Source organism: uncultured Marivita sp. (assembly GCF_947488135.1).
In the GTDB taxonomy this organism is placed as follows: domain Bacteria; phylum Pseudomonadota; class Alphaproteobacteria; order Rhodobacterales; family Rhodobacteraceae; genus Marivita.
On sequence record NZ_CANKYW010000001.1, the window covers coordinates 1,237,513 to 1,348,003 of the forward strand.

The 110,491-nt window shown below is 62.8% G+C and carries 119 protein-coding genes, 2 tRNA genes and 1 pseudogene (2 of these 122 running past the window's edge); 71 read left to right on the plus strand and 51 right to left on the minus strand.

Features of this window, described 5'->3' with window-relative positions; all coding sequences use genetic code 11:
• Positions 1-61: the 5' end (the start) of a 30S ribosomal protein S18 gene (gene rpsR, locus Q1B16_RS06155; RefSeq protein ID WP_188481679.1), read on the minus strand. It extends 167 nt beyond the left edge of the window; only the first 61 of its 228 coding nucleotides appear in the window; its start codon is at positions 59-61; the stop codon falls past the left edge of the window.
• A 25-nt stretch (positions 62-86) separates the two neighbouring features.
• Positions 87-452, minus strand: a complete 366-nt coding sequence (rpsF, locus tag Q1B16_RS06160; protein WP_299785549.1) for a 30S ribosomal protein S6 — start codon at positions 450-452, stop codon at positions 87-89.
• A 296-nt stretch (positions 453-748) separates the two neighbouring features.
• Between rpsF and Q1B16_RS06165 the strand changes: the two genes are divergently transcribed.
• The 3 genes from Q1B16_RS06165 (at position 749) to Q1B16_RS06175 (ending at position 2,592) form a co-directional block, all read left to right on the plus strand.
• Positions 749-961: a hypothetical protein gene (locus Q1B16_RS06165; RefSeq protein WP_299785551.1), complete on the plus strand. Its 213-nt coding sequence runs from the start codon at positions 749-751 to the stop codon at positions 959-961.
• Positions 958-1,896, plus strand: a complete 939-nt coding sequence (locus tag Q1B16_RS06170) for a PHB depolymerase family esterase (RefSeq protein ID WP_299785553.1) — start codon at positions 958-960, stop codon at positions 1,894-1,896. Before Q1B16_RS06165 ends, Q1B16_RS06170 begins: the two co-directional genes overlap by 4 nt.
• Before the next feature lie 111 nt (positions 1,897-2,007).
• Entirely contained in the window at positions 2,008-2,592 is a 585-nt protein-coding gene (locus Q1B16_RS06175) for a YceI family protein (protein ID WP_299785556.1), read from the plus strand.
• A gap of 77 nt (positions 2,593-2,669) precedes the next feature.
• Here the strand turns inward: Q1B16_RS06175 and Q1B16_RS06180 are convergent, their stop codons facing one another.
• Positions 2,670-3,878, minus strand: a complete 1,209-nt coding sequence (locus Q1B16_RS06180) for a cytochrome b/b6 domain-containing protein (protein WP_299785558.1) — start codon at positions 3,876-3,878, stop codon at positions 2,670-2,672.
• Between the two features lie 152 nt (positions 3,879-4,030).
• Here Q1B16_RS06180 and fabD point away from each other — a divergent pair, with 152 nt between their 5' ends.
• The 3 genes from fabD (at position 4,031) to Q1B16_RS06195 (ending at position 6,296) form a co-directional block, all read left to right on the plus strand.
• Complete coding sequence (fabD, locus tag Q1B16_RS06185) at positions 4,031-4,966, plus strand: ACP S-malonyltransferase (protein ID WP_299785560.1); 936 nt, start codon at positions 4,031-4,033, stop codon at positions 4,964-4,966.
• A gap of 91 nt (positions 4,967-5,057) precedes the next feature.
• On the plus strand, positions 5,058-5,795 hold the full coding sequence (gene fabG / locus Q1B16_RS06190; RefSeq protein ID WP_299785562.1) for a 3-oxoacyl-ACP reductase FabG: 738 nt from the start codon (positions 5,058-5,060) through the stop codon (positions 5,793-5,795).
• Positions 5,796-6,062: 267 nt separating this feature from the next.
• Positions 6,063-6,296 (plus strand): acyl carrier protein, encoded by a 234-nt coding sequence (locus Q1B16_RS06195; protein WP_085641287.1) that lies wholly within the window; start codon positions 6,063-6,065, stop codon positions 6,294-6,296.
• 171 nt (positions 6,297-6,467) lie between these two features.
• Here Q1B16_RS06195 and Q1B16_RS22335 read toward each other — a convergent pair whose 3' ends face one another.
• Positions 6,468-6,896, minus strand: coding sequence for a GFA family protein (locus Q1B16_RS22335; protein WP_366140138.1), 429 nt, complete (start codon positions 6,894-6,896; stop codon positions 6,468-6,470).
• A 142-nt stretch (positions 6,897-7,038) separates the two neighbouring features.
• The gene (gene mazG, locus Q1B16_RS06200; protein WP_299785570.1) at positions 7,039-7,845 is read right to left on the minus strand and encodes a nucleoside triphosphate pyrophosphohydrolase; all 807 of its coding nucleotides are present in this window, start codon (positions 7,843-7,845) and stop codon (positions 7,039-7,041) included.
• Between the two features lie 55 nt (positions 7,846-7,900).
• Here mazG and Q1B16_RS06205 point away from each other — a divergent pair, with 55 nt between their 5' ends.
• The 3 genes from Q1B16_RS06205 to Q1B16_RS06215 are packed head-to-tail and all read left to right on the plus strand — an operon-like array spanning position 7,901 to position 10,489.
• Positions 7,901-9,061: a M20 aminoacylase family protein gene (locus Q1B16_RS06205; RefSeq protein WP_299785572.1), complete on the plus strand. Its 1,161-nt coding sequence runs from the start codon at positions 7,901-7,903 to the stop codon at positions 9,059-9,061.
• 3 nt (positions 9,062-9,064) lie between these two features.
• Positions 9,065-10,027: an agmatinase gene (gene speB, locus Q1B16_RS06210; protein WP_299785574.1), complete on the plus strand. Its 963-nt coding sequence runs from the start codon at positions 9,065-9,067 to the stop codon at positions 10,025-10,027.
• A 57-nt stretch (positions 10,028-10,084) separates the two neighbouring features.
• On the plus strand, positions 10,085-10,489 hold the full coding sequence (locus tag Q1B16_RS06215; RefSeq protein ID WP_299785576.1) for a DUF1499 domain-containing protein: 405 nt from the start codon (positions 10,085-10,087) through the stop codon (positions 10,487-10,489).
• Between the two features lie 3 nt (positions 10,490-10,492).
• Here Q1B16_RS06215 and Q1B16_RS06220 read toward each other — a convergent pair whose 3' ends face one another.
• A complete protein-coding gene (locus Q1B16_RS06220) occupies positions 10,493-11,149 on the minus strand; it encodes a hypothetical protein (protein WP_299785578.1) in 657 nt (218 codons plus the stop codon).
• A 9-nt stretch (positions 11,150-11,158) separates the two neighbouring features.
• Positions 11,159-11,635, minus strand: coding sequence for a hypothetical protein (locus tag Q1B16_RS06225; protein WP_299785580.1), 477 nt, complete (start codon positions 11,633-11,635; stop codon positions 11,159-11,161).
• A 340-nt stretch (positions 11,636-11,975) separates the two neighbouring features.
• On the opposite strand from Q1B16_RS06225, the gene prfA reads away from it, so the two are divergent.
• The 3 genes from prfA (at position 11,976) to Q1B16_RS06240 (ending at position 14,629) form a co-directional block, all read left to right on the plus strand.
• On the plus strand, positions 11,976-13,022 hold the full coding sequence (gene prfA / locus Q1B16_RS06230) for a peptide chain release factor 1 (RefSeq protein WP_299785582.1): 1,047 nt from the start codon (positions 11,976-11,978) through the stop codon (positions 13,020-13,022).
• The gene (prmC, locus tag Q1B16_RS06235; RefSeq protein ID WP_299785584.1) at positions 13,019-13,849 is read left to right on the plus strand and encodes a peptide chain release factor N(5)-glutamine methyltransferase; all 831 of its coding nucleotides are present in this window, start codon (positions 13,019-13,021) and stop codon (positions 13,847-13,849) included. The genes prfA and prmC overlap by 4 nt, the downstream gene beginning before the upstream one ends.
• A gap of 207 nt (positions 13,850-14,056) precedes the next feature.
• Positions 14,057-14,629: a DUF4167 domain-containing protein gene (locus Q1B16_RS06240; protein ID WP_299785587.1), complete on the plus strand. Its 573-nt coding sequence runs from the start codon at positions 14,057-14,059 to the stop codon at positions 14,627-14,629.
• A 30-nt stretch (positions 14,630-14,659) separates the two neighbouring features.
• Here Q1B16_RS06240 and rsmA read toward each other — a convergent pair whose 3' ends face one another.
• The 6 genes from rsmA to lptF all read right to left on the minus strand — a co-directional run bounded on the left by rsmA (position 14,660) and on the right by lptF (position 22,126).
• Complete coding sequence (gene rsmA, locus Q1B16_RS06245; RefSeq protein WP_299785589.1) at positions 14,660-15,496, minus strand: 16S rRNA (adenine(1518)-N(6)/adenine(1519)-N(6))-dimethyltransferase RsmA; 837 nt, start codon at positions 15,494-15,496, stop codon at positions 14,660-14,662.
• A gap of 82 nt (positions 15,497-15,578) precedes the next feature.
• Complete coding sequence (pdxA, locus tag Q1B16_RS06250) at positions 15,579-16,547, minus strand: 4-hydroxythreonine-4-phosphate dehydrogenase PdxA (protein ID WP_299785591.1); 969 nt, start codon at positions 16,545-16,547, stop codon at positions 15,579-15,581.
• Positions 16,544-17,773 (minus strand): peptidylprolyl isomerase, encoded by a 1,230-nt coding sequence (locus Q1B16_RS06255; RefSeq protein ID WP_299785593.1) that lies wholly within the window; start codon positions 17,771-17,773, stop codon positions 16,544-16,546. Before Q1B16_RS06255 ends, pdxA begins: the two co-directional genes overlap by 4 nt.
• Positions 17,761-19,914, minus strand: coding sequence for an LPS assembly protein LptD (lptD, locus tag Q1B16_RS06260; protein WP_299785595.1), 2,154 nt, complete (start codon positions 19,912-19,914; stop codon positions 17,761-17,763). The genes Q1B16_RS06255 and lptD overlap by 13 nt, the downstream gene beginning before the upstream one ends.
• Positions 19,911-21,005, minus strand: coding sequence for an LPS export ABC transporter permease LptG (lptG, locus tag Q1B16_RS06265; RefSeq protein ID WP_299785598.1), 1,095 nt, complete (start codon positions 21,003-21,005; stop codon positions 19,911-19,913). Before lptG ends, lptD begins: the two co-directional genes overlap by 4 nt.
• Positions 21,002-22,126 carry an LPS export ABC transporter permease LptF gene (lptF, locus tag Q1B16_RS06270; protein ID WP_366140139.1) on the minus strand — a complete coding sequence of 375 codons (1,125 nt, stop codon included), beginning with the start codon at positions 22,124-22,126 and terminating at the stop codon, positions 21,002-21,004. Before lptF ends, lptG begins: the two co-directional genes overlap by 4 nt.
• Positions 22,127-22,258: 132 nt before the next feature.
• Here lptF and Q1B16_RS06275 point away from each other — a divergent pair, with 132 nt between their 5' ends.
• The 3 genes from Q1B16_RS06275 (at position 22,259) to lpdA (ending at position 25,755) form a co-directional block, all read left to right on the plus strand.
• Positions 22,259-23,734: a leucyl aminopeptidase gene (locus Q1B16_RS06275; RefSeq protein WP_299785600.1), complete on the plus strand. Its 1,476-nt coding sequence runs from the start codon at positions 22,259-22,261 to the stop codon at positions 23,732-23,734.
• A 3-nt stretch (positions 23,735-23,737) separates the two neighbouring features.
• Positions 23,738-24,196: a DNA polymerase III subunit chi gene (locus tag Q1B16_RS06280; RefSeq protein WP_299785602.1), complete on the plus strand. Its 459-nt coding sequence runs from the start codon at positions 23,738-23,740 to the stop codon at positions 24,194-24,196.
• 167 nt (positions 24,197-24,363) lie between these two features.
• Entirely contained in the window at positions 24,364-25,755 is a 1,392-nt protein-coding gene (gene lpdA / locus Q1B16_RS06285; protein WP_299785604.1) for a dihydrolipoyl dehydrogenase, read from the plus strand.
• Positions 25,756-25,852: 97 nt separating this feature from the next.
• Here the strand turns inward: lpdA and Q1B16_RS06290 are convergent, their stop codons facing one another.
• Positions 25,853-26,596, minus strand: coding sequence for an SDR family oxidoreductase (locus Q1B16_RS06290; protein WP_299785606.1), 744 nt, complete (start codon positions 26,594-26,596; stop codon positions 25,853-25,855).
• A 48-nt stretch (positions 26,597-26,644) separates the two neighbouring features.
• Positions 26,645-27,223 (minus strand): HD domain-containing protein, encoded by a 579-nt coding sequence (locus tag Q1B16_RS06295; protein WP_299785608.1) that lies wholly within the window; start codon positions 27,221-27,223, stop codon positions 26,645-26,647.
• 60 nt (positions 27,224-27,283) lie between these two features.
• Here Q1B16_RS06295 and Q1B16_RS06300 point away from each other — a divergent pair, with 60 nt between their 5' ends.
• Entirely contained in the window at positions 27,284-27,712 is a 429-nt protein-coding gene (locus tag Q1B16_RS06300) for a DUF1801 domain-containing protein (RefSeq protein WP_299785610.1), read from the plus strand.
• A 23-nt stretch (positions 27,713-27,735) separates the two neighbouring features.
• On the opposite strand, the gene Q1B16_RS06305 is transcribed toward Q1B16_RS06300, so the two are convergent.
• Together Q1B16_RS06305 and Q1B16_RS06310 are read right to left on the minus strand one after the other, a co-directional pair.
• Positions 27,736-27,972, minus strand: a complete 237-nt coding sequence (locus tag Q1B16_RS06305) for a hypothetical protein (protein ID WP_299785612.1) — start codon at positions 27,970-27,972, stop codon at positions 27,736-27,738.
• A gap of 11 nt (positions 27,973-27,983) precedes the next feature.
• Positions 27,984-28,637 (minus strand): alpha/beta hydrolase, encoded by a 654-nt coding sequence (locus tag Q1B16_RS06310; RefSeq protein WP_299785614.1) that lies wholly within the window; start codon positions 28,635-28,637, stop codon positions 27,984-27,986.
• A 173-nt stretch (positions 28,638-28,810) separates the two neighbouring features.
• Between Q1B16_RS06310 and Q1B16_RS06315 the strand changes: the two genes are divergently transcribed.
• From Q1B16_RS06315 to Q1B16_RS06365, 11 genes are all read left to right on the plus strand, one after another.
• The gene (locus Q1B16_RS06315; protein WP_299785616.1) at positions 28,811-29,272 is read left to right on the plus strand and encodes an Rrf2 family transcriptional regulator; all 462 of its coding nucleotides are present in this window, start codon (positions 28,811-28,813) and stop codon (positions 29,270-29,272) included.
• Positions 29,273-29,382: 110 nt separating this feature from the next.
• The gene (locus tag Q1B16_RS06320; protein ID WP_299785618.1) at positions 29,383-30,426 is read left to right on the plus strand and encodes an aminotransferase class V-fold PLP-dependent enzyme; all 1,044 of its coding nucleotides are present in this window, start codon (positions 29,383-29,385) and stop codon (positions 30,424-30,426) included.
• Positions 30,427-30,449: 23 nt separating this feature from the next.
• Positions 30,450-31,973, plus strand: coding sequence for a Fe-S cluster assembly protein SufB (sufB, locus tag Q1B16_RS06325; protein WP_299785620.1), 1,524 nt, complete (start codon positions 30,450-30,452; stop codon positions 31,971-31,973).
• Between the two features lie 145 nt (positions 31,974-32,118).
• Positions 32,119-32,439, plus strand: a complete 321-nt coding sequence (locus Q1B16_RS06330; RefSeq protein WP_299785622.1) for a heavy metal-binding domain-containing protein — start codon at positions 32,119-32,121, stop codon at positions 32,437-32,439.
• A gap of 66 nt (positions 32,440-32,505) precedes the next feature.
• On the plus strand, positions 32,506-33,261 hold the full coding sequence (gene sufC, locus Q1B16_RS06335; RefSeq protein ID WP_299785624.1) for a Fe-S cluster assembly ATPase SufC: 756 nt from the start codon (positions 32,506-32,508) through the stop codon (positions 33,259-33,261).
• Positions 33,261-34,538 (plus strand): SufD family Fe-S cluster assembly protein, encoded by a 1,278-nt coding sequence (locus Q1B16_RS06340; protein ID WP_299785626.1) that lies wholly within the window; start codon positions 33,261-33,263, stop codon positions 34,536-34,538. The genes sufC and Q1B16_RS06340 overlap by 1 nt, the downstream gene beginning before the upstream one ends.
• An 8-nt stretch (positions 34,539-34,546) precedes the next feature.
• The gene (locus tag Q1B16_RS06345) at positions 34,547-35,035 is read left to right on the plus strand and encodes a YIP1 family protein (protein WP_299785628.1); all 489 of its coding nucleotides are present in this window, start codon (positions 34,547-34,549) and stop codon (positions 35,033-35,035) included.
• Complete coding sequence (locus Q1B16_RS06350) at positions 35,032-35,622, plus strand: YIP1 family protein (RefSeq protein ID WP_299785630.1); 591 nt, start codon at positions 35,032-35,034, stop codon at positions 35,620-35,622. Before Q1B16_RS06345 ends, Q1B16_RS06350 begins: the two co-directional genes overlap by 4 nt.
• Positions 35,615-36,835, plus strand: coding sequence for a cysteine desulfurase (locus Q1B16_RS06355; protein WP_299785632.1), 1,221 nt, complete (start codon positions 35,615-35,617; stop codon positions 36,833-36,835). The genes Q1B16_RS06350 and Q1B16_RS06355 overlap by 8 nt, the downstream gene beginning before the upstream one ends.
• Before the next feature lie 15 nt (positions 36,836-36,850).
• Positions 36,851-37,279, plus strand: coding sequence for a heme-binding protein (locus Q1B16_RS06360; RefSeq protein ID WP_299785634.1), 429 nt, complete (start codon positions 36,851-36,853; stop codon positions 37,277-37,279).
• A 12-nt stretch (positions 37,280-37,291) separates the two neighbouring features.
• Positions 37,292-38,074: a gamma-glutamyl-gamma-aminobutyrate hydrolase family protein gene (locus Q1B16_RS06365; RefSeq protein ID WP_299785636.1), complete on the plus strand. Its 783-nt coding sequence runs from the start codon at positions 37,292-37,294 to the stop codon at positions 38,072-38,074.
• A gap of 24 nt (positions 38,075-38,098) precedes the next feature.
• On the opposite strand, the gene kynU is transcribed toward Q1B16_RS06365, so the two are convergent.
• Genes kynU through Q1B16_RS06380 form a run of 3 tightly spaced genes read right to left on the minus strand, consistent with a single transcriptional unit; the run spans position 38,099 to position 40,889 of the window.
• On the minus strand, positions 38,099-39,292 hold the full coding sequence (kynU, locus tag Q1B16_RS06370; RefSeq protein WP_299786024.1) for a kynureninase: 1,194 nt from the start codon (positions 39,290-39,292) through the stop codon (positions 38,099-38,101).
• Between the two features lie 11 nt (positions 39,293-39,303).
• On the minus strand, positions 39,304-40,137 hold the full coding sequence (kynA, locus tag Q1B16_RS06375) for a tryptophan 2,3-dioxygenase (protein WP_299785638.1): 834 nt from the start codon (positions 40,135-40,137) through the stop codon (positions 39,304-39,306).
• Positions 40,134-40,889 (minus strand): SDR family oxidoreductase, encoded by a 756-nt coding sequence (locus tag Q1B16_RS06380; protein ID WP_299785640.1) that lies wholly within the window; start codon positions 40,887-40,889, stop codon positions 40,134-40,136. The genes kynA and Q1B16_RS06380 overlap by 4 nt, the downstream gene beginning before the upstream one ends.
• A 129-nt stretch (positions 40,890-41,018) precedes the next feature.
• Between Q1B16_RS06380 and Q1B16_RS06385 the strand changes: the two genes are divergently transcribed.
• From Q1B16_RS06385 to Q1B16_RS06400, 4 genes are all read left to right on the plus strand, one after another.
• Entirely contained in the window at positions 41,019-41,966 is a 948-nt protein-coding gene (locus Q1B16_RS06385) for an MBL fold metallo-hydrolase (RefSeq protein WP_299785642.1), read from the plus strand.
• Positions 41,967-42,140: 174 nt separating this feature from the next.
• Entirely contained in the window at positions 42,141-43,649 is a 1,509-nt protein-coding gene (betC, locus tag Q1B16_RS06390; protein ID WP_299786026.1) for a choline-sulfatase, read from the plus strand.
• 58 nt (positions 43,650-43,707) lie between these two features.
• Positions 43,708-44,448: a thermonuclease family protein gene (locus Q1B16_RS06395; RefSeq protein WP_299785644.1), complete on the plus strand. Its 741-nt coding sequence runs from the start codon at positions 43,708-43,710 to the stop codon at positions 44,446-44,448.
• Between the two features lie 80 nt (positions 44,449-44,528).
• On the plus strand, positions 44,529-44,765 hold the full coding sequence (locus Q1B16_RS06400) for a YdcH family protein (protein WP_299785646.1): 237 nt from the start codon (positions 44,529-44,531) through the stop codon (positions 44,763-44,765).
• Here Q1B16_RS06400 and Q1B16_RS06405 read toward each other — a convergent pair whose 3' ends face one another.
• Together Q1B16_RS06405 and Q1B16_RS06410 are read right to left on the minus strand one after the other, a co-directional pair.
• Entirely contained in the window at positions 44,766-45,227 is a 462-nt protein-coding gene (locus Q1B16_RS06405) for a glutathione peroxidase (RefSeq protein ID WP_299786028.1), read from the minus strand.
• A 109-nt stretch (positions 45,228-45,336) separates the two neighbouring features.
• On the minus strand, positions 45,337-45,957 hold the full coding sequence (locus tag Q1B16_RS06410) for a class I SAM-dependent methyltransferase (RefSeq protein ID WP_299785648.1): 621 nt from the start codon (positions 45,955-45,957) through the stop codon (positions 45,337-45,339).
• A 122-nt stretch (positions 45,958-46,079) separates the two neighbouring features.
• On the opposite strand from Q1B16_RS06410, the gene Q1B16_RS06415 reads away from it, so the two are divergent.
• A complete protein-coding gene (locus tag Q1B16_RS06415) occupies positions 46,080-46,349 on the plus strand; it encodes a DksA/TraR family C4-type zinc finger protein (RefSeq protein ID WP_299785650.1) in 270 nt (89 codons plus the stop codon).
• 213 nt (positions 46,350-46,562) lie between these two features.
• Here Q1B16_RS06415 and Q1B16_RS06420 read toward each other — a convergent pair whose 3' ends face one another.
• Genes Q1B16_RS06420 through Q1B16_RS06435 form a run of 4 tightly spaced genes read right to left on the minus strand, consistent with a single transcriptional unit; the run spans position 46,563 to position 51,890 of the window.
• Positions 46,563-48,383, minus strand: a complete 1,821-nt coding sequence (locus tag Q1B16_RS06420) for a M3 family oligoendopeptidase (RefSeq protein ID WP_299785652.1) — start codon at positions 48,381-48,383, stop codon at positions 46,563-46,565.
• 54 nt (positions 48,384-48,437) lie between these two features.
• Complete coding sequence (locus Q1B16_RS06425; protein ID WP_299785654.1) at positions 48,438-49,298, minus strand: amidohydrolase family protein; 861 nt, start codon at positions 49,296-49,298, stop codon at positions 48,438-48,440.
• Positions 49,291-50,883 carry an ATP-dependent DNA ligase gene (locus Q1B16_RS06430; RefSeq protein ID WP_299785656.1) on the minus strand — a complete coding sequence of 531 codons (1,593 nt, stop codon included), beginning with the start codon at positions 50,881-50,883 and terminating at the stop codon, positions 49,291-49,293. Before Q1B16_RS06430 ends, Q1B16_RS06425 begins: the two co-directional genes overlap by 8 nt.
• Complete coding sequence (locus Q1B16_RS06435) at positions 50,880-51,890, minus strand: ligase-associated DNA damage response exonuclease (RefSeq protein ID WP_299785658.1); 1,011 nt, start codon at positions 51,888-51,890, stop codon at positions 50,880-50,882. The genes Q1B16_RS06430 and Q1B16_RS06435 overlap by 4 nt, the downstream gene beginning before the upstream one ends.
• Before the next feature lie 98 nt (positions 51,891-51,988).
• Between Q1B16_RS06435 and Q1B16_RS06440 the strand changes: the two genes are divergently transcribed.
• Positions 51,989-52,759, plus strand: a complete 771-nt coding sequence (locus Q1B16_RS06440) for an aldolase/citrate lyase family protein (RefSeq protein WP_299785660.1) — start codon at positions 51,989-51,991, stop codon at positions 52,757-52,759.
• 4 nt (positions 52,760-52,763) lie between these two features.
• On the opposite strand, the gene Q1B16_RS06445 is transcribed toward Q1B16_RS06440, so the two are convergent.
• Both Q1B16_RS06445 and Q1B16_RS06450 read right to left on the minus strand, forming a co-directional pair.
• On the minus strand, positions 52,764-53,702 hold the full coding sequence (locus tag Q1B16_RS06445) for an alpha/beta hydrolase (RefSeq protein WP_299785662.1): 939 nt from the start codon (positions 53,700-53,702) through the stop codon (positions 52,764-52,766).
• A complete protein-coding gene (locus tag Q1B16_RS06450) occupies positions 53,702-53,992 on the minus strand; it encodes an SCP2 sterol-binding domain-containing protein (RefSeq protein WP_299785664.1) in 291 nt (96 codons plus the stop codon). The genes Q1B16_RS06445 and Q1B16_RS06450 overlap by 1 nt, the downstream gene beginning before the upstream one ends.
• Before the next feature lie 90 nt (positions 53,993-54,082).
• Between Q1B16_RS06450 and Q1B16_RS06455 the strand changes: the two genes are divergently transcribed.
• The 5 genes from Q1B16_RS06455 (at position 54,083) to Q1B16_RS06475 (ending at position 59,195) form a co-directional block, all read left to right on the plus strand.
• Positions 54,083-54,637, plus strand: coding sequence for a hypothetical protein (locus Q1B16_RS06455; protein WP_299785666.1), 555 nt, complete (start codon positions 54,083-54,085; stop codon positions 54,635-54,637).
• A 40-nt stretch (positions 54,638-54,677) separates the two neighbouring features.
• Positions 54,678-57,632, plus strand: coding sequence for a helicase-related protein (locus Q1B16_RS06460; RefSeq protein ID WP_299785668.1), 2,955 nt, complete (start codon positions 54,678-54,680; stop codon positions 57,630-57,632).
• Between the two features lies 1 nt (position 57,633).
• Complete coding sequence (locus tag Q1B16_RS06465; RefSeq protein ID WP_299785670.1) at positions 57,634-58,014, plus strand: RNA-binding S4 domain-containing protein; 381 nt, start codon at positions 57,634-57,636, stop codon at positions 58,012-58,014.
• 49 nt (positions 58,015-58,063) lie between these two features.
• A complete protein-coding gene (fdxA, locus tag Q1B16_RS06470; protein WP_299785672.1) occupies positions 58,064-58,402 on the plus strand; it encodes a ferredoxin FdxA in 339 nt (112 codons plus the stop codon).
• Between the two features lie 274 nt (positions 58,403-58,676).
• Positions 58,677-59,195, plus strand: coding sequence for a CarD family transcriptional regulator (locus tag Q1B16_RS06475; protein ID WP_299785674.1), 519 nt, complete (start codon positions 58,677-58,679; stop codon positions 59,193-59,195).
• Positions 59,196-59,243: 48 nt separating this feature from the next.
• Here Q1B16_RS06475 and Q1B16_RS06480 read toward each other — a convergent pair whose 3' ends face one another.
• Positions 59,244-61,124, minus strand: a complete 1,881-nt coding sequence (locus Q1B16_RS06480; protein WP_299785676.1) for a monovalent cation:proton antiporter-2 (CPA2) family protein — start codon at positions 61,122-61,124, stop codon at positions 59,244-59,246.
• 134 nt (positions 61,125-61,258) lie between these two features.
• Positions 61,259-63,865, minus strand: a complete 2,607-nt coding sequence (locus Q1B16_RS06485; RefSeq protein ID WP_299785678.1) for a hypothetical protein — start codon at positions 63,863-63,865, stop codon at positions 61,259-61,261.
• Between the two features lie 155 nt (positions 63,866-64,020).
• Here Q1B16_RS06485 and Q1B16_RS06490 point away from each other — a divergent pair, with 155 nt between their 5' ends.
• The 15 genes and pseudogenes from Q1B16_RS06490 (at position 64,021) to Q1B16_RS06560 (ending at position 79,258) form a co-directional block, all read left to right on the plus strand.
• Entirely contained in the window at positions 64,021-64,719 is a 699-nt protein-coding gene (locus Q1B16_RS06490) for an SIMPL domain-containing protein (protein ID WP_299785680.1), read from the plus strand.
• A gap of 75 nt (positions 64,720-64,794) precedes the next feature.
• Entirely contained in the window at positions 64,795-65,799 is a 1,005-nt protein-coding gene (locus tag Q1B16_RS06495; protein WP_299785682.1) for a hypothetical protein, read from the plus strand.
• Positions 65,800-65,916: 117 nt separating this feature from the next.
• Entirely contained in the window at positions 65,917-66,582 is a 666-nt protein-coding gene (locus Q1B16_RS06500; RefSeq protein WP_299785684.1) for a Crp/Fnr family transcriptional regulator, read from the plus strand.
• Positions 66,583-66,707: 125 nt separating this feature from the next.
• Positions 66,708-66,920 carry a DUF2892 domain-containing protein gene (locus tag Q1B16_RS06505; protein WP_299785686.1) on the plus strand — a complete coding sequence of 71 codons (213 nt, stop codon included), beginning with the start codon at positions 66,708-66,710 and terminating at the stop codon, positions 66,918-66,920.
• A 104-nt stretch (positions 66,921-67,024) separates the two neighbouring features.
• Complete coding sequence (locus Q1B16_RS06510) at positions 67,025-67,909, plus strand: MBL fold metallo-hydrolase (RefSeq protein ID WP_299785689.1); 885 nt, start codon at positions 67,025-67,027, stop codon at positions 67,907-67,909.
• Between the two features lie 75 nt (positions 67,910-67,984).
• Positions 67,985-69,660: pseudogene (locus Q1B16_RS06515) on the plus strand (TIGR01244 family sulfur transferase).
• An 87-nt stretch (positions 69,661-69,747) separates the two neighbouring features.
• Complete coding sequence (gene sulP / locus Q1B16_RS06520) at positions 69,748-71,478, plus strand: sulfate permease (RefSeq protein WP_299785691.1); 1,731 nt, start codon at positions 69,748-69,750, stop codon at positions 71,476-71,478.
• 46 nt (positions 71,479-71,524) lie between these two features.
• The gene (locus Q1B16_RS06525; RefSeq protein ID WP_299785693.1) at positions 71,525-72,478 is read left to right on the plus strand and encodes an SLAC1 anion channel family protein; all 954 of its coding nucleotides are present in this window, start codon (positions 71,525-71,527) and stop codon (positions 72,476-72,478) included.
• A 65-nt stretch (positions 72,479-72,543) separates the two neighbouring features.
• Positions 72,544-73,011: a GNAT family N-acetyltransferase gene (locus tag Q1B16_RS06530; RefSeq protein ID WP_299785695.1), complete on the plus strand. Its 468-nt coding sequence runs from the start codon at positions 72,544-72,546 to the stop codon at positions 73,009-73,011.
• The gene (locus Q1B16_RS06535; protein ID WP_299785697.1) at positions 73,008-74,057 is read left to right on the plus strand and encodes a dipeptidase; all 1,050 of its coding nucleotides are present in this window, start codon (positions 73,008-73,010) and stop codon (positions 74,055-74,057) included. The genes Q1B16_RS06530 and Q1B16_RS06535 overlap by 4 nt, the downstream gene beginning before the upstream one ends.
• Positions 74,058-74,080: 23 nt before the next feature.
• The gene (locus Q1B16_RS06540) at positions 74,081-75,676 is read left to right on the plus strand and encodes an ABC transporter substrate-binding protein (RefSeq protein WP_299785699.1); all 1,596 of its coding nucleotides are present in this window, start codon (positions 74,081-74,083) and stop codon (positions 75,674-75,676) included.
• Entirely contained in the window at positions 75,677-76,738 is a 1,062-nt protein-coding gene (locus Q1B16_RS06545; RefSeq protein WP_299785701.1) for an ABC transporter permease, read from the plus strand.
• On the plus strand, positions 76,735-77,649 hold the full coding sequence (locus Q1B16_RS06550) for an ABC transporter permease (protein WP_299785704.1): 915 nt from the start codon (positions 76,735-76,737) through the stop codon (positions 77,647-77,649). The genes Q1B16_RS06545 and Q1B16_RS06550 overlap by 4 nt, the downstream gene beginning before the upstream one ends.
• The gene (locus Q1B16_RS06555) at positions 77,646-78,509 is read left to right on the plus strand and encodes an ABC transporter ATP-binding protein (protein WP_299785706.1); all 864 of its coding nucleotides are present in this window, start codon (positions 77,646-77,648) and stop codon (positions 78,507-78,509) included. The genes Q1B16_RS06550 and Q1B16_RS06555 overlap by 4 nt, the downstream gene beginning before the upstream one ends.
• A complete protein-coding gene (locus Q1B16_RS06560) occupies positions 78,506-79,258 on the plus strand; it encodes an ABC transporter ATP-binding protein (RefSeq protein ID WP_299785708.1) in 753 nt (250 codons plus the stop codon). Before Q1B16_RS06555 ends, Q1B16_RS06560 begins: the two co-directional genes overlap by 4 nt.
• 81 nt (positions 79,259-79,339) lie before the next feature.
• Here Q1B16_RS06560 and Q1B16_RS06565 read toward each other — a convergent pair.
• Positions 79,340-79,429, minus strand: a tRNA-Ser gene (locus tag Q1B16_RS06565).
• A 150-nt stretch (positions 79,430-79,579) separates the two neighbouring features.
• Between Q1B16_RS06565 and Q1B16_RS06570 the strand changes: the two genes are divergently transcribed.
• The 8 genes from Q1B16_RS06570 to Q1B16_RS06605 all read left to right on the plus strand — a co-directional run bounded on the left by Q1B16_RS06570 (position 79,580) and on the right by Q1B16_RS06605 (position 86,895).
• On the plus strand, positions 79,580-80,401 hold the full coding sequence (locus tag Q1B16_RS06570; protein WP_299785710.1) for a DUF2059 domain-containing protein: 822 nt from the start codon (positions 79,580-79,582) through the stop codon (positions 80,399-80,401).
• 193 nt (positions 80,402-80,594) lie between these two features.
• Positions 80,595-81,278: a 50S ribosomal protein L21 gene (locus Q1B16_RS06575; RefSeq protein ID WP_299785712.1), complete on the plus strand. Its 684-nt coding sequence runs from the start codon at positions 80,595-80,597 to the stop codon at positions 81,276-81,278.
• Between the two features lie 13 nt (positions 81,279-81,291).
• Positions 81,292-81,561: a 50S ribosomal protein L27 gene (rpmA, locus tag Q1B16_RS06580; RefSeq protein WP_299785714.1), complete on the plus strand. Its 270-nt coding sequence runs from the start codon at positions 81,292-81,294 to the stop codon at positions 81,559-81,561.
• A 105-nt stretch (positions 81,562-81,666) separates the two neighbouring features.
• The gene (locus Q1B16_RS06585; RefSeq protein ID WP_299785716.1) at positions 81,667-82,209 is read left to right on the plus strand and encodes a GNAT family N-acetyltransferase; all 543 of its coding nucleotides are present in this window, start codon (positions 81,667-81,669) and stop codon (positions 82,207-82,209) included.
• A gap of 53 nt (positions 82,210-82,262) precedes the next feature.
• Positions 82,263-83,297, plus strand: a complete 1,035-nt coding sequence (obgE, locus tag Q1B16_RS06590; RefSeq protein ID WP_299785718.1) for a GTPase ObgE — start codon at positions 82,263-82,265, stop codon at positions 83,295-83,297.
• Positions 83,285-84,391: a glutamate 5-kinase gene (proB, locus tag Q1B16_RS06595; protein WP_299785720.1), complete on the plus strand. Its 1,107-nt coding sequence runs from the start codon at positions 83,285-83,287 to the stop codon at positions 84,389-84,391. Before obgE ends, proB begins: the two co-directional genes overlap by 13 nt.
• A 54-nt stretch (positions 84,392-84,445) precedes the next feature.
• Positions 84,446-85,711, plus strand: coding sequence for a glutamate-5-semialdehyde dehydrogenase (locus Q1B16_RS06600; protein WP_299785722.1), 1,266 nt, complete (start codon positions 84,446-84,448; stop codon positions 85,709-85,711).
• Positions 85,712-85,791: 80 nt separating this feature from the next.
• Positions 85,792-86,895 carry an ABC transporter ATP-binding protein gene (locus Q1B16_RS06605; RefSeq protein ID WP_299785724.1) on the plus strand — a complete coding sequence of 368 codons (1,104 nt, stop codon included), beginning with the start codon at positions 85,792-85,794 and terminating at the stop codon, positions 86,893-86,895.
• Here Q1B16_RS06605 and Q1B16_RS06610 read toward each other — a convergent pair.
• From Q1B16_RS06610 to Q1B16_RS06620, 3 genes are all read right to left on the minus strand, one after another.
• Entirely contained in the window at positions 86,892-87,962 is a 1,071-nt protein-coding gene (locus Q1B16_RS06610; RefSeq protein ID WP_299785726.1) for a FliG C-terminal domain-containing protein, read from the minus strand. The genes Q1B16_RS06605 and Q1B16_RS06610 overlap by 4 nt on opposite strands.
• 198 nt (positions 87,963-88,160) lie before the next feature.
• Positions 88,161-88,322 (minus strand): carbohydrate-binding module family 14 protein, encoded by a 162-nt coding sequence (locus tag Q1B16_RS06615; RefSeq protein WP_299785728.1) that lies wholly within the window; start codon positions 88,320-88,322, stop codon positions 88,161-88,163.
• Between the two features lie 59 nt (positions 88,323-88,381).
• Positions 88,382-88,819, minus strand: a complete 438-nt coding sequence (locus tag Q1B16_RS06620; protein ID WP_299785730.1) for a DUF6314 family protein — start codon at positions 88,817-88,819, stop codon at positions 88,382-88,384.
• 133 nt (positions 88,820-88,952) lie between these two features.
• On the opposite strand from Q1B16_RS06620, the gene purB reads away from it, so the two are divergent.
• Positions 88,953-90,257 (plus strand): adenylosuccinate lyase, encoded by a 1,305-nt coding sequence (gene purB, locus Q1B16_RS06625; RefSeq protein WP_299785732.1) that lies wholly within the window; start codon positions 88,953-88,955, stop codon positions 90,255-90,257.
• Between the two features lie 67 nt (positions 90,258-90,324).
• Here the strand turns inward: purB and Q1B16_RS06630 are convergent, their stop codons facing one another.
• The 4 genes from Q1B16_RS06630 to Q1B16_RS06645 all read right to left on the minus strand — a co-directional run bounded on the left by Q1B16_RS06630 (position 90,325) and on the right by Q1B16_RS06645 (position 93,734).
• Positions 90,325-91,455 (minus strand): saccharopine dehydrogenase family protein, encoded by a 1,131-nt coding sequence (locus Q1B16_RS06630; RefSeq protein ID WP_299785735.1) that lies wholly within the window; start codon positions 91,453-91,455, stop codon positions 90,325-90,327.
• Complete coding sequence (locus tag Q1B16_RS06635; protein WP_299785737.1) at positions 91,452-92,504, minus strand: saccharopine dehydrogenase; 1,053 nt, start codon at positions 92,502-92,504, stop codon at positions 91,452-91,454. Before Q1B16_RS06635 ends, Q1B16_RS06630 begins: the two co-directional genes overlap by 4 nt.
• A gap of 181 nt (positions 92,505-92,685) precedes the next feature.
• Positions 92,686-93,345, minus strand: coding sequence for a histidine phosphatase family protein (locus Q1B16_RS06640; protein WP_299785739.1), 660 nt, complete (start codon positions 93,343-93,345; stop codon positions 92,686-92,688).
• A gap of 74 nt (positions 93,346-93,419) precedes the next feature.
• Positions 93,420-93,734 carry a DUF1476 domain-containing protein gene (locus Q1B16_RS06645; protein WP_299785742.1) on the minus strand — a complete coding sequence of 105 codons (315 nt, stop codon included), beginning with the start codon at positions 93,732-93,734 and terminating at the stop codon, positions 93,420-93,422.
• A gap of 197 nt (positions 93,735-93,931) precedes the next feature.
• Between Q1B16_RS06645 and purC the strand changes: the two genes are divergently transcribed.
• The 5 genes from purC to Q1B16_RS06670 all read left to right on the plus strand — a co-directional run bounded on the left by purC (position 93,932) and on the right by Q1B16_RS06670 (position 98,850).
• Positions 93,932-94,693 carry a phosphoribosylaminoimidazolesuccinocarboxamide synthase gene (gene purC, locus Q1B16_RS06650; protein ID WP_085631071.1) on the plus strand — a complete coding sequence of 254 codons (762 nt, stop codon included), beginning with the start codon at positions 93,932-93,934 and terminating at the stop codon, positions 94,691-94,693.
• A gap of 88 nt (positions 94,694-94,781) precedes the next feature.
• On the plus strand, positions 94,782-95,012 hold the full coding sequence (purS, locus tag Q1B16_RS06655) for a phosphoribosylformylglycinamidine synthase subunit PurS (RefSeq protein WP_299785746.1): 231 nt from the start codon (positions 94,782-94,784) through the stop codon (positions 95,010-95,012).
• Entirely contained in the window at positions 95,012-95,680 is a 669-nt protein-coding gene (purQ, locus tag Q1B16_RS06660) for a phosphoribosylformylglycinamidine synthase subunit PurQ (RefSeq protein ID WP_299785748.1), read from the plus strand. Before purS ends, purQ begins: the two co-directional genes overlap by 1 nt.
• Before the next feature lie 67 nt (positions 95,681-95,747).
• On the plus strand, positions 95,748-97,511 hold the full coding sequence (locus Q1B16_RS06665) for an ATP-binding protein (protein WP_299786030.1): 1,764 nt from the start codon (positions 95,748-95,750) through the stop codon (positions 97,509-97,511).
• A gap of 4 nt (positions 97,512-97,515) precedes the next feature.
• On the plus strand, positions 97,516-98,850 hold the full coding sequence (locus Q1B16_RS06670) for a sigma-54 dependent transcriptional regulator (protein WP_299785750.1): 1,335 nt from the start codon (positions 97,516-97,518) through the stop codon (positions 98,848-98,850).
• A 55-nt stretch (positions 98,851-98,905) separates the two neighbouring features.
• Here the strand turns inward: Q1B16_RS06670 and Q1B16_RS06675 are convergent, their stop codons facing one another.
• Complete coding sequence (locus Q1B16_RS06675; RefSeq protein WP_299785752.1) at positions 98,906-99,946, minus strand: ornithine cyclodeaminase; 1,041 nt, start codon at positions 99,944-99,946, stop codon at positions 98,906-98,908.
• Between the two features lie 9 nt (positions 99,947-99,955).
• Complete coding sequence (gene rocF / locus Q1B16_RS06680) at positions 99,956-100,879, minus strand: arginase (protein ID WP_299785754.1); 924 nt, start codon at positions 100,877-100,879, stop codon at positions 99,956-99,958.
• A gap of 120 nt (positions 100,880-100,999) precedes the next feature.
• Here rocF and Q1B16_RS06685 point away from each other — a divergent pair, with 120 nt between their 5' ends.
• Positions 101,000-101,428: an Lrp/AsnC family transcriptional regulator gene (locus Q1B16_RS06685; protein ID WP_299785757.1), complete on the plus strand. Its 429-nt coding sequence runs from the start codon at positions 101,000-101,002 to the stop codon at positions 101,426-101,428.
• On the opposite strand, the gene Q1B16_RS06690 is transcribed toward Q1B16_RS06685, so the two are convergent.
• The gene (locus Q1B16_RS06690; RefSeq protein ID WP_299785759.1) at positions 101,425-101,892 is read right to left on the minus strand and encodes a disulfide bond formation protein B; all 468 of its coding nucleotides are present in this window, start codon (positions 101,890-101,892) and stop codon (positions 101,425-101,427) included. The two genes, Q1B16_RS06685 and Q1B16_RS06690, sit on opposite strands and share 4 nt — an antisense overlap.
• Before the next feature lies 1 nt (position 101,893).
• A complete protein-coding gene (locus Q1B16_RS06695; protein WP_299785761.1) occupies positions 101,894-102,508 on the minus strand; it encodes an exopolysaccharide biosynthesis protein in 615 nt (204 codons plus the stop codon).
• Between the two features lie 193 nt (positions 102,509-102,701).
• Here Q1B16_RS06695 and Q1B16_RS06700 point away from each other — a divergent pair.
• A tRNA-Leu gene (locus Q1B16_RS06700) sits at positions 102,702-102,787 on the plus strand.
• 79 nt (positions 102,788-102,866) lie between these two features.
• Here the strand turns inward: Q1B16_RS06700 and Q1B16_RS06705 are convergent.
• The 4 genes from Q1B16_RS06705 to Q1B16_RS06720 all read right to left on the minus strand — a co-directional run bounded on the left by Q1B16_RS06705 (position 102,867) and on the right by Q1B16_RS06720 (position 105,449).
• On the minus strand, positions 102,867-103,985 hold the full coding sequence (locus Q1B16_RS06705; protein ID WP_299785763.1) for a hypothetical protein: 1,119 nt from the start codon (positions 103,983-103,985) through the stop codon (positions 102,867-102,869).
• 62 nt (positions 103,986-104,047) lie between these two features.
• On the minus strand, positions 104,048-104,587 hold the full coding sequence (locus Q1B16_RS06710; protein ID WP_366140141.1) for an NAD(P)H-binding protein: 540 nt from the start codon (positions 104,585-104,587) through the stop codon (positions 104,048-104,050).
• Positions 104,588-104,704: an NAD-dependent epimerase/dehydratase family protein gene (locus Q1B16_RS06715; protein WP_299785765.1), complete on the minus strand. Its 117-nt coding sequence runs from the start codon at positions 104,702-104,704 to the stop codon at positions 104,588-104,590.
• Positions 104,705-104,726: 22 nt separating this feature from the next.
• Positions 104,727-105,449 carry a DUF4386 domain-containing protein gene (locus Q1B16_RS06720; RefSeq protein WP_299785767.1) on the minus strand — a complete coding sequence of 241 codons (723 nt, stop codon included), beginning with the start codon at positions 105,447-105,449 and terminating at the stop codon, positions 104,727-104,729.
• A gap of 102 nt (positions 105,450-105,551) precedes the next feature.
• Here Q1B16_RS06720 and Q1B16_RS06725 point away from each other — a divergent pair, with 102 nt between their 5' ends.
• Complete coding sequence (locus Q1B16_RS06725; protein WP_299785769.1) at positions 105,552-106,439, plus strand: LysR family transcriptional regulator; 888 nt, start codon at positions 105,552-105,554, stop codon at positions 106,437-106,439.
• Positions 106,440-106,442: 3 nt separating this feature from the next.
• Here the strand turns inward: Q1B16_RS06725 and Q1B16_RS06730 are convergent, their stop codons facing one another.
• From Q1B16_RS06730 to Q1B16_RS06750, 5 genes are all read right to left on the minus strand, one after another.
• Positions 106,443-106,943, minus strand: coding sequence for an ATP-binding protein (locus tag Q1B16_RS06730; RefSeq protein ID WP_299785771.1), 501 nt, complete (start codon positions 106,941-106,943; stop codon positions 106,443-106,445).
• A 30-nt stretch (positions 106,944-106,973) separates the two neighbouring features.
• Positions 106,974-107,474 (minus strand): anthrone oxygenase family protein, encoded by a 501-nt coding sequence (locus tag Q1B16_RS06735; protein WP_299785773.1) that lies wholly within the window; start codon positions 107,472-107,474, stop codon positions 106,974-106,976.
• A 60-nt stretch (positions 107,475-107,534) separates the two neighbouring features.
• A complete protein-coding gene (locus Q1B16_RS06740) occupies positions 107,535-107,954 on the minus strand; it encodes a DUF4345 domain-containing protein (protein WP_299785775.1) in 420 nt (139 codons plus the stop codon).
• A gap of 31 nt (positions 107,955-107,985) precedes the next feature.
• On the minus strand, positions 107,986-108,813 hold the full coding sequence (locus Q1B16_RS06745; RefSeq protein ID WP_299785777.1) for an NAD(P)H-binding protein: 828 nt from the start codon (positions 108,811-108,813) through the stop codon (positions 107,986-107,988).
• Positions 108,814-108,917: 104 nt separating this feature from the next.
• Positions 108,918-109,922, minus strand: a complete 1,005-nt coding sequence (locus Q1B16_RS06750) for an AraC family transcriptional regulator (RefSeq protein WP_299785779.1) — start codon at positions 109,920-109,922, stop codon at positions 108,918-108,920.
• A 380-nt stretch (positions 109,923-110,302) separates the two neighbouring features.
• Between Q1B16_RS06750 and Q1B16_RS06755 the strand changes: the two genes are divergently transcribed.
• Positions 110,303-110,491, plus strand: the 5' portion of a protein-coding gene (locus tag Q1B16_RS06755; protein ID WP_299785781.1) for a hypothetical protein. 81 nt of this gene lie beyond the right edge of the window; 189 of the gene's 270 nt are visible here — the first part of the coding sequence; the start codon lies at positions 110,303-110,305; its stop codon lies beyond the right edge, outside the window.

Genomic DNA, 110,491 nt, shown 5'->3' on the forward strand with positions numbered 1-110,491 from the left:
GTGCGTTGTCGCCCGAGAAGGGGCACACCTTACGACGGCGGAAAAATGGTTTCGTTGCCATTGGTTAGTGTCCTTTCTTCAGGCGATCAATTGCGACGTTCGCGGCGGTCGCCACGATCACCACGTTCGTCACGTTTCTGCATCTGGACCGACGGGCCTTCTTCATGCTCGTCGACGCGGATGGTCAGAACCCGCATGACGTCGTCATGCAGACGCATCAGGCGCTCCATCTCCTGCACGGCGGATGCCGGTGCATCGGTGCGCAGATAGGCGTAGTGGCCCTTGCGGTTCTTGTTGATCTTGTAGGCCATCGTCTTGACGCCCCAGTATTCCTGTTCGACGAGCTTGCCGCCGTTGTCGGACAGGATGGTGCCGAAATGTTCGATGAGACCTTCAGCCTGCGCGTTGGACAAATCCTGGCGCGAGATAAAAACATGCTCGTATAGCGGCATGTGCACTCCGTTTCTGTTCTGGCGCATTTCAAAGGACAGGCTCTGAGCCCTTTCGCTCCTGCCCACGAGAGACTGCGCGGTAAAATCGATCCGCGAAAGGAAGCGCCCGTATACACGGATTGTCCGGGGGATCAAGCGCCGTGGGGTGCTGCCGGACATCGCGTCACAATGCTGCCGCGAACTTGCCTTGGCATGGCGCGGTGCGTGCCCAGAATCCGGCGGGTTTTCTGAACAGACTGTTTCCAAGATGTAAACGGAAGAATGGCCAGAACGGGCAAGGGCCGAGGAGTGACGGAATGGTACATTACGATGAAAACTACCTTCGCGGGGCCAACACGCTGGGCCGTCTGTTCCGCCGCATCATTGGAATTGCCTGCCTGATCGCGGTGCCGGGGATCTGGATCGCTGTACAGGGCGCCTTGCCGGAGGCGCGCATCCTGGGGCTGGGATTGTCTGTCATCGTCATGGGCCTCGCCGGTCTGTGTTTCCTGGGGGCGACCCGTCGATGATCCGCAGATTGGTGCGGAAGGTCCTTGTCACGGCCGCGCTGTGGCTAGTGGGGCCGATGGCTGCTGTCTACGCACATTCGTTCATTTTGCCGGACCGCACCGGGGTCTATGAGGAAAGCACTGGTCCGACATTCGCCTTGGCGGGGCAAGGGCCGTATGTCTACCAGCCGCCACAGGACGTCGGCACCCTGCACCGGTTCGAGATCGGATCCGTCGGTAGTTTCGGCGCCCCCGAGCCGCGCCGGTGGTACGGGTTCGGCCCGACCGAGGGCGCGCCGCGTCCGGTTGTCGTGTTGCTGCACGGGGCCGGGCGGAACGGCGCGGCGATGATCGACATGTGGCAGGACCTGGCCAAGCGGCAGGACATCATTCTCGTGGCTCCCGACGCCCGATCGACGCGCTGGTCGCTTGTCACCGACGGCCCGATGTTCCTCGGTGCGCTTTTGAAAGAGGCGGCGGCGCTTCATCCGCTGGATGCCGACCGCATCTTCCTTGCCGGTCATTCCGACGGCGGCGCGCACGCGATGCGCATCGCCAATCTGGGTGGCGGTCCGTTCAGCGCGGTGGTGACGCATTCCGGTCACTCCAATCCCATCCGCATGATCCCGGCGCTTAGCCCGGTGCCGGTGCACAGCTTCGTCGGCGATGCCGATGTGGCCTTTACCGTGGACAGTTCCCGGACCGCGCTCGAACATCTGGCACGCGCCGGGCACCCGACATCCCTTACGGTGATCCCGGACCACAACCACTGGTATTACGGGATTGGCAAGAGCCTTGCGCCGCTGATGTGGCAGCGGCTTACATCGACGGAGGGCGCCCGGCCCGAACCTGCAAACGCGCCTGACCAATTGGTGCAGCGGGCCGCGCCAGACCGCAGCGACCGCAGCGACCGCGCCGCCGGTGCGAAATGGGTGCGGGTGCCGCAGTCCGACTAATGAGCCGCGACTGTTCATAGCGACACAGGATCTGTTGAGTTTCCGGCACTTGAGACCGCACGGGTTTGGTCCAATTGTCCGACCCATGTCATCTTGAAACAGGACGGACCTATGAAACGCACACTTCTTGCCGCTGCACTTATCGCAGCACCCTTGGCCGCTCAGGCCGAACCCGAAGCCTACACGCTGGATGCCAGCCACAGCCAGATCCTCTTTTCCTACAACCACCTTGGATATTCGACCACGTGGGGCATGTTCTCGGGGTTTGAGGGCGATATCCAGTTCGACCAGGACGACCCGGCCAATTCGTCGGTGACAGTGTCCTTCCCGGTGCGGTCGATGTTCACCGGATGGGAAGCCCGGTTCGAACATTTCATGTCCGATGAATTCTTCGGCGCCGGAGAGGACGATATGGTCACATTCACCTCGACCGCGATCGAAGTCACGGGCGACAGCACCGCGACCATCACCGGCGATCTGACGATGAATGGCGTGACAAAGCCGGTGACGCTGGATGCGACGCTGAACCAGGTCGGCGATCACCCGATGGAGAACAAGCCCTGGGCGGGGTTCGACGCCACCACAACGCTTCTGCGCAGCGATTTCAACGTGGGCAACTTCGCGCCTTTCGTCAGCGACGAGGTCGAGGTGCAAATTTCGATCGAAGCGATGAAGGTGACCGAAACAGATTCCTGAGAGAGCATTGGAATTCTGGTCATCAGGAAACCCCGGGCGTCTTGCCCGGGGTTTTTCGTGTCGGGCGGTGCTTGCGCCTACTGATCGCGGCGCTCGGCAGTCAGGTCTACCGACACGATCACGTCGAACCCAAGCTGGCTTTCATCGGTCATGCTGTCACCGATGCCAAAATTCTGGCGGTCCAGCGTTGTGCTGCCCTGCATCACCGCGATGCCGTCATCGACAGTCAACGTGAACGGCAGGGTGACGGGCTTCTCGACCCCTTTCAGGATCAAGGTTCCATCCGCCACGTAGCCGGACTGATTGCTGAGGATATCCGCCGAAAACTGTGCGGTCGGAAAGGCGTCGGCGTTGAAATAATCCGCGCCAAGCGCCTGTGCCGTGACGGAGCCGAGAGTGATCGAAGCGATTGCAATCTCGACGTCGACTGAACCCGCAGCTCCGTCGGTCACGGTGTCATCGAAGGTGATATCGGCAGTCCAGTCGCCGAAGGACCCGGTCACATCCGCGCCCATCTGGCGCACGGTGATTGCAAGCGTGCCTTCGGTCACGACCCAGTCACTTTCGACCTCTTGCAATGCGGGGGCCTCGGCAGCGATGGCTCCTCCCTGATTGTAGACTCCGAACAGGCTGCCGATGCCAAGGGCGGCGGCCCAGACCAAAGCGGCCAGCACGGGTGGCACGAGTTTGCGGGGGCGGTGCGGTGGCGGTGTGGCCGTGACCCTGCGACGGGGCAGCATGCGGGCAAGCGTGTCATCCTTGTCGATCACCGTGTGCTTGATGGCGCCCGCGATGTGCAGGATCAGGGAGACAACCAGCACCCGTTCGAACACGATGTGCAGACCGGCAGCGGTTTCGGCAAGCGCCAGGCTCTCCGGCACCAGCGGGAGGTTCTGTCCGAACGGCCACCAGATCGGCGCAAAGCCTTCGGTTGCGGCGTGGTGGATCCAGCCCGAAAGCGGGACCAGCACCAAAGACCCGTAGAGCAACCAATGCACGATTTCGGCCAACAGCGTTTCGGTTCGTCTCTCGGGATGCAGCGGGGCGGGTTTCGGCTGGGTGATGGCCCAGGCGATGCGGGCAAGGGCGACGAAGAACAGCGTGACACCGACCGTCTTGTGCAGCGAAAACAGCCACGCCTTGTCGGCCAATTGTTCCGCCGTGTCATAGGGCAGGTCATTGGCGATGATCCCAAGAGGGATGACGATGAGGATGCCGAGCGCAGTCAGCCAGTGGAAGCTCTTGGCGACAAAGCCGTACTGCGCGGATGTGTTGGTGGCGGGCATGACAGCCTCCCGAAGGTCAAATTGAGATGCGCATGAGCTATCGTGATCTTGGGCGGCTGCAATCTTCGCCAATGCACAGGTTGCGTGCAGCAACATTGCGTCGCGCCCATGCGGGATGTATGGGCTTGTGCCGACAGAACGTGGAGACAGCGATGAGCCGAGCTTTTCTTTTTCCCGGGCAGGGGGCGCAGACCATTGGCATGGGGCGGGATCTGGCAGAGGCCTATCCAACGGCACGCGCCGTGTTCGAAGAGGTGGACGACGCGCTGGGCGAAAAGCTGAGCGCGTTGATCTGGGACGGCGAGATCGAGACGCTCACCCTGACGGCGAACGCGCAGCCCGCGCTGATGGCCACGTCGCTTGCAGCGATGCGCGCTTTGGAGGCCGAAGGGGTCGGCGTGACCTCTGCGGCGTATGTGGCGGGGCATTCGCTGGGCGAGTATTCGGCCCTGACGGCAGCGGGGGCGCTGTCGGTCTCGGACGCGGCCCGATTGCTGCGCGCGCGCGGGACCGCAATGCAGGACGCGGTGCCGGTGGGTGTCGGCGCGATGGCGGCGATCCTGGGCCTTGGGCTGGACGAGGTGCGCAAGGTGGCCGAGGCTGCGTCGCAGGGCGAGGTCTGTGCGGCGGCCAATGACAACGATCCGGGGCAGGTGGTCGTCTCGGGCCACAAGGCGGCGGTCGAACGCGCCGTCGATCTGGCGAAAGAGGCAGGTGCCAAACGCGCGCTGCTTTTGCCGGTCAGCGCCCCGTTCCACTGCGCGCTGATGGCTCCGGCGGCGGAGGCGATGCAGGCCGCACTTGCGGATGTGGAGATCAATGCGCCCTTGGTGCCCGTGGTGGCGAATGTCCGTGCCGAGGCGGTCAGCGATCCTGAAACCATCCGCGCACTGCTGGCCGAACAGATCACCGGCGCGGTGCGCTGGCGCGAATCCGTCAGTTGGATGGTGGCGCAGGGTGTGAGTGATTTCTGGGAGATCGGGGCTGGCAAGGCGTTGATCGGGATGGTGCGCCGGATCGAACGCGCGGCGGAGACACGGGCAGTGGGGACGGCGGCAGATGTGCAGGCGGTCGCCCAGGACGCCTAACGCGCCCCCAGAATTTTATGGCCAGGGCCAAGAATCTTCGTACGAAGATTCTCAAGGCCCAAGGTTAAAACCGGATGAAGAGGAGCAAGAGATGTTCGATTTGACAGGCAAGAACGCGCTGGTGACCGGCGCATCGGGCGGCATCGGTGGCGAAATCGCCCGCGCGCTGCACGCAGCCGGGGCGACGGTCGGGCTCTCGGGCACCCGCACCGAACCCCTTGAGGCTCTGGCCGCCGATCTTGGGGACCGCGCCCATGTGCTGCCCTGCAACCTGAGCGACGCGGACGCGGTCACAGCACTGCCGAAACAGGCGGCTGAGGCGATGGGGGGGGTCGAGATCCTCGTGAACAACGCAGGGATCACCCGCGACAACCTCTTCATGCGCATGTCGGACGAGGAATGGCAGTCGGTGATCGATGTGAACCTGACCGCGACGTTCAAGCTTTGCAAAGGCGTGCTGCGCGGCATGATGAAGGCGCGCTGGGGGCGGATCGTGAATATCTCGTCCGTGGTCGGTGCCACCGGCAACCCGGGGCAGGGCAACTACGCCGCCGCCAAGGCGGGCATGGTGGGCATGTCCAAGTCGCTGGCCTACGAGGTCGCGAGCCGCGGCATCACGGTAAACGCCGTGGCCCCCGGTTTCATCGAAACCGCGATGACCGACAAACTGACCGAAGATCAGAAATCCGCCATCCTGACACAGATTCCCACCGGTCGCATGGGCACCCCCGAAGAGATCGCGGCGGCGGTGCTTTATCTTGCCAGCCCCGAGGCCGCTTATGTCACCGGAACCACGCTGCATGTGAACGGCGGCATGGCAATGCTCTGATTTCATGGGGGAAAGCGGCACCGTGCAGGTGCAGAAACCGCTGAAAACGCGGAGGTTTTCCCATGCAGGTCTTTGTATTGAAAGCGTTTGCCATCCCTGTCCCATGTGCTATAGCGGCGCAGGTTTTGGACCAGCCCCGTCACGGGGCACCTTCGGTCTTTCGCGGCTCAAGCGGGACGCAAACCGACGCCCGCAAGGGCAAGATCAATTCCGCCCGGGCGAGGGCTAACCCGGCCACCGCGCCGACGAAACTGTGAGGAAGAAAACATGAGCGACGTCGCAGATCGCGTTAAGAAAATTGTTGTCGAGCACCTTGGTGTGGAAGAAGACAAGGTCGTCGAGAATGCGTCCTTCATCGACGATCTGGGCGCAGACAGCCTCGACACGGTCGAGCTGGTCATGGCCTTCGAGGAAGAGTTCGGCATCGAGATCCCGGACGATGCAGCCGAAACCATCCAGACCTTCGGCGACGCGGTGAAGTTCATCAAAGAAGCGCAGTAAACACTGCGACCTTCGGATTTCTCGGAAAACGCGCTCTGGCTCAGGGCGCGTTTTTCATTTGGGTGTTTGGGTCGAAATTCGCGCTGATTTGAGTAGCTGCCAGAGTTCGGCTACGCGGACGAACCAGCCGTTCGAAACAGCTAGCCTAATTTCGGTTCTGGTCGCCGAACATCAATCGGTTACGAGTTCACCGCTTCCGCCGGACCTTTCTGGCATATCGCGAAACTTGGGTAGGTCGTCCTGCAGTGAAAGCACACGTTCGCTGTAATTGATGTGCATGGTTGGACGGAAACTGAAGTCTGCTAACACGCCTCCAAAAATATCATAGTACCGCCCTTTAGGGACGAACGTACACACAGCCCCACCACATACCTGGCAGCTGAATTTCCCGCCTTCAGAATGACCAGTGATTGAAAAGCGGTGTAACTTCTCAGATCCGCTGAGAAACCTTACCCTATCTTCCGGCCATAAAATGCAGGCGGTGACCGGTTGCCCCGACCATCGTCGGCAACTCGTGCAATGGCAATAGCACTGGATCGCCGGATCGCCATCGGCGACGAGTTTGACGTGCCCGCAATAGCAGCTCGCATGATGTCTCATAACCAAGAGCTCCTAGTTTCTCTATTTCTTAAGGAAAATCCTAGCAGACATTTCTGCATTGCGCAGCATGAGTCAAAATGGACTCAGTCCCGACCTTCGCCGCATCGCAACACCCCATGCTAATAGCAGGGCGTGCAACGGATCAGACCGTCTTCTCCGCCCGCTTCGCCGCATCCCAAAGTGCGTCCATTTCCACCAGATCGCTTTGCGCAGGCGTCCTGCCCCGCTCGGCCAGCGCCGTTTCGATGCTTTCGAACCGGCGGGTGAACTTGGCGTTTGCGGCGCGCAGGGCGGCTTCGGGATCAAGACCCATGTGGCGGCCGAGGTTGACCATCACGAAGAGCAGGTCTCCGAATTCCTCGAACCGCTCGGCCTCGTCCTGCACCTCGCGCAGTTCCTGTGCCTCTTCGACGATTTTGTCCAACACCTCGTCCGTCGAGGGCCAGTCGAACCCCACCCGCGCGGCGCGGTTTTGCAGTTTCAGCGCGCGGGTCAGCGCAGGCAGGCCCCTTGCCACACCGTCGAGCACGCCGCGCTGCGCCTGGCCCGCACGTTCGGCGGCCTTGATCTGTTCCCAATCCTGCACCTGCTGGTCTGCGGATTTGTCCCGGCTCTCGTCTCCGAACACATGCGGGTGCCGGGCGACCATCTTGTCGCTGATCGCATTGGCCACGTCGTCGAAGCTGAACATCCCGGCCTCTTCGGCCATCTGGGTGTGGTAGACCGACTGCAACAAGAGATCGCCCAATTCGCCCTTCAACTCGCCCCAGGCCTCGCGCTCGATGGCATCGGCGACCTCGTAGGCTTCCTCAATCGTGTAGGGCGCGATGGAGGTGAAATCCTGTTCGATGTCCCAGGGGCAGCCGGTTTCGGGATCGCGCAGGCGGCGCATGATTTCGAGCAATCTGGGCATCCCGCCCTCGGGATCGTGGATCAGGTCATCTGTCATTGCGGGTCTCCGTCGTTCGGGCTTAGATGCGGGAGGAACGGCAGGGAGTCCAGACATGGCCATCATCAACCGGATCGGGGAGTTTGCCCACGACATGACGGCGTGGCGGCGGCATTTGCACATGCATCCCGAACTGAGCCTCGATTGCCATGACACGGCGGCCTTTGTCGTCGCACGGTTGAAAGAGTTTGGTGTTGACGAGATTCACGAGGGCATCGCGCAATCCGGTGTGGTGGCGCTGATCCACGGCCAAGGGGACGGCCCTGTGACCGGCCTGCGCGCCGATATGGATGCGCTGCCGATCGAGGAAACCACGGGGGTCGATTATGCCTCGACCATTCCGGGCAAGATGCACGCCTGCGGCCATGACGGGCATACGACCATGCTTTTGGGCGCGGCGCGCTATCTTGCCGAGACACGCAAATTCAGGGGCACCGCTGCGCTGATCTTCCAACCGGCCGAGGAAACGGTGGGCGGCGCGCGGATCATGGTCGAAGAAGGCATCATGGACCGCTTCGGCATCGAAGAGGTCTACGCCCTGCACACCGATCCCTTCACCGAGGCGGGTGTGTTCAACACCTGTCCTGGTCCGATCATGGCGGCGGTGGATGATTTCGAGATCACGATCACCGGCAAGGGTGGGCACGGGGCGTTTCCGCATACGACGCTCGATCCGGTGCCCTGCGGTCTGGCCATCGGGCAGGCGCTGCAAACCATCCCGTCGCGCAACGCCGATCCGCGCCTGCCACTGGTCGTGTCGCTGACCATCGTACAGACCGGCAGCGCCACTAACGTGATCCCCGAAACCATGCGGCTGGCGGGCACCGTGCGCAGCTTCGACGCGGATTTGCGCGACATGGTCGAACGCCGCTTTGCCGAGATCGTCGCGGGGCAGGCGGCGAGCTACGGCGTGACCGCCAAACTCGATTACATCCGCAACTATCCGGCTACGATCAACCATGCCGACCAGACCGCGTTCGCCGTGAAAGTGGCATCCGAAATTGCCGGGGCCACCAATGTCATCAGCGACCGAAGCCCCGAAATGGGGGCCGAGGATTTCTCCTACATGCTGGAGGCGCGCCCCGGCAGTTACCTGATGTTGGGGCAGGGGATCGGGCCGTCCTGCCATCACCCCGCGTTCAACTTCAACGACGATGTCGCCCCCATCGGGGCGTCGTTCTTCGCGCGCCTCATCGAAACCCGACACGGAGTGTAAGCCATGGCCCTCGAAGACGCGAAAACCCAGATCGACCACGCCTTCACCCGCGACGACCTGAAGGGTGCCAGTTTCGAAAACGCCTTCGCCGGGGCCACGTCTTTCCTGCGCCGGAAATACACCAAGGACCTGAGCAATGTGGATATCGCCATCACCGGCGTGCCCTTCGATCAGGCGGTGACGCACCGCACCGGCACACGCTTCGGCCCTCGCGCGATCCGCGAGGCGTCGAGCCTGCAACCTTATGACAAGCCCTATGGCTGGGATTACAATGTGCTCGAGGAATTCGCTATTGCGGATTATGGCGATCTGGCCTTCGACTATGCCAAAACGTCCGAATTCCCCGAAACGCTGAAAAACCACATCGCGGGGATTCTTGCGCAGGATACCGCGACCGTCACGCTGGGCGGCGACCACTTCATCACCCTGCCGATCCTGGAGGCTTACGCCGAGAAATACGGCCCCCTGAGCTTGCTGCAATTCGACGCCCATACCGACACTTGGGCCGATGACGACATGGATCGGATCGACCACGGAACCTTCCTCTACAAGGCGGTCAAGCTGGGTCTGGTCGACCCGAGCCGGTCCGTGCAGGTCGGCATCCGTACCGACAACCCCGACACGCTGGGCTTCAACATCATCGACGCCCGCGACATGCACCGCATGGGCCCCGAAGCGGTGGCCGAGCAAATCTGTGAGATTCTCAAGGATTACCCGACATACCTCACCTTCGACATCGACTGCCTTGATCCCGCCTTTGCGCCCGGCACGGGAACGCCCGTCTGGGGTGGCCCGTCAAGTGCCGACATGGCGGTCATCCTGCGGAATATCGCCGGGATCGAGTTGATGGGCGGTGATGTGGTTGAAGTCAGCCCGCCATTCGATACATCGGGGGCGACGGCGATTGCGGGAGCCCATGTCGCGACGGAGATTCTGTCGCTCTGGGGATGGACCCGCCGCGCCTGAAGTTCAGTGTGATTGAACACCGGGCACGTGCCCCATCGAGGCAAGGACAAGGACGTCGTGAAAGTGATATTCTGGGCGCTGGTACTGATTGTTTTGGGAGGGCTTGCCTGGATCAGGTTCGCACCCTCCGATCCGGCGGTCTGGCATGTCGACCCGAAAGTGACCTCGGATCAGGACCTGGCGGGCGGTGTCCGGCGGCGCATCCCGGCCGAAGACGGCACCTTCGCCGAACTGGACCGCATCATCCTCGCCACCCCGCGCACCGAGGTGCTGGCCGGCAGCGTGGAAGAGGGCAAGGTCACCTACATCACCCGCTCGCAATGGATGGGGTTCCCGGACTACACCACGGTGATGAAGAACGAAGACGTGCTGGAGCTTTTTGCCCGCCTGCGGTTCGGCCAATCCGACATGGGGGTAAACAAGGCCCGTGTGGATGGGTGGCTGGAGCGGTTGGGCCGCTGAGGCTTAGAATTGCAGGCCGAGGAAAATAACGGCCAAGGGCACCGGCGATACGGCAAGGATGATCGTCACGAATGTCGACAGCGGCGTGAATATCCCGCTCAGCCCGGCAATCATCATGATGCCGCCCCCTCCGCCGATGAAGGAGTTGCCTGGCGTGTTCACGGCGACTGCCAACGCGACGTAGCGGTACGTCAAAGCGCGTTGAAGCACGCGTTTCGACTGTCCCTCCAGCAGCATCGCGAGCCGCTCGTCTTTCGACAACGGGGCTGCGCGCGCCACCAAATCAGCCGCACGGCGCATGCGCAGGACGCGCAAAACCTGTTCCAACGCGGTGATCGGCAGGAACCGCCCGACCGTGAACGCCAGCATCATCGCGGCTACGGTGCAGACGTAAATCAGCGGTGCAATCGCCGCCCCGAAACCGGCAAGCAGCGCAATTCCGATTTCTGCACCCGGAACGAACGGAATGGCAAGCAGCCCAACATAGGCCACAGCGCCGATCATGATCGCTTGGTGGACCTGCTGCTCGTTGTCGGGCCGAATCTGAAGGTCCAGCGCGTCTCGGATCATGTGCACGCCCCACGTGGCAAGCGCGACGACACTGATGAGTATACCGATCTTGATCACAAGGCCGGGAAACGTCAGCCTTTCAGTCGTCATGGGCGGGGCTCACCCAGATACCGTGTCCAACAGTGTTGGCTTTCCGGCAACGCGGATCCTGATTTGATTGGTCCAGTACCAGCGCCGCGTCGTCCAGGTCACGTCGATCGACACGTCGTCATTCGTGATCGTGCCATACCAAACCACGGTATGTGGGGCATCGGGACAGATCGCTGTTGTCGTGAAGTGAATGACCCCGTCGATTTCCTTGGTCTGGTAGTCGGACCAACCAAAGCTGCAATAGTCCTCGCAATCGGTCGACTGGAACGTTCCGTTGCGAAAGATGATGTCATCCTCTAGCTCCGCACCACTCGACAGGTCTTCACCCCGAATTCGGAACGCCATGCCATCCAGCGCGCCAGTCGCGGCCCAATCCCCCTCTGGCACGGCGAGGTCGGGGATGTCCTCGTTCATCACCGAAAGCGTCGCAGCACCTGTTCCAATGGTCGCGGCTGCAAGTGCAACGATCTGCAAAATCTGAGGCATGAACGTTTCCCTCTCCGGGAAAAATACAAATGAACTTAATACAGCAAGTATGGATCAATTGACGCAGCGTACAAGATAAATCACGAGGCAGGGGCAGGCATCGCAAGAAACTGGAACCAACTGCCGATACATTTATCTTTCTTGGCGGGCGGCATTGGTCGGTAATTTTCCTTTCCGGCGCGGCGCACGCGGTGCAGTCCCTCGTGATCTGAAATCAAGCAAGTATCACGGCGACAAAAGCCCGGACACGGAGTTTCCTCTCACCCATGCTGCATCCAGAGCCTCTTCACCCCCACATATCGTCCTTGACCCCCCCCAGCACTTCCAGCAAACCCTGCGCATGATCCCCGAAGACCGCCTGCACCAGATCACGTCGCGTTTCGAATACCTTGAGGCACAGATGGCCGCAGGGTCCGGCAATATTGCGGCATTGGGCAAGGAGTATTCCGATCTCAAGCCCGTGGTGGAGCAGATCGCGGAATGGAAGCGGGTCCGCGCAGATATCGCCGAGGCCGAGGCGATGCTCGACGATCCCGAGATGCGGGAACTGGCGCAGGAGGAATTGCCCGATCTCAAGGCCCGCCTGCCCGAGGTGGAACACGCGCTGCAACTGGCGCTGCTTCCGCGCGACACCGCCGATGCGCGGCCCGCGATCCTCGAAATCCGTCCGGGCACCGGTGGGGAAGAGGCGGCGCTTTTTGCCGGCGATCTCTTGCGCATGTACCAGCGCTATGCCGAAGCGCGCGGCTGGCGGGTCGAGATCCTCGAACAGCAGGCGACCGAGATCGGCGGCATCAAGGAAGTTGTCGCGCGGATCAGCGGCGACAGCGTGTTCGCGCGGCTCAAGTACGAATCCGGTGTGCACCGGGTACAACGCGTGCCCGAAACCGAAAGCGGCGGGCGAATCCACACCTCCGCCGCCACCGTCGCTGTTCTGCCCGAGGCCGAGGACGTCGACATCGACATCAACCCCAATGACCTGCGGATCGACACGATGCGCAGTTCCGGGGCAGGTGGCCAGCACGTCAACACCACGGATTCGGCGGTGCGGATCACCCATATTCCCAGCGGCATCGTCGTCACCAGTTCCGAGAAATCCCAGCACCGCAACCGCGAGATCGCGATGCAGGTGTTGCGCACGCGGCTCTTCGACATGGAGCGGCAGAAGGTCGATGCCGAACGCTCTGCGGACCGCAAGTCCCAGGTGGGCAGCGGCGACCGGTCCGAGCGCATTCGCACATACAACTTTCCGCAAGGTCGTCTGACCGACCACCGCATCGGGCTGACGCTCTACAAGCTTGATGCGGTGATGGCGGGCGATCTGGACGAGATCGTCGACGCGCTCACCGCCGATGCGCAGGCCACGATGTTGGCCGAGATGACGTGAGCCACGATCCTGAACAGGCCCTGCGGGACGCACGCCGTCAGCTCGAGGTCGCAGGCTCGCCCAGTCCGGCGCGGGACGCCAGCGCGCTGATGGACCTGGTTCAGGGCGATGCGCCACCCTGGACACCGCTGACCGACGACCAGATGACCCACCTCAATCGCCTGATCCAGCGCCGCGCCCGGCGGGAGCCGATCAGCCACATCATCGGCAAACGCGCCTTCTGGATGCACGAGTTCGAAGTGACGCCGGATGTGCTCGACCCGCGCCCGGACACCGAAACGCTTGTGGAGGCGGCGCTGGCGCAGCCTTTTGGGACGGTGCTGGACCTTGGCACGGGGTCGGGGTGCATCCTGCTGTCGCTGTTGCACGAACGTCCCACAGCCCGCGGTATCGGCACCGATATCTCCGAGGCGGCGCTTGCCGTGGCGCGGCGCAACGCGGACAGAGTCGGAGTGGCGGACCGGGTTGACTGGGTCGTGTCCGATTGGTTTTCCGCCGTCACCGGAACCTTCGACATCATCGTGTCGAACCCGCCCTATATCGCGAAGGCCGAGATGCCCGACCTCGCCCCCGAGCTTGGGTTCGAGCCGCGCGGCGCGCTCACCGATGAGGCGGATGGGCTTACCGCCTATCGTACGATTGCGTCGGGTGCAGCGGACTACCTCGTCCCGGGCGGGCGGCTGCTCGTCGAAATCGGCCCCACGCAGGGGGCGGCGGTGATGGCGCTCTTCACAGCCGCAGGGTTCGCCGATGTGACCATACATCCCGACCTCGATGGCCGCGACCGGGTGGTTTCTGGCGTAATCCTGCCGCAAACCGACCCGTGATCGGCAGAATCCGAAGCATTTTGCGCAAATTATACTTGTAAGCGGCGGTCGGACATGATTACTCAGGGGTATCGCAGCGGTCGAGGCAGGTTTGCACCCCTCTCGCGCGGTCGTTAAGCCCACACATGGATGCAATTGCACAGGACCCGCGCACAAAGCGCACACAGCAATCGCAAAAACAGCTGAAAGAAGGCTGGAAAGTTACAGATGCGTTCTTCAAACAAACGTTCGCGGAACAAGAACAACCGCAACCGCCCGAATTCCGTCGGCAATGTCGTCAACCGTGTGTTCGACAGCTCCGGCCCCGAAGGTAAGGTGCGCGGCACGCCGCAACAGATCATCGACAAGTACAACCAACTCGCGCGCGACGCTCAGCTGAGCAATGACCGCGTGAACGCCGAGAACTTCCAGCAGCATGCGGAACATTACATGCGCCTGCTGAGCGAAGCACAGCGCGAACAGGACGCCCGCCGCGAACAGCAGGAGCGGGAGAACCGCGAACGCCAGCAGCAGCGGGATGCGGATCGCGGCAACCGGTCCGACAACGACCAGCAGCAGAACAACCAGCAGTCCCAGAACAACGATCCGGCCAACGCGCCGCAGCCCGATGTGATGGCCACATCCGGCGATGACAATTCGGACAGCGGTCTGGTGGAAACGCCCGAGGCCAAGGCCGAAGACAAGCCGAAAAAGCCCCGCGCGCCGCGCAAGCCGCGCAAGAAGCCGGAACCACAGGCTGACGCCACACCCGAAACAAAAACGCCCGACGCGGCTGAGTAACTCCGGCATCCGTGCAGGCGGCGGACTGCGTCAGGCCAACCGCCGCGCCAGGGCGCAGAACGCCTCGATCGACACGCGTTCGGCGCGTTCGGTCGGCGGGATTCCCACCGCGTTCAGGTGATCCTCGATATCCGGCGCCAGCCCCTTGAGCGACGCGCGCAGCATCTTGCGGCGCTGGTTGAACCCGGCGGCCACCACACGCTCCAACACTTTCGGATCGGCCTCGAACCGAGGCGCGGGCAGGGCGTGCAGATGTACTACGGCTGAACTCACCTTCGGCGGCGGGCTAAACGCTTCGGGCGGCAGATGCATCGCGATATGGACATCGCAGCGCCATTGTGCCAGCACCGCCAGGCGGCCATAGGCCTTGTCGCCGGGTTTCGCGACGATCCGCTGCGCCACCTCTTTCTGGAACATCAGCGTGAGGCTTGTCCAAACCGGCGGCCACGCATCCGGCGTCAGCCAGCGCACCAGCAATTCGGTGCCAACATTGTAGGGCAGGTTGGCGCAGATCGCGATGGGCGGTGTCAGCCGGTCCAGCGGGTTGATCGCAAGCGCATCACCCTCCACCACGTCCAACCGTCCGGGATACGCCGCCGCGATCTCGGCCAGCGCGGGCAGGCAGCGGGCGTCCTTTTCGACCGCCAGCACCTTGCGCGCGCCTTCGGCCAAGAGCCCTCGCGTCAGGCCACCGGGGCCGGGGCCCACTTCGAGCACATCCATCCCGGTCAGGTCGCCGGCCTGTCGGGCGATCTTAGCGGTCAGGTTGAGATCCAGCAGAAAGTTCTGACCCAGCGCTTTTTTCGCGCTCAGACCATGGGTCGCGATCACCTCGCGCAGCGCGGGAAGGGCATCAATCGCGGCCATACGACCCTCGGGACACCGGGCGCGTGCCCTGCTTCTTCTTTTTCCAAATATGCAAATTCTGTCCCATCCAACCGAGTTGCCGTCAGGATGCCGCGTTCGCAAGCCGCCACGCCATGCGCAACGCCTCGATGGTGGAGGTCGGATTCGCCTGCCCGGTGCCCGCGATGTCGAAGGCGGTGCCGTGATCAGGAGAGGTACGGATGATGGGCAGGCCCAGCGTCACGTTCACACCCCGGTCGAAATCCAGCGTCTTGATCGGGATCAGTGCCTGATCGTGATACATGCAGATCGCGGCGTCATAGCCCCTGCGCGCGGCGGCGTGGAACATCGTATCCGCCGACAGCGGCCCGATCAGGTCGATGCCCTCGGCCCGCAGCCGATCCAGCACCGGCGCAATCACGTCAATCTCTTCGCGCCCCATGCGCCCGCCTTCACCCGCGTGCGGGTTCAGCCCGGCCACCGCCAGCCTTGGCGCGACGATCCCGAATTGGGTCCGCATGGCGGTGTGAGTTATGCGGATGCGGGTTTCCAGAAGCTCGGGCGTCAGTGCCAGCTTCACCTCGTTCAAAGGGATGTGGATCGTTACCGGGACCACGCGCAGTTCGGGTCCCGCCAACATCATCACCACGTCGGTCGTATCGCAGAGATGGGCGAGGAATTCGGTATGGCCCGGAAAGCCGAAGCCCGCGCCCTCTTGCAGGGCCTGCTTGTGGATCGGCAGCGTACAGATGCCACCCGCCTTGCCACTGGCGGCCAGCGCCACCGCGCGCTCGATGACGGCGATGACGCCCTTGGCTTGCGCGGGCTGCGCGTGACCGGGCGTGCGGGCGCCGTCGAACCGATGCGGCAGCACCGGCAGCGCGCCGGGATGCGCCGGGACCTCGTCCGGGGCCGCGATCTCGACCCAGTCGGTGCCCTCGGGCAGATGTGCCGGATCCCCGATCAGGAAAAACGGCACCTCACCGCGCAGCGCCTGCCAGGCCATCCCGGCCAGCTCGGGTCCGATCCCGGCTGGCTCCCCGATGGTCAGGGCAATCGGCGCTGCGCTCATTGCGTGACGATGCGGGCGTCGGCGCGCAGTTGCGACAGGTAGCTTTCCGCCAGCGAGTTGAGACGCTGGTTGCGCAGACCCAGGGCGAACTGGTCGCGGTCCACGTCCTCGTTCATCTCGGCCGTGCGTCCGCAGAGCATCAGGAACACGAGCGTCTGCCCATTGGACCGCGTCAGCGCCGTGGACACCTCACCGGGGTCGAGTTTCGACAGCTCGAAGGCGATATCGGTGGGAATATCCGAGGGCGGCAGCGCCTGACGTTCCAGCACTTCGGCCGGTTGGCCCTGCGCCACAGCGTAAAGGTCGTCGCAGCGATCCACCTTGCTGGCCAGAACCCGCGCCTGTGCCAACGTCGCGTCGGACCGGCCGCCGGGCATATAGTAGGCGGCGTATTCGATGGCAGAATAGGTCGGCGCGGTGTAGCCGGCCTCTTCGATATCGCGCAGTTGGAACAGCGCGATGGCGTTCGGGATCGGGATCGGATCGGTCACTTCCCCCGGTGCCAGGGCCAGCACCAGCGGGCGCAGAACCGGCGGCAGATCATCGAGGTTCTGCCACGGCAAGCGGCCCCCGGCACCGCGCGTGGCGGTTGCCGAAAATTGCCGCGCCTGTGCCGAAAACTCCGCTTCGGAGGTGATCTGACTGATCCGCTCGGCGCGGGCGCGCACGGCGTCGGCCTGCGGCGGCGGGGCGGGCATGATGATTTCAGACAACAGGACCCGCACGGACGAGCCACCAGAGGCACCGAGTGCGCGGTCGACTTCGGCCTCGGACAGGTTCACGCGTCCGGCAAAGCGGGCCTGCACCAGCAGACGCCAGCTCAGTCCGGCGCGCACGAAGTCGCGGAAGGTCTGCGCCGACACGCCGTTGCCCTCGAGCGCCTGAATGAATTCCTCGCGGCTCAGATTCGCGCGTCCGGCGAATTCGGTCATGCCGTCCAACACTTCCTCTTCTGACGGCACGATGCCCGCCGCTTCGGCGGCCTGAATGCGCAGCCGGTCGTCGATCAGTTGTTCCCGCGCCAGCTCCTGCGCGTTGCCGGGCGCACGCAGAACGGTCAGCATCCGCGCGCGCTGATCCAGTTCATAAGCGGTCACCACGCTGTCATTGATCTTGATGACGGGCGCAAAAAGGTTCTGGGCCTCGGCGGTGACCGGCCCGAGGGCCAGCGTCACTCCGAGAGCCAGAGCGCTGAGTTTGCGGATGGACGTGTTCAGTAACTGCATGAACGGCGGTACTCCTTGCCACTGCCGCCGGTGCTGAAGCCAGTCAGCGCGACGGTCAGGCCGAAATCGGTTGATGGTTCAAGGTTAGTGGAAGAGGCAAAGCTGCGCGAGACCGAAAAGTCCACCGCGACACATTCGTTGCGGTATTCCGCGCCGACACCCGCCGTCAGGAACTGGCCTTCGGCGATGTCATAGCGGGTGTTGCCGGTGGCGGTCCAGTTGCGGTCGATATTGTAGCGCCCGTTGACCCGCCATTGCGATTGCGCGTCGTCGCGATCCTCTAGCGGATCGGTGGTGAGCAGGATGTAGGACGCGCCCAGCGTGTATGCGTCGCCCGACAGATTCGCCCGCATCTCGGCCTTGGTGAAGCGGGTCTGCTCGATGTCGTAAAGCCCGCGCGCCAGAAGCTGGATCCCGTTTTCGTGTGCAAACTGCCCAGCCACGAGCCAATCCGAGGCTTTGCTGTCCATACCCGAAGAGCGCGAGAAGTCACTGTCGAATTCGTCCCGCCAGACCCGTCCCACGGTCAGCGCCGCGCGCCAGCCTTCGGGATCGTCCCGCATCCAGCGCAGACCGGCCGCGCCGATCAGGCCCCGTTCGCGCCGGTCGGGGGCCGGAAAGCGCGACAGGGACAACAGGTTGCCTTCGTCGAATTCGACCCGCGTGCTTTCGTCATTCGGCACGCCCGAGCGCTCGCCGCCGATCCAGCCCAACTGCGCGACCGGTTCGACCATCACCCGCGCCCCGTTGGCGGCCGTCTTGACCAGCGGCCAGCGCAGTTCCACAGACGCCGCAGGCGTGACTTCGGTATAGTCGCCTTCGGCTGCCGCGTCCTGATCGACGAGGAACCGGTCGATCCAGAGCTGCGTGATCGCTCCGGCGCGCACGCCGCCGGGTAGGGTCCAGCGGTCGCGCCAGCTCAGGTCCAGATTGGCCCGCGCGACATCGCGCCCGTCGACCACGCTGTCGGCATCCGAGCCGTCGATATCGGTGTCCGAATAGCGGTAATGCCCGTGCGTCTGGAAGCCGAGCCGCACCTCGCCGCCCAGACGGGTCGGAAAGAAGCGCCGATTGTAGCGCAGGTCGCCGATGATGGTCGGTTGGGTTGCGTTGTTTTCACCATCGGTGAGGCTTTCGTAGTGGATCGCACCCACCGAGAAGAACGTATCCCGCGTGGTCCGTGACAGGGTGATTGCGCTGTCCAGCCGATCTTTCTTGAAGTCGCTGTTATAGTCGTTGAGGTAGGATTCGTCCGTCACCGCCTCGATATCGAAGGACAGGCGAAAGTCTCGGGGCAACCGGAAGACACCTTCGGCAAAGAGCAAACCGCGCACCTCGGGTTCAAGAGAATCGCGGCTGATCGCGCCGTTGACGGTGATGTCGCCGGTGCGGAATGCTTGCCGGTAACGCAGTTCCAGCGTCCGCGTGATCGGCGAAACGTATGGAGTCAGTGTCAGGTCGGCGTGGTCGCCGATGGGGATGAAGTAGGGCAGCTTGATTCCGAAGCCCAGAAGCGATGAGGTTTTCAGTTCCGGGATCAGAAACCCGCGTGCCCGTTCCAGCGTGGGATCGGGCAGGCGCATCCGGGGAATGTAGAACACTGGCACGTCGAGGATGCGGAGCTGCGCATTGTTGAAGTAGATCTGCCGCTCCTCCGCATCGTGTACGACCCGGCTGGCGCGGATCGACCAGAGCGGTGGGCCCTCGCTGCCGCAGACCTGGCAGGATGTGGCGGCGACCTGGCTCATCGCGGTGTAGCGCCCCTCCACCCGCGCCGCCCGGGCCGAAGCGATCTGCAACTGCTCGTCCAGAACGAACCGCGCGCTTTCCAGCAAGCCGTTCTCGAAACCCTGGTCCAGTTCCGCCTGCGTCGCGGTCAGCACGTCGCCATTGGGTTGAGTGATGCGGATCGGCCCCTGGATGTCGAGCGTGTTGTTGCGCCGATCGTAGACGATCGTCGCCGCTGTCAGACGTGTGCCTTGATGGAGCGCTTCGACATTGCCGGTGGCCACGAGCGTGTCGCCGCCTTCCTGCACGAGAATCTGATCGGCAAGCAGCACCACGTCGCCCGATTGCGCACGAGGCGCGTGAGGAACCAGCATCAGCGCCAGAAGGCAAAGAAGAACGCGCCGCAGCATCATCCGTCCTCCCGGTGCAGGATGAGTCCGAGCGCCAGAAGCACCGAGGCCGCAGGCGGGGCCCAGGCTGCGGCCAGGGGATTGAGCTGGCCGTTCTCACCCAGAATCTGCGCGAAGTTTCGCACGTAATACAATGAAAACCCCAGAAGAACGGCAGAGAGAACCGCGACGCCCGTGCCACCCATGCGACTGTGCCGCATGGTAAAGGCCGCGCCGATCAGCACCATCGAGATCAAGAAAACCGGCCGCGCCAGTTCCATCTGCAACCAGACGGCATGCCGACGGGCCGAGAAACCGGCGTCCTCGAGATCGGTGATGAAGCCCTGCAACTCCCAGACCGAAATGGCGGATGGTCGCCCAAAGCGGTCCCGGATGCTCTCTTCGGTCAGGGTCGATGACACCGTCAGTTCATCGTATAGCACCGCGTTGGTTTCGGGATTCACCCCCGCGGTCAGGGGCCAGACCTTGGCCTCGCGCAGCAACCACGCGCCGTTCTCAAGCTCGGCCTCGGCCGCCTCGATCCGGCGCACCGGGCCGCCGCCCTCGGCATAGGCCACGAACATCACGTCATAGAGCACGGTCCCGTTCGGATTGGCGCGCGCCGCCCGGATCACCGTTTGCCCGCGCGGATCCGACTGGCGCAACCACAGCCCTTCGGCCCCGATGGACAGCGCCGAGGTGCCGCCGCTGCGATAGGTCTCGCGCAGATCGGAATAGGCCTTGGACGTCGCCGCCACGATCGGGTTCCCCATGGCCACCGTCAGCCCGCCGATGACGGCCGCCACCACCAGCGGCCCGACCAGCGCCGTCAGGCCCGACCGTCCCGCCGCCCGCGCCACGACGAGCTCCGAGGACCGCGCCAGCGCCACGAACAACGCGATCGACGACAGGATCATCACCAGCGGCAGGATTTGATACATGCCTTCCGGCGTGTTCAGCAGCGTGAGCTTCATCACCTCGCCGAAACTGACCGAGCTGTCGAAGCGGCGGATTTGCTCGACCAGATCGAGCAGCATCTGGAACAGGAAGAACACGCCGAAAATCGCCAGAAATGTCCAGAAAAACCGGCGCGCGAAGTAGAGGTGAAGCGTCATGCCGGCACCTCTGCATTGGACCCGCGTCGGAACGGGCGGGCGGCAAGGTGCAGCATCCCTACCGCCAAGGCCAATCCGACGACCGACGGCAGATAGACCAGCGGCCAGAGCGCCACGTTTTCGCGCGTCGGATCCGTAACCGCGCTTTCGACCAGCTTCACCACCACCAGCAGAAAGATCGCCACGACGATCTGACGCCCGACGCCGAAACGGCTGAACCTGCCGGTCATCAGGGTCGCGAACCCGATCAGCGCCGACACCAGCGCCAGAAGCGCCTGTTGGAACCGTCCGTGCAATTCCTCGCTGATCCGTGCCAGAGGCACGTCGACCTGCTGGGCCATCTCGGCGGGTCGGGTTATCATGTCCCACGTCGCCAAGTGGCTGGGCCGCAGGTTCAGGTTCTGGTTCTGCACGATCATGTTGCTGATATCGTAAGTGAAATCCTGAAAGATCGTGGTTGACAGCGTGCGCGTGTCGGTCCGCAGGGTCTGCGCCAGTCCGCTGACCATCACCAGCCGCGGCCCCCCATCAGCCTGCACCACATAGGCGCGCTCGGCGGTATAGGTTATCTCGCGATCCTCGCGCCGCCGGTCCGACAGGTAGACGTCGCGCAATTCGCCGTCCTGCGTGATCTCGCGGATAAAGAAGGTGACACCGGGTCCGGGATGCAGGAACGTGCCCTCGCGCAGCAACCGCGCGCTGACCGAGCCCGAAATCTCGACCTCGCGCTCCTTGAGCTGCGCGGTGGAGGCGGGGACCAGAAAGTGGGTCAGCGCCGACATCATCACCGCCACGATTACACCGAACAGCAACACCGGTCGCGCCAGCCGCCACGGGCTGTAGCCCGTGGCCTGCACCACGGTCAGTTCCGAGTCGCCCATCAGCCGATTGGTGACATAGACCGCCGCCGCGAAGGACGCCATCGGCAGCACCAACGCAATCACGCCCGGCAGGCTCAGCGCGCTGAATTCGAGGAACACGCCCGCTGAATGGCCGTCGGCGATCAGCCGGTCGAACAGCACGACCGCGCGGTTCACCCAGTAGACCGCGACGAGCACGAGTGCGAAGAACCCAAAGAGGACCATGAGTTGCGACAGCATGTATCTGTCGAATCTTGGCACAGCTTACCCCTTCGCACGACATGGAGTGGGCCAGCATGGCCCCTTCCCCTAGGGTTTGCGGGAAAACCCGCCTCTGGTCAACCGCGCGCACGGGCGCTACCCCTATATCCAGACACTCAGATGGAGCAGAACATGGCGGAACTTCGCGCACTCACCTTCGTGCCGGTCGATACCGACGCATTGACGACGGCCCAAGGCCGGATCGCGGTCTTCGTCACACCGGATCTCAAGCTAAGCGCGGGGGCGCGGCGGCTCAATCGGCTGACCAAAGGCGCGCTCGCCCGCGCCACCGCGTCCGAGGCGTGGGACAAGCTGTCCGAGGGCAAGGTGATGACAATCGCATGGCCCGCAGGCTTGGAGGCCGAGGCGGTGGATATGGTCAAACTGCCCCGCCGCCCGAGCCATGAGCTTGCGCGCAAGGCGGGTGCCGCGCTGGCGGTGGCCGCAGGCAGCGCGCCCATGACCGTGCTGGTCGAAGGCACGAACCGGCCCGAGGAGATCGCGCTTGGCGTCGCGCTGCGCGGTTACGGCTTCGACGATCACAAAACCAAGAAGGACGACCCCCGGGGTGCCGCCACGTTCATGTGTGCCAAGCCGGAAGAGGCCGAGGCCGCCGCGGTCCCGCGCATTGCCGTGGCCGAGGGTGTGCATTTCACCCGTAACCTCGTGAACGAGCCGGCCAATGTTCTCACCACGACCGAATTCGCCAAACGGCTTGAGGCGCTGCGCGATCTCGGGGTCGAGGTCGAGGTGCTGGAAGAGGACAAGCTCGAGAAGCTCGGTATGCGTGCGCTGCTGTGCGTGGGGCAGGGTTCGGCCAGCCCGTCCAAGGTGGTCATCCTGCGCTGGAAAGGCGGGGCCAAGGGCGATGCACCGCTGGCTTTGATCGGCAAAGGGGTCGTGTTCGACACCGGGGGCATTTCCCTCAAACCCGCCGCAGGCATGGAGGACATGACGATGGACATGGGCGGCGCGGGTGTTGTCGCGGGCGTCATGCACGCGGTTGCCAAGCGCAAGGCCAAGGCCAATGTGGTCGGCATGGTGGGGCTTGTGGAAAACATGCCGTCCGGCAACGCGGTGCGTCCCGGCGACGTGGTGGCGTCGATGAAGGGCGACACGATCGAGGTGGTGAACACCGATGCGGAGGGCCGTTTGGTGCTGTGTGACGTCATGTGGCACGCGCAGGAGACCGAAAAACCCGCCGCCATGATCGACCTCGCCACCCTGACGGGCGCCTGCATCGTGGCCTTGGGCTATGAAAAGGCGGCCGTTTATTCCAACGACGAACCGCTTGCGGGCGCGTTCCTCAAGGCGGCTGAGGCCGAGAACGAAGGCGCGTGGCGGATGCCGTTGGGGCAGGCCTATGACGACATGCTCAAATCTCCCGTGGCGGACATGAAGAATGTCGGCGGCCGCCCCGCCGGGTCTGTGACGGCAGCGCAGTTCCTCAAGCGCTTCGTTAAGGATGACATGCCTTGGATCCATCTGGACATCGCCGGGGTCGCGCATGTGAAGACCGATCTCGATCTGTCGCCCAAGGGGGCAACCGGCTGGGGCGTGCGGGCGCTGGACCGGCTGATCGCCGACAAGTTCGAAAAGGCCGAGTGACCTATGGGTGCCGCGTACTTCTACCACCTGACGCAAAAGCCGCTTGAAGCGACCTTGCCCATGCTTCTGGGCAAGGCGCTGGGGGCGGGTTGGCGCGTTGCGGTGCGGGGAACGGACGCGGCGCGGATGGAGTGGCTCGATCAGAAGCTGTGGCTGGGACCGGAGGACGGGTTTCTGCCGCATGGGATCGCCGGTGGGCCGCATGACGCGGCGCAGCCGGTCTTGCTGACGGTTGCGAAAGAGGCGGCGAATGATCCGCAGTGCCTGATGACGGTGGACGGGGCCGATGTCGCGCCGGACGAGGTTCAGACGCTGGAACGGGTCTGCGTGCTCTTCGACGGCAATGATCCGGTGGCGGTTGATGTCGCGCGTGGCCAGTGGCGCAGCCTCACCGGAGCGGGCTGTTCGGCGCAATACTGGTCCGAGGAATCGGGGCGCTGGGAAAAGAAGGCCGAAACCTGATTTTCTGCGGGTTAACAAACGGTTAAACGGTCAGTGCCCTTGACCCATTGTTTCGCGCGCGAAACATTCGGTCCGCTTCGGACCTATCTGCCACCACCCCATTGTGAGCCCTTTCGCTTTCGCCTACGCTTTGCCTTGAACCTGACCTTGAGGGAGGAGAGCAGGCCATGAGCAAGAGCTTCGACATGATCGTGATTGGCGCAGGCCCCGGCGGCTATGTCGCCGCCATCCGTGGCGCGCAGCTTGGGTTGTCAGTGGCGATTGTCGAACGCGAGCATCTTGGCGGCATCTGCCTCAACTGGGGATGTATCCCAACCAAGGCGATGCTGCGCACCTCTGAGGTGTTCCACCTCATGCACCGCGCCAAGGAGTTCGGTCTCAAGGCAGACGGCATCGGCTACGATCTGGACGCCGTCGTCAAACGCTCGCGCGGGATTGCGAAGCAGCTCAATTCGGGCGTCGGGCATCTGCTCAAAAAGAACAAGGTCAACGTGGTCATGGGCGAGGCCACGATCCCCGCCAAAGGCAAGGTGCGGGTCAAGACCGACAAGGGCACCGAAGATCTCAGCTCTAGGAGCATCGTAATCGCCACCGGAGCGCGCGCGCGCGAATTGCCGGGGCTCGAGGCCGATGGCGATCTGGTCTGGACGTATAAACACGCGCTGGTGCCGAAACGGATGCCGAAGAAGCTCCTTGTGATCGGCTCGGGCGCGATCGGGATCGAGTTTGCCAGTTTCTACAACACGCTGGGTGCCGACACGACCGTGGTCGAGGTGATGGACCGCATCCTGCCCGTGGAAGACGCGGAGATCAGCGCGTTCGCAAAGAAACAGTTTGAAAAGCAGGGCATGACGATCCGCGAGAAGGCAATGGTCAAGCAGTTGGATCGCGGCAAGGGCAAGGTGACGGCCCATATCGAGGTGGCGGGCAAGGTCACGAAGGAAGAGTTCGACACGGTGATCTCCGCCGTCGGCATCGTCGGCAACACCGAAGGTCTGGGGCTAGAGGCGTTGGGCGTGAAAGTGGACCGCAGCCATGTCGTGACCGACCCGATGTGCCGGACCGGCGTCGACGGGGTTTACGCCATCGGCGACATCGCGGGCGCGCCTTGGCTGGCGCACAAGGCCAGTCACGAAGGCGTCATGGTGGCCGAACTGATCGCGGGTGGCCATCCGCACGCGGTCGCGCCGGACAGCATCGCGGGCTGCACTTATTGCCAGCCGCAGGTGGCAAGCGTCGGTCTGACCGAGGCGCAGGCGAAAGAGCAGGGCTTTGACTTCAAGGTCGGACGGTTCCCTTTTATCGGCAACGGCAAGGCGATCGCGCTTGGCGAACCCGAGGGGATGATCAAGACGGTGTTCGACGCGAAAACCGGCGCATTGCTGGGCGCGCACATGGTGGGGGCGGAAGTGACCGAGCTGATTCAGGGTTACGTGGTCGGGCGGCAGTTGGAGACGACTGAGGAAGACCTGATGCAGACCGTGTTCCCGCATCCGACCCTGTCGGAAATGATGCACGAAGCGGTCTTGGACGCCTGGGGACGGGCCATTCACTATTAAGCTGGCATTAACCGAATCTTCTTAGCTTGAGATTATTCGTACGAATAATCTCGGGCGTCACCATATTATTCTGGGTGCGGTGAGGAGGGTCGGTCGATTAGACGTGCTGCCCGCCATTCACCTCGATCTCGGTTCCGGTGACATAGCCGCTTTGCCTCGAACACAGGAAATAGATCACATCCGCCACTTCCTGAGGCTGACCAAGCCGCCGCATCGGAAGTTTCTCGACGATCTTGTCGGTGCCTTCGCTCAGGATGCTGGTCTCCACCTCACCGGGTGCGATGGCATTCACCCGAACGCCCAACGGCCCGAAATCATGCGCCATTTCGCGGGTCAGCGCCGCCAGTGCGGCCTTGGAGGTGGCATAGGCAGCCCCGGCAAATGGGTGCACCCGAGCGCCTGCAATGGAGGTGACGTTGACGATGGCGCCTTTGGCCGCCGCAAGTTCATCCTTCAGACCGCGCCCCAGCACGACGGAGGCGAAGAAATTGACGTGAAACACCTTGCCCCAGTCGCGCAGATCGGTGTCGAGCGTGCTCAACCGTTCGCCATTCGGCCCCTTGGGCGAAATCCCCGCATTGTTCACCAAAGCGTCAAGCCGTCCGCCGTCGAGCCGGTCCTTGACGGTGCGCACCGCCTCCATCGTCTGTTGCGGATCGGCAAGATCGACCTGGATGTGATTGCGTTCGCCGCCGGGCCACGGGCAGTTCGGGGAAAACGCCTGCCGCGAACAGCTGATCACACGCCAGCCTTCGGCGGCGAATTTCTTGACGGTGGCATGGCCAATCCCGCGGCTTGCGCCGGTGAGCAGCAGGGTGCGTTGAGGGGTCGTGTCTGACATGGGATCAGCCTAGGGCAAGCGATGCGCCGTTGCGAGGACCAAAGCGTGTCAGTCGCGACTGGCGAAGAAGGCGGCGACTTTCGGCTGGATCCATGCCCAGATTTTCGGCGCGCCGCTGTCGATCTTCGGACCGATGCGGGACGCGAATTTCTCGTAGGTCACATCATAGTCGATCCACGACCCGCCGCCCGAGGCAAGGTTCTGCATCGGTGGCTGCATCCGGTCGATGGATTTGGCGAATTGCGCTTCGGGTGTTTCGTTGGCTTCAAATTCGTCCCAGATGTCGCGGAAGGTCTGCGCCTGATCGTCGGACAGAAGGCCGAAGATGCGGTCTGCGGCGGCTTGCTCCCGGTCGGCTAGGGCGTCGGCATCGTGATCGGCGAAGACCGGTGCGTCGCCCGCGTCGATCTCCACCAGATCATGCAGGAGCAGCATCTTGACGATCTTGCCGGTGTTCAACGGCTGTTCAGCATGTTCGGCCAGAACCAGCGCGTAGAGTGCGATGTGCCAGGAATGTTCCGCGCTGTTTTCCATCCGCGAGCCATCGCAGAGCGTGGTGGCCCGCAGCACGGATTTCAGACGATCCGCTTCGGTCAGGAACGCCATCTGTTGATCTAGCCGGGTCATCTGGCCTCCTTGGTTGCGCGCTTTTGTGCTACGGTATCGTTTAAAGGGAGGCGACCGGCCATGTCATCGAATGTCACAGCCAAGACGGACCAGCCGGTGACGCAGTTTCTCAGCCAGGTGGAGCATCCGGGGCGGCGCGAGGATGCATTTGTTCTCGAGAATTTGTTTCGCGACGTAACCGGGTTCGAGCCGCGCATGTGGGGGGCGTCGTTGGTCGGCTACGGTCAATACCATTATCGCTATGACAGCGGTCGCGAAGGCGATTTCCTGGCGACCGGCTTTTCGCCGCGCAAGGCCAACATGTCGATCTACATCCTGCCCGGCTACACGAATTTCGATCACATCCTGCGCAATCTCGGGCCGCACAAGACCGGCAAGTCGTGCCTTTATGTCGGGCGGTTATCTAAGATCGACCTCGATGTGCTTGCCACGCTGATCCGCGCGGGGCTAGACGACTTGAGCGCGCGCTGGCCTGTCACCGCGACTTGACCGGCCCCGCTTGCGCCAGATGCTCAGCGCCCGAAATTCTCGTCTTTCTTCTGGCCTTCGATCCGGGCGCGGATGAAGGCGCGGGCCTTGCGCTCGGCCATGCGCACGCGGATCGCGGTCAGGAACGCTTCTTCGAGGGTGGTCGACGCGGCGCCAAGCTCGGCCGCGACTTCCATGAAGAAACGGTCATCGTCGAGATGCTTCATCGCCTTGAGCGTGTCGTCGGCGAGCTTTTCCGCCAATTCCTGAACCATCGACATGCGGGATAATCCTAGCGGCTGTTTTCGGTGAGGCGGCGCTTCACATAGGTGGTGACGTGGTCGATCATCGTGTCCATGTGCGGCTCCTTGAAGAAGTGGTCCGCGCCCTCGATCTCGGTATGGGTGACGGTGATGCCCTTCTGCTCGGCCAGCTTGCCCACCAGCGCGGTGGTGTCGGCGGGCGGGGCGACGCGGTCGCCGGTGCCGTTGATGATCAGGCCCGACGACGGGCAGGGGGCGAGGAACGAGAAATCGTACATATTGGCAGGCGGGCTGACCGAGATGAAGCCGGTGATCTCGGGGCGGCGCATCAGAAGCTGCATGCCGATCCACGCGCCGAAGCTGAAGCCCGCGACCCAGCAATGCTTGGAATTGTTGTTCATCGACTGGAGGTAATCGAGCGCGGAGGCCGCGTCGCTCAACTCACCGATGCCTTGGTCGTATTCGCCCTGGCTGCGCCCGACGCCGCGGAAATTGAAGCGCAGCACGGTGAAGCCCATGTTGTAGAAGGCATAGTGCAGGTTGTAGACGACCTTGTTGTTCATCGTGCCGCCGAATTGCGGATGCGGGTGCAGGATGATCGCGATCGGTGCGTCGCTTTCCTTCTGGGGATGGTAGCGGCCTTCGAGGCGGCCTTCGGGTCCGGGAAAAATCACCTCGGGCATGGGCGGTGGTGGCTCCTGATTGGGCTCTGGTGTGGCTGCGCGGTAAACTTGACAGCTTCACTCAGGCTTCTTAGAATGGTTCTAAATCGGGTTATTCCCCGAAATGGTTACACGCACATAGGCAATTGCCCCTGCAAGGTCAATTGTGTCGCAGGGGCGTTTGGGAGGCGACCATGAAACTGAGCACGAAAGGTCGGTACGCGATGGTCGCCCTGGCGGATATTGCTTTGCAGCCGAAGGACACGCTGGTGACCCTTGGCGACATCGCGCAGCGGCAGGATATTTCGCTGCCCTATCTTGAGCAGTTGTTCGTCAAGCTGCGGCGCGGCGGTCTCGTGGCGTCGGTGCGGGGTCCGGGCGGCGGCTACCGCCTGGCCAAACCTGCCAGCGAGATCCGTGTCGTTGACGTGCTGGCGGCGGTGGATGAAACCGTGGACGCGATGCACAAGGGGGCGGGGGCGTCGGGGGGGCTGTCCGGAAGCCGTGCGCAATCCATGACGAACCGGTTGTGGGAAGGCCTGTCGGCGCATGTTTACGTGTTCCTGCACCAAACCCGGTTGTCGGACGTGGTGGGCAATTCGCTGGCGCCCTGTCCGGCGGTTCCGAACCTATTTGCCGTTGTAGACGAGGGATGATGATGTCGCATCGGCTGCGCCGATCCGAAGGGGTGGGGGCTCTGCCCCCGACGCGCTTTGCGCGTCCCCCCCGCGGTATTTGGAGCCCAAAGAAACCGGGAGCGAATTGAGTGGCGCGCGTCTATCTCGATTACAATGCCACCGTGCCTCTGCGCGCCGAGGCCCGCGATGCGATGATTGCTGCGATGGATGTGGTGGGCAATCCCAGCTCGGTTCACGCCGAGGGGCGTGCGGCGAAGGGGGTGATCGAACGGGCGCGGGCGCAGGTGGCTACGGCCTTTGGTGCGGATGGCGCGGATGTGGTGTTCCTGTCGGGTGCGACCGAGGCGGCGGCGCTGGCCTGTGCGGGGCGCGGGTTGTTCGGGTCCGAGATCGAGCATGACGCGGTGCGGGCCTGGATCGACCCGTTGCTGTCCGTTGACGAACGCGGCCATGTCGCGGTGAGCGAACCCGCGCGATCGGCGTTGCAACTGGCGAATTCGGAAACCGGGATCGTGCAGGAATTGCCGCAGGGCCTTGCCGTGGTGGACGCGACGCAGGCTTTTGGCAAGCTGCCGGTGGCGTTCAACTGGCTGGGCTGCGAGATGGCGCTGATATCGGCGCACAAGATCGGTGGACCCAAGGGGGTCGGCGCGCTGGTGATCAAGCGGGGCACCGATCTGGCCGCGCAGATCAAGGGCGGCGGGCAGGAGATGGGGCGTCGGTCCGGGACGGAAAACCTGATCGGGATCGCCGGTTTCGGTGCGGCGGCAGAGGCGGCGGCGCGGGATCTGGAGGCGGGTGTTTGGGACCGGGTCGAAAAACTTAGAAACATTCTAGATTCTTCACTTGAGGCTGACGCTAAAGAGACTATTTTTGTCGGGAAAGAGGAAAGACGCCTGCCCAACACCACTTGCCTGGCCACGCCGGGCTGGAAAGGGGAAACGCAGGTGATGCAGATGGACCTTGCGGGTTTCGCGATCAGCGCGGGATCAGCCTGTTCCAGCGGGAAGGTCAAGGCCAGCGCGGTTCTGCGCGCCATGGGGTTCGACAAGACCACCGCCAGCAGCGCGATCCGCGTGTCGCTGGGGCCCGAGACGACCGAAGACGATGTGATGCGGTTTGCCGAAACGTGGCTGACCAAATGGAAAAAACACCGCGCGCGCGCCGCGTGAGACAATCGGAAAGAGGTATCAGCATGGCTGCTTTGGACAATGTGACCGTCAAGGAAGGCGTTGATCAGGAAACGGTCGATGCGGTGCGCGAGGTCGGGGGCGCGTACAAACACGGTTGGAACACCGATATCGAGATGGACTACGCTCCGAAGGGGCTTAACACCGATATCGTGCGGCTGATTTCGGAAAAGAACGGCGAGCCCGAGTGGATGCTCGATTGGCGCCTGGCGGCCTATGAGCGCTGGCTCCAGAAAGAAGAGCCGAAATGGGCGATGGTCGATTATCCCGAGATCGACTTTCAGGATCAGTATTACTACGCACGCCCCAAGAGCATGGAGGTGAAGCCGAAGTCCTTGGACGAGGTCGATCCGAAACTGCTGGCGACTTACGAAAAGCTGGGAATTCCGCTGAAGGAGCAGATGATCCTTGCGGGCGTCGAAGGGGCCGAAGACGCGCCTGCCGAAGGCCGCAAGGTCGCGGTGGACGCGGTGTTCGATTCGGTTTCTGTCGGCACGACCTTCCAGAAGGAGTTGCGCGAGGCGGGGGTGATCTTCTGTTCGATCTCGGAGGCCATTCAGGAGCATCCGGAACTGGTGAAGAAGTATCTCGGCTCCGTGGTTCCGGTATCGGACAATTACTACGCGACGCTGAACAGCGCGGTGTTCTCGGACGGGTCGTTTGTGTACGTGCCGCCGGGCGTGCGCTGCCCGATGGAGCTGTCGACCTATTTCCGCATCAATGCCGAAAATACGGGCCAGTTTGAGCGGACGCTGATCATCGCCGACAAGGGCTCTTATGTGAGTTACCTCGAAGGCTGCACCGCGCCGCAGCGGGATATCAGCCAGCTTCACGCCGCGGTGGTCGAGATCATCGTCGAGGAAGATGCAGAGGTGAAGTATTCCACCGTGCAGAACTGGTATCCGGGCGACGAGAACGGCAAGGGCGGCATCTACAACTTCGTGACCAAGCGCGCCGATTGCCGGGGCGACCGGGCCAAGGTGATGTGGACGCAGGTCGAGACCGGCTCTGCGGTGACGTGGAAATACCCGTCCTGCATCCTGCGCGGTGACGACAGCCAGGGCGAGTTCTATTCGATCGCCATCGCCAACAACTATCAGCAGGCCGATACCGGCACGAAGATGGTGCATCTGGGCAAGAACACCAAGTCGCGCATTGTTTCCAAGGGGATCAGCGCGGGGCACGCGCAAAACACCTATCGGGGGCTGGTGTCGATGCACCCGAAGGCCAAGAACAGCCGAAACTACACCCAATGCGACAGCTTGCTGATCGGCAGCCTGTGTGGCGCGCATACGGTTCCTTATATCGAGGTGAAGAACAACTCGAGCCGTGTGGAGCACGAGGCCACGACGTCCAAGGTGGATGACGACCAACTCTTCTACTGCCGCCAGCGCGGCATGGACGAGGAAGAGGCGGTGGCCCTGGTGGTCAACGGGTTCTGCCGCGACGTGTTGCAGGCCCTGCCGATGGAGTTCGCGATGGAAGCGCAGCAGCTTGTGGCGATCTCGCTCGAGGGTTCCGTGGGCTGACCATGTCGGTATGGCGATGGTTTAGCACCCCGGGCGAACCACGGTGGCGCAACGCGCTGCTGGCGGCCTCGCTTTGAAATGGGGCCGCTGGACTGGCAGGCGGCATCGCTGGGATTGCAGCGAAACTCTGGATGGAACGACACACATGATTGTAACGACAACCAATTCGATCGAAGGCCACAAAATCCTGTCCTACAAGGGCATCGTCGTGGGCGAGGCGATCATGGGCGCCAACGTGGTCCGTGACGTCTTCGCGTCGATCACCGATATCGTCGGGGGCCGGTCCGGAGCCTATGAGGCCAAGTTGCAGGACGCGCGCGACGTGGCGATGCGCGAGCTTGAGCAGCGCGCGGCGGCACTCGGCGCGAACGCGGTTGTCGGGGTCGATCTGGATTACGAGGTGGTCGGGAACTCCATGCTGATGGTCTCGGCAAGCGGTACGGCTGTGTTGACGGATTTGGGGTGACCTCACCTCACATCGCGATGATGTAAGTCCGCGTGCGGGCTGTCGAATTTGAAAAAGGACGAGAAAATGCTGGAAATCAAAAACTTGCACGTCAATCTTGAGGAAGAGGATAAGCAGATTCTCAAGGGCGTCGACCTCACGGTCGAAGCCGGCAAGGTGCACGCGATCATGGGGCCGAACGGGTCCGGGAAATCGACGTTGTCCTATGTGCTTTCAGGCAAGGACGGGTACGAGGTGGTCGAAGGGTCCGCGACGCTGGACGGTGAGGATATCCTCGACATGGAGCCGGAAGAGCGTGCGGCGGCGGGCATTTTTCTGGCCTTCCAGTACCCGGTGGAAATTCCCGGCGTGGGCAACATGACCTTTCTGCGCACCGCCGTGAACGCGCAGCGCAAGGCGCGTGGCGAGGAAGAAATGTCGGCGACGGATTTCCTAAAGGAAATTCGTGCCAAGGCAAAAGAGCTCAAGATCGACGCGGAGATGCTCAAGCGCCCGGTCAATGTGGGCTTCTCGGGCGGCGAGAAAAAGCGCAACGAGATCCTTCAGATGGCGATGCTGGAGCCGAAAATGTGCATATTGGACGAGACCGACTCGGGTCTGGACGTGGACGCGATGAAGCTGGTCGCCGATGGCGTGAACGCGCTGCGGGACGCAGGTCGCGGGTTCCTTGTTATCACGCATTATCAACGGCTTCTGGACCATATCAAACCTGACGTGGTGCATATCATGGCCGATGGCCGGATCATCAAGACGGGTGGTCCCGAGCTGGCGCTCGAGGTCGAGAATAACGGGTACGCGGATATCCTGGCGGAGGTGGCGTAATGGCTTTGCCGCAACTCAAACAGGACGCAACGGACGCGCGGCTGGCGGCATTGGAGATGCCTGCGGGCGGCTGGCCCGAGGCGGCGCGCAAGGACGCGCTGGAGCGGGTGAAGTCGATGGGTCTGCCCAGCGGGCGGGACGAGTACTGGAAATACACGCGCCCCGACACACTAGTACAGCCGGACGCGCCGAAAGCGGCGCTGCTTGAGACCGACGAGCCTTTGGTCTTCGACAAAGTGGATCGTTTGAAGATCGTCTTCGTCGACGGCGTGTTCGACCCGGAAGCCTCGGATGATCTGGCGATGGAGCATGTGTCCATTGACCGTTTGGCGGATGCGCCGGACATCCATTGGGCAAAGGACCTTTACGGTGTGCTGGAAACCCGGGGGCAAACGCCCGTGCAGCGCCCCTTGGCGACGCTCAACACGGCCTTTGCGACGGACGGTGTGCTGATCCATGTGACCGGCAAGGCGCCAAAGCCGATCAGCCTGATTTATCGCCATGATTCAGAGGCTTCCGATGCAATCCTTCACCATGTCATCAAGGTGGACGGCGGGGCTGAGCTGACCTTGCTCGAGAACGGACCGGCAGCGGCGCGGTTCAACAAATGCATGGAGGTCGAGATCGCCAATGGTGGCATTTTCCACCATGTCCGTGCGCAGGGCCGCGATCACGAGCGGCGCGCGGCGACGGCGATCTTCACCCGTCTGGGTGAGGAATCGGTGTTCAAATCGTTTACGCTCACCGCAAACGGCGTGCTGACGCGCAACGAATGCGTGATCGAACTGACCGGCGACAATGCGGTCGCGCATGTGGCCGGAGCCTGCGTCGGGGATGGGGATTTCCACCATGACGACACGGTGTTCATCACGCACGACGCGCTGAATTGCGAAAGCCGTCAGGTGTTCAAGAAGGTGCTCCGCAACGGGGCGACGGGCGTGTTCCAAGGCAAGATCCTTGTGAAGGAAGGTGCGCAGAAAACCGATGGCTACCAGATCAGCCAATCGCTGCTTCTGGACGAGGACAGCCAGTTTCTCGCCAAGCCGGAGCTTGAGATCTACGCCGACGATGTGGCCTGTTCGCATGGCAGCACCTCGGGTGCGATCGATGAGGAAGGGCTGTTTTACCTGCGGTCGCGCGGGATCGAAGAGGGGCCGGCGACGGACCTTCTCACCATCGCGTTTCTTGCCGAGGCGGTGATGGAGATCGAGGACGAGGCGCTTCAGGAAGAAATCAATGGCCGTGTCGAGTCGTGGCTGACGCGTCGTCGCGGCTAGGGAACAGCATGCCGTTTTCGTCTGACATCGCGGCCACGTATCGGGGGCCGGGCAAGGTTGTGCGCCGTCTGGCCGCCGCCGGACAGCGCGAGGATCGGGCTTTGGCTATCTTGATGGGGGCGTGTGTCATCCTGTTCGTGGCGCGCTGGCCTGCGCTCGCGCGTCAGGCGCATCTTGAAGGCGTCGAACTGAACATGCTCTTGGGTGGGACATTGATGGCGACAGTGTTCCTCGCGCCCTTGCTCTTTTACGTTTTGGCCTTTGTGGCGCATCTGATTGCCCGTGCAGTTGGTGGAAGGGGGCCGTCCTTCAACGCGCGGCTGGCGCTGTTCTGGAGCTTGCTGGCGTCCTCCCCACTGGTCCTGCTGAACGGACTTGTGGCGGGATATATTGGGCCGGGCATCCAATTGACCATTGTCGGACTGATCTGGTTCTGCGTCTTCATGTGGTTCTGGATCGCCAGCATGTTGGCCGTCTATCGCGGGGGCGAGACGTGACCTTCGCGGGCTTTTTGCGACTGGCCTTGCACACGGTCACCGCGCCGCGGGATGTGGCCCGGTTGCTGCTGGCGATGAACCTGCCGTCGCAGGCGCTTTGGCTGGCCTTCGCGCTGGTGATCGTGCTGAACACGCTGATGTTCTCGGTGTCTTTGATGCTGGTGCCTGCGGACGATATGTTCGGCGCCGTTCTCGGCAGCCCGACCGTGTTCGGCGCGATGCTGGCCGTGTCGGTTGCCGCGCTCATCGTTGCCGTGACCTTGTGTGGCCGCCCGCTTGGCGGACACGCGACCTACGGGCAAATCGCGGTTCTGGTGATCTGGTTGCAGGCCTTGCGGGTGTTGCTGCAAGCGGTGGTGGCGGTCGTCGGGCCGCTGAGCCTCTTTCTCTCGGGGGTCTTGATCAGCGCCGGGTCGGTGCTTGGGATCTGGATTTTCGTGAACTTTATCGATGTGGCCCACGAGATGGGGAGCCTGCTGCGTGCGGGCCTGATCTTGCTGCTGGCCGTTGTGGGCATGATGCTGGGACTGAGCCTGATCTTCAGTCTTCTTGGCGTCCAGACCGGAGGAATTCCTGGATATGTATGACGTCACCGAAATCCGCCGCGACTTTCCGATCCTGTCGCGCGAGGTGAATGGCAAGCCGCTGGTCTATCTCGACAACGGGGCCAGCGCACAGAAGCCGCAAGTTGTGATCGACGCGATCACGCGGGCCTATGCCGAGGAATACGCCAACGTACACCGCGGGCTGCATTACCTGTCGAACCTCGCCACCGAGAAATACGAAAGCACGCGGGGCGTGATCGCCAAGTTCCTCGGGGTGAAGGACGAGGACGAGATCGTCATGAACACCGGCACCACGATGGGGATTAACACGGTCGCCTATGGCTGGGCGATGCCGAACCTTCAGCCGGGCGACGAGATCATCCTGTCGGTGATGGAGCATCACGCCAACATCGTGCCCTGGCACTTCCTGCGCGAACGGCAGGGGGTGGTCATCAAGTGGGTCGATGTGGACAGCACCGGTTATCTCGATCCGCAAGCAGTGATCGACGCGATGGGGCCGAAGACAAGGCTGGTCGCGGTCACGCATCTGTCCAACGTGCTGGGCACGGTGGTGGACGTGAAAACCATCTGCAATGCGGCGCGCGAACGCGGAATTGCCACACTGATCGACGGGTCTCAGGCGGCGGTGCACATGCCGGTGAACGTGGATGACATCGGCTGCGATTTCTATGCGATCACGGGTCACAAGCTCTATGGCCCGTCGGGGTCAGGTGCGATCTTCATGAAGAAGGCGCGCATGGCCGAGATGCAGCCCTTCCTGGGTGGTGGCGACATGATCCGCGAGGTCCACAAGGACGAGATCACCTGGAACGACGCACCCATGAAATTCGAGGCTGGCACACCCGGCATCGTGCAGCAAATCGGGCTCGGCGTGGCGCTGGACTACATGATGGGGCTGGGGATGGAGAATATCGCCGCCCACGAGGCGCGGTTGCGCGACTACGCGCGGACACGTCTGGACGGCCTGAATTGGTTGCAGGTGCAGGGCACAACGCCCGACAAAGCGGCGATTTTCAGTTTCACGCTGGATGGCGCCGCACACGCGCATGACATCTCGACGATCCTGGATAAAAAAGGCGTCGCGGTGCGGGCGGGGCAGCATTGCACGGGACCGTTGATGGATCATTTGGGCCTCACCGCGACCTGCCGCGCGTCATTTGGGTTGTACAACACCGAAGAAGAAGTGGACAAACTGGTAGATGCGCTTGAACTTGCGCATGATCTATTTGCCTGAATCAAGGGGGACGGAATGGCAACGATTTCACTGCGCCGCGCGCGCACCATCATTCGCAAGACACTTGAGGCCGGTCGCGAGGCCAACCTCAAGCCGCTGTCGGTTATCGTGCTGGACGCGGGCGGAAATGTGCAGGCGTTCGAGCGTGAAGACGGCGCCAGCCCCGGCCGGTTCCAGATCGCGCACGGCAAGGCCTATGGCGCCGTGATGCTGGGCATGGCGGGCACCGCGTTGAAGGGCCGTGCGGAAGAGCAGGCGTATTTCGTTGCCGCCGCCGGGGCCGCGCTTGGTGGTCATCTGGTCCCGGTGCCGGGCGGTGTGCTGGTGCGCGACGCCAAGGGCAACGTTCTGGGCTCGGTCGGTGTGACTGGCGATACGTCTGACAATGACGCGGCAGCCGCCAAGACCGGGATCGAAGCGGTTGGTCTGACAGCCGAGATATAAGGAAGATCGGATATGGGGCGGCCCGTCGTCGGCATCATCGGCAACCACTACCTGATCAACGATCAGTATCCCGCGCATGCGGGCGGGTCGATGAACTCCGAGGCGGTGGCGCAGGTGGCCGATTGCGTGCCGCTGGTTGTCCCGGCAGATCCGCGCTTCGTGTCGGTCGACGAATTGCTGTCGGTCTGCGACGGGTTCCTGCTCACCGGCGGTCGCCCGAATGTCCACCCCGAGGAATACGGCGAGGCCGAGACCGAGGCGCATGGCGCGTTCGACCGGGCGCGCGATGCGATCACGCTGCCCTTGGTGCGCGCCTGCGTCGAACGGGGTCAGCCGTTTCTTGGCATTTGCCGGGGCTTTCAGGAGGTGAATGTCGCGATGGGCGGCACGCTCTATCCCGAGATCCGCGACCTGCCGGGCCGGATGAACCATCGGATGCCGCCGGATGGCACGCTCGAGGAAAAATTCGCACTGCGCCACGTGGTGACGCTCCAAGAGGGCGGGGTGTTTCATCGCCTGTTCGGTTCGACCGAGGTGATGACCAACACGCTGCACGGGCAGGGGATCAAGACCCCCGGCGCGCGGATCGTGATTGAAGGTCACGCCCCCGACGGCACGCCCGAGGCGACCTATGTCCGGGACGCGCCGGGATTTACCCTGTCGGTGCAGTGGCACCCGGAATGGGACGCGGCCAATGACCCGGTGTCGCGCCCGTTGTTCGAGGCGTTCGGCGATGCGGTGCGCGCGTGGTCAAAGGGTGACGTCTTCGGCGGGCAACGCGTTAACGCGTTGTAAGTCTCCGCTGACGGAGACTGTCCCTCAGGTCACGGCTTTGCGCTGTTTGAATTCCGGTGTGTCCCAAAGGCGGTCGCGCATGATGCGGGCAAGGATCTCAACTGCCTGATCGACATCCTCGGGGCTCAAATAGAGCGGCGTGAAGCCGAACCGCATGATGTCGGGCGCGCGGAAGTCGCCGATCACCTTGTGCGCGATCAATGCCTGCATCGCGGCATAGCCTTCGTCGAAACGGAAACTGACCTGCGATCCGCGCTGTTCGGGGTCGCGCGGGCTGGCCAGGGTGAGGTCGGGGCAGGTGGCCTCGACCCCGGCGATGAACCGCTCTGAGAGGTCGATGGACCGGGCGCGCAGGTCTGCCATAACCACATCGTCCCACACATCGAGCGCCGCATCCAAAGCGGCCATCTGCACGATCGGAGGCGTGCCCACCCGCATCCGCGCAACACCCGCGCCGGGCGTGTACCCCAGATCAAAGGCAAAGGGGCTGTCGTGGCCCAACCATCCCGACAGTGCAGGCAAGGCGTTGTCGGCATGGCGCGGGGAGACGTAGATAAACGCCGGCGCGCCCGGTCCGCCATTGAGGTACTTGTAAGTACATCCCACCGCGAAGTCGGCTTTTACCCCGGCCAGATCCACCGGAAGCGCCCCTGCGGAATGGGCCAGATCCCAGACCGTGACCACGCCATGTGCATGGGCCTTCGCGGTCAGTGCCGCCATGTCGTGCTTGCGGCCCGTGCGGTAATCCACCTCGGTGATGAGCGTGACGGCGATCTCGTCGGTGATGGCCTCGGCCACCTCTTCCGGTGCCACCAGTCGCAATTCGTAGTCCGGTCCCAGCAGGGACATCAGACCTTCGGCCATGTAAAGATCCGACGGAAAGTTGCCCGTGTCCGACAGGATCACCCTGCAGTCCGGGTTCATCTTGAGCGCTGCGGCAAGCGCCTGGTAGACCTTGATCGAGAGCGTGTCGCCCACCACCACATGCCCGGGTTCCGCGCCGATCAACCACCCGATGCGGTCGCCAAGCCGCATAGGCATCTCCATCCAGCCGCAGGCGTTCCACCCGGTGATAAGGTGATCGCCCCATTCGTCGGTCACGGTCTGCGCGACACGCGCGGCGGCGGATTTCGGCAATGGTCCCAGAGAGTTGCCGTCGAGGTAGATCATGCCGTCAGGCAGATGAAACGCGGCGCGGGTGGCGGTGAAATCGGTCATGGTCAGGTCTTTCATAGCTTGGTCCGCAGGTGCCAGAGATCGGGAAAAAGCTCAACCTCGAGCATCCGCTTGAGATAGGACACGCCGCCCGTGCCGCCGGTGCCGCGCTTGAGGCCGATCACGCGCTCCACCGTGGTGACGTGGTTGAAGCGCCAGCGGCGGAAGTAATCTTCCAGATCGACCAGCTTTTCGGCGAGTTCGTAAAGGTCCCAATGGCGGCTTGGGTCGCGGTACACCTTGGCCCAGGCGGCTTGCACGGCATCATTTGACTGGTGCGGTTTTGTCCGGTCGCGGGACAGCGCATCGTCGGGCAGAGGCACCGCCTGCGCCAGCCGGGCCAGCGCGCAATCGTAAAGCGACGGTTTCTCCATTTCCGCCTCAAGCCGCGCCATCAGATCGGGGCGGTGCGCGTGGGGACGGATCATTGCCGCGTTGCGGTTGCCCAGCAGGAATTCGATCTCGCGATACTGCGCCGACTGGAAGCCCGAGCTTTGGCCAAGGCTCTCGCGGAAGGTGGTGTAATCGCTGGGCGTCATGGTGCGCAGCACGTCCCAGGCGGAATTGAGCTGCTCGAAGATGCGCGATACGCGGGCCAGGAGCTTGAACGCCGGACGGATGTCCTTGGCGCGAAGCGTGTCGCGGGCGGCGTGCAGTTCATGCAGTGCCAGCCGCATCCACAATTCCGATGTCTGGTGCTGCACGATGAAGAGCAATTCGTCGTGCGCCGTGCTCAGCGGGTGCTGCGCATCGAGAACGGCATCGAGGCCAAGGTAATCGGTATAGGACATGCGCCCGTCGAAAGACATCTGCGCACCGTCCCGGGCCGGATCAAAGGGGTCGCTCACACCTCGCCCCCGGCGATCTGGATGGCCTGTCCGTTGACACTGCCCGAGTGTTCTCCGCAGAGCCAGAGGGCCGCCTCGGCCACCTCCTCGGGTGCAATCAATCTGCCATGCGGGTTCACATCCACCATCAGCTTGCGTGCGTCAGCCTCATTCATGCCCGTGCGCGCGGCGATGGAGGCGGCGTTGTTCGACACGATATCGGTGTCGACGTAAGCCGGGCAAAGTGCGTTGAACGTATAGGGCTTGCCCGCATAGTCGGCAGCCAGCCCCCGGATCAGCCCGATCAAACCATGTTTGGACGCGGTGTAGCACGGCGCGCCCTTGAGGCCCCGCAACCCGGCGATAGAGCTGACGGCGATGACCCGCCCCCAATCCGTAGTGTGCATGGACTTGAGACACTCGCGGATCGTCAGGAAGGCCCCGTCGAGATTGGTCGCCATCATGCTGCGCCAGAATGCCATGTCCATCTTGTGCAACGCGCGACCCTCGGCAATCCCAGCATTCGGCACGCAGATCTGTACCGGCCCGCGCGCGGCGACCGCGCTGGCGATTCCATCCACGACCGAAGCTTCGTCCTGAACATCCATGACAAGCGCGTGCAGCCCGTGCGCTTTGGCGGCGTTGTCCAGCACATCGGCGCGGCGTCCGGTGATGGTCACTTCGGCCCCGGCCTCGCGTAAGGCAACCGCAATGGCCAGACCGATGCCCGTGCCACCCCCGGTGATCAGCGCGTGTTTGCCGTCAAGTGTCATGCCCGTCCTCCCCATGCGATGCCGTGTGACCGTACCCGTCCTGAAGCCAGTGGCAAGATGGCCGACATGCGGGGGCTTGCTTTTCTCATTCACGTTCGTGAATGTGTCCTCGACCAAAGGAGGAGCGTCATGCGTATCATTTCCATTCTCGCGATCGGCTGCGTGGCCCAGATGGCACAAGCCAGCGAAGACATCGCCGACAAATACCCGCAATCCGAGCTTTACAACAAGCCGGTCGAGGTGATCCCGCATGTCTGGTCCGCCATCGGCGCGACGGCTCCGCCGACCTACGAAAACGCGGGCCACAACAACAACCTCAGCTTCATCGTCACCGGTGACGGCGTCGTGGTGATCAATGGCGGCGCCTCGGCACGATTGGCCGCGGCCTTACACGACGAGATCAAGGCTGTCACCGACCAGCCGGTGAAGCTGGTGATCAACGAAAACGGGCAGGGCCATGCGATCCTCGGCAATTCCTATTGGGCGGCGCAGGGCGTCGATATTTTGGCCCATGAGGATGCCATCGCCGTGGTCGAAGCGGACGGGGATTTCATCCTTCAGGGGATGCAGGGTTACAACCGGGACCGCGCCGAGGGCACCGAGGTGGTTGTCCCGAACCTCAGCTTTTCCGACAAGCACGTGGTCGAGATGGGGGATGTCACGCTCGAGGTTCTGCATCTGGGCCCGGCGCATGATCCGGGTGACGTGCAGGTCTGGATCCCGCAATGGGACATCGTGATCGCGGGCGACATCGCGTTTCACGAACGGATGCCGCCGATCTTTGCCGAAACCGACACCGACGCCTGGATCGAGACCTTCGACGGCCCCTTCACCGATCTGAATGCCACCTACGTGATCCCGGGCCACGGGCACCCGACCAACATGGCACAGGTCACGCGTTACACCTCTGATTACATCAAGGACCTGCGGGCAAAAATCGGCGAACACATCGACAGCGGCGGCGATCTGGCCAACGCCTATTACGTCGACCAATCCAACTGGGCGCATCTTGATACGTTCGAGGAACTGGCGACCAAGAACGCGGGCCGCGTGTTCGAAGAGATGGAGTGGGAGTAAGTCGAACCCTCATCTTCTTCTTTTTCCAAATATGCCGGGGAGTTTGAGGGGCTGGCCCCTCAAACGTTTCCGCGGACGGAAACGCGAAGATGCGTCGACGCATCTTCGCCCCCGACGGATTGACGGCGCTCGATGATCTGACCAGTGTCGCGCCGAATGATGCGCGAAGGACAGATCATGCAGCCGAATATCCTGATTCTGATGGTGGACCAGCTAAACGGCACCTTGTTTCCCGACGGTCCCGCCGACTGGCTGCACGCGCCCAACCTCAAGAAACTCGCCGCGCGTTCCACGCGGTTCCGCAACGCCTATACCGCGAGCCCGCTCTGCGCACCGGGACGGGCGAGCTTCATGTCGGGTCAACTGCCCTCGGCCACCGGTGTCTATGACAACGCCGCCGAATTTCCGTCCTCGATCCCGACCTACGCGCACCACCTGCGCCGTGCGGGCTACTACACTGCGCTGTCGGGCAAGATGCATTTCGTCGGGCCGGATCAGCTTCATGGCTTCGAGGCGCGGCTGACGACCGACATTTATCCTGCGGATTTCGGCTGGACGCCGGATTACCGCAAGCCGGGCGAACGCATCGACTGGTGGTATCACAACATGGGCTCAGTCACCGGCGCGGGCGTGGCCGAGATCACCAACCAGCTCGAATACGATGACGAGGTGGCGTATCAGGCAAAGCTCGCGCTTTACGATCTGGCGCGCGGCAAGGACGGACGCCCGTGGTGCCTGACTGCGAGCTTCACCCATCCGCATGACCCTTATGTGGCGCGGCGAAAGTACTGGGACCTCTACGAGGATTGCGACCATCTGCTGCCCGAGATCCCGGCGATGGATTACGAGGATCACGATCCCCACGCAAAGCGCATCTTCGACGCGAACGACTGGCGCAATTTCGACATCACCGACGATGACATTCGCCGGTCGCGGCGTGCCTATTTCGCGAATATCTCCTATCTCGACGACAAGATCGGGGAGATCCTGCAAGTGCTCGAAGACACACGGCAGGAGGCGATCATCCTCTTCGTCTCGGATCACGGCGACATGCTGGGCGAGCGGGGGTTGTGGTTCAAGATGTGCTTTTACGAGGGGTCCGCCCGCGTCCCTCTGATGATCGCGGCCCCGGGGATGCAGGCGGGGCTTGTCACCGATCCGGTCTCGACCATCGACGTTTGCCCGACGCTCTGCGCGCTGGCGGGGGTGAGCATGGAGGAGGTGATGCCCTGGACCACCGGCGAATCGCTGGTGCCGCTGGGGCAGGGTGGAGCCCGCACCAGTCCAGTGGCGATGGAATATGCCGCCGAGGCGTCCTACGCGCCGCTGGTGTCGCTGCGCTATGGCAAGTGGAAGTACAACCGCTGTGCGCTGGACCCAGATCAGCTTTTCGATCTGGAAACCGACCCGCACGAGTTGACCAACCTCGCGGATCACCCCGACCATCAGGGCACGCTGCAATCGCTGCGGGCCAAGTCCGAGGCGCGGTGGGATCTCGCGCGGTTCGATGCCGATGTGCGGGCGTCGCAGGCCAAACGCTGGGTCGTCTACGAGGCGCTCCGGCAGGGGGGCTATTACCCGTGGGATTACCAACCGCTGCGTGACGCGTCGGAGCGATTCATGCGCAACCACATGGATCTCAATGTGCTGGAGGAAAATCAGCGCTTTCCGCGCGGGGAATGATTAACTTTTCTTAACGGATTCCATTTTTTGGCCAGATTTTTCGGTCCATATTCATGGAATGTTAAGACTCGTTCCTTTGACCTTCGCGCTTCTTCTGGGGCTTCCCGCAACCGCCGGACCCGACGGCACGATTCTAGTCGTGGACGGCGATACGTTCGAGGTGGGGGGCACCACCGTGCGGTTGCACGGGATCGACGCGCCTGAAACCGATCAGATATGCAGTGATGCCCAACGCCCGGCCTGGGCGTGTGGGGAATGGGTCCGCGCGCAGACGCGGGCGCTTTTCGAGGGGCAGCGCGCGACCTGCACCGCGATGGACACGGACCGCTATGGCCGCACCGTCGCCAAATGCGCTGTCCGGGGACAGGATGTGGGCGAACGGCTGGTCGGCGAGGGGTTGGCCTTTGCCTATCGGCAGTACGGGATGGATTACGATCTGGCTGAAAAAGGCGCAGCCGTGAACGCGCGGGGTTTGCACGCGACCGGCGTGATGTCCCCCGCAGCCTTCCGTGCGGCACAGCGCGCGAAGGCCAGACCGGTGATCGTGCGAAACGACACCGGCGCCAAGACGGTCACGGTCAACCGCGGCACTCCGCAAAAGCGCAGCCTTCTGCCCAACGCATTGAATTCGGCTTGCAAGATCAAGGGCAATATCAGCATCAGCAGCGGGGAACGCATCTACCACGTGCCGGGGCAGAGTTACTATGCCGAGACCCGTATCTCGGTTGACAAGGGCGAACGCTGGTTCTGTTCCGAAGCCGAGGCGCGGGCGGCCGGGTGGCGCAAGGCCCGTAATTGAGCGTGGTTTGATCCGCGTCAAGGTGCGGCCCGGTCCGGTCTGCCAAGCTCTGTCCGACGACATCAGGAGAGGAGCGACCCATGTCACATACCCCGCACGAACTGGCCGAGGAATTTCCCGATCACGTGGAAAAAATGAGCGCGCTGAAGCAATCGGACGCGCATTTCGCCAAGTTGTTCGACAGCTATCACGAGGTCAACCGGACCGTGCACCGCGCCGAAACCAACGTGGAACCTGTGGACAGCCTGACCGAAACCGAGCTGCGCAAAAAGCGCGGCGCTCTCAAGGACCAGATCTGGAGCTATCTACAGGCGTGATCAGCGCAAGAGCGCGGTGATCGCATTGGTCACCGGGCGCGACATCGGCCGCGCGTTCGATCCGAACGTCGCGGCCACGCTGCCATCGGGCGCGATCAGCACCTTGTTGAAATTCCAGCTTGGTGTGAACCCGGCTTCGGTGGCGAGCCATTTGTAGAACGGATGGGCGTCTTCGCCCCGGATTTGCGTGATGGTCGTCATCGGGAAGTCGAGTCCGAAATTGACCTCGCAAAAATCCTTCACGTCTTCGTTCGACGACAGTTCCTGCCGGAAATCGTTGGACGGTACGGCAAGCACGACCAATCCCTGGTCGCGATACGTGTCGTAGAGGGTCTGAAGCCCGTCATATTGAGGCGTGAAGCCGCAGCGCGAGGCCGTGTTCACGACAAGAACCGGCTGACCCCGCCACTGCGCGAGATCGATCTCTCCTCCGTCGATGGACGGGAAGGTGAAGCTGGACATCGCCGCATGGGCCAAGGTTGCGCAGCAGACGAAAAGGGATGCAAGAAACAGACGCATGAGATCACTCCTTGGGGTATTGAAGTAGGAGAGCTGCATAGAAAGAAAAGTCTCAGAGCTTGCGAAACACCATGACTAGCCCGCGATCCTGCGCGTGGGCGTGATCGGCGTTTTCGTAGATCGGGATGTCGCGGAACTCCACCGGCGTGATCATTTTGTGCGCCATCATGAGCGCCAATCGCGATCCAAAACCCGCACCATCGTAAACCGGCGGGATCACCCCGCAGACGAACAGCGCACCTGGTCTGGCGACGCGCATCAGTTCGGGAAAAACCTCTGGTCCGACATGCCCATGGGTGAACGTCCCACAGGACACGAAGCCGCCATAGCTGGCGTCTTCCATAGGGAGCGTCTTGGTCAGATCGGCAAGGATGCGATTGCGGTACAACCCCTTGGCCTCGGCCTGAGCCAGCATCTGTTCCGAGATGTCGATGCCGTCGATCGGGATACCCGGCAGGTTCTCGGCGACCAGCCCCGTACCTGCACCGATATCCAGGACAGGCGTATTGTCGTCGCTCAGAGACGCGAAGATGCTCGCGATCTCGCGCGGGGCGACATAGCCATGCGCCTCGCCAAAGCTGCTGTCATAGGTCTTTGCCCAATTGTCATAAAGCGCCTTGGCGTCCGATGCGCCTTTGATGGTGTAGGCGTGATCGAGGTCGTAGTCGGACATGGGACCGTCTCCGCTGTGCTGTCTTTCGGCATCATGCCCGCGCGACCCCTTTGCCGACAAGTGCCTTGCACCCTGCGTCCGGGCCACCCATATTTTTGGGTAACGCTTTCGGAGGATTGGCAATGGCTGGCGGATGGGCGCGCGACGGCGCGGTACAGGAACAGATCGACGCCTCGATTAGCGACGAGCTTGCGCGGCTGAAAGCGCGCAAGGCGCCTCAGGGTGAAAGCCTGACCCATTGCGCCGAATGTGAAGAGCCGATCCCCGAAAAGCGGCGGCTGGCCCTGCCGGGTGTGAAGCTGTGCATCGACTGTCAGCAGGAGCGCGACAGTGCCTACCAGACGCGGGGCGGGATCAACCGGCGCGGCTCAAAGGACAGCCAGTTGAAGTAAATGTGCGGGCCTGCGCCCGCGCCGGATATCTCGCCTTCGGCTCGGGTGGGTATTGGCTGCACCCGGTACGTCTTTACCCGCGATTGAGGTTAACGCGGTGGTGGTCGCCTGCGTATTTTCAAAGAAAAGAAGTAGGGAACGGCACGAAACCCCCTGCTTCTTCTCTTCCCAAATACGGGCTCATCACATAACCGGGTGCGGGCCGCCCGCGGGTCAGTCCTCCATCGCCTCAAGCTCGTCGATGAAGCCCGAGATCATCTCGAGGCCCTTGTCCCAGAACTTGGGATCGCTGGCGTCGAGACCGAAGGGGGCAAGAAGATCCTTGTGGTGCTTCGATCCACCCGCCTTGAGCATGTCGAAATACTTGTCCTGGAATCCGTCCGGGTTTTCCTCGTAGACTGCGTACAGCGCGTTTACCAGCCCGTCGCCGAAGGCATAGGCGTAGACGTAGAAGGGCGAATGCACGAAATGCGGGATATAGGCCCAGAAGGTTTCGTAGCCCGGCATGAACTCGAAAGCGGGCCCGAGGCTTTCGGCCTGCACCGACATCCAGAGCGCATTGATGTCGTCCGGGGTGAGCTCTCCACCACGGCGCGCCTCGTGCAGTTTGCATTCAAAATCGTAGAAGGCGATCTGGCGCACGACAGTGTTGATCATGTCCTCGACCTTGCCAGCCAGCAGCACCTTCTTCTCGGCATCGTCCTTGGCGTTGTCGAGCATCCGACGGAAGGTGAGCATCTCGCCGAAGACCGACGCGGTTTCGGCCAAGGTCAAGGGTGTTGAGGCCAGCATCTCGCCCTGTTCGGCGGCCAGCACTTGGTGCACGCCGTGGCCCAGCTCGTGCGCGAGCGTCATCACATCGCGCGGTTTGCCGAGATAGTTGAGCATGACGTAAGGGTGTACATCCGTCACCGTCGGATGCGCGAAGGCGCCGGGTGCCTTGCCCGGCTTCACGGCAGCGTCGATCCAGCCCTTGCTGAAGAACGGCTTGGCGATCTCGCCCATGCGGGGGTCGAATTCGGTATAGGCGTTCATCACCGTGGCTTCGGCCTCGTCCCAATTGACGGTGCGCGTGATCTCCATCGGCAGCGGCGCGTTGCGGTCCCAGACCTGCATCACGTCAAGGCCCAGCCATTTGCGCTTGAGCTCGTAATAGCGGTGGCTGAGCTTGGAGTAGGCCGCCACCACGGCGTTGCGCAGCGCCTCGACCACTTCGGGTTCGACATCGTTGCTGAGGTGGCGCGCGGTCTGGGCCGTGGGCATACCGCGCCAGCGGTCCATGATTTCCTTTTCCTTGGCCTGCGTGTTGTGGACACGAGCGAAGATCTTGATGTTCTCGGCAAAGACGGCGGCCAGTTCCTTGGCGGCGGCTTCGCGCACGGAGCGATCCTGTTCGGTCAGAAGGTTCAGCGTGCCTTCGATGTTGAGCGGTTCGCCATCCACTTCGAATTCCAGGCTCGCGATGGTTTCATCGAAAAGCCGTTCCCACGCATCGCCGACCACGCCCAGATCGTGCAGGAATTTCTCCATCTCGTCGGACAGCTGGTAAGGCTTCATCGCGCGGATGCGCCGGATGGCGGGTTTGTAGCGCGCCAGATCGCTGTTGGCGTCGAAGAGCGCGTCGATCTGCGCGTCGTCGATGCGGTTCAGCTCGAGCGTGAAGAACACCAGCGGCGTCGTGTAGATCGTGATCTTTTCCTGATGGTCGGACAGGAATTTCGCGCGCTGGGCGTCGGTGGTCAGTTGGTAATAGCGCAGGCCCGCGTAGGACATGATGCGGCCCGCGATGTTCTCGATCTTCTCGTGGCGGTGGATCGCGGTGAGGAAGTCCTCGGCAGTCAGTTCGGCCAGCTTGCCTTCGTAATCAGCGGCAAAGCTGCGACACGCCTCTTCCAGCCAGTCCAGATCGCGCTTCAACTCGGCCGCGTCGTCCGAAGCATACAGATCGGTGAGATCCCATTCCGGCAGGTTGCCGAGATCCTTGCTGCCGCTTTGGGCGTTGGCGTCAAAGGTCGGGGAAGGGGTGCGCAGCATGGGTCGTCTCCTGTTCTTTGTTGCCTTGGAACCTGTGCCGTGCGGCGCAAAGGTTCAAGGGGCAAAGCCGTAGAGCGTGGCGGGATTGTCGGTAAAGAGCTTTTGGCGGGTGACGGGTTGGGGGATCGCGTCGAGCAGAGTGTTGAGCTGTTCGCCCGCGTCGGGCATCGCCACGCCGTTCAGCATCAGGTGCGGCCAGTCGCTGCCCCAGAGGATGCGGTCGGGATTGGCGTGCGCCAGTCTTTGCAGCAGGTGTCGCGGTTCCGGCGTGTGACGGTATGTGGCGCTGAGCTTTGTCCAGCAGTGGCCACCCGCCAGCAGCCGTTCGAGGGCTTTTTGACCATCGGTCACACCGAGTGCGGGATCGGGCCAGGCGCAGTGATCGAAGACGATCTGCACAGGAAGGTTTGGCACCTGCGGGGCGAGCTCTTCCAGGTGCAGGTGGGAATGCGCGAGCATCTCCACATGCAGGCCATGATCAGCAAGCATCGGGGCGAGGCGCTTCATGCCGTCCCAGCTGAGCAACCCGCCATGCACGTAATTGAGCCGCACTGCCTTGCAGTTCTGCGCCGCTAGCGCGGCGATCTCGGCCTCGGTCGCATCGTCAGATATCAGGCAAACGGCTAGGAAACCGGACCCCATGCGGCGGGTCGCTTCGAGCGTGATGCTGTTGTCGGGGCCGTAGAGGATGGAATGCACGATCACACCGCGCGTGCACCCCAGAACGCCAAGATGCGTGCGGTAACGGTCGAGCCATGTGTCGAGCGTACCGCGCGGCGGATCTTCGACGCGGCCCTCCCAAAGCGGGAAGTCATCGCCGATCAGGTGGACGTGGGTATCGCAGGCGTTGGCCGGTAATGCGGCGCTGGGCGCAGTTGGTGTCAAAGGTGGGGCGGCGGCTGTGGGTTTATCCATAGGTTTCCAGCAGGTCTTTCAGATCGTCGAGCGTGTTGGCCTCTTGTAGCGGTTTATCATGGCGCCAGCGCGACATGCGCGGGAACCTGAGCGCGATGCCGGATTTGTGGCGGGGCGAGGCGTGGATGCCCTCGAACGCGATCTCGAACACGTGGTGCGGCGTGACCTGCCGGACCGGGCCGAAGCGTTGCTGCGTGTTCTTGCGCACCCAGGCGGTGATCTTGCGGAACTCCTCGTCGGTGAGGCCGGAATAGGCCTTGGTGAAGGGGACAAGATCGTTGCCGTTCCACACCGCAAAGGTGAAATCAGTGAAGAGGTTGGCGCGGCGGCCGTGGCCCTGTTGCGCATAGATCATCACCGCATCAACGGTGAGCGGATCGAGCTTCCATTTCCACCAATCGCCCTTCTTGCGGCCCGCGAGGTAGGGGCTTTCCTTGCGTTTGAGCATGAGTCCTTCGGCCCGGTGATCGCGGGCAGTGGCGCGGATTTGGGCAAGTGCGTCCCATGTGTCGAACGGCAAGGGCGGTGCCGCCCGGATCGGAGCGTCTTCGGGGAGGTCTTGCAGCAGCGCCTCCATCCGGGTGCGGCGGTCTTGCAGGGGCAGATCGCGTAGGTCGCTGCCGTTCTCTTCGAGAAGGTCGTAGGCCAGCAGGATGACCGGAGCCTCCTTCAGCAGCTTCTTGGGAACCGTCTTGCGCCCGATCCGGGCTTGGAGCGTGTTGAACGGATGGGGTTGCGTGCCATCCCAGGCGACAATCTCGCCGTCCAAAACTATACCATCCGGTAAAAAATCGGGCAGACGCGCGAATTCTGGGAAACGGTCGGTCATCAGTTCTTCACCGCGGGACCAGACGTGATGGGTGCCATTGCGGAGGATCACCTGGCCGCGGATGCCGTCCCATTTCCACTCCGCCTGCCAATCCTCGGGCGAACCGAGGGCCTCGGGGCCGTGCTCGAGTTGATAGGCCAGGTAGAACGGGTACGGGCGGCTGTCGTCGGCTTCCGCGTCTTCGGCCACGATCAGCTCGTGAAAGCTGGTGGTTTCCGGGGTCCAGCCGCCCATGAGGCGGTGCGCGAGGCTTGCCTCGTCCTGTCCAGTGGCCTGAGCCAGCGCGCGGGTCATGAGTTTCTGGCTGACGCCGATGCGGAAGCCGCCGGTGATGAGCTTGTTGAAGAGGAAGCGTTCGATAGGATCAAGCTGATCCCAGGCGTCCAGAATGCGCGCCTTGCGGGTGTCGATGTCGAGCGCGGCAAGAGATTTGAGTTCGATGATCCAGTGGGTAAGGGACAGGTCGCTTTCGCGGCCCGGCGGCGGCAGGGTGAGTGCGATGGTTTCGGCCAGATCCCCGACGATCGGGTAGCTTTCCTCGAGCAGCCAAAGGGGTATGCCGCCCACCTCGGCCGCCCATTCCCGCAGCTGGGTTGTCGTCACCGCGCGTTTGGGACGGCGGCCGGAGAAAAGCGCGATTGTCCAGAGCTTGTCTTCGTCGGTCGCGGTTTCGAAGAAGGACGCCAGAGCCTTGGTCTTGAGAGTGGTCTTGGTCGTCTGGTCGATAGTGGTGAAGAGGGCGGCAAAATCTTTCATGCGGCTTCTTCCGCTTCGTCATCTTCGCCGCCGAATTCGGTCGGAACGACCTGAGCGTTGTATTCCTGAGTGTTCAGCCAGCGCGCGAAGATATCGGTGTAACCGTGTGTGGCATATATGTTTTCAGCGCCTGTTTGACGGATCGCCTGCATCAAGCCATCCCAATCCGCGTGGTCCGAAATCACGAACCCCCGGTCCGCCGCCCGACGGCGGCGCACGCCGCGCAGGCGCATCCAGCCAGAGGCAAAGGCGGTGGAGGATGCACCGAACCGCCGGGCCCATTGCGATCCGAGCGCGGAGGGCGGTGCGATCACCAAGGCACCGGGATGGTCCTTGGCCTTCAGATCGGGCGTGACATGGATCGTGTCGGGCAGCCCGTAGCCTTGCGCGCGCAGGACGGCGTTGGTGTTTTCCACAGCGCCGTGGGTGAGGATCGGGCCGATCTCGCTGTCGATCATGGAAAGCAGCCTTTGCGCCTTGCCCAGCGAATAGGCCCCCAGGATCGACGTCTTGCCATCCGCCGCATTGCGCGCCCACCACGCGTTGAGTTCGCGCGCAACCTCGGCCTGATCGTCCCATTTGAATACCGGCAGGCCAAAGGTGCATTCGGTGATGAAGCTGTGGCAGGTAACAGGTTCAAACGGTTCGGAGATTCCGTCCGGGACGACCTTGTAATCCCCCGAGGCCACCCAAACCTCGCCACCGACCTCGACCCGGATCTGGGCGGAACCGGGCAAGTGTCCTGCCGGGTGGAAAGACACCAAAGCATCGCCGATTTTACGTGTCTCGCCAAACTTTACGGTTTCTACAGAAATTTCTCCCAACCTGTGCCGCATGACAGGTGCGCAGGCGTCGGTGCACAGATACCTGCGGTGGCCCGGGCGCGCGTGATCGGCGTGGCCGTGGGTGATCAAGGCGCGATCAACCGGGCGCCACGGGTCGATGAAGAAATCTCCCGCCGGGCAGTAGATGCCTCGGTCAGTGAAAGTGAGAACGGGGTCTGACATGACATTGAGTATAGGAGGGAAAGCGCACATCGCCAGAGGGTTGCCAAGCCGCGCGCGCCGCGTAGGGTGAGTGCAACCAGACCATCAGGAGACTTTCCATGCAGATCGCCGGATTTCGTCAGCGGCTTTTGTCGCGGATGCCCTTGGCGGGCACCTTTCTGAAAACCCCGGCCTATCAGCTGATCGAGGTCCTGGCACAATCGGAACTCGATTTCGTTTGTCTGGATGCCGAACATGCCCCGTTCGACCGCAGCGCGATCGATGCATGTTGTGCCATGGGAAGGGCTTTGGATTTCCCGGTCCTGGTGCGCGTTGGCGACAGCTCTGCCCGCGAGATATTGCAGTCGCTGGATTGCGGCGCGGTCGGAATCGTGGTGCCGCATGTGGACAGTGCTGGCAAAGCGGCAGACGTGGCACGCGCAGCGCGCTTCGGACGCGGCGGGCGTGGTTATGCCGGGTCCTCCCGCTGGGCGGGGTACGCGACGCAATCCATGCCGGATCTGCTTGCCAGATCGCAGGATGAAACCGTGGTCATCGCGCAGATCGAAGAGCCCGAAGGCGTCGATGCCTCCGAGGCGATCGCGGCAACGGACGGGATCGACGCGCTGTTTCTGGGGCCGGCCGACCTGTCGGTCGGGTACGGTCACGACAACCAGACCTCGGACGAGCTTTTCGCCGCGATGGAGCGCGTGGGCAAGGCGGCCGAAGCGGCGGGAAAAGCTTATGTATCCTGGGTCGCAAATGCGCAAAAGGCGCAAGAGTGGTCGGCCTACGGGATGAGTTGTTTCTTCATTTCGTCGGAACACGCGTGGATGCGGTCGGGAGCCACCGCAGAGGCGCGTGGCGTGCACGAGATCGGGAAACCGTAAAAACTCAGGCTTTGAAGCTGGAGAACAGGGACACCGCGGCGCCTGTGACCTGTCGGCGGGTGTTTGCGCCCTCCATCAGCACTTCGTGTTCCGCGCCGTCCACCAAAAGCAGCTTGCCGCCCTTCCAGTTGGTCATGCGCTCCCGGATGCAGGTGGTGTCGACGATGCGCTCGTTCGAGCCGACGAAACATAGCGCGGGAATGGCCGGAGAGGGCATCGCGGCAAGCGCGTCGCATTCGGCGAGCGCGCTGCTGAGCCAGGACAGGGACGGGCCACCCAGACCGAATTTCGGCTCTGCCTCCACATGGCGGCGCATGTAGTCGAACATTTCGGGATCCGAGGTCAGCAGGTTCTGCTCGAAGGGTTCAGAGGCCGGATAGCTCTTGATCGAGGTGCCGGGGGCAAGCCGGTGCCCCTGACCCAGAGCAATCGCGACGCGGGGAAGCAGCCACGCCGCCGGACGCAGGTAGGCCGCGATGCGGATGCCCCACATCGGTCCGGTGAAGACGACAGAGGCCATGTCGCTGCCGCTCATCAGGGCGCGCAGACCGATGCAGCCCCCCATGGAATGAGCCAGCATATGCCAAGGGCGCGGCAGGTCGCGCTTGCGTGCAAAGGCGCAGACCGCGGACCAGTCTTTCTGAAAGTCGAGGAAGCGCCCGACATGCCCGACCATCGGATCGGCGCACAGTCGATCGGCAAGACCTTGACCGCGCCAGTCCACGGTCAGGACATCGAAGCCCGCGCGCACGAAATCCTTGACGGTGCGGCCGTATTTCTCGATGTACTCGCTGCGCCCGGGCAGGATGAACACCGTGCCCTTGGCGTCTTTCGAGGCCGCGTGACCAAGGCGAATGCGCACCCCGTCCGAGGTACGCAGCCAGAACGCCTGTGTGTCCGGCCCTTCGGCCAGATCGTCACGATAGGGCGCTGGCTCTGCCATCAAGCGAGGGTGGCGGCCAGTTTCATTGCCATGCCCATGTCGCCGTCGATGCTCAACCGACCCGACATGAAGGCAGAGGTGGGGTTCAGCGATCCGTCGAAAATCTCGCGATAGGTGTCGGCATCCGCGTTGAACGTGACATCCGCGTCGGCTTCGCCCTCGCGGGCACCGTCGCTGTCGACAACCATGCTGCCTTCGCCTTCGATATTGAATTGGGCTATGCCGTCGATGCCGCCGCCGCCCAGCTTTTCGTTCATGGCGGCGACCGCCTGTGCCACAACATCGCTCATACGCTCGTCTCCTTGTGATCGCGTCTTGATGTGCAAGGCTGGCATTTGCCGAACCTTACGCTAAACTCAAGGGTGGTTATGAGGTTCACGATGCGCAAATACAAATCTGCCGTTGCGGCATTTCTTTTCACGGCGGGTCTCGTGTCGGGTCCGGTGTCGGCGCAGGAGGATCCAGTGGCTGACCTCATGGATCAGTTGGCGCAGGCCGAGGATGAACGCTCTGCGGCCCGGCTGGAGCGGCAGTTGCGTCAGGAATGGTCGAAGTCCGGATCGGCGACCATCGACCTGCTGCTCAAACGCGGTGAGGACGCGCTGGATGTCGACAACATCGACGCGGCGTTGGAACATCTCACGGCTCTCACCGATCACGCGCCTGAATTCGCCGAAGGCTGGCACACGCTGGCGCTGGCCTATTACCGCGCCGAGATGTTTGGCCCTGCCGCTGACGCGCTTGAACGGACACTGGCGCTGAACCCGCATCATTTCGGAGCCATGCGCGGGTTGGGCGCCATCCTCGAACAGGTGGACAAACCCCACCTTGCGTATGACGCCTATTCGCGGGTACTCAGCCTACGGCCGCACGATTCCGAAGTGATCGAGGCGTTGGAGCGGCTGGAGCTTCGGGTGAACGGGCAAACGCTCTGACATCCTGACACTCCCGAGCAGGACGGCAAAGGACGTCAACATGGCCGGACATGCGCGGGTTGCGGCCATCCTTGGCCCGACCAACACAGGCAAAACCCATTACGCCATCGACCGTATGCTGGGCTATCGCACCGGCATGATCGGCCTGCCGCTGCGTCTGCTGGCGCGCGAGGTCTATGACAAGATCGTCGCGGCGCGGGGGCCGTCGGTGGTGGCGCTGGTCACGGGCGAGGAACGGATCGTACCGCCGCGCGCGCAGTATTGGGTCTGCACGGTCGAGGCGATGCCCGAGGGGATGGGCTGTGATTTCGTCGGGATCGACGAGATTCAGCTGTGTGCCGATCCGGAACGTGGTCACGTGTTCACCGACCGCCTGTTGCGGATGCGCGGGTTGCACGAAACGCTGTTCATGGGGTCCGACACCATGCGCGGCCCGATCTCCGGTCTGGTCGACGGTGTCGAATTCGTCCGTCGCGAGCGGATGAGCCAACTCAGCTATACCGGATCGAAAAAGATCAGCCGTTTGCAGCCGCGCACCGCCATTGTCGGGTTTTCCGTCGAAAACGTCTATGCCATCGCCGAATTGCTGCGTCGCCAGAAGGGCGGTGCTGCTGTCGTCATGGGGGCGCTGAGCCCACGCACGCGCAACGCACAGGTGGATCTGTACCAAAACGGCGAGGTGGATTTCCTCGTGGCGACAGACGCCATCGGGATGGGGCTCAACCTCGATATCAACCATGTCGCGTTTTCGTCCCTGACCAAGTTCGACGGCCGCCGGATGCGGCCGTTGATGCCCAATGAGCTGGCCCAGATTGCCGGGCGGGCGGGGCGTGGCATGTCGCACGGCACATTCGGTGTGACCGGCGAAGCGGGGCCGATTTCTGAAGAAGTGGCCGAGGCGATCACCAATCACCGCTTCACACCGTTGAAGAAACTGAACTGGCGCAGCGCAGATCTGCGGTTTGGCAGCATCGACACGCTGGTTGCCTCGCTCGAGGCCAGCCCGAACGATGACCGCCTCGTAAAAGCGCGGGAGGCCGACGATTTGCAGGCGCTCAAGGCGCTCGGCACGGTGGCCGAGGTGCAGGCCCGGGCCTCTGATCCGAAATCCGTGCAGCTTTTGTGGGACGTGTGCCGCATCCCCGACTTCCGCGGCATCAGCCATTCGGAACATGCGGGGCTTTTGGAAGTTATCTATGGGCATCTGCACCAACGCGGCGCGATCCCGGATGACTTTCTCGGACGGCAGGTCAATCGGATCGACAGGACAGATGGCGACATTGACACGCTGTCGAAACGATTGGCGTATATCCGCACATGGACCTATGTCGCGCAGCGGAAAGCGTGGGTGCATGACGAAAGCCATTGGCGCGGCCTGACGCGCGCTGTAGAAGACCGACTGTCGGACGCGCTGCACGAGCGCCTGACCCAGAGATTTGTTGATCGGCGCACATCCGTGCTCTTGCGCCGATTGAAACAGAAGGAGGCCCTTTTGGCCGAAGTGAATGACAAGGGTGAAGTCACCGTCGAAGGTGAATTCGTTGGACGACTTGAAGGGTTCCGGTTCCGCCAGGACAAGGATGCAACCGGGCAGGAAGCCAAGACGCTGAAAACCGCGTCGTTGCAGGCGCTGGCGCCCCATTTCCACTTGCGGGCGGATCGGTTCTACAACGCGCCCGATACCGAGATGGATTTCACCGAACAGGGTGGTCTGATGTGGGGCGAACAAGCGGTGGGCAAGCTGGCCGCCGGTGACGATCCGCTCAAGCCGCGCGTCGTCGCCTTCGTCGACGAAGAGGCGGGCCCGGATGTGGCGCAAAAGGTGCAGCGCCGGTTGCAGCATTTCATCGACCGCAAGATCGCGGCCTTGTTCGAACCTTTGGTCAACCTCCAGAAAGACGAGACGCTGAACGGGTTGGCCCGTGGTTTTGCCTTCCGCATGGTCGAGGCGATGGGCATTCTGCCGCGCGCCGATGTCGCGGATGATGTGAAGGCGCTGGATCAGGACGCGCGCGGGATGCTGCGCAAGCATGGCATCCGCTTTGGCCAGTTCACCGTGTTCATGCCGCTCCTGCTCAAACCCGCGCCGACCCGGTTGCGCCTTGTGCTGTGGAGCTTGGCGAAGAACCTGGATATCTTCCCGGAGGCCCCGCCGCCGGGTTTGGTGACGGTGCCTAACACGCCCGGCACACCGGCAGAGCATCATACCGTGTCGGGGTATCGCGCGGCCGGGGATCGGGCGATCCGGATCGACATGCTGGAACGTCTGGCCGATTTGCTGCGCGCGCAGGACAGCCGGGGTGGATTCGAGGCGAATCCGGATATGCTGTCGATCACCGGTCTAACGCTGGAACAGTTTGCCGACCTGATGGGCGGTTTGGGCTACAAGGCCGAAAAGGGTGAACGCGAAAAGGTGCGTGCCGTCGATGCCGTGGTGCCGGAGGCGGATGCCGCGACGGCGACCGAGCAGGATGCCGCAACGGATGGCGCGGTGCCGGTCGAAGACACACCGGTCATGGATGCCGGACAAGAGGGTGTTCCCGGCACCGACGCCGCGCCCGCCGCTGCGCCGGACGCGGCCGACATTCCCGAAGCGGCTGCCGAAATGCCCGATGACGCGGTCGCTCCGGTTGCGGATACGCCGACTGACGCACCCGCGGAGACACCGGTTCCCACCAACTCCGAGACAGAGATCGACCCCGGTGCGGCGCCCGATGCCGCCTTGGCCGGGCCGGAAACCGAGGTGTTCTACATTTTCACATGGCGCGGCAATCGTGCAGACCGTCAACCTCGCCGCGATGGCGGCAAGGGACGGCGCGAAGGCGGCAAGGCGCAGGGCGATCGGCCACGTGGCAAGGGCAAGCCGAAGGGAAAGGGACAGCCGCGTGATGCTGGTGCCAAATCCTTCCAGTCGCGTCCGCCAAAGAAGGAAAAGCAGATCGATCCTGACAACCCCTTTGCGGCGGCCCTGATGGGTCTGAAGAACAAGGACTGACTTGAGCGAGGCTGCGCAGAAGCTCCGTATCGACAAGTGGCTTTGGCATGCGCGTTTTTTCAAGACGCGCAGCCTTGCCGCCAAGCTCGTGGCGGGCGGCAAGTTGCGGGTCAACGGACAGCCGATTTCCAAACCCGCCTACACGGTCAGCGCGCTGGATGTGCTGACCTTTCCCCAAGCCAATGACGTGCGGGTGATCAAAGTCCTCGCAATGGGAGAACGGCGCAGACCAGCGCCTGAAGCGCAGCTTCTTTACGAGGATCTCGACCCTCCCAAGCCCCGCGAGCCAAATGCGCAAGTGCCTCGTTTTGAAGGGAAAGGTCGCCCGACCAAGAAAGATCGTCGCGCTTTGCAACAAACCCGGTCCGACCTTCTTGAATGATATTTCGCATTGGCTTAGCTAGCTTGCGAATGATCGATGGACGGACCGCATGACCTACATTGTCAACGACGCTTGCATTGCCTGCAAATACACGGACTGCGTGGAAGTCTGCCCTGTGGACTGCTTCTACGAGGGCGAAAACATGCTGGTCATCCATCCGGATGAGTGCATCGATTGCGGCGTCTGCGAACCTGAATGTCCTGCCGACGCGATCCGTCCGGATACCGAACCGGACATGGACAAATGGGTCGAGTTCAACCGAAAATACGCGGAAATGTGGCCAGTCATCATCACCAAGAAGGATCCTTTGCCCGAGGCAGAGGAACGTGACGGTGAAAGTGGCAAGCTTGAAAAGTACTTCTCCGAAGCGCCGGGTGAAGGTGGGTGATGATTCGCCGGTGCGGACGTGATTGGTTGCAAGTCCGCTTGTAACACGTTGTTAAATCGTTGAATTATCCCGTTTGGCGCGCCACTACCGCGAAGGCGATTTTTGTGGTATAGTCATGTGGTAACTGACACCTGTGGGACGCACGCCGCTTTGGCGTATGGCAAATGAGCTGACATAAGCTTGCTCTGATACTCTGAATGAAACGACCGGAAGCGCTGCTTCCGTTCGGTTTTTTTGTCTGTGTCACAGGGGTGCACGTCAAGGAAGGTTCTGAATGACCAAGTCGAAAAAATCCGAATTCCGTCCGAATGATTACGTTGTCTACCCGGCGCATGGCGTCGGCCAGATCGTGTCGATCGAAGAACAGGAGATCGCCGGCATCACGCTTGAGCTGTTCGTGATCTCGTTCGAGAAAGACAAGATGACCCTGCGGGTGCCCACCCACAAGGCCACGGAAATCGGAATGCGGTCGCTGAGTTCACCCGACGTGGTGAGCCAGGCGATGAAAACGCTCAAGGGCAAGGCCAAGGTCAAAAAGGCCATGTGGTCGCGTCGGGCACAGGAATACGAGCAGAAGATCAACTCGGGCGATCTGATCGCGATTGCCGAGGTCGTGCGCGACCTGCACCGTGCCGACGATCAGCGCGAGCAAAGCTATTCCGAGCGTCAGCTTTACGAAGCCGCACTCGAGCGTCTGACGCGCGAAGTCGCCGCCACCTCGGGTGGGGACGAACTGGCTGCGGCCAAGCAAGTCGGCGACGTTCTGATGTCGCGTGCACCTGCGGCTGCCTAAGACGTTCCGAAAAACCGAAACAAGCGGCTCCATCCGGGGCCGCTTTTTTCATGCCGCGTCGGTACTGTTTGCCTCAAGCGCGCTGAGCAGAGACGCTTCGAGCTCTTTCTCAAGCTCCTTGGCGCGGGCGATATAGGCTTCGTTCTGCGCTGACGGTATATTGGGATCCCACAAGTCGGCCAGTTCGCGTACCGTGTAGCGGTCGTGCTGGTAGAACAGCTTTTCCGCCTCGTTGGCCTCGTATTCGGTCAGGCCGATATTCTCCAGAACGTAGCGGCCCGCGCGCAGGGAGCTGTCGAAAAGCTCGCGGACGATGTCATTCGCCCCGGCCTTGTAAAGCCGGTAGGTGTGCGTGCGGTCGCGGGAGCGGGCGACGATGTGGATGTCGGGACGCAGGCGGCGCGCATAGGTGACGAGCCGTTCGGCGGCCACGGGATCGTCCAGCGCCACCATGAGCACCCGCGCGCTGTCGATACCAGCGGCGTGCAGCAGATCGGGGCGCAATGGATCACCGAAGAAGCCCTGGTAGCCAAAGCGGCGCATCAATTGGATCGTTTGAAGGTTGTTGTCGATGACAACGGTCTTGGCACCGACCGATTGTACCAGCCGATTGACGATCTGACCGAACCGCCCGATCCCGGCGATAATGACCGTGCCTTGCTCGTCGATCTCGTCGTGTTCAAGATCTGTGTCGCCGTCCTTCAGCCGTTTGGACAGAACCTCGTAAAGGATGAAGGCCAGCGGTGTGATCAGCATCGACAGCGCCACGATCAGCAAGAGCCGATCCGCGAGATAGGCTGGAAGGATGGCCTGTTGCAGCGAGAACGAGATCAGCACGAAGCCGAATTCACCGGCCTGGGCGAGACCAAGAGTAAAGAGCCATTGATCGCGGCCCCGCAGTTTGAAGGCGCGCCCGAGCACATACAGGATGATGCCTTTGAGCAGCATGATCCCCAAGGCAAGCCCGAGGATGGAAATGGGTTCGGAGAAGAACAGACCGAAATCGATCCCGGCACCGACCGTGATGAAGAACAAGCCCAGCAGCAGTCCCTTGAACGGTTCGATGTCGGATTCCAGTTCATGGCGGAATTCGCTGTTGGCTAGAACCACACCGGCCAGGAACGTGCCCAGGGCAGGCGACAGGCCCACGGCCGTCATGAGAAAGGCGATGCCGATCACGATCAGCAGCGCGAGGGCCGTATACATCTCGCGCAGATGCGCGGCGTGGATATATCGGAACAGCGGACGCGCGCCGTACACACCCCCAAGGATGATGAGCGCGACGGCACCGAGAGTGACAAGCGTCACGCCCCAACCCGGCAGGCCTTCGATCAGCGACATGGTGGCGCCGTGGGCGTCATCGCCATGCTCCAACACACTCCGCGCGATCGAGCCGTCTTCGTTCAGAGACGGGGTCGACGGTACGGCAAGCAGCGGCAGGATGATCAACATCGGGATGACCGCGATGTCCTGGGTCAGCAAAACCGAGAAGGTCGAGCGACCACCGCTGGTCTGCATCAAGCCCTTCTCGCTCAGCGTCTGAAGCACGATCGCGGTGGAGGACAGGGCGAAAATCATCCCGATGGCCATCGCGGTTTGCCAGACGAACCCCAGATACATCGCACCGACCATCACGGCGCACATGGTGATAAGAACCTGCATGCCGCCCAGACCGATCAGACGGTGGCGCATGTCCCAAAGCGCCCGTGGTTCAAGCTCCAGCCCGATCAGGAACAGCATCATCACAACGCCGAATTCGGCGAAATGCTGGAGGTCTGTGGTGTCGGCGACCAGCCCCAGACCCGGCCCGATGGCGACACCGGCCAAGAGATAGCCCAGCACCGATCCAAGCCCCAATCGCGCGGCGATGGGAACGGCGATCACCGCTGCCAGCAGGAACACCGACGCCAGGAAAAGAAACTCACCCATGCAGACACTGCCTTTCTCGTTGACCGCAGAATGAGGCGTTTCGCGGGGGGATGGCAACCGGTTGACCCGTGGGTCGCCAATTAACGTGGCAGCGGGGTGCCTTGTGCTGAAAACACTCGCACCGGCGCTGGCGTTCAGCCGTCAGGCATATCCAGAACAACGTTCCGGCCGTTCTTTGAATAGCGCAGCTCACTTTCGCCGATGGCCGCGACACGGCCTCCGTCCAGACGGTCACCGACCTGCACTTTCTGATACCGTCCGTTCGCCAGTCGTACGAGGGCGCGGCGGCTGGAGGGTTTGCCGTAGACGCCGATCAGGTTGATACGGCGCAGGTTGATCGCGTTTGACACCGTGGCCTGCCGCGCGACATTCGCCGTCGATGGAATGCGCGGCTGGACCGCCCGCGGCGCCACGGAAGCGACCTGCGTCACCTCCGGTTGACGGGTCTGCTGGGTGGTGCGGGCGCGTTCCACGATCTGGGCAAAGTTGCGCGGTCGGGTCACGGGGGCGGCGGATTGGGCGACGGCGAATTGTGTGGCGGCGGGTTGCGCCTCTTCCTCTTCCGCCTTGAGGGTTTCCGGCCGTGCCGCCGGTCTCAGCGCTGCCAGTTCGGCCAAGGTCCGGCCCGCAAGCTGCGCGCGTTCGTTGTCTTCGACCAACCCATCGGGCCGCCCGCGTGGTCGGAACGCCTGAAGGGTCGAGACCTCGACAGTCGCCTCACCCTCAACGCTCGGTTCCGGTGTGACCTCCGGCGCATTGGGTCGAACCGGTGGGACGACGGGCGGCAAACCGGCGAAGATACGCACGCCTTCGGGGTTCACTGCGCCCTCGGGTGTGGCGACCACCAGTCCCCGGTCGTCCAGCGTGAACTGGGTTCCCGGGGCGGCCGGGTTCGGTTGGGACAGGTAGGTCTGATCGTTCCGCAACGCCTCGGCGCCCGGCAGGGCGACGGCATCGAATTGCTGCACCCGGTTGTCGATGGAGGCAACGTAGAGATCGTCGAGCGTCGTCTGTGTCGGGGTCGACGGGGCCTCCGGCGACCGCTGCCAGATGCCTGTGGCGGCGTAGCGGGCATCAGCCTCTTCCGGTGTCAGCGCAGCGGGCGGAGGAAGTACATCCGCGAGCCCGTCGATCCCGGTGCCGGTGTCTTCGACCACGTCGAGCGCAGCAAGCTGAACGCCTGTTTCCTCTTCCGTCGGGTTCGTAACCGATCCATCGAGCGGCAACAGCTCAACGTCGGGCAGGCGCGCGATCGAGGGTGTATCGTCATTGCGGTCAAAGAAGCGCGACAGCCCCTCGTCAAGAAACACGCTGGCCCAGGCCGCGACGGCCAGAAGGAAGATGAGCAGCGCGCTTGTCAGCATCAGCCCCAGGAAACGTGGTTTGCCGCCAACCTGCGGTTCGGTCCGCGCGCCGAACACGGTCATGCGCGTCTGTTCGTCCGCGGGCGCGCCTTCGTTCGGTCGGGAGCTGTCCGTATCCCGCCCAGCACGCATCGCGGCGATGCGCGCGACCGCAGCGCGGGCGGGTTCGGGATTGTGTTTGGCCGGCGTGGGCGCAGCAGGTGAACCGGTTTTCGACACAGGCGCCGAGATCGGCGGAACCGGTTTGGCCGTCCCGCTCGGGGGTTTCGGATCAGCGCTCTTGCGGCGAGAGAAAAAGCCGAAGCCCTTGCGTTCGGGGCCGTCATCGACCGGTTCGTCCTGAAGGGCCGGTGCCGTCACATCGCTGTCGCGGGTCGATTTGCGGGCTCCGCCCAGTTTGAACCGAGGCGTTGCTGTGGTGTCTGGCGCGGGTGTTTCGATCTTCGGCGCGGCAGCGGGAATGTCTGACGACGTGCTGGCCCGCGAGGCGCGGATGGACGCGAAGGCCGGTGCAGCGGATGGATCTGCCGGACCTGCCGCGCGTTCGGGCTTCTGCAGATCGGCAATCGGTGCCGACAGCGCTGGCTTGCGGTTTGTCCCGGCGTCTGGCTTGTCGTCATCGTCGAGGTTGGCCGCACCCGGTGCCAGAGCGGCCGCATCGATGTCGTCTGCGTCCTTCGTAGACTCGGCGGAACCAAGCGTCAGAGGGGCCGGTGCATCCTTTACTCCGCGGGTGTCCGTATCGGCGGCCACGTCGGCAGGCGACGCAATGTTGACGTCCTCTGCCGCCGCCTCGGGCTCGACCGCCGTCTCTTCGACAGTGTCTACGTGCTCGACAACCTGATCCGCAGGCACGATCTCGACCGCTTTCGCGTCCCGTTCCGGCGCGGTGCCTGTCCAGCTTGCCGCGGGACCGAAAAACACTTCTCCCGAAAACTGACCCTCGGGCGCGTTGGCGACAAAGCACACGGGGTCGAAATGGTGGCTTTTGGCAAAGGCTTCGGCCTCGTCCAGCGTCTCGATCGCGACGGCGGCCACCTGTATCTGGCCATCGGCGCGTGACCAGTCGAAGCTGAGATCGTCCACGGCATAGGGCGTGGCCCCGTCGAGTGCGGCGCGGATGTCGGACTGGAGCGCGTCGCCCGTGTGGCCGGTGTCGGGCAGCGACAGGTACTTGATTTGCTCGTTCGGGATGATGAGCTTGACCTGACCGCCGGTCGGAGACAGGGCGTCCGCCTCGGATCGGAGATCGGCCAGGGCACCGCGCAGGTCTGCGGCATCCAAAGCCACATCCCCGACACGCACCCATCCGTTCGGAACACGGCGCAGGAGCGAGATACCTTCGAAGGAGAGAGTCAGGGCAAAGTCTGGCGTCATACGTTTATTTTAGCAGTCCTTTGTTCGGGATGGGAGTCACTTACACATCGGACAGACGCGACAAAGCGATCTTTCGCGCGGGGTAAATTCTGCGCTTGTCAGCAGCTTCGCGCCCCGCGATGGTTCGGCTGTCGCAAATCGAAATAGAGGTCTCCATGTCCAAAGTCACAGGATTCTTTGCCGCCATCGTCGTCCTGGTCGGTATTTCGCCACTCTGGGCCGAAACCACCGGCCAGATCACGGTCACGGGCGAAGGCAGCGTGTTCGCTGTTCCCGACATGGCGGTGATCACCATGGGGGCATCGGCCGAGGCCGAAACCGCGAAAGAGGCGATGGATCAGACCTCGGACATCACGACGGCGATTCTCGACCGTCTGACCGAAGCGGGCGTTGCCGAACGGGACATGCAGACGTCGGACCTGTCGCTGTCGCCGCTCTGGTCGAACCGGTCGTCGTCGGAAAACCGGCCAAGCATCGACGGCTATCAGGCGTCGAACCGCGTGACGGTTCGGGTGCGGGACTTGGAAAGCCTCGGAACCATCCTCGACGCGGTTCTGACGGATGGGGCCAATGAACTGGGCGGCCTCGAATTCACGCTGTCCGATCCCGAACCGCTGATGAACGACGCGCGGATTAAGGCGGTGGCGGATGCGCGGGCGCGGGCCAAGCTGTTGGCCGATGCCGCCGGTGTGGAACTCGGCGCCTTGATCAGCCTGAGCGAAACCGGCGCGCGGGCGCCGCGCCCAGAGATGCTGAGCATGGCGCGCGCCTCGGATTCCGTCGTGCCGGTTGCGCAAGGCGAGGCCGAATTGCGCGCAAGTGTGACACTTGTCTACGAGATCGTCTCACCGTGATCTCTGCTCTGGTCGCGTGATCGCACTCTGCCTATAGTAAAGAAAAAGAGCAGAGCAGACCGCCAAAGGAGCGCCATGGCCCGACCTCCGGCAAAACCGACTGTCGTCAACGTCCTGATTGTCGGGCAGATGGGACGCCTCGCTTACGAGGCGCTCCTTTTCGCGCTGTCGATGAAGGCCAACACGGCCGATCCGCGCTTCAGGTTGAAGGTGGCAGAACCGCAGCCAGGTCCGAAATGGCAGACCGATCCGACCATCCGGCCCGAACCGCTGCGAGACATGATCACGGCGCAAGGGGCAGAGATCATTCCTTTCGAAAGCCGCCATTTCGGCAGCGATTATCCCTATGGCAACAAGATCGAAGCGCTGCTTGCCCTGCCGAAAGGAGAGCCGTTCATCTTCTTCGACACCGACACGCTGATCACGGGCGATCTCGGGGCCGTGCCCTTTGATTTTTCCAAACCAAGCGCGTCCCTGAGGGTCGAAGGCACCTGGCCACAGATCGAACTTTATGGGCCGGGCTTTTCGGAGACCTGGAAATCCCTTTACGACCGTTTCGGTCTAGATTTCGAAAGCTCGCTCGACCTGTCCCAACCGGATGAATACTGGCGGCGATACCTGTATTTCAACGCGGGGTTTTTCTACTACAAATGTCCGCAGGTCTTCGGCCAGCTCTTTCTCGACATGGCGTTGGACATCCGTAACAACCCGCCCGACGCCTTGGTGTGCCAGCAACTCGACCCCTGGCTGGATCAGGTCGCGTTGCCGCTGGTGATCCACAAACTTGGTGGAGGACGCGACGCGCTGCCCGTGGGGTACATCGACGGCCAGACCAGCGTTCATTACAGGAACATGCCGCTCCTCTACGCGCGTGAAGACGATGAGGTCGTCGATCTTTTGGAGCGAATTTCGGCGCCTAACCCGGTCAAGCGGTTGCTCAAGGAATACGAGCCGTTCAAGCGCATGATCTTCCAGAACCGGGGCCACAAGGTCCGCGCTTTGTTCGACCGTGATCACCTGCCAAGCCGTGAACAACCCATCCGGCAGAGGATCAAGAAAAACGGCTTCTGGATGGTGTGAGGCATGCTGCGATCAGACCGGCGCCCGATCGCTGGACATTGCGTTCGATCAAACGGCATGATGACGGCTGTTGCTGACCGGGCAAGACTGAAACCTGCATACAAGAAGGGGCGCTGAATGGCGGACACCGTCTGGATCGACCAGTTTCCGGGCCTCCGAACCTTGCCCGAAAACGTGAAGCGGTATCTTCTGGATGAAAGCAAGGTTTTGCACGTGCCTGCGGGCACCGGCGTTTTTGGGCCCGGGGCGGTTCCGGACAGCCTGTTGTTCCTTCTCGACGGGCGTGTGCGGGTGCAGCAGACCTCCGAAAGCGGGCGCGACATCGTGCTGTATCGGGTAGAGGCCGGCGAAAGCTGTGTGCTGACAACCGCCTGCCTGCTTGCGCACGAGCCTTATTCGGCGGAGGGAATCACCGAAACCGAAGTCACCGCCGTCGCGATCCCGCGCGGCGCTTTCGACCGGCTGATGGCCTCGTCTCGCGAGTTTCGGGAATTTGTGCTCACGGCTTACGCACGACGTATCACCGACCTTTTCCGTGTGATCGACGACGTGGCTTTCGGACGCATCGACGTGCGGCTGGCAGGCCGATTGCTGAGCCTTGCAGGGCAGGGCGATGATCTCGCGGCGACCCATCAACAGCTTGCCACCGAGCTTGGCACCGCGCGAGAGGTGATTTCGCGCGTCCTGCACGATTTTCAGAAACGCGGGCTGATCGCGCAGTCGCGGGGACACATCACCCTGTTGCAGCGCGACAGCCTGGAGGCGATCGCCAGAAGCGCCTGATCCGCGCCAACCTGCGACCAAACGTACCTTATGTACGAATTTTCGAATGTTTGGTGACAATATCACTGAAGCCTGTCGCGGTAAGGCGTATCACATAGTCAGCTTTGACCTTGGAGGGTTTGAAAATGACTGTGAATGTTGGCACGATCGACCGAATTGTCCGCGCCATTTTGGGCGTGGTTCTGCTCTACCTCGCCTTCGGCAGCGGCTTGCCGCTTTTTGATGGTGCCGTGATGAAATACGGCGCGGCGCTTGTCGGGATCGTGATGCTGGTGGTGGCAGCGGTTCGGGTCTGCCCGATCTATTCCGTCCTCGGCGTCAAAACCTGCCGCAACTGACCCTTCTGACGCGGTAAAGTCCCGGCGTCGCGCAGCGCCGCCGGGGCACCCGGCTTTGCGCGCATCAGGCGCGCCATCAGACTGACTTATCGAGGAGAAATCCCATGACGCACTATCCTGTGGACATGACCGTCAAACCGGACGTTTCGGCCTATTTCGACGAGGCCACCAACACGATCAGCTACATCGTGAAGGATCCCACATCCAACGCCTGTGCCATCGTGGACAGCGTGATGGACATCGACTACGCCGCGGGTCGGATCACCTACGATCACGCCGACGCGCTGATCGAAGAGGTTCAGAGCCGTGGGCTGACGCTTGAGTGGATCATCGAAACCCACGTGCATGCCGATCACTTGTCGGCTGCGCCCTACATTCAGGAGAAGCTGGGCGGCAAGATCGGTGTCGGCTCGAAGATCTTGGTGGTGCAGGACACGTTCGGCAAGATCTTCAATGAAGGCACCGAATTCCAGCGCGACGGCAGCCAGTTCGACAAGCTGTTCGAAGACGGTGACACCTACACAATCGGCAATATGCAGGCGTTCGCGATCTACACGCCCGGCCACACGCCGGCCTGCATGGTGCATGTGATGGGCGACGCGGCCTTCGTCGGTGACACGCTTTTCATGCCCGATGGCGGGTCGGCGCGCGCCGATTTTCCCGGTGGCGACGCAGGAACGCTTTACGACAGCATCCAGAAGGTTCTGGCGCTGCCCGACGACATGCGCCTGTTCATGTGCCACGATTACGGCCCGAACGGCCGCGACATTCAGTGGGAAACCACCGTCGGCGAAGAAAAGGCGCACAACATTCACGTGGGCGGCGGCAAGACCAAGGAAGACTTCGTCAAGTTCCGCACCGAGCGGGACGCGCAGCTCGATATGCCGAAGCTCATCATCCCGTCCTTGCAGGTGAACATGCGCGCCGGTGAGGTGCCGAAGGACAAGGATGGCAATCCGATGCTCAAGGTTCCGGTCAACGCGCTGTGACACCGTACTCGAAAGCCGTGGCGGAGATCGTCCGTCACGGCTTCCCACGACATTCAGGCAAGTGAGGCCAATCCCGTGCAACTCAATAAAATCACCGATGCGCTCACCGTCAGTCCGCAGATCACGGCCGACGACATTCCCGCGCTGAAAGAGGCCGGATTCCGGTCCATCGTTTGCAACCGTCCCGACGGCGAGGGCGCCGATCAGCCGACCCACGAAGAGATCGAGGCCGCCGCCAGGGCAGCGGGTATCGAGATGCGCTATCTGCCCGTCCAGTCCGGCTTGGTGCAGGACGCGGACGCAGCATCCTTCGGTGCCGCGCTGCGCGAACTTCCGGGTCCGGTTCTGGCCTATTGCCGGTCCGGCACACGCTCGGCCACGCTCTGGTCGCTGAGCCAGTCCAGGACGCTGCCAATGGCCGAGATCCTCGGGGCGACGAAAGCGGCGGGCTACGACATGAACGGTGTCGCGCGTCGGATCGCCAATGGTGGCAAGACACCGACCGATACCGGCGATGCCAAGTTCGACGTGGTGATCGTCGGCGGCGGGGCTGGTGGCATTTCGGTCGCGGCCTCAAGGTGCGCAAGCCGGGCCTGTCGGTTGCGATTATCGACCCGGCCGATATCCATTACTACCAGCCGGGCTGGACCATGGTCGGCGGCGGTATTTTCGACCCGCAGGATACCGCAAAGACAATGGGATCGCTGATCCCGCAGGGCGTGCACTGGATCAAGTCCGCGGTTGCAGCCTTCGAGCCTGAAAACGATGCCGTCATCCTCGATGGATGTCGTGTCGTGAAATACGACCGGCTTGTCGTGTGCCCGGGGCTGAAGCTCGACTGGAGCAAGATCGAAGGGTTGGAAGAGACCTTGGGCCGTAACGGCGTGACGTCGAATTACCGTTACGATCTGGCACCTTACACCTGGGAGCTCGTGCGATCTCTGAAGGAAGGACGCGCGCTCTTCACCCAGCCGCCGATGCCGATCAAATGCGCAGGCGCCCCGCAAAAGGCGATGTACCTGTCCGGCGACGCGTGGTTCCGCAACGGCGCGCTCAAGAACATCGACATTCAGTTCATGAACGCGGGCGGGGTGCTCTTTGGCGTGAAGGATTATGTCCCGGCGCTCATGGATTACGTGAAGAAGTACGATGCCACGCTCAATTTCTTTCACAATCTGATCGCCGTCGATGGACCGGCGAAAAAGGCGACCTTTGCTGTGAACGCGCCCGATACCGAGCCGACGACGGTCGAGGTGGAGTTCGACATGATGCACGTCTGCCCGCCGCAAACCGCGCCGGACTTTATCCGCGTGTCGCCGTTGGCTGACGCGGCGGGCTGGGTCGACGTGGATCAGGCCACCCTGCGCCACAAATCCTACAACAATATCTGGTCGCTGGGCGACGTGATGAATGCGCCCAATGCAAAGACCGCTGCGGCCGCGCGCAAGCAGGCGCCGACCGTGGCCGACAATATCGTCGCCGACATTCGGGGGCGGTCTGCCGTGGCGCAGTATGACGGCTATGGATCGTGCCCGCTCACGGTGGAACGCGGCAAGATCGTGCTGGCCGAGTTCGGCTATGGCGGCACCCTCTTGCCAAGCTTCCCGAGCTATCTGATCGACGGTACCAAACCGTCGCGTGCGGCATGGCTTCTGAAGGAAAAGCTTCTGCCGCCGATCTACTGGAAGGCCATGTTGAAGGGCAAAGAATGGATGGCCAAGCCTGAAAAGGTGAAGGTCGCCGCCGAATAACCCGTTGTTGCGTCGCATCCCTCCAGCGCGCATCACCCCCGTGGGCAGGGTTGCAAAACCCTGTCCGCGGCTTTTTAGAGAAGACACATGATCGACCATCTCCGCGGCTATTTCCCGATCCTAGACTGGGGAAAGACCTATAACAGAAGCGCCTTTTCCAATGACATGATCGCCGCGGTGATCGTGACGATCATGCTGATCCCGCAATCGCTGGCCTACGCTCTGCTGGCCGGATTGCCGCCCGAGGCGGGCATCTACGCCTCTATTGCGCCGATCATCCTCTACGCCATCTTCGGCACCAGCCGCGCTCTGGCCGTGGGGCCGGTGGCGGTGGTGTCGCTTCTGACCGCCTCTGCCGTGGGGCAGGTGGCAGAGCAGGGCACCGCCGGGTACGCCATCGCGGCCTTGACGCTCGCCTTCCTGTCCGGCGGATTTCTGATGCTGCTGGGGTTGTTCCGGCTCGGCTTTCTGGCAAATTTCCTGAGCCATCCGGTTATCGCCGGGTTCATCACCGCGTCGGGTATCCTGATCGCGTTCAGCCAATTAAAGCACCTGCTGGGCATCGCGGCTGAGGGGCATACTCTGCCGCAACTCATTGGGTCGCTCTGGAGCCATCTGGGCGACATCAACGTCATCACGGTGGTGATCGGCGGGCTGGCCACGGCGTTCCTGTTCTGGGTTCGCAAGGGGCTGAAGCCGTTGTTGCGCCGCCTTGGCGCGTCGCGGACGCTGGCCGATGTCCTGACCAAGGCGGGGCCGGTTCTCGCCGTTGCGGTCACAACCCTGTCGGTCTGGCTGTTCGGCCTTGCCGACAAGGGGGTCAAGATCGTGGGCGAGGTCCCGCAAAGCCTGCCACCGCTGACCCTGCCGGGCCTGTCGCCGGAGCTTGTCCAGCAATTGCTCGTTCCCGCCATCCTGATCTCGATCATCGGGTTCGTCGAATCCGTATCGGTGGCCCAGACGCTTGCCGCGAAGAAACGCCAGAAGATCGACCCGGACCAGGAACTGATCGGGCTGGGCGCGGCCAATATCGGTGCGGCATTCACCGGCGGCTATCCTGTTACCGGCGGGTTCTCGCGGTCTGTAGTGAATTACGACGCAGGCGCCGAAACGCCCGCCGCCGGTGCGTTCACCGCTGTGGGCCTTGCCATCGCCGCCGTCGCGCTGACGCCGCTGGTTTACTACCTGCCAAATGCCACGCTGGCCGCAACCATCGTTGTCGCGGTGCTGAGCCTTGTCGATTTCTCGATCCTGAAAAAGACGTGGGACTACTCGAAGGCCGATTTCACCGCCGTCGCTGCGACCATCGTGCTGACGCTGGCCCTTGGGGTCGAAGTGGGGGTCGCCTCCGGTGTCGGCATCTCGATCCTGCTGCACCTTTACAAAACCTCGCGCCCCCACGTGGCCGAGATCGGGTTGGTTCCGGGGACGGAGCACTTCCGCAATATCAACCGGCACAAGGTCGAAACCGATCCCACGATCCTCAGCCTCCGTGTGGACGAAAGCCTGTATTTCGTAAACGCGCGTTTCCTCGAGGACATGGTGCAGGCGCGGGTTTCCGAAGGGTCCGAGATCAAGCATGTGATCCTGATGTTTTCGGCCGTAAACGAGGTCGATTTCTCGGCTCTGGAAAGCCTTGAGGCGATCAACCAGCGCCTCACCGATCTGGGCATCGGTCTGCACTTGTCCGAGGTGAAAGGCCCGGTGATGGACCGTTTGCAGCAAACCCATTTCCTGCATTCCCTGAACGGGCGGGTGTTCCTGTCGCAATACAACGCTTGGAAACAACTGGCGCCGCATCGCGATACTGCCGAGTAACATCGCGGACACCCGGACCGCCTGACCGACGCAAGAGGACCGACCCATGGCAGACACAGCAGCCGAAACCGCCATCCCGCACAGCCGACTCGCGCATTTCCCGGTCGCGTTCTTCAGCGCGGTGATGGGCCTCATGGGCACGTCACTGGCGTTCGAGGCGGCCGGGTTCACAACCATCGGTCATATCGTGGTCGCGTTCGCCATTTTCGTCTTTGCAGTCCAATCGGCGCTGTATGCGGCCAAGGCGGTTCGGCATCCCGGCGCGGTGCATCCGATCAAACTGGCCTTCTTTCCCGCCATCAGCATCTCTTTGCTCCTCGGGGCAGTTGCGCTGCGCGGAATGATGCCGGGTTTGGCGGCCGGGCTCTGGGTCGTCGGCGCCGTGTTGCAGGCGGTGCTGACACTGGCCATTGTCACCAGCTGGATCAGCCATCGCGGTTTCGGTGTCGGGCAGATGTCGCCGGCATGGTTCATTCCGGCGGTCGGCAATGTGATCGCCCCGATTGCGGGCGTGTCGTTCGGATTTGTCGATGCGAGCTGGTACTTCTTCTCGCTCGGCGTTCTTTTCTGGATCGTGCTGCTGACGCTGGTTTTCAACCGCCTCATCTTCCACGAACCGCTGCCGGGCAAGCTGCGCCCGACATTGACGATCTTGATCGCACCCCCTGCGGTGGCCTTCGTCGCGTGGCTGCAACTGAATGGTGGTGTACTCGATGCCCCTGCGCGGGTGTTCTACAATCTTGGCCTGTTTTTCACGGCGCTCGTGCTGTTGCAGGTGCGGGGTCTGATCCGTTTGCCGTTTGCGCTGTCGTTCTGGGCGTTGTCCTTCCCCATCGCAGCCATGACCATCGCGTCCTTCCGATACGCGGCGCTGTCCGGCGCGCCGGTGTTTCTTGGCATCGGGTGGGCGCTCCTGGGGCTTCTCTGCGTCATCATCGCGGGACTGCTCTGGCGCACGTCTCTGGCGATCCTGCGCGACGAGATCTGCCAACCGGACTGATCGCCGCGGCGCGCACCGCCCGGTTTCCGATTGCGGATCGGGCGGAATTGGCCAAAGCTTTGGCCATGTCTGACCGAACCCTGTCCATTCGCGGCGCGAACGACGGCGATTTGCCCGCCCTGATCGCACTCTACGCAGATGACGATATCGGAATGTCGCGCGAAGCGACCAGAGTGGACGCCGCGTACCAATCGGCGTCTGACGCGATCCAATCCGACCCGAACCATCTGCTTGTCGTCGGCGCCTATGGCGACGAGATCGTGGCAACGCTTCTACTGTCCTTCCTGCCCGGCCTGTCGCGTCACGGCGCGTGGCGGGCGCAGATCGAGGCGATGCGCGTGGCCTGTGAACTGCGCGGGCAGGGGGTAGGGCAAGCCCTTCTGGACTGGGCCATCACGGAGGCCCGCAACCGTGGCTGCGCCCTTGTGCAATTGAAGTCGGATCGCCGCCGCCCCGACGCGCACCGCTTTTACGAACGCGCCGGATTCACGCCATCGCATCTTGGCTACAAACTGTCATTGGAGACATCATGACCGACTTTCCCGTCTTTGACGGACATAACGACCTTGTCCTGCGCCTTCTGCGTGGAGATGTCACCGCAGAGGCCGTCGCATCGGGTTTGACCGACGGGCATATCGACAAGCCGCGTGCGCAGAAAGGCGGGTTTGGCGGCGGCATGTTCGCGATCTTCGTGCCCAGCCCCGGCGACAAGGCGGTGCGGCACGATGAGATGCGCAATCCGACATACGATATTCCCTTGCCCGACCCTGTGCCCGAAGCCGAGGCGACCGACTGGACCGAACGGGGTTTCGCCGCGATGGACGATCTCGAAGCAGCGGGCGCCATTCGCATCTGTCGCACCGCGCAAGAGGTCGAAGCTGCGCTGCCCGCCGACGAGATGGCTGCCGTCCTTCACATCGAAGGGGCCGAGGCAATCGACCGCGAATTCGACAAGCTGAACGCGTGGTACGCCCGTGGGCTGCGGTCGCTTGGTCCGGTCTGGAGCCGGGACACGATCTGGGGGCATGGCGTGCCGTTCCGCTATCCCTCGGACCCCGACACAGGGCCTGGACTGACGGAGGCGGGCAAGGCGCTCGTGCGCGAATGCAACCGGCTCAAGATCATGGTCGACCTGTCGCATCTGAACGCCAAAGGGGTCGAAGACGTGGCCCGTATCACAGACGCTCCCCTGGTCGCGACTCACTCCAACGCCTGGGCCGTGTGTCCGCATTCACGCAACCTGACGGATCGCCAATTGCACATGATCCGTGACAGCGATGGAATGGTGGGCATCAACTTCGCCAGCGCCTTCCTGCGGCCCGACGGGCGGATGGACGCGGAGTTTGAGCTTGACATCGTGCTCCGACACTTTGACCATCTGGTCGACAGCGTGGGTGAAGATCGGGTCGGTCTTGGATCGGACTTCGACGGTGCGCTGGTCCCGGAACTAATCGGGGACTGCGCGGGCCTGCCCAATCTGATCACTGCACTGCGGTCTCATGGTGTCGACGATGGCCTTATGGGCAAGATCACCCATGGGAACTGGCTCAGGGTCCTGCGAAAAACGTGGGGCGAATAATAATTGGAACGGGGAAATAGACCATGACATCACCTTTTGTTGCAGCCGCGGTTGCGTCGCTTCTGGCCGTCGGCATCGCCGCGCCCAGCTTTGCAGAAACGCCGCCGAACATGCTGGTCATCGCGAACCGCATCGACGACATCAAGACGTTCGATCCCGCCGAAAGCTTTGAATTCGCGGGTGCGGACGTCAGCCGGAACGTCTACGAAAAGCTGGTCAATTTCGACCCGCTCGACCTTGATGCGGGCTTTCAGCCGCAACTGGCCGAAAGCTGGGAGATTTCCGAAGACGGCATGACCATCACCTTCACGATGGCCGAGGGACATACCTTTGCCTCGGGCAATCCGGTGACGGCCAAGGACGCGGAATTCTCGCTGCGCCGCGCGGTGCAGTTGAACAAAACGCCGTCCTTCATCCTGACGCAGTTCGGTTTCACGCCGGAAAATGTCGAAGAGACCATCGTGGCACCGGACGACAGCACGCTCGTTCTGACGCTCGACAAGCCCTACGCGCTGTCTTTCGTGCTCAACTGTCTGACGGCGACCATTGGCGGTATCGTGGATATGGAAACCGTGATGGCCAATGAAACCGACGGTGACATGGGCAACGCGTGGCTGCGCACGAACACCGCCGGATCCGGCCCCTACAAGGTGGTGGACTGGAAGCCGAGCGAGAGCGTACTGATGGACCTCAACCCGAACTACGCAGGTGAAACGCCCGCGATGGAGCGGGTGATCGTTCAGCACATTCAGGAAAGCGCGACGCAGCGCCTTCAACTCGAGCGTGGCGATATCGACGTCGCACGCAACCTGTCGCCCGAAGACGTGGCGGGGCTCGAAGGTGTCGACGGCGTCAAGGTGATCGACGAATTGCGCGGCCGCCTGATGTATTGGGCCGCCAACCAGAAGAACGAGATGCTCTCCGATCCGAAGGTGCTCGAGGCGCTGAAGCTGGCCACGGATTACGAAGGCATGTCAGGCTCCTTCCTCAAGGGTCAGTACACGGTGCATCAGGCCTTCCTGCCGCGCACCTTCCTTGGTGCCTTGGAAGAAACGCCGTTCAGCTATGACATGGACGCCGCTCAGGCTGCCTTGTCCGAATCCGGGTTTGCAGAGTGCGGTCCGATCAAGATCTCGGTACGCGATGCGCAGGAACGCTTGGACATTGCCCAATCGCTCCAGAACACCTGGGGCCAATTGGGATGCGACATCGAGTTGATCGTCGGCACCGGCGCGCAGACGCTCGATCGCTACCGCGCGCGTGAGCACGACATCTATCTTGGCGCGTGGGGACCGGACTATCCGGATCCGAACACTAACGCCGGGACGTTCGCCTTCAACCCCGACAACTCGGACGAGGCAGGGGCAACCGGCCTTCTGGCATGGCGCAACGCCTGGGGCATCCCCGAGATGAGCGAGAAAACCCTCGCCGCCGTGGTGGAGAACGACACCGAAGCCCGCGCAGAAATGTACCGCGAATTGCAGCGCGAGCATCAGCAGACCAGCCCCTTCGGCGTGATGTTCCAGCAGATCGAACAGAACGGGATGCGCTCCAACGTCGAAAACTTCGTCGCCGGTGGCGCGACAACGGCCGTCTCTTACTGGGTCATCACCAAGTAAATGGCGGATCAAAACGTCAACCAAACGGGCGGGCGGCTTCTGCCGCCCGTTCCCATCTGGGTCAGGAAGTCGCTGGCGACGCTCGCTACGGTCGCAGCGACCATTCTTGGCTTGCTCTTCGTGACCTTCATGATCGGTCGCGTGATGCCGATCGACCCGGTTCTGGCCGTGATCGGCGAACGGGCAACACAGGCCCAATACGATCAGACGTTCCGCGAACTTGGGTTGGATCAGCCACTGCTGGTGCAGTTCTGGATCTACGTGACGGATGTGCTGCAAGGCGACTTCGGCAAATCCATCCGCACGGGGCAGGAGGTGACGACCGATATCGCCCGCGTCTTCCCCGCAACGCTCGAACTGGCCACGCTGGGCACGCTGATCGGCGTCATTCTGGGCGTGCCGCTTGGCGTGATTGCCGCTGTCCGCCGGGGCAGCTGGATCGACCAGCTCGCGCGCTTCGTGGGCCTGATCGGGTATTCCATGCCGATCTTCTGGCTTGGTCTCGTCGGCTTGCTGGTGTTTTACGGCATCCTCGGCTGGGTGGCGGGACCGGGACGGTTGGGCATCTTCTACCAGGGCATCGTGGAGCCGATCACCGGCCTGATCCTCGTCGACAGCGCCTTGCGCGGCGAATGGGAGGTGTTCCGCAACGCCTTTTCCCACATAATCCTGCCGGCCTCCCTGCTGGGCTATTACAGCCTTGCCTATATCAGCCGCATGACGCGGTCCTTCATGCTGGAACAGCTTGGGTCCGAATACGTGACCACCGCCCGTGTGAAGGGCCTGAGCGAATGGCAGGTGGTCTGGGGCCACGCCTTCCGCAACATCCGCATCCAGTTGGTGACGGTGATCGCGCTGGCCTATGCCAACCTTCTGGAAGGCTCCGTCCTGACCGAGATCATCTTCGCGTGGCCGGGGCTTGGCCAATACATCACCACGTCGCTTCTGGCGAATGACATGAACTCGGTGCTGGGCGGGACCATTGTGATCGGCACGATCTTCGTCGGCATCAACATCTTCTCCGACCTGCTCTACCGCTTCTTCGATCCGAGGTCCAAATGAGCACAACGCAAGGGCTGCGCGACTGGCTCCTGACCGAAGAGCCGACCTCCCGCCGACAGGCGCGCTATGCCTCGTGGTACAAGGGATGGCTGACCCTGCGGTCGAACAAGCTGACGATGTTCGGGCTTTATGTGCTGGCCTTTCTCGTTCTCTGCGCGATCTTCGCGCCGGTTCTGGCGACCCACGATCCCTTCGCGCAGGACCTTGGCCAACGCTTGCTGGCACCGGGCGAAAACGGTCATTTCTTTGGCACCGACAGCCTCGGACGCGACATCTATTCCCGGCTTCTCTACGGCGCGCGGATATCCATCTACATCGTGCTTCTGGTGGTCATGGTGGCGCCCTTGGTCGGGCTGATCGTCGGCACCGTGTCGGGCTATGCCGGGGGCTGGATCGACGTGGTGCTGATGCGGATTACCGATATTTTCTTGGCGTTCCCGCGCCTGATCCTCGCGCTAGCCTTTGTCGCGGCGCTTGGGGCAGGGATCGAGAACGCGGTGCTTGCCATCTCGCTCACCGCCTGGCCGCCCTACGCAAGGATCGCGCGGGCCGAGACACTGACCATCCGCAACTCGGATTTCATCCACGCGATCAAGCTGCAAGGGGCGGGGCCCTTCCGCATCGTCACCCGGCACATCTGGCCGCTCTGTATTTCGTCGCTGGTGATCCGCGTGACGCTAGACATGGCGGGCATCATCCTGACGGCGGCGGGTCTCGGGTTCCTTGGCCTGGGCGCTCAGCCGCCCAGCCCGGAATGGGGGGCGATGATCTCGGAAGGGCGCAAATACATCCTTGACTACTGGTGGGTCGCCACGATTCCCGGCATTGCGATCTTTGCGATCAGTCTGGCCTTCAACCTGCTGGGCGACGGGATGCGCGACGTGCTCGACCCGAAAGAGGACAATTCATGACCGACGCGCCGCTACTGGATGTGGAGAACCTCTGGGTCAAGTTCCGCACCCGCACCGGTGTCTTCGACGCCGTGCGCGGCGTGTCCTTCACCCTCGGCAAGGAACGCCTCGGCATCGTCGGCGAAAGCGGGTCGGGCAAATCCATGACCGGTCGCGCGATCCTGCGGCTGATCCGCCCGCCGGGATTTATCGAGGCCGACAAGCTCGAACTGAAGGGCGAGGACATTTTAAACGCCCCCGAAAAGCGGATGCGCCAACTGCGCGGCGGGCGGGTGTCGATGATCATGCAGGATCCGAAGTTTTCGCTGAACCCGGTGATGACCGTCGGCCAGCAACTGGTCGAGGCCCTCCGCGCCCACGAAAAGGTGTCCCGAAGCGAGGCCCGGCAACGCGCGCTTGAGGTGTTGGACGAAGTGGCGATCCGCGATGTGGACCGCGTCTATGACCTCTATCCGCATGAGGTGTCCGGCGGCATGGGCCAGCGCATCATGATCGCCATGATGCTCCTGCCGAATCCCGAGATCCTGATCGCGGACGAGCCGACCTCGGCGCTGGATGTATCGGTGCAGCTTCAGGTGCTGGACATCATCGACAAGCTGGTGAGTGACCGCGGGATGGGTCTCATGTTCATCAGCCACGACCTGAACCTTGTGGCCAAGTTCTGCGACCGCATCGTCATCATGTATGCTGGCCGCATCGTCGAGACCTGCAAGGCATCCGAGCTGCGCAACGCCAGCCACCCCTATACGCTGGGGCTGCTGAATTCCGTTCCCGATCTGGAACACCCGCGCGACAGGCTCGAGGTGCTTAAACGCGACCCCGCCTGGCGCGAAGCTCCGTCCGTGAGCGCCCGCCAATGAGCGCCATCACGATCAAGGACCTGACCGTCTGGTTCGGCACGGGCGCCGAGCGCAATGATGCCGTGAAAGACGTGAGCTTCGACGTGGCCGATGGCGAAAGCTTTGGCCTTGTGGGCGAAAGCGGATCGGGCAAATCCACCATCTTGCGCGCCATCGCTGGGCTCGTCCCCACGTGGTCGGGCGAAATGACCGTCGCGGGCGAAACCCTTGGCCCCAAACGCAGCAAAGCGTTTTACAGCAAGGTCCAGATGGTGTTCCAGGACCCCTACGCCTCGCTCCATCCGCGTCAGACGGTGGATCGAGTGCTGTCCGAAGCGATGCGCCTGCACGGCGTTGAGAACATCGACAGCCGCATCGGCACGTTGCTGGATGACGTGGGCCTCGGGCCCGGCTTTCGCTTCCGCTATCCGCACCAACTGTCCGGAGGCCAACGCCAACGCGTTGCCATCGCCCGTGCCCTGGCCTGCGATCCGTCGATCCTGCTGCTGGACGAACCGACCTCCGCGCTGGACGTGTCGGTGCAGGCGGAAATTTTGAACCTGCTGGTCGACCTTCGGCACGAGCACAAGCTGACCTACATCATGGTCTCGCATGATCTGGGCGTCGTGGGGCATCTGTGCGAACGGATCGGCGTGATGAAGGACGGCCGTTTCGAAGAGGTGCTGACCGTCGAGGACATGCGCGCTTTCAAGGCCACGTCGCCGTACACCCGCCATCTGCTGGAAAGCTCGATCAACTCGATCCGCTAGGCCATTGGACGCGGGAGCAGCTTTCCAATCCGACGCTGCGGGGGGGGGGGCGATCGCGCGTCAGTATCTGTCAGGAAATAATGGCGGAGAGACAGGGATTCGAACCCTGGGTGGACTTGCGCCCACAACGGTTTTCGAGACCGCCCCGTTCGACCACTCCGGCACCTCTCCGCGGGGGTCACGGAGGGGCGTTTAGCTTTTGCGTCTGACCTGTGCAACCTCTATTTCGCGGCGGCGGCAAAACACCGGTCGAACCAGCGGCGGGTTGGAATTGTCCTGTCCGCGGCATAGGTATGCAGCAAGCAAACGAGGAGTTCCGAAATGATCCGCACGATGATGGCAACGGCAGCGACCGGGATTGCTGTGCTTTCGTGGTCGGTATCGGCCTGGGCCACCCCCGCCAACGATCTGCTCAACGCGCTTGGCGTGCCCGAGATCGTTGAGATCATGCGGGACGAGGGCATGGAATACGGTGATACACTTGCCGCCGACATGCTGCCCGGAGGCGCCACGGGCGGTTGGAACGCGACCGTTGAACGGATCTACGACGAAGAGCGGATGCTCGCGACCGTCCGCGAGGTTTTCACGGAACAGCTTGGCGATGCCGACACCGACCCGCTGCTCGAATTCTTCACGTCCGAGACCGGCCAGCAAATCGTGAGCCTCGAACTCAGCGCGCGGAGCGCGATGCGCGACGAAGAGATCGAGGAAGCCGCCCGTGCCGCCTTTCGGGATCTCGAAGGCACCGACTCGGAAGAGCTCGAAGCGATTTCCGATTTTGTGGACACCAATGATCTGGTTGAAGCGAATCTCGTTGGCTCGCTGAACGCCAACTATATGTTCTATCTCGGGCTCGTCGATGGTGGTGCGCTTCAGATGAGCGAGGCCGACATTCTGACCGAAGTCTGGGGGTCCGAAGAGGAAACCCGCGCCGACACACGCGAATGGGTCTATGCCTTTCTTCTGATGGCGTACCGGCCTCTCGAAGACGGGGTGGTCGACGATTACACGGAATTGTCGCGCACTGACCCGGGTCGGGCCCTGAACCGGGCGCTTTTTGCGGGCTTCAACAAGATGTATGACGATATTTCCTACGCGCTTGGGCTGGCGGTTGCGCGGCAGATGCAGGTGCAGGAGCTTTAGGCGGCAAAGCCCGTTGACAAACCCGGCTCACCGCAGCATAAGCCGCGCACATGAAAGACGGGGCTTCGGTCCCGCCTTTTGTTTTTGATGACAATGACGCCCTGACCGGGGCGCGCTGTTCGAGGCGGGGACACTCCCCAGCAACACCGGCAGGGCCGGGGCCACAGAACGCGGGTGACAAAGGAAAAGACAGATGTTCGCGGTCATGAAAACCGGCGGCAAGCAGTACAAGGTCCAATCGGGCGATACACTGCGCGTCGAAAAGCTGGCAGCCGATGCAGGCGAGAAAGTCCAGTTCAACGAAATTCTGATGCTGGGTGGCGACAAGGTCGTCGTGGGCGCACCTCTGGTGGATGGCGCTGCCGTTCAGGCCGAGGTTGTCGACCAGATCAAGGGCGAGAAGGTAATCAACTTCGTCAAGCGCCGCCGCAAGCACAGCTCGAAGCGGACCAAAGGCCACCGCCAGCAGCTCACGCTTCTGCGTGTGACCGATATCCTCGATTCGGGTGCGGACAAGTCCGGTGTGAAAGCCGCAGTCGGCGCAGGTACGCTGCCGCGCGGTCTCGGTGAAGACAAGTACACGACCAATCGCGCCGAACAGTCCGATATGAAGGCCCGCGTCGCGAATGACGAAGCCAAGGCAAAGCCGGCCAAGAAGGCAGGTGTCGCCAAGGGCGCGGCCGACGATCTCAAGCAGCTTTCGGGTGTTGGCCCGGCGCTCGAGAAGAAGCTGCACGAAGCGGGGATCACATCCTTCGCCCAGATCGCAGCATGGACAGATGCAGACGTCGAAGAATTCGGCGAAAAGCTGTCGTTCAAGGGCCGGATCGAGCGTGAAGGCTGGATCGAACAGGCCAAAGAACTGGCATCGAAGTAAGGAGACCTGACCAATGGCACATAAAAAAGCAGGCGGTTCATCCCGCAACGGTCGCGACTCTGCCGGACGCCGCCTTGGCGTCAAACTCTACGGTGGCCAGTCCGCGATTCCCGGCAACATCATCGTGCGTCAGCGCGGCACCAAGTTCTGGCCGGGCGAAGGCGTGGGCATGGGCAAGGATCACACGATCTTTGCAACCGTCGATGGCGCCGTGACCTTCCACAAAGGCCTCAAGGGCCGCACCTTTATTTCGGTCCTGCCAGCGGCGGAGGCCGCCGAGTAAGCCGACCTTAAGGTTTGACAAATCAAAAGGGGATCGGCGACATCGCCGGTCCCCTTTGCCGTTTCCGCGAGGGCGGCCCCGGTATCTGCGTTGAGGAGAGAGCAGATGATCCAAGACAAACCCGTTGCAGACCAACCTGTCGTCACGTCCGACCGGTTCATCCTGCGCCCGTTGCGGGCCTCCGATGCGGGGCTTATCACGCATTACGCAAGCGAAAAGCGTGTGGCCGAGATGACATCGCACCTGCCGCATCCCTATCCTCCGGGTGCCGCCGAAGCCTTCATCGACCGGATGAGCGTGCCGGACCGGACCGAGGATGCCTGGGCGATCGACGGCACGTCCTCGGACGCGCCCGAACTGATGGGACTGATTTCGCTCACGCGGATGGATCGCAACCAGTCCGAAGTGGGCTATTGGGTCGCTCCGCCGTTCTGGAACACAGGCCTCGCATCCGAAGCGGTGCATGCGCTCGTTCTGGCGAACCCGCTCGGTAATCGCACGATGTTCGCGAGCGTGTTTCAAGACAACCCGGCCTCGGCCCGCGTCCTGACGCATTGCGGCTTCGAATATATCGGCGATGCGGAATCCTTCTCCGTCGCCCGAAACACAACGGTCAAAACCTGGACCTATCTCAAACGTATGGGCTGACGCGCGGCTGCAAACCGGATAGACCGCGCGTGGGCTCGATCAAAGGCTAACACATGAAGTTCCTCGACCTCTGCAAAGTCTATATCCGCTCCGGATCCGGTGGGAATGGCTGCATCAGCTTTCGCCGCGAGAAATACATCGAATTTGGCGGCCCCGATGGCGGCGACGGCGGGCGTGGCGGCGACGTCTGGGCCGAAGCCGTGGACGGGCTGAACACGCTGATCGATTTCCGCTACCAGCAGCATTTCTTTGCCGACAATGGCCGCCCCGGCGCAGGCCGCCAGCGGACCGGTGCGGACGGCGACGACATCGTGCTGCGTGTGCCGGTGGGTACCGAGATCCTCGACGAAGACGAAGAAACCGTCCTGGCCGACATGACCGAGCTTGGACAGCGCGTGCTGTTGGCCAAGGGTGGCAATGGCGGGTGGGGCAACGTACATTTCAAGACCTCAACCAACCAGGCCCCGCGCCGGTCCAATCCGGGGCAAGAGGGCGTGGAGCGCACGATCTGGCTGCGCCTGAAGCTGATCGCGGATGTGGGGCTGCTGGGTCTGCCGAACGCCGGCAAATCCACCTTTCTGGCGGCAACCTCCAACGCTCGGCCCAAGGTCGCGGATTATCCGTTTACCACGCTGCACCCAAACCTCGGTGTTGTCGGCGTCGATGACGCGGAATTCGTTGTGGCCGACATCCCCGGTCTGATCGAAGGCGCCCATGAGGGGCGGGGACTCGGCGACCTATTCCTCGGTCATGTCGAACGCTGTGCGGCGCTCTTGCACTTGATCGACGGCACGTCCGGCACGCTGCTCGAGGATTACCAGACGATCATCGACGAGATCGAAGCCTACGGAGCCGGGCTGGCAGACAAGCCGCGTGTGACCGCGCTCAACAAGATCGACGCGCTCGATGAAGAAGAACGCGTGTTCCTCAAGGAAGAATTGGAACGCAAGGCGGGGCATGAGGTGATGCTCATGTCCGGCGTGTCGAAAGAGGGCCTCACGGACGTGCTGCGCGCGTTGCGGAAACACGTGCGCACCACTCGGAAGCGCGAACAGGCAAGCGACGAGGTCGAACCGTGGCAGCCCTAGGCGATGCGCGCCGATTGGTCGTCAAGATCGGATCGGCGCTGCTGGTCGACAAGATCAAAGGCACCCTGCGCCGCGACTGGCTGATCTCGCTGGCCGAGGACGTGGCCCGGATCAAGGCGCGCGGCACCGATGTGATCTTGGTGTCGTCAGGTTCCATCGCGCTTGGGCGCGGCGTGCTGAAACTGCCGCCTACGGTCCTGCCGCTGGAACAGTCCCAGGCCGCAGCCGCCGTCGGTCAAATCCGCCTCGCCCGCGCCTATGAAGAGGCGCTCGATCCTCACGGCCTGACCACCGCGCAGGTGCTGGTCACGCTCGAAGACAGCGCCGACCGCCGCCGCTATCTCAACAGCCGCGCCACGTTGGAAACGCTGATCGGATTTGGCGTCATTCCCATCGTGAACGAAAACGATACCGTTGCCACGGATGAAATCCGCTATGGCGACAATGACCGCCTTGCGGCGCAAGTCGCTGCCACCGTCGGTGCGGACCAGTTGATCCTGCTATCGGATGTGGACGGGTTTTACAGCGCAAACCCCATGCAAGACCCGACCGCCAGGCATTTTCCGATCGTCGACGCCATCACCCCGGAGATAGAGGCGATGGCGGGCGACGCGGGCTCCGGCCTTTCCAAAGGTGGCATGAAGACCAAGCTGATGGCGGCCAAAACCGCCACTGCGTCGGGCTGCGCCATGGCAATCACGGAAGGCTCACGCCTGCACCCGCTCAAGGCGTTGGAGGAGGGCGCGCGCGCCACGTGGTTCACCCCGCAGCTTGACCCGCACGCGGCCCGCAAACGCTGGATTCTCGCCATGAAACCGCAGGGTGCCCTGACAGTCGATGACGGTGCCGCACGGGCGCTTGAGCGGGGAACGTCGCTACTGCCCCCCGGCATCGTGGCGGTGTCGGGCAAATTCGGTCGCGGCGATCCGGTGACGATCAAGGACGCGCAGGGTCGCGAGCTGGGCATGGGCCTCAGCCGCTACACCGCAACCGAGGCGCAGGCGATCAAGGGCCACAATTCAGCCGAGATCGAGGAAATTCTGGGCTATCCAGGCCGCGCCGTGGTAATACACCGCGACGACATGGCGATCTGATCGGCTTCTTCTCTTTCCAAATAAGCATATCCGACCTCTGCAAGGGCGACACCGATGAAAGACCTCACAGACATCCCCGCACTCATGCACGACATCGGCGCGCGCGCCAAAGCTGCCGCGCGTGAACTGGCCCACGCCTCGGCAGAGCGCAAACACGCCGCTCTCATCGGCGCGGCAGACGCGGTCTGGAAAAATCGGGCTGCCATTATCGAGGCCAACGCCAAGGATCTGGACTACGGCCGCGACAAGGGGCTCTCGGACGCAATGATGGACAGGCTGATGCTGAACGAAGATCGCATTCGCGGCATCGTGGACGGCCTGCGCGCCGTCGCCGAACAGAACGATCCGGTTGGTGCCGTGATGGCCGAATGGGATCAACCGTCCGGACTGCACATCAAACGCGTGCGCACGCCGTTGGGCGTCGTGGGCGTGATCTACGAATCCCGCCCCAACGTGACGGCGGACGCGGGCGCGCTCTGCCTCAAGGCCGGAAATGCGGTGATCCTGCGGGGCGGGTCCGAAAGCTTCCATTCCTCCACCGCAATTCACGACTGCCTTGTCGATGGCCTGCGCAAGGCCGGTCTGCCCGAGGACGCGATCCAGCTTGTCCCCACACGCGACCGCGCCGCGGTGAGCGAGATGCTCACCATGACGGATTTCATCGACGTGATCGTGCCCCGGGGCGGCAAGGGGCTGGTTGGTCTTGTGCAGCGCGAGGCGCGTGTGCCGGTCTTTGCCCATCTCGAAGGCATCGTTCATATCTATGTCGACAAGGACGCCGATCCTGTGAAAGCGCTGAACGTGATCCTGAACGCCAAGACCCGGCGCACCGGCATCTGCGGTGCGGTAGAGTGCCTGCTGATCCACAAGGATGTGGTGGACACGATCGGGCAGGGTGTCATCAAGGCGCTTCTGGACGCCGGTGTCGAGGTGCGTGCCGACGAGACGCTTCGCACCATCGAAGGCACGGTCGCGGCCAGTGACGCCGATTGGGGCTGCGAATACCTCGACAGCATCGTGGCGGCACGGGTGGTCGATGATCTGGACGCGGCGATTGCCCATATCAACCGTTACAGCTCGAACCACACCGATTGCATCTTGACCGAAGACGACGCGGCAGCCGACAGGTTCTTCGAACGCATCGACAGTGCTATCCTGATGCGCAACGCCTCGACCCAGTTTGCCGATGGCGGAGAGTTTGGCATGGGCGCCGAGATCGGCATCGCCACAGGCAAGATGCACGCACGCGGGCCGGTCGGGGCAGAACAGTTGACCAGCTTCAAATACATCGTGGTTGGCGACGGCGCGACGCGTGGCTGAGGGGTTGTGGTCGGACTATCGGACTGTTACCTGACAGAGGCTAATCCGATACTTTTACTCGGAAAACTCGTGAGGCAGCAGTGACCGGCACCCATCCCCGGCTGGAAATCCGCAACATCGTGCGCGACTACGACGGTAAGCGCGTGGTGGATGACGTGTCGCTGGCGATCCAGCCGGGTGACGTGACCTGCCTTCTGGGGCCGTCCGGCTGCGGCAAATCCACGACGCTGCGGATCATCGCCGGGGTCGATATGCAGACCAGCGGCACGATCCATGTCGATGGCAAGCTGATCTGCGACACGGTCTATCGCGTGCCGCCCGAGCGCCGGTCGATCGGCCTGATTTTCCAGGATTTCGCGCTTTTTCCGCATCTGACCATCGGCGACAACGTGGGGTTCGGCCTGACAGGGTCGCGCAAGGACAAGCTGCCCCGTGTCGGGGAACTGCTCGAACGGGTGGGGCTGTCGCATTACATCAACGAATACCCGCATCAGCTTTCGGGCGGCGAACAGCAACGTGTGGCGCTGGCCCGCGCGATTGCGCCGCGCCCGCGCATCATGCTCATGGACGAGCCATTTTCCGGCCTCGACAACCGTTTGCGCGATGGCATCCGCGACGAAACGCTGGCACTTTTGAAGGACGAGGGCACATCGGTCCTGTTGGTCACGCACGAACCCGAAGAGGCGATGCGCATGGCGGATGAGATCGCGCTGATGCGCGACGGCAAGATCGTGCAGCGCGGTGCGCCCTACAACATCTACAACGCGCCCGCAGACAAGGCGGCGGTGGCGTTCTTTTCCGACATCAACCTGATCACGGGAACGGTGCGCGGTGCGCTCACGGATACGCCGTTCGGACAGTTTCTCGTGCCGGGTGTGCCCGATGGCGGCAAGGTGGAGATCGTGTTTCGTCCGCAGCATGTCGGCATCGACTTCGACCGCCACGGGCGCGGCCCCAATCCAACGCCGCTTGCGGGGGCGCCGGCGCGTGCGGTGGTCGAACGCGCGCGGTTCATGGGGTCGGAAAGCCTGGTCGAGTTTCGCATGGACCATGACCAAAGTCTGATCCGGGCCACGGTGCCGAACGTATTTCTGCCCAAGCCGGGAACCGTGATGTGGCTGACCGTGCGGCGCGACCGCTGTTTCATGTTCCGCAAGGACAGCGGATCGGTGATCACGACCTAGCCGGTGTCGTCTTCGTCCTCGGGCGTTTCAAGCGTGATTTCACCGCTGTCCGCCAGATCCCGTATGACCCGGACAACCGCGTTCATCGCACCCTCTGCGTCTTTGGGTTTGATCGTTCCCAGCTCTTCACTTGCCTCGCGAAGAGCATCCGCCATCCGTTTGGAAATATTGGACAAGATGAAATCGACACTTGCCTTGTCCTCGTCCGATACAGCCCCCGCGATGACCTGTGCGAGCGTGTCCTGATCGAGATCACGGGTCAGTTTCGGCACGTCGATGGCATTCATCCTGTCGGGGATATGCGCGAACGTGAAGATGGATTTGCGCACCGCCTCGGCGAAGCCCTTGTCGTCTTCGTCAAGTCCGGTCAGCAACTCATCGCGGGTTGCGGCACGCGAGAAGTTCAGGATCGCGCCGACCCGTTCCGACGGCTGTGCGCGGAAGGCCTTGGCGGGTTCCGCATCCAACTGGCTGGCGAGGCTGAGGCCGATGCGATCGACGGCGTCGGGGGTGACGGCATCGGTCATGGACATCGCATAGGTGATGCGACGCGCGAGATCGCCGGGAAGGCTGCTGAGCAGGTCGGCGGCCTTTGACACATCGAGCTTGGACACCATGACCGCGGCCACCTGAACGGATTCGGATTTCACGAAGTCCTGCAACCGTGCATTTGGAAGCTCCGCAATACGTTTCCAGGGATCGCCGATCTGGCGCACCCCAGCCTCTTTCCGCAGTCGGATGGCGGTTTGCGTGCTGATCTTGCCATCGAGCGCAGAGAGCGCCCCGGCAATGTCGCCGGGGAAGGAAAGGCCAATGGAATCAAGCTCTTCGGCGAATTCAGTGATGACTGCATTCATCGTCTGGCGGTCGATATAGCGCATCTCGCCGAGAAGCTGCGTCAACTGCATCTGCAAATCCTCGGGCAGCGCGGTGAGCGGCACATCGGCCCCTTCCTTGAGAATGAATTGCACCACGATCGCCGCCTTGGCCCGGCGCGACAGGCGTGCGACCTGATCGGAAGGGGCGCTGCCCGTGGGCACACGTGAAAGAGTGGTCAACTGCGTCATCACCGATCCCTTGTCCTGTTGGGATCGGAATAGGTGTTCAAAGTTAAGAAAGCGTCATCAGGCGCGGTGTGTCCTGCGCGGTCCGCGCGCTTTTTCCTGACGTGAACCGTACGGACCGTACGCCCGAACGGTACGGAACACGGATAAAAAAAAGACGGCCGGAGAGGCCGTCTTCAGAACGTTCGATTTTTGTGTCGTTCAGCCGCTGACAACTTTGCAGCTGTTGGTGTCCGCGTCATAGACGGTGCCTGCGGCGCAGGTCATCTTCGCCTCTTCGTGACCCCACTGGCAGGCCGCGAAGCTGGATGTTGCAGTTGCCAGCGTCAGGGCGGCGGTGGTCAGAAGTGTCTTGATGGTCATCAGTCGTTCTCCTGTTTTGCGTGACGTAACGGTAGCACGCCTCGGGAGTTTGGCAAAACCTATCTGCGGGTTGGGTCGAGACGCGTGTAGGTCGTGACCATATCATAGGCTTTGCGCGGCCCGGTCACGGTCCACCTGCTGGTCCAGATGGGCCATGCGTCAAAATCATAGGTCACGGCGTAGGTGTCGGGATCGCACCAGTGCTGTGCCTCGGGGCTGTCCGGAGCCACGCTGTGAAAGAAGCGGCCATCGTCGAAGTAGATATCAAAGCCATCGCGACTTGCTCTCCAGTGGTAACGGCGTTCGGCATGGAAGGGCGGCTGACCGGGAAGGCGGAGCTGCCCGGTTTCGAGATAGGCCAACCCGGCGTCGTCCGGCGTGAAGGCGGCTATCCCCGTGAAATGTGCGGGCGCTCCGGACCGGTGATCGGTGATCTCGCGCGCAAGCTGCCAGCGGCCCGTGAAATCCTGCAAGGTGACGCGGTGCGTTGTGGTCACGGCTCAGGGCTTTCGGTGGCGCACCGGGCTGTCAGGGCAAAGCGTCTCATTCAGGGCGGCCTCTCTTGTCGCTTTGAAGCGGGCAGTCTAGGAGTGCGCGTGAATTCCGCAAGCCGATGAAAGGATCGCACACATGATCCCCCGCTACTCCCGCCCCGAGATGGTGTCCATCTGGGACCCCGCCACCAAGTTCCGCATCTGGTACGAGATCGAGGCCCATGCCTGTGACGCGATGGCCGATCTGGGCGTGATCCCGCGCGAAAACGCAGATGCGGTGTGGAAGGCCAAGGACGTGGAGTTCGACGTGGCCCGGATCGACGAGATCGAGGCGGTGACGAAGCACGACGTGATCGCGTTCCTGACCCATCTGGCCGAGCATGTGGGCGCGGACGAGGCGCGCTTCGTGCATCAGGGCATGACGTCTTCCGATGTTCTGGACACCTGTTTCAATGTCCAACTCGTGCGCGCCGCCGATATCCTGATCGCCGATCTGGAGGGGCTTCTGGCCGCGCTCAAGCGCCGCGCTTTCGAGCATAAGGACACGGTGCGCATCGGGCGCAGCCACGGTATCCACGCCGAACCCACGACAATGGGCCTGACCTTCGCGCGATTTTACGCCGAGATGGACCGCAATCTGAGCCGCATGCGCGATGCGCGCACCGAAGTGGCGACGGGGGCCATTTCGGGTGCCGTCGGCACCTTCGCCAATGTCGATCCGGCTGTGGAAGAGCATGTCTGCGAGAAGCTGGGCCTCGTGCCCGAACCGATCAGCACGCAGGTCATCCCGCGCGACCGCCACGCGGCCTTCTTTGCCACGCTCGGCGTGATCGCGTCGTCGGTGGAAAACATCGCCATCGAGATCCGCCATATGCAGCGGACCGAAGTGCTGGAAGGGGCGGAGTTCTTCTCGATGGGGCAAAAGGGTTCGTCGGCCATGCCGCACAAGAAGAACCCGGTTCTGACCGAGAACCTGACGGGGCTTGCCCGCATGGTGCGCTCGGCCGTGATCCCGGCGATGGAGAACGTGGCGCTTTGGCACGAACGCGACATCTCGCACAGCTCGGTCGAGCGGATGATCGGTCCGGATGCCACGATCACGCTGGATTTCGCGCTGGCGCGTCTGACGGGTGTGATCGACAAGATGCTGATCTTCCCCGAGAACATGCTGGAAAACATGAACAAGTTTCCGGGCCTCGTGATGAGCCAGCGGGTGCTTCTGGCCCTGACTCAAGCTGGGGTCAGCCGCGAAGACGCCTATACCTACGTGCAGCGCAACGCGCTGAAGGTCTGGGAGCACCGGACCGATTTCAAGACCGAGCTGCTGAACGATCCGGACGTGGTCAAGGCGCTCAGCCCCGAGGAGATCGAGGAGAAATTTGATCTGGGCTATCACACGAAACACGTGGACACGATTTTCAAGCGCGTGTTTGGGGAGTAAGCCTGCTTTCGCGGGCTTGCAGCTTTTTCGAAAGAGCTGGCCAAGGCTCTTCGAAGAGCCTTGGCGCTTACTTCAGGTGATCAACCACCATCAGATGCTGCGCCAGGGTCTGCACCTCGTCCAGCCAGCGAGTGACCAGCTTTGGATCGTGCGGGGCAGGCGTCACGCCCGGCGCGATCTCGCGGTTCAGCACCGCTTCCACCGCCAGTGACACCGGAACCGACACCAGCCGCGCCATCGCCGTGCCGCGCTCATCGCCCCAGGCATCCATGACATAGGTCTTGTGCCAGACCGCGCGTCCGTCGCGTTCGGCCAGCAGATCGACGCACATCACAACGCGGTCGGCTTCGCCTTCGGCATAGGCGTTCTTGGCGAGCAGGTCTTCGGCCATTTCGGCCAAGCGGGCGTCATCCGCCGTACCGACCTCGGCAAAGATGTCTGACCACGCCTCGGCCCAGCCATTCAGGCGCAGGGTGCCCCGAACGAATTCCTTGACCTTCCAGCGCGGATCGAAGCGGTAATCTGCCATGAAGGGCAGGCTGTCGCGGTTGGGATACACCTCGAACGTCTCGGGTTGGGGCAGCGGTGCGTCGTAGCGGCTGATCGCATCCCAGGGGCGTTTGACCTCCAGTTCGGTGAAATGCCGGATGGATTTCGACGGCGACCGCAACGCCTTGAGCACACCCACGGGGGCCCAGCTGAACTTGTAGCGAAACGCGTTGGGCACCTTCGGGACGCCACCGCAATAGGATTTGAAAGAAATCACGTTATCAATGTGATACGCCGGACTCTTCATGTAATCCGCGACCAGGTGATGCGCCATCAGATGGTCGATGCCCGGATCCAGCCCCACCTCGTTGACCAGCGCGACACCGGCCATCTTTGCGGCGGTGTCGAGCGCGCGCATCTCGGGGGCGATGTAGGACGAGGACACGAAATGCGCCTTGGTCGCGATGGCCATCTGAGCCAACTGCACGTGCCAGTCGCCGGGAAGCATGGAGACCAGAACGTCGCCTTCCTTCAGCGCCGCTGCAAGGTCGGTCGGGTCAAACGCGCGGATATCGTCGATCAGGTCTCCGACCGCCGCCTGCGCCTTGTCTACGGTCCGGTTCCAGACGGTCACGGAATGCCCGTCCTGAATAAGCCGCCGCAACCCGGGAACCGAGGACAGGCCCGTGCCACACCAATGAACCGTCATGTCGTCACCTTCTGGATATGGTCGGCGAAATAGGTTTTCGCCCGCCCCCAGACACCGCTGTCGATGGCGTCGAGCGTCTTGAGATGGGGCAGGAGTTGCGCGGCGAAATCCTCGGAGGACTCGCGCGGCATCAGAGAGGGCAGGTTGTCGATCGCCATCACGTCGAGAGGCGGGTCGTCACAGGCCCGTATGACCGGCGCGTCCCAGCTTGTGACGCGGTCATACACCTTGATCGGGGAAAAATCGCTGTCCGGATCACAGGCGATGTCGCCGATCACCCGCAACGCGCGGGTCTTGCCGCACGTCTCGGCGGGCACAAAAACCGGTGTGCCGGGACGCGCAAGGATGCAGTTGAAAAACAGAGTGTGATCAAGCACTTCAGGAAAGGGGCCGCCATGCGCGGTTTCGGCCATGTCCCACTTGGTGACGCTCAGGCCCAGGTCTTCGCACAGATCGCTTGCCCCGGTGCCGACCCGGCCAAGGGCGCCGATCACCAACGCGTTGGGGGTGGCGCCTTTGAGGGCCGCCTGAACATCGTCGCGCATCGCCTTGGAGGACGGCCATGTGTCGACCGAAGGACAGGGGGCGCCCGCCTGCTGCGCGGCATAGGCCAAAAGCGAAACGGCCGCGCCCGCATAACCGGCCCAATAGCCAAATGCGGCAACGCGACGCCCCTCCGGGGTTTCAAGATATTCCAGATCGTAAAGCGTCCCGCCCCCCGCCTTGAACCGCGCCAGAAGGCGCTGACCGGCGGGTTGGCCCTTGTAGGCGTGTCCAAACATGATGTGCCGGTGGGACAGCGGTGTGCCATTATCCGGTAATTCCTTTAACCCGAAAATGATTGCATCCCTCGGCGCGTCCACCCAGCGGCCGGGCGGTGCGATGGCGGCTCCGGCGGCGGCGTAGTCTGCGGTGGGGATCACCCGGGAAGGGCTGTCCTCGACGGTCACGTCGATGCCCTGCGCCAGCAGCGCGGCCACCCCGTCGGGCATGATCCCGACCCGGTCTTCATTCTCGCGGCTTTCCGCGCGCACCCACAGATGGGTCATGCTGGTCCCCCCAATTCGTTCCGCCGCACCCTAGCGAGGGCAACGCACGGACAAAAGCCCTGTCCTGTGCTTCTTTGGGCCAAAAATACCTCCGCCGGAGGCAATCCCGAGGACGCAGCACAACGTGCTGCGACCGAGATATCCTGCGCGCGCGTCAGCGCGCTCAACTCGACGGCGACAATCAGATATGCGTCTGGGCAAAGAGCCGGTCCGGTGTGTCCAGATGCGGCAGTGCGTTGAACTGGGTGAGGGCCAATTGCCCTTCCAGCGGCAGCCACGAGCTGACCGATGTGTTCTGGATCGACAGGCAGATGTTGCAAAACGCGGCCATCTCGAGACCAAGCGTCAAACGCATCGCCATGCCGATCAGCCCGCCCGAGGTGACTACCAGCGTGCGCCCGTCCTGCGCGCTGATCTCGGCCAGCGTATCGCGGACTCGGGCTTCGAAATGATCGAAACTTTCGGGCGCGCCTTCGAGCTTGCCGTCCCGCCAATGACCGAAGAGGGCGGGCAGGTGGCGCACGAACCCTTCGCGCGTATCTGGCAGGGTGATGCCGTGCTGATCCGCCAGCAATTGCGATAGGGTGAAGTATTCCAACTCGTTGAGCCGTTCGTCCCGCGTCACCGGCCCCGGCGTTTCGGCGGCGATGCCCTCGGCGGTTTCGACGTGGCGGCGCAGCGTCCCGGTCCAGACCTGGGCAAACACGTCCCCCTTGTGCCGGAAGTGATCGCCGAGCCAGCCGGATTGCTGGTGCCCCAGCGGGCTGAGGCGGTCGTAATCGCGGTCGTCTTTGGCCCCGGTATTGGCCTGCCCGTGGCGGACGAGAACGATATGCGACATGGAGCCTCGATGCGTTGTGCGGAAAAGAAAACGCGCCCGAAAGATCGGGCGCGCGGGCTGTCAGACCGGATGGATCAGACTTCGTCCATGATCTGGGCTTTGGCGACGACCATCAGCTCGGCCATCTTGGCGCGAATCTCGTCATCGGTGGCCTTGCCGCCCAGATCACCCGAGACCTTGCGCACGACGTCTTCGTGGCCCGCCTCTTCGAAATCGGCCTTCACGACCTCCTTGGCATAGGCCGCTGCCTCGTCGCCGGATTTGCCCATAAGCTCTGCCGCCCAGAGGCCCAGCAGCTTGTTGCGGCGGGCTTCGGCCTTGAACTGCATCTCCGCGTCATGGGCGTATTTGTTTTCAAAGGCGTTTTCGCGTTCGTCGAATGTGGACATGAGGGCGTTCTCCCGGGCAAGTGTTTGCGTTGGGACTGGTATGGCCCGACGCGCCTTGCGGTTCAAGAGCGCGCGTTGCTTGCGGCATGACCCTGCATGCACTAAGAGGCAATCGAACGCAGCCGTCCCCCGCGATTTCGAACGGTGATGCGCACAGCTTTTTCGTGCCATCCGGCGCATTGACAGAAAGACCCTACATGGCCCGTCGCAAGAAGATTTACGAAGGCAAAGCCAAGATCCTGTATGAGGGCCCGGAACCGGGCACGATCGTGCAATATTTCAAGGACGATGCAACCGCCTTCAACGCGGAAAAGCGCGATGTGATCGACGGCAAGGGCGTGCTCAATAACCGCCTGAGCGAGTTCTTCATGGTGGGACTCAATTCCATCGGCGTGCCGACGCATTTCCTGAAACGGCTGAACATGCGCGAGCAACTGGTGCGCCAGTGCGAGATCATCCCGCTCGAGGTGATCGTGCGCAACTTTGCCGCTGGCACGATGGCAAAACGCCTGGGCATCGAGGAGGGCACGCCGCTGCCGCGCCCGATCGTGGAATATTGCTACAAGGACGACAAGCTGGGCGATCCGCTGGTCACCGAAGAGCACATCGCCGCCTTCGGATGGGCGAGCCAGCAGGATATGGACGACATCCTGAGCCTCGCGCTGCGGGTCAATGATTTTATGTCCGGCCTGATGTACGGCGTCGGCATCAAGCTGGTCGATTTCAAGATCGAGATCGGCCGCGTCTATGACGGCGATTTTCAGCGCCTGATCGTGGCCGACGAGATCAGCCCCGACAGCTGCCGCCTGTGGGATATCGAAACGGGACGCAAGCTCGACAAGGACGTGTTCCGGCGCGATCTGGGCAACCTGGCCGACGCCTATACCGAAGTGGCCCGGCGTCTGGGTGTGATGCCGCAGAACGCGACGCCGATGGAAAAGCCGAAGCTCATCAACTGACGCGGTGCGTGTTGCCGACGTCGGATTTGCATATTTGAAGAACAATGAAGCGGGCAGGGGTCCGCTTGGGACCAAGGCGGAGATCGTGATGAAAGCACGGGTGCATGTGATGCTGAAGGACGGGGTTCTGGACCCGCAGGGCGAGGCGGTGCGCCACGCGCTTGGCGGTTTGGGCTTTGACGGGGTGGAAAATGTGCGTCAGGGCAAGGTGATCGAACTGGACCTGGCCGATGGCACCACCGAGGACAGTGTGCGCGAGATGTGCGAGAAGCTGCTCGCCAACACGGTGATCGAAAGCTACCGGATCGAGATGAGCTGATGCGCGCGGCGGTTGTTGTTTTCCCCGGATCGAACTGCGACCGGGATCTGGCCGTGGCGTTCCGCGAGGCGGGATGTCAGGTCGAGATGGTCTGGCACAAGGATACGTCGCTGCCTGAGGGCATCGACATTGTCGGCATTCCCGGTGGGTTCTCCTTCGGCGACTACCTGCGCTGTGGCGCGATTGCCGCGAATTCCCCGATCTGCGCGGAGGTCAAGGCACATGCCGAGCGCGGCGGCTTTGTTCTGGGCATTTGCAACGGGTTCCAGGTCCTGACCGAAACCGGATTGCTGCCCGGTGCGCTGCTGCGCAATGCGGGGCTGAAATACATCTGCCGGACGGTACCGCTGATCGTGGGCACGTCGGACAGCGTCTATACAAGCGGTTACGAGGCCGGACAGGGGATCGACATTCCGATTGCGCATCATGACGGCAATTACACGGCCTCGAACGACATGGTCGCGCAGCTGGCGGATGAGGATCGCATCGCGTTCCGCTATGGCGACAACCCGAACGGATCGACCGGCGATATCGCTGGTATCCTCTCTGCCAATCGGCGGGTGCTGGGGATGATGCCCCACCCGGAGCGGGCGGCGGACGAGCGGCTTGGCGGCACCGATGGCAAGGCCATGTTCGCGAGCATCGCGGGCGCGCTTGCAGCGGCATAGCGCCCGTTGACGCGCACGTGACGCCACGGCGCTTGAGGGGGGCGTGGGTTTTGCCTATCTTGGCGCAATGGCCAAGGGCACCTCATTGATACGCGCATCGGGCAGGACGGGCTCTTTGTCCTGGCGGGTCCGTTTCGCGCTAATTCTGCTCACGGCGGTGGCGGTGGCGACCGTGTTTGTCACCAATCGCTATCTCACCGATCGGTTCACCGAAAGCACGCGCAACCGGGCCGAGCTGCGGCTGGCGCTCTATTCCGGCAACCTCGTGTCCGAGCTGCGCCGCAATGCGATCGTGCCGCAACTTCTGGCGCGTGACCCGGCGCTGATCGGCGCGCTCAATTCGGCGGATTTCTCGCAGAGCTCGCAACGGCTTATTTCCTTCGTGGACGAGATCGGCGCGGCGTCGCTGATGCTGCTGGACCGAGAAGGGCGCACGGTGGCTGCGACCAACCGCGAGCGCCTGGGCGAGCAGCACCGCAGCGCGGCCTATTTCGTCGAGGCGCTTCGGTCCAACGCGACCGTGTTCACGGCGCAGCGGATGGAGGTTGGCAGCTTCAACTTCAGCTATTCTCGGCGGATCGAAAGCCAGGGGCAGTCCATTGGCGTGATCGTGGTCGAGGTGGATCTGGCCAAGTTCGAACGCGCTTGGGCCGGGATTTCGGACGCGGTTCTGGTGACCAACAGCGAGGGCGAGATCATCCTCGCCACCGAACCGCGCTGGCGCGGGCAGACGGTGGCTACGGCGCTGGAACGGGAACCCGCCGACAGCGCCATCGAACGCGCGATCCGGGCCACGGCGGATTGGACCGCGCTGCCTCCGGACGCGTATTTCCAGGGCGAGGCGGTGATGCGTGTCGAGGGGCGGATCCCGTTCCGGGGCTGGAACATGGTGTCCTTCACCACCTACGCCAGCGTGCGCGAACGGGTGAACACCGTTCTCGCGCTCGAGATCATGGGCTTCGCGATTCTGCTGGCGCTGGCCTTCTATGCGCTCAGCCGCAAGACAGCGCTGCGCATGGCGCTGTTTCAGCGCGAGTCGGCAGAGCTTCGCGCATTGAACCAGAGGCTACAGCGGGAAATTGCCGAACGCGAAAGGGTGCAGGAAACGCTTGCCGTGGCCGAACAGACGCTGGCACAAAGCTCCAAGCTTGCCGCCTTGGGCGAGATGTCGGCGGCGGTCAGTCACGAGTTGAATCAGCCGCTGGCCGCGATGAAGACCTACCTTGCCGGGGCCAAGCTCCTGATGCGGCGCAACCGGTCGGAAGAGGCGTTGGCCGCATTCAGCCGGATCGACGATCTGATCGAGCGAATGGGCGGCATCACGCGTCAGCTCAAGAGCTATGCGCGCAAGGGGCAGCAGGCGTTTTCTCCTGTGAATATGGGGGATGCGCTGGCCTCAAGCCTGTCGATGATGGAGCCGCAGCTCAAATCGCGGAAGGTGAAGATCACCAAGATCCTGCCTGACGAGAAGGTTCTGGTCATGGGAGACCGGATGCGGATCGAGCAGGTGATGATCAACCTGTTGCGCAATGCACTGGACGCGACCAAGACCGTATCCGACCCACAGCTCGAGATTATCCTGGCCAGCGGTGAGACCGCGACGCTCACCATTCGCGACAACGGGCACGGGATCGAAGACCTCGATGCGCTGTTCGAGCCCTTCTACACCACCAAGCAGCCGGGTGACGGCGTGGGGCTGGGGCTTGCCATTTCCTCGGGGATCGTCAACGACCTAGGAGGACGGCTGCTGGCCCGCAACGCCGAAGAGGGTGGCGCGGTGTTCGAGATGCAGTTGCCGATATTGAACGACCAAACGCAGGCGGCGGAGTAAACCCATGGGAAAAGCCATGAAGATTGCCATTGTCGATGACGAAAAAGACATGCGCCAGTCGATCAGCCAGTGGCTGGCGCTGTCGGGATATGACACCGAAACCTTTGCCAGCGCCGAAGAGGCGCTTGGCTCGGTCGGTGCGGATTATCCGGGGATCGTGATTTCCGACATCAAGATGCCGGGCATGGACGGGATCCAATTGCTGCGCAAGCTGATGGGCTCGGATTCGGCGCTTCCGGTGATCATGATTACCGGCCACGGCGACGTGCCGATGGCGGTTGAGGCGATGCGGATCGGGGCGTTCGATTTCCTTGAAAAGCCGTTCAACCCGGACCGCATGTCCGACCTTGCCAAGAAGGCCACCAACGCGCGGCGCCTGACGCTCGACAACCGGGCGCTCCGGCGCGAGCTTGGGGACGGCAATCAGATGATGCGCAAGCTCATCGGCGCGAGTCCGGCAATGGAGCGGCTGCGCGAGGATATCCTCGATCTGGGGCAGGCCGACGGTCACGTGCTGATCGACGGCGAAACCGGCACCGGCAAGACGCTGGTGGCCCATGCGCTCCACGCTGTGGGCAGCCGGGCGGGCAAGAAGTTCGTCCTGATTTCCTGCGCGTCGATGGATGAGGAAACGCTCATCCGCCGTCTTTTCGGTCCGATGCTGCCAGATGACGTGCGCCTTCCCGCGGTGGAAGAAGCGCGGGGTGGGACGCTCGTGCTCGAGGATATCGAAGCGCTGTCCGACGCCGCGCAGGCGCGTCTGCTGACCATGATAAACGATCAGGGCACGCCGCCGGAAACCCGGATCGTGGCGATCAGCAACCTTCAGGACGAAGGGCGCACCTCTGAAGACGCGCTGCGGCCGGACCTCTATTATCGGCTGGCGGCGCTCAAGATCACCGCGCCGCCGCTGCGCAACCGGGGCGAAGACATCCTGACCTTGTTCACCACCCTGGCCGAACAATTCGCGGACGAATATGGCTGCGAGGCGCCCCAGGTCAGCGCGCAGGAAGCGGCCCAGCTATTACAGGCGCCGTGGCCGGGCAACGTGCGCCAGTTGATCAACCTCGCCGAACGCGCGGTGCTGCAATCGCGGCGCGGCACGGGGACCATCGCGTCGTTGCTCATGTCCGACCATGACGAGATGCAGCCGGTGATGACGACGGAAGGCAAGCCGCTCAAGGAATACGTGGAAGCGTTCGAGCGGATGCTGATCGACAACACCATGCGTCGGCATCGGGGATCCATCGCGTCGGTGATGGAAGAGCTGTGCCTGCCGCGCCGGACGTTGAACGAGAAGATGGCCAAGTACGGGTTGCAGCGCGCCGACTACCTTTGAGCGCGGCAAGCGCCATGGAAAAGACGTGGAGAGGGCTTATGAGAGCCCTTTCCCCTTAACTTGCGCGCATCAGCATCCCGTAAAGATCACGCGGATCGTCCGGGTCGGCCAAAAGGTCCAGCGGTAGGTTCAGCCCGGTTTCGCGCGTCAGGTCGTGCACCACGCGCAGCGCCGAGAAATCTTCGATCGCGAAGCCCACGCTGTCGAACAGCGTGATCTCGCGCGCATCGCGTCGGCCGGGGGCGGTGCCTGTGATGACCTGCCACAGCTCTGTCACCGGATGGTCCGGGTCAAGCTGCTGGATCTCGCCCTCGATCCGCGTCTGCGGCGGGTATTCGACAAAGATCGACGACCGGCGCAGGATCGCCTCGGCCAGTTCGGTCTTGCCGGGGCAGTCGCCGCCGATGGCATTGATGTGCACGCCACTGCCCACCATGTTGTCGGTCAGGATCGTCGCGTATTGCTTGTCGGCGGTGCAGGTCGTCAGGATCTGCGCGCCTTCGATCGCGGCTTCGGCGCTGTCGCAGGACACCACGGTCAGGCCGGTGCCCGCAAGGTTCGCCGCGCATTTGCGGGTCGCGTCAGGGTCCTTGTCATACAGCCGCACGGTGTCGATGCCGCAGATCGCCTGCATGGCGATGCTCTGAAATTCCGCCTGCGCGCCGTTGCCGATCATCGCCATTGTCGTTGCGCCCTTGGGGGCAAGGTGCTTGGCTGCAACGGCGGACATCGCGGCGGTGCGCAGCGCGGTGAGCAGGGTCATTTCGGACAGGAGCACCGGGTAGCCGGTGTCCATATCCGCCAAAAGCCCGAAAGCGGTGACGGTCTGCAAACCGTCCGCCGTGTTCTTCGGATGGCCGTTGACGTATTTGAACGCGTAAAGCGTGTCGTTGGCGGTGGGCATCAACTCGATCACACCCACGGGGCTGTGCGCAGCGACACGCGGGGTTTTGTCGAAGCTTTCCCATCGGCGGAAATCTTCCTCGATGGCGTCGGCGATGCGGGTGATCATCTGCGCAAGGCCGACGCGATGCACGATCTGCATCATGTGATCGACCGACACGAAGGGAACGAGGGCCTTGTCTGACGGTTGCATGGGCGGTCCTTACATCAAACGGGGGGTGGGGCGGTCGAAGATACGGCGACCCAGCGCCGAGGCGGCGAGATCGACCATCAGGTGCGCCGTACGCCCGCGTTCATCGAGCATCGGGTTCAGTTCCACCAGATCGAGCGAGGTCATCAACCCGCTGTCACAGAGCATCTCCATCACCAGATGCGCCTCGCGCACCGTGGCGCCACCGGGAACGGTGGTGCCGACAGCGGGCGCATGGGTCGGGTCGATGAAGTCCACGTCCAATGACACATGCAGCGCGCCACCGGCCTTGGCCACGTCTTCAAGGAACGGCATCAGAAGCGCCGCCACGCCGCTTTCGTCAATGGCGCGCATGTCGTAGCCGCGCACATCCGTCTTCTCCATCAGCGCGCGTTCCGGCAGATCGACCGAGCGCAGCCCGATGATGCAGGTGTTGCCGGTCGGCACGGCGGCGGGCAGGGGCGGGAAGCCGTCAAACCCGGTCTGGCCCGTGGCATAGGCCAGCGGCGTGCCGTGCAGATTGCCGGACGGGGTGGAGACCAGCGTGTTGAAATCGCTGTGCGCATCGAGCCAGAGCACGAATTGCGGGCGGCCCTCCTGCGCGGCATGCGCGGCGACGCCGGGTACGGTGCCGAGCGATAGCGCGTGATCGCCGCCAAGAAAGATCGGCAGGCCCTGCTGGATCGCCTCGTGCGCGGTGCGAATAAGTGCCGTGGTCCAGCCGATGGTTTCGGAGAGATTCACCAAGCCGTCTCGCTCGGCCACATCATTGGCATCGGGCGCGACATTGCCCAGATCGTGCACCCGGTGCCCAAGATCGGTGAGCGCGCGGGCGATTCCGGCGGTGCGATATGCGTCCGGCCCCATGAGGCATCCCTTGCGGGCCTTGCCGCAATCCAGCGGCGCGCCGACCAAAACGATATCCTGAGACTGCATCTGTACGGTGTCCTTTTTGTTCGCTGATCCCGATATAGTGGGCAAAACGGCACATCGGGAACTGTGCAAATTGGTCGAATTGGGGTACTGTTTATCAAATTGATAAGCCCAAGGATCATTATGGATGAGAATGACAGAAAACTGGTGTCGGTGCTGCGCCACAACGGGCGGGCTTCGGTGTCGGACCTCGCCGCGACGCTCGGCCTATCCCGCGCCACGGTGCGGGCGCGGTTGGACCGGTTGCAGAACTCAGGCGGGATCGTGGGCTTCACCGTGGTGCTCAAGGACGATGTGGCCCGCGATCCGGTGCGGGCGCTGATGATGATCGGAATCGAAGGGCGCGGGACGGATCGGGTGATCCGGCAATTGAGCAGCCTGCCTCAGGTGCGCGCGTTGCATTCGACCAACGGGCGCTGGGACGTGATCGCAGAGCTGGGGACTGAGACATTGGAGGCGCTGGACGAGGTCCTGTCACGTATCCGCAAGCTTGATGGCGTGACCCAGTCGGAAACGTCGCTGCTTCTCTCGACGCGGAAAAGCGGCGTTTAGTCCGCCCGCCGCGCCGCCGCGATCCACAGAACCATGAGGCCGAGGGAAATCACCATGTTCCAGCTCGCCATCGAGAGGCCGAACATCTCCCACGGCACCTCGTCGCACCGCACCAGTGGCGCGGACATGATCTGATCGAACAGCTCGTCCGTGGACAGTCCGCCGATGGGGCCGGAGGTGCAGGTGGTGGGGCCTTCCCACCAGCCGCGTTCGACGCCGGTGTGATACCCACCGATGGCAGCGGTGGTCAACGCCGCCAGCGCGCCCAGCCATGCCAGCACCGGTGTCCCAAAGCGTAACGCGATCAGGCCGAGGACAATGGCCACCACATGCGGATAGCGTTGCCAGATGCACATGGCGCAGGGGGGAAGTCCGCCGATATACTGGAAGGCGAACGCGCCCAGCATCAGCGCGGCAGACCCTGCGGTCGCCATCAAGATCAGCATGTTGCGTGTTACCGTCATCTCAGAGACCTATCCAGGTTTTGATCAGGCTCACCAACGTCGCGCCGGCGATCAGCAGCGTGGCGATCCATGTGGTCCCAAGACCTACGCCAAGAAGGACGAGGATACCATCGCGCTGCAAAAGGCCCATCGCCACCCCGACGACCGCAATGCCGGGAACGGTGTTCGTTCCGGGCAACGGCACCAGGATCGACGCGCTGAACAGGACAAGTGCGGCCCCCACCAACCGGTCCATCGGGGAACGGGTGAGAACGCTCAGCCGGGGACGACTGACCGCCTCGATCCGCCGCAACCATGGGCCCGCGCGCCGCGCGAGGCTGTGCAGATCGGCTGAGGACACCGTCCGTGCGGCCAGTCGCGCCGGAAGCCACGGCACGCGGCGGCCCAGCAGCATCTGCACCGACACGAACATGAGCGGCAACGAGACGATCTGCGGAATGCCGTAAAGGAACGGGATGCAACAGGGCAGGGCCAACACCAAAAGGAACAGTCCGAAAGCCCGCTCGTGCAGTTGATCCAGGACCCAGCCCAGCGTGGCGGTCTGGCCCTGCGCCTCGGCAGCAAGGTGATCGAGTCGATCCGAGATCGCCATGGATTCCGAGGGGGCCGCTGTCATGTCATGTCTCCTGGCACCGCTCGGGGACGGGCTGTGATCTTTCGGAAAGGGGCGTAGCAAATCGGTTTGCCTTGTACCAGCGCAAGTCGTCGGAACGGCTGGCGTGTGGCGACGGTTGGCGATCACATTCCAGCCGGTTCCGCGCAATTGGGTCTGGACGTTCGACGGCAAGTTCGGTACGTCCCATGTCCGTGCCCAAGTGGCGGAATGGTAGACGCAGGGGATTCAAAATCCCCCGCCTTCACGGGCGTGCGAGTTCGAGTCTCGCCTTGGGCACCAATGATTTCAAGGGCTTCTGCGCCCCACCAATTCGTATTCTGCTCACGTGGCTCGCTGACTCCCACGTGCGACTCCCACTTCAGTTCGCAAATCGGCGCATTTGCGCGGTTCGGGACATCGCTTTCCTGTTGGCTTCTACTCGATACTTCGCAACCGTCTCGAGGCTCTGACCCGTAACCGCTTGAATCTCTGCGTCCGAACACCCCGCTTCTGCGAGTTCGACGCATGCACGCTTTCGAAGGCCGTGAAGGCTGTAGCGCTTGGCATCATCATCGTTTTCCTTCGCTACAGAAGAGAGAGTCGCGCGCCATGCCCTAAATGATTTTTCGATATCGTTGTAGGAAAACGGGCTGCTTTCTGATTTCGCAAGCACATGTCGCGGTCCTGTTTCAAGTTGATCAATCAGTATCCGCAAGCGAGATGGGCAATATATTTCGAAATTTTTGTCACCCTTCTCGTCTTCGACTGTAACCCATTCGCCGTTGAACGCGCTCCTCAACATTCTTACGGCTGCCGAAGGTTTCTGGCCCGTGCCTCGGATCAATTCCGCTCCGATACGCACCTCGTCCGGTGCGCTGGTGAGTTCTTCGAGCAACCAGTCGGGCCAAGCTAAAGACGCCCTCTGCGCCCCGAATTTGTCAACACCTTGAGCTGGATTGTCGCCCAGCGGCCAATCCAATTTTTCTTTTGCATAGTTCCATAGAATGGAGACTGCTTGCAGCATCCAATCGGCGGCTCGGGGCGTGCTTGACATGTTATTGTGTTTCTTCCGGATCGCTGCCCGGGGTGTCGAAGACATTGGTTTATCTGCGTTCTTTTCCAGAATTTTCTCGAACTCACGATTATCGGACTTCTTTGTGCCCGCAGAGAGTTTCATCTGGATACGAGCATCGCTCCGCCACTCGCGGATACATTCAGCCCAAGTATGCTTGGGTGGTTTCCGTTGTGTCGGATGTCGACCTGCCTCAGCCGCCCAGTATTCATCATCAAGCTTTCGAGGATCACCCTCCCAATTGAGTTTGATGTTACGCTCTTTCCTCTTGCCGGATCCATCTGTCCAAGTGACCCGGTGATAGGGCGCCCATTCAGACCCGTTCCTGGGCCAGACCCACTTCAAACGTTCGCGGTGGATCCGCAGCTTTTTGGGTTTCTTGCTATTCGAAATTATCATCACCGTCTGGCTTTCGCTTGGTCCCACGGAGCCTGCACCACTAAAGTCAACGGGCTGTCGGTGGAGCAGCCGCTTTCTGTGAAGGTCCTTCAACCTTGACCGGTAATGGCCGGCGCTTCACGGATCTGGGTCGGGTCGGTCAGCGCTGCGACCATGAAGAGCGCGAAATCCGTGCGCCGCATCAGGTTGCGCGCCAGCGCCGGGTCGTGGGCATGGCGCGCCCGGACCGGCAAGCCCTCGCTCGGGCCTTCCTCGAGGTCCGAGCCGCGCACCAGGGTCCAGTCCCGTCCGTAGGCGAAAATGAGGTCCGCCGCGCGCTGCTGGTCGTCCAGATCGACCAAGCGGAGCGCCCTCAGGATCGGCGTGCCGAAGCGGACGATGGCGCGGATCTTCCAGCCGTAGCGGTCCTTGCCGTCGCGGCTGATATGCCAGCCGCAGGAAAAGACCAGCCGTGCGCCTGGCGACGCGAGGTCGAGCACCGCGCGCGCCGTGCCCGAGGCGAAATCCTGCACGCCCCAGGGCGCCAGGACCACCAGCAGGCCGTCGCAGCCTCGTGTCGCGGCCTCGATCACCGCGCGGTCGTCGGTGCGCCCGGGGATAACGGTGATCCGGTCGCTGAAGCGCGCCAGCTAGTCGACGCTTTCAAGGCGACAGACCCCGGTGACCTCGTAGCCTTGGGCCAGCGCGTGTTCGATCATGTATTGCCCGAGCTTGCCCGAGATGCCGATGACGCAGATGTGTTTCATGGAAGTTCTCCGTTCGAAGGGGTCAGACCGCGGCGGTGTGCGGGCGGGTTTGACGGGGACCCCACAGCAGCAGCCAGAGGGCGAAGCCGATCTCGGAAACTGTCACGATCAGCAGCATCGCGATCTTGACCGCCTCCACCAGCACGGCGTCAGGCAGAGCGAACATCTGCACGCTGTCGACCATATAGCCGGTGCCGCCGACGATCAGGCCAAGGCCCAACAGCCGAGGATAGAGGCCAGAGCGCATGACGAGCGTGCCCAGCAGCAGCAGGTGCAGGCAGAAGAAGACTTGCCAGATCCACACGCCGGCATCGTGCACATGCCGCATAAGCCCGGCCAACTCGATCCGTTGCGCTTGACTGAAACTGTCCAGCGGCACCGTCCCGTCGGCCAGCGCCAGCGACGCGGCGTGAAAGAACAACATCGCCGCCATCACCGCGACCATCATCAGTCGGGCATTGGAGGCTGCCAGCGACAGCGTCGCGTTCACCGGGCGGAACATGAAGTAAAGCATGACCGAGACGAGCACCTCGGCCGTCATCATCAACACGTCGCCGACAATCCCCGCGAAAAACAGCCCGCGCCGTTCAGCGATGTTGGCGAAGGTCGCGGCCGGGTCGCCGGGAACGTTGAGCAGACCTGGAACGTAGAGGATCGCGAAGCCGCCCGCGAAGGCGATGACGAGGTAAAGCGCGCCGGTCACGCGGGCATAGGCGCGGGAAGTGGAGTCTTGGAAAGCGTGCATCGGGGGCCTCCTTTCGGAATGTGCGTGCATGCGTATCACAGATACGCCTCTGCGCGAGCGCAGGGAATTGACCGACTTTGTCGATCTGATATGCAATTTTGTATGGATTGGCGCAGCGTCACTTTCGACTGGAACCGGGCCCGAGCGTTTCTCGTGACCGCCGAGGAAGGCTCGTTGTCCGCCGCCGCGCGTGCGCTGAAGCTGGCGCAACCGACGCTTGGCCGACAGGTCGAGGCGCTGGAGGCCGAGTTGGGCGTGGCCCTCTTCGAGCGCTCTGGCCGGGGCCTGCGCCTGACGCCTGCGGGCCACGACCTGCTCGAACATGCAAGGATCATGGGCGAGGGCGCCCGCGCGCTGTCGCTGGCCGCCTGGGGCCAGACCGAGGCGCTGGAGGGCGAAGTGGCGATCTCGGCCTCGGACGCCTATGCGAGCTACATGCTGCCAAGGGTCCTCGACCGGGTGCACCGGACCGAGCCCCGCATCCGCATTGAGGTGGTGGTGTCCAACGATCTGTCAGACCTTTCGCGCCGTGAGGCCGATATCGCGGTGCGCAACGTGCGGCCAACTGAAGCGGACCTGATCGGTCGCCGGGTGCAAGATGCGCAGGCGCGCCTTTATGCAGCGCCGGACTATCTGGACCGGCTGGGCCGCCCCGGGACGGCGGCGGCCTTCGGCGCGGCGGAGTTCATCGAGATCGACTCGGCGGGCAGCCTCATGGGGCTATTGAACGGTCAGGGCTTCGACCTTGGGCCGGACAACTTCCCCTACCGCTGCCGCAACTTCACCGTGATGTGGGAGATGGTGCGCGCCGGCATGGGCATCGGCATCCTCGACGACCGCATCGGCGATGCGGACCCGTCCGTCGAACGCGCAGTGCCTGATTTCGAGCCTATCGCCTTCCCGGTCTGGATCGTCGCCCACCGCGACATCGCCCGCGCCCGCCGCCTGCGGGTCGTGTTCGATGCGTTGGTCGAAGGGTTCGGTGGCTGAGGTCTATCGATCCGGCGACCCGTGCCGCCGGATCGCGAAACCCTCTTCCGGGATAGGCAGGGTGAAATGGGCCGAGATCTGCCGGAACTGCGCTTCGGTCACAGCAAATCGATGCTCTCCACGCGCGTTGCGCGTCTGCAACCGTGCGAGGCACTCGGTTTCCGGAACATCGAGCACGTGCAAGACATGTGCAGCACCCGTCCGCTCGAGGACGTCCCGCATCCAGCCACGAGATTCCACCGTGTTGGCCGGAAAATCAAGCACGACGGAAACGCCCTCGTTCAGCAGTGCGACCACGTGCCGAGCCATGATCCGCCGCAACTTCTCCGCGCAGCGGACGTAGTCGGCGACCGTGTGCATCTCGTCGCCGAAGAGCGTGCCCAGCCAGTCGTCCTCGGGGATGAGGACGGTTTTCTGTCCTTGGACGAGTTCGGCCGCAAGTGTGGACTTGCCCGCAGCGATCCGACCGCAGAGCATGTGCAGGGTTGGGTGTGAGGACGCCATTGATGTCTCCCGGTCAGCGAGTCTTTGCTATCACGGAACCGACGGCGGGGCCAATGCCGGCAAGGCCACGAGCAGCAGCGCCGCCGACACCACGCAGGCCAGAGTTCGGAAGGTATTCCAGAAGGTCCAGCGCGGCAGGTAGGTGCCGGTCCAATAGGCGCACGTGGCGTCTTCTGCCGCGCTCATGCGCGCCAGCGCTTCGTTCATCGGCACGTTGAAGAAGAGGGTCACGCCGAAGCATCCAAACAAGTAGACCAGCCCCGCAAGCGTCATCAATGTGCCCGGTCCGCCACGCACAGCGATCCCGCCATAGGCGGCGATTCCAAGGGATGCGACGGCGAGGCCCAGGAACAGCGTCATGAAGACCCAGCGGAACACCTCGCGATTGATGATTTGCATGGCCTCTACGCCACCGCTCCCGCCGGTCCGCGAAAGCGAGCGCATAATGAAGTCCGAGAAGGCGAGAAAGACGCCGGCGACCAGCGCGTAGGCGAGGACTGCGCCTTGAAGTAGCAGTAGAAGGGGGGACATCGTCATTATCCTTGAACGGGTTGAAGTGCAGGCGGCGAGACGTCGCCCGCCGCCAAGTGGTCACTGCGTCGCGTGGCTCCGCAAGGGACGAGCCCGGAACCGATGACCGAAGGCAAGAACGCAAATCACGGCGACAACGAGTTCGAAACCGAGCGCACCGAGGATGCTGGGAGACGGCACGCCGTCGAAGGCGATCCCGGCGAGGCGTCCCGCCGGGAAGGCGAGGAACACCGTCAGCGCCACGACGATTGCCGTCTGTCGCATGGCGGGCCGAACGATCCCGGCCAACATGAGGGCGCCGAAGGCGGCGAGTCCTGCGCCGGGGGCGCGCAACTCGCTCAGAAGGTTGACGTTGTCGTCCAACTCGATGCCATAGGTGGCATAGAAGACTCGGGGCATGGCCACGATGGCCGCGCCGATCCCGAAGGCCGTGATCCCGGAGGCGCCGAGGGCGAATTTCTCGAAACGATTGAGGGACATGAGGTGTCCTTTCTGCATCAGGAGGCCGGGGTCAGGCGGCGGAAGACCATGCCGCCGTGGCTGCGGCAGCGCGGGCGAACTCGGTGAAGTCGCGCGGGGCGCGACTCAGGGCGCGCTGGACGCCGTCTGCGAGATGCGCGTTGCGCCCGTCCAGTGTCTCGCGCGCGATGGCGGTGAAGACGTCGGCGACGAAATCACCGCCCGCCTGCGCGACATTGGCGTGGAACTCCTCGAAGCTGATCGGGATATGCCGGATCTCCCGACCCGTCGCCTGGCTCAGCGCGGCGGCCATCTCGGAGAAGGTCAAGAGCCTGGGCCCGGTCACCTCGTAGAACTGGCCCCGGTGGCGCACATCCGTGAGCGCCGCGACGGCCACGTCCGCGATGTCGTCGATGTCGATGATCGGCTCGCGCATGTCGCCGCCGGGCATCGGCAGCACCCCGGCGAGGATCGGGCCGCGCAGGTAGCCTTCGGAGAAGTTCTGCGCGAACCACGCGGCCCGCACGATGGTCCAGTCGACACTGGAGTTGCGCACGACCTCCTCGCCCAGCCTTGCGTGGTGTTCGCCGCGGCCCGATAACAGGACGAGGTGTTCGACGCCGACGTCCTTCGCCGTCTCGCAGAGCGACTCGAGCTTTTCGACCGCGCCGGGAAAGGCCAGGTCCGGGAAATAGGTGACATAGGCCGCGCGGGCGCCGGACAGCGCCGGGGCCCAGGTCTCGTGCGTCTCCCAGTCGAAGGGAATTGCGGAATTGCGCGATCCGCGGCGGACGGGCACGCCGCGCGCGTCGAGCTGGGCGGCGACGCGACGACCGGTCTTGCCGGTGGCGCCGATGACGAGAACGGGTTTGTCGGACATGGGTTTGCTCCTTGGCTTTGGGTTGATAGCCAAGGAATACGCGCAAACCTGCGTCCGGTATTGACCCGAGCGGCCAGTCCCTTGACCATCGCGGCCAAGGTCCCTCAGCGCATCTGAAGACCCTTACGGTAATTCGCCGGTGTGACGCCCATCCAGCGCTTGAAGGCTCGGGTGAATGCACTCTGCTCCGAGAAGCCGGTCAAGAAGGCGATCTCGGCCAGGGAATGGGCATCGTCGCGCAACAAGCCCTCGGCGAGGTCGCGGCGCGTCTCTTCGGTCAGGGACTGGAAGGACACGCCGTGTTCGGCGAGGCGCCGGTGAAACGACCGGACGCTGAGACCGAGCTGCGTGGCGATACGCGCCATCTTCGGCGCGCCCTCGCTGAGGGTCTGCGCGATGGCGGCCCTCGCCTCCGCGACCAGTGAGATGTCTTCTCGGAGGCCGCCCAACTCGGCATCGAGATGCGACAGCAGATAGCGGGAAATGCCCTCGTCCCCGAGAATGTTCGGCTGTGACAGGGCCTCGGGTGGGAACAGGATCGCGTCAACATCCGACCCCCAGCGCACCGGACACCCGAACCAGTCTTCATGCGATGTGATCGCGTCAGGCGCGGCGTGCTGAACCTTCACTTCCAGTGGAGCCACGGGCGCAGGGCTCACTTGCCTTGCGAGCGCAACCGTGGCGACCAGAGTCGTCTCATTCGACAGCCGCATCCCAAGCCGCCGTTCGCCGGGCCGATGAATGACGTAGAGCATGCCCCGCGGATCGGGTCTGAGTTCGTAACGCACGACGCTGGTCCAAAGCCGGGCATAGCGTTCGACCCGTAACAGTGATCCGCGCAGATCGGGCGCGGCCTTCCACGCCAGACCCAACGCGCCGTATTCGTCGCAGCGCATCGACGCGCCCACGCGCACCGGAAGGTTGGTTGCATCTACCTCGCCGGCCAACCGCTCCAGCATCGTGTAGTAGGCCTCCGCGTGGATCATCGCCTTGGGGTCCCAGGGGGCCTCCGCATCGATCCCGACCGAGGCAAGCAGCGCAACAGCATCTGGGCCGTCGCCGGCGGCGGCGACCATCTTCCGTGCGAAAAGGGATGTCACATAGCTCATCCGCACCAGCTTAGGCCTGGCTCTGTTTTCGGCCAAGTCACGAAAAATTCCGCGTTGGAAGGGAGATACTTCGTCTCAGGTGCCGCTCTTATGCGACCACGTATGTTCAGGCGGAATTATGCGGCTGGCATCGCGGCGGCAGCGCCCGGCGGGTGAAGCAGAGCCGAGGGGAAGGTCGCAACGCCCGCACCGCGACCGCCCACCGCTATTTCTCCGACTCGTCCGTGTTGGCCGTCGAAGCCAGCCTGGACGTCACGACACCGTTACGAAGACCTCGTGATGGGTTGCCAGGACGCCCGCGAGAGGGTGAAGGCAGTTGCCTTGTCCTTTTTCGGTCAGGCGATCGAACACGAAGCCGAGTTCTGAAGCTATCTTTCGTTGTGGCTGGACAACTGGCGGCAGGACGGACGCGCGGTGGGCGTCGGGTCGAGATGTTTCGCACGGCTCTTGCGGATGAGCGCCGGTTGTTCGGCGACAAAGCGTGCGAACAGCTTGTCCGCGAACTGTCCGTCGCGACGGGAACTGACGCGATGATTGCCTTGCTGGACGTTGCCGGGGCGGATCGCGAA

Bases quoted from the DNA above. Each gene is read 5' to 3' on its own strand.
- Q1B16_RS06530 (WP_299785695.1), top strand. From the start codon at position 72,544: ATGTCTGACCGAACCCTGTCCATTCGCGGCGCGAACGACGGCGATTTG.
- Q1B16_RS06435 (WP_299785658.1), bottom strand. From the start codon at position 51,890: ATGTCAGACCCCGTTCTCACTTTCACTGACCGAGGCATCTACTGCCCG.
- Q1B16_RS06570 (WP_299785710.1), top strand. From the start codon at position 79,580: ATGATCCGCACGATGATGGCAACGGCAGCGACCGGGATTGCTGTGCTT.
- rsmA (WP_299785589.1), bottom strand. From the start codon at position 15,496: ATGGCCGCGATTGATGCCCTTCCCGCGCTGCGCGAGGTGATCGCGACC.
- Q1B16_RS06510 (WP_299785689.1), top strand. From the start codon at position 67,025: ATGACGCACTATCCTGTGGACATGACCGTCAAACCGGACGTTTCGGCC.
- Q1B16_RS06545 (WP_299785701.1), top strand. From the start codon at position 75,677: ATGGCGGATCAAAACGTCAACCAAACGGGCGGGCGGCTTCTGCCGCCC.
- kynU (WP_299786024.1), bottom strand. From the start codon at position 39,292: ATGACCGATTTCACCGCCACCCGCGCCGCGTTTCATCTGCCTGACGGC.
- Q1B16_RS06740 (WP_299785775.1), bottom strand. From the start codon at position 107,954: ATGTCCCTCAATCGTTTCGAGAAATTCGCCCTCGGCGCCTCCGGGATC.
- Q1B16_RS06255 (WP_299785593.1), bottom strand. From the start codon at position 17,773: ATGCAGTTACTGAACACGTCCATCCGCAAACTCAGCGCTCTGGCTCTC.
- purQ (WP_299785748.1), top strand. From the start codon at position 95,012: ATGCGCGCGGCGGTTGTTGTTTTCCCCGGATCGAACTGCGACCGGGAT.
- fabD (WP_299785560.1), top strand. From the start codon at position 4,031: ATGAGCCGAGCTTTTCTTTTTCCCGGGCAGGGGGCGCAGACCATTGGC.
- Q1B16_RS06610 (WP_299785726.1), bottom strand. From the start codon at position 87,962: ATGACGCAGTTGACCACTCTTTCACGTGTGCCCACGGGCAGCGCCCCT.
- Q1B16_RS06405 (WP_299786028.1), bottom strand. From the start codon at position 45,227: ATGTCCAGCTTCACCTTCCCGTCCATCGACGGAGGAGAGATCGATCTC.
- purC (WP_085631071.1), top strand. From the start codon at position 93,932: ATGGCCCGTCGCAAGAAGATTTACGAAGGCAAAGCCAAGATCCTGTAT.
- sulP (WP_299785691.1), top strand. From the start codon at position 69,748: ATGATCGACCATCTCCGCGGCTATTTCCCGATCCTAGACTGGGGAAAG.
- Q1B16_RS06165 (WP_299785551.1), top strand. From the start codon at position 749: ATGGTACATTACGATGAAAACTACCTTCGCGGGGCCAACACGCTGGGC.
- Q1B16_RS06735 (WP_299785773.1), bottom strand. From the start codon at position 107,474: ATGTCCCCCCTTCTACTGCTACTTCAAGGCGCAGTCCTCGCCTACGCG.
- Q1B16_RS06445 (WP_299785662.1), bottom strand. From the start codon at position 53,702: ATGGCAGAGCCAGCGCCCTATCGTGACGATCTGGCCGAAGGGCCGGAC.
- Q1B16_RS06290 (WP_299785606.1), bottom strand. From the start codon at position 26,596: ATGTCAGACACGACCCCTCAACGCACCCTGCTGCTCACCGGCGCAAGC.
- Q1B16_RS06310 (WP_299785614.1), bottom strand. From the start codon at position 28,637: ATGCCCGAGGTGATTTTTCCCGGACCCGAAGGCCGCCTCGAAGGCCGC.
- Q1B16_RS06640 (WP_299785739.1), bottom strand. From the start codon at position 93,345: ATGTCGCATATCGTTCTCGTCCGCCACGGGCAGGCCAATACCGGGGCC.
- Q1B16_RS06395 (WP_299785644.1), top strand. From the start codon at position 43,708: ATGTTAAGACTCGTTCCTTTGACCTTCGCGCTTCTTCTGGGGCTTCCC.
- fabG (WP_299785562.1), top strand. From the start codon at position 5,058: ATGTTCGATTTGACAGGCAAGAACGCGCTGGTGACCGGCGCATCGGGC.
- Q1B16_RS06280 (WP_299785602.1), top strand. From the start codon at position 23,738: ATGGGTGCCGCGTACTTCTACCACCTGACGCAAAAGCCGCTTGAAGCG.
- Q1B16_RS06750 (WP_299785779.1), bottom strand. From the start codon at position 109,922: ATGAGCTATGTGACATCCCTTTTCGCACGGAAGATGGTCGCCGCCGCC.
- Q1B16_RS06675 (WP_299785752.1), bottom strand. From the start codon at position 99,946: ATGCAACCGTCAGACAAGGCCCTCGTTCCCTTCGTGTCGGTCGATCAC.
- Q1B16_RS06540 (WP_299785699.1), top strand. From the start codon at position 74,081: ATGACATCACCTTTTGTTGCAGCCGCGGTTGCGTCGCTTCTGGCCGTC.
- Q1B16_RS06490 (WP_299785680.1), top strand. From the start codon at position 64,021: ATGTCCAAAGTCACAGGATTCTTTGCCGCCATCGTCGTCCTGGTCGGT.
- Q1B16_RS06240 (WP_299785587.1), top strand. From the start codon at position 14,057: ATGCGTTCTTCAAACAAACGTTCGCGGAACAAGAACAACCGCAACCGC.
- Q1B16_RS06695 (WP_299785761.1), bottom strand. From the start codon at position 102,508: ATGACAGCGGCCCCCTCGGAATCCATGGCGATCTCGGATCGACTCGAT.
- Q1B16_RS06630 (WP_299785735.1), bottom strand. From the start codon at position 91,455: ATGACGGTTCATTGGTGTGGCACGGGCCTGTCCTCGGTTCCCGGGTTG.
- Q1B16_RS06360 (WP_299785634.1), top strand. From the start codon at position 36,851: ATGGCAACGATTTCACTGCGCCGCGCGCGCACCATCATTCGCAAGACA.
- Q1B16_RS06425 (WP_299785654.1), bottom strand. From the start codon at position 49,298: ATGGATAAACCCACAGCCGCCGCCCCACCTTTGACACCAACTGCGCCC.
- Q1B16_RS06670 (WP_299785750.1), top strand. From the start codon at position 97,516: ATGGGAAAAGCCATGAAGATTGCCATTGTCGATGACGAAAAAGACATG.
- Q1B16_RS06400 (WP_299785646.1), top strand. From the start codon at position 44,529: ATGTCACATACCCCGCACGAACTGGCCGAGGAATTTCCCGATCACGTG.
- fdxA (WP_299785672.1), top strand. From the start codon at position 58,064: ATGACCTACATTGTCAACGACGCTTGCATTGCCTGCAAATACACGGAC.
- Q1B16_RS06720 (WP_299785767.1), bottom strand. From the start codon at position 105,449: ATGCACGCTTTCCAAGACTCCACTTCCCGCGCCTATGCCCGCGTGACC.
- Q1B16_RS06505 (WP_299785686.1), top strand. From the start codon at position 66,708: ATGACTGTGAATGTTGGCACGATCGACCGAATTGTCCGCGCCATTTTG.
- Q1B16_RS06430 (WP_299785656.1), bottom strand. From the start codon at position 50,883: ATGAAAGATTTTGCCGCCCTCTTCACCACTATCGACCAGACGACCAAG.
- Q1B16_RS06305 (WP_299785612.1), bottom strand. From the start codon at position 27,972: ATGTCGATGGTTCAGGAATTGGCGGAAAAGCTCGCCGACGACACGCTC.
- Q1B16_RS06330 (WP_299785622.1), top strand. From the start codon at position 32,119: ATGATTGTAACGACAACCAATTCGATCGAAGGCCACAAAATCCTGTCC.
- Q1B16_RS06500 (WP_299785684.1), top strand. From the start codon at position 65,917: ATGGCGGACACCGTCTGGATCGACCAGTTTCCGGGCCTCCGAACCTTG.
- Q1B16_RS06535 (WP_299785697.1), top strand. From the start codon at position 73,008: ATGACCGACTTTCCCGTCTTTGACGGACATAACGACCTTGTCCTGCGC.
- Q1B16_RS06725 (WP_299785769.1), top strand. From the start codon at position 105,552: ATGGATTGGCGCAGCGTCACTTTCGACTGGAACCGGGCCCGAGCGTTT.
- Q1B16_RS06525 (WP_299785693.1), top strand. From the start codon at position 71,525: ATGGCAGACACAGCAGCCGAAACCGCCATCCCGCACAGCCGACTCGCG.
- Q1B16_RS06175 (WP_299785556.1), top strand. From the start codon at position 2,008: ATGAAACGCACACTTCTTGCCGCTGCACTTATCGCAGCACCCTTGGCC.
- Q1B16_RS06275 (WP_299785600.1), top strand. From the start codon at position 22,259: ATGGCGGAACTTCGCGCACTCACCTTCGTGCCGGTCGATACCGACGCA.
- Q1B16_RS06315 (WP_299785616.1), top strand. From the start codon at position 28,811: ATGAAACTGAGCACGAAAGGTCGGTACGCGATGGTCGCCCTGGCGGAT.
- prfA (WP_299785582.1), top strand. From the start codon at position 11,976: ATGATCCCCGAAGACCGCCTGCACCAGATCACGTCGCGTTTCGAATAC.
- sufB (WP_299785620.1), top strand. From the start codon at position 30,450: ATGGCTGCTTTGGACAATGTGACCGTCAAGGAAGGCGTTGATCAGGAA.
- Q1B16_RS06225 (WP_299785580.1), bottom strand. From the start codon at position 11,635: ATGCCTCAGATTTTGCAGATCGTTGCACTTGCAGCCGCGACCATTGGA.
- Q1B16_RS06385 (WP_299785642.1), top strand. From the start codon at position 41,019: ATGCGTATCATTTCCATTCTCGCGATCGGCTGCGTGGCCCAGATGGCA.
- Q1B16_RS06555 (WP_299785706.1), top strand. From the start codon at position 77,646: ATGACCGACGCGCCGCTACTGGATGTGGAGAACCTCTGGGTCAAGTTC.
- Q1B16_RS06345 (WP_299785628.1), top strand. From the start codon at position 34,547: ATGCCGTTTTCGTCTGACATCGCGGCCACGTATCGGGGGCCGGGCAAG.
- Q1B16_RS06635 (WP_299785737.1), bottom strand. From the start codon at position 92,504: ATGACCCATCTGTGGGTGCGCGCGGAAAGCCGCGAGAATGAAGACCGG.
- Q1B16_RS06685 (WP_299785757.1), top strand. From the start codon at position 101,000: ATGGATGAGAATGACAGAAAACTGGTGTCGGTGCTGCGCCACAACGGG.
- Q1B16_RS06195 (WP_085641287.1), top strand. From the start codon at position 6,063: ATGAGCGACGTCGCAGATCGCGTTAAGAAAATTGTTGTCGAGCACCTT.
- Q1B16_RS06455 (WP_299785666.1), top strand. From the start codon at position 54,083: ATGCGCAAATACAAATCTGCCGTTGCGGCATTTCTTTTCACGGCGGGT.
- obgE (WP_299785718.1), top strand. From the start codon at position 82,263: ATGAAGTTCCTCGACCTCTGCAAAGTCTATATCCGCTCCGGATCCGGT.
- Q1B16_RS06415 (WP_299785650.1), top strand. From the start codon at position 46,080: ATGGCTGGCGGATGGGCGCGCGACGGCGCGGTACAGGAACAGATCGAC.
- Q1B16_RS06450 (WP_299785664.1), bottom strand. From the start codon at position 53,992: ATGAGCGATGTTGTGGCACAGGCGGTCGCCGCCATGAACGAAAAGCTG.
- Q1B16_RS06745 (WP_299785777.1), bottom strand. From the start codon at position 108,813: ATGTCCGACAAACCCGTTCTCGTCATCGGCGCCACCGGCAAGACCGGT.
- Q1B16_RS06480 (WP_299785676.1), bottom strand. From the start codon at position 61,124: ATGGGTGAGTTTCTTTTCCTGGCGTCGGTGTTCCTGCTGGCAGCGGTG.
- Q1B16_RS06585 (WP_299785716.1), top strand. From the start codon at position 81,667: ATGATCCAAGACAAACCCGTTGCAGACCAACCTGTCGTCACGTCCGAC.
- rpsF (WP_299785549.1), bottom strand. From the start codon at position 452: ATGCCGCTATACGAGCATGTTTTTATCTCGCGCCAGGATTTGTCCAAC.
- Q1B16_RS06380 (WP_299785640.1), bottom strand. From the start codon at position 40,889: ATGACACTTGACGGCAAACACGCGCTGATCACCGGGGGTGGCACGGGC.
- Q1B16_RS06600 (WP_299785722.1), top strand. From the start codon at position 84,446: ATGAAAGACCTCACAGACATCCCCGCACTCATGCACGACATCGGCGCG.
- Q1B16_RS06690 (WP_299785759.1), bottom strand. From the start codon at position 101,892: ATGACGGTAACACGCAACATGCTGATCTTGATGGCGACCGCAGGGTCT.
- Q1B16_RS06730 (WP_299785771.1), bottom strand. From the start codon at position 106,943: ATGGCGTCCTCACACCCAACCCTGCACATGCTCTGCGGTCGGATCGCT.
- Q1B16_RS06220 (WP_299785578.1), bottom strand. From the start codon at position 11,149: ATGACGACTGAAAGGCTGACGTTTCCCGGCCTTGTGATCAAGATCGGT.
- Q1B16_RS06170 (WP_299785553.1), top strand. From the start codon at position 958: ATGATCCGCAGATTGGTGCGGAAGGTCCTTGTCACGGCCGCGCTGTGG.
- Q1B16_RS06300 (WP_299785610.1), top strand. From the start codon at position 27,284: ATGTCATCGAATGTCACAGCCAAGACGGACCAGCCGGTGACGCAGTTT.
- Q1B16_RS06550 (WP_299785704.1), top strand. From the start codon at position 76,735: ATGAGCACAACGCAAGGGCTGCGCGACTGGCTCCTGACCGAAGAGCCG.
- Q1B16_RS06615 (WP_299785728.1), bottom strand. From the start codon at position 88,322: ATGACCATCAAGACACTTCTGACCACCGCCGCCCTGACGCTGGCAACT.
- Q1B16_RS06460 (WP_299785668.1), top strand. From the start codon at position 54,678: ATGGCCGGACATGCGCGGGTTGCGGCCATCCTTGGCCCGACCAACACA.
- Q1B16_RS06295 (WP_299785608.1), bottom strand. From the start codon at position 27,223: ATGACCCGGCTAGATCAACAGATGGCGTTCCTGACCGAAGCGGATCGT.
- Q1B16_RS06340 (WP_299785626.1), top strand. From the start codon at position 33,261: ATGGCTTTGCCGCAACTCAAACAGGACGCAACGGACGCGCGGCTGGCG.
- rpmA (WP_299785714.1), top strand. From the start codon at position 81,292: ATGGCACATAAAAAAGCAGGCGGTTCATCCCGCAACGGTCGCGACTCT.
- purB (WP_299785732.1), top strand. From the start codon at position 88,953: ATGATCCCCCGCTACTCCCGCCCCGAGATGGTGTCCATCTGGGACCCC.
- lptD (WP_299785595.1), bottom strand. From the start codon at position 19,914: ATGATGCTGCGGCGCGTTCTTCTTTGCCTTCTGGCGCTGATGCTGGTT.
- Q1B16_RS06355 (WP_299785632.1), top strand. From the start codon at position 35,615: ATGTATGACGTCACCGAAATCCGCCGCGACTTTCCGATCCTGTCGCGC.
- Q1B16_RS06420 (WP_299785652.1), bottom strand. From the start codon at position 48,383: ATGCTGCGCACCCCTTCCCCGACCTTTGACGCCAACGCCCAAAGCGGC.
- lpdA (WP_299785604.1), top strand. From the start codon at position 24,364: ATGAGCAAGAGCTTCGACATGATCGTGATTGGCGCAGGCCCCGGCGGC.
- pdxA (WP_299785591.1), bottom strand. From the start codon at position 16,547: ATGAGCGCAGCGCCGATTGCCCTGACCATCGGGGAGCCAGCCGGGATC.
- Q1B16_RS06575 (WP_299785712.1), top strand. From the start codon at position 80,595: ATGTTCGCGGTCATGAAAACCGGCGGCAAGCAGTACAAGGTCCAATCG.
- Q1B16_RS06665 (WP_299786030.1), top strand. From the start codon at position 95,748: ATGGCCAAGGGCACCTCATTGATACGCGCATCGGGCAGGACGGGCTCT.
- speB (WP_299785574.1), top strand. From the start codon at position 9,065: ATGGCCCTCGAAGACGCGAAAACCCAGATCGACCACGCCTTCACCCGC.
- Q1B16_RS06495 (WP_299785682.1), top strand. From the start codon at position 64,795: ATGGCCCGACCTCCGGCAAAACCGACTGTCGTCAACGTCCTGATTGTC.
- Q1B16_RS06475 (WP_299785674.1), top strand. From the start codon at position 58,677: ATGACCAAGTCGAAAAAATCCGAATTCCGTCCGAATGATTACGTTGTC.
- Q1B16_RS06645 (WP_299785742.1), bottom strand. From the start codon at position 93,734: ATGTCCACATTCGACGAACGCGAAAACGCCTTTGAAAACAAATACGCC.
- mazG (WP_299785570.1), bottom strand. From the start codon at position 7,845: ATGACAGATGACCTGATCCACGATCCCGAGGGCGGGATGCCCAGATTG.
- Q1B16_RS06365 (WP_299785636.1), top strand. From the start codon at position 37,292: ATGGGGCGGCCCGTCGTCGGCATCATCGGCAACCACTACCTGATCAAC.
- Q1B16_RS06440 (WP_299785660.1), top strand. From the start codon at position 51,989: ATGCAGATCGCCGGATTTCGTCAGCGGCTTTTGTCGCGGATGCCCTTG.
- rocF (WP_299785754.1), bottom strand. From the start codon at position 100,879: ATGCAGTCTCAGGATATCGTTTTGGTCGGCGCGCCGCTGGATTGCGGC.
- lptG (WP_299785598.1), bottom strand. From the start codon at position 21,005: ATGACGCTTCACCTCTACTTCGCGCGCCGGTTTTTCTGGACATTTCTG.
- Q1B16_RS22335 (WP_366140138.1), bottom strand. From the start codon at position 6,896: ATGAGACATCATGCGAGCTGCTATTGCGGGCACGTCAAACTCGTCGCC.
- purS (WP_299785746.1), top strand. From the start codon at position 94,782: ATGAAAGCACGGGTGCATGTGATGCTGAAGGACGGGGTTCTGGACCCG.
- Q1B16_RS06180 (WP_299785558.1), bottom strand. From the start codon at position 3,878: ATGCCCGCCACCAACACATCCGCGCAGTACGGCTTTGTCGCCAAGAGC.
- Q1B16_RS06560 (WP_299785708.1), top strand. From the start codon at position 78,506: ATGAGCGCCATCACGATCAAGGACCTGACCGTCTGGTTCGGCACGGGC.
- Q1B16_RS06485 (WP_299785678.1), bottom strand. From the start codon at position 63,865: ATGACGCCAGACTTTGCCCTGACTCTCTCCTTCGAAGGTATCTCGCTC.
- sufC (WP_299785624.1), top strand. From the start codon at position 32,506: ATGCTGGAAATCAAAAACTTGCACGTCAATCTTGAGGAAGAGGATAAG.
- Q1B16_RS06410 (WP_299785648.1), bottom strand. From the start codon at position 45,957: ATGTCCGACTACGACCTCGATCACGCCTACACCATCAAAGGCGCATCG.
- Q1B16_RS06715 (WP_299785765.1), bottom strand. From the start codon at position 104,704: ATGAAACACATCTGCGTCATCGGCATCTCGGGCAAGCTCGGGCAATAC.
- Q1B16_RS06205 (WP_299785572.1), top strand. From the start codon at position 7,901: ATGGCCATCATCAACCGGATCGGGGAGTTTGCCCACGACATGACGGCG.